At 62.1% G+C, this 115,343-nt stretch carries 106 protein-coding genes and 1 tRNA gene (2 of these 107 only partly in view); 38 read left to right on the plus strand and 69 right to left on the minus strand.

Features of this window, described 5'->3' with window-relative positions:
• The 4 genes in view from NPX02_RS01260 to NPX02_RS01275 are tightly spaced (at most 36 nt apart) and all read right to left on the minus strand, a layout consistent with a single transcriptional unit that may run on beyond the window.
• Positions 1-471 carry the beginning of a nickel-dependent hydrogenase large subunit gene (locus NPX02_RS01260; RefSeq protein WP_260291299.1) on the minus strand. The gene continues 1,230 nt to the left of window position 1, outside the view, so the window shows 471 of its 1,701 coding nt (coding positions 1-471); the start codon lies at positions 469-471; the stop codon falls past the left edge of the window.
• A 36-nt stretch (positions 472-507) separates the two neighbouring features.
• A complete protein-coding gene (gene hybB, locus NPX02_RS01265) occupies positions 508-1,647 on the minus strand; it encodes a Ni/Fe-hydrogenase cytochrome b subunit (protein WP_260291300.1) in 1,140 nt (379 codons plus the stop codon).
• The gene (gene hybA / locus NPX02_RS01270) at positions 1,644-2,669 is read right to left on the minus strand and encodes a hydrogenase 2 operon protein HybA (protein ID WP_260291301.1); all 1,026 of its coding nucleotides are present in this window, start codon (positions 2,667-2,669) and stop codon (positions 1,644-1,646) included. Before hybA ends, hybB begins: the two co-directional genes overlap by 4 nt.
• Before the next feature lie 9 nt (positions 2,670-2,678).
• Positions 2,679-3,812, minus strand: a complete 1,134-nt coding sequence (locus NPX02_RS01275) for a hydrogenase small subunit (RefSeq protein ID WP_260291302.1) — start codon at positions 3,810-3,812, stop codon at positions 2,679-2,681.
• Between the two features lie 474 nt (positions 3,813-4,286).
• Between NPX02_RS01275 and NPX02_RS01280 the strand changes: the two genes are divergently transcribed.
• Complete coding sequence (locus NPX02_RS01280; RefSeq protein WP_260291303.1) at positions 4,287-5,195, plus strand: hypothetical protein; 909 nt, start codon at positions 4,287-4,289, stop codon at positions 5,193-5,195.
• Between the two features lie 28 nt (positions 5,196-5,223).
• The gene (locus NPX02_RS01285) at positions 5,224-6,540 is read left to right on the plus strand and encodes a protein kinase domain-containing protein (protein ID WP_260291304.1); all 1,317 of its coding nucleotides are present in this window, start codon (positions 5,224-5,226) and stop codon (positions 6,538-6,540) included.
• Between the two features lie 240 nt (positions 6,541-6,780).
• Here the strand turns inward: NPX02_RS01285 and nosD are convergent, their stop codons facing one another.
• Entirely contained in the window at positions 6,781-8,058 is a 1,278-nt protein-coding gene (gene nosD, locus NPX02_RS01290) for a nitrous oxide reductase family maturation protein NosD (protein WP_260291305.1), read from the minus strand.
• Positions 8,059-8,481: 423 nt separating this feature from the next.
• Between nosD and NPX02_RS01295 the strand changes: the two genes are divergently transcribed.
• The 3 genes from NPX02_RS01295 (at position 8,482) to prsT (ending at position 13,648) form a co-directional block, all read left to right on the plus strand.
• The gene (locus NPX02_RS01295) at positions 8,482-9,204 is read left to right on the plus strand and encodes an SDR family NAD(P)-dependent oxidoreductase (protein WP_260291306.1); all 723 of its coding nucleotides are present in this window, start codon (positions 8,482-8,484) and stop codon (positions 9,202-9,204) included.
• A gap of 7 nt (positions 9,205-9,211) precedes the next feature.
• The gene (locus NPX02_RS01300; RefSeq protein ID WP_260291307.1) at positions 9,212-10,723 is read left to right on the plus strand and encodes a B12-binding domain-containing radical SAM protein; all 1,512 of its coding nucleotides are present in this window, start codon (positions 9,212-9,214) and stop codon (positions 10,721-10,723) included.
• A gap of 147 nt (positions 10,724-10,870) precedes the next feature.
• On the plus strand, positions 10,871-13,648 hold the full coding sequence (gene prsT / locus NPX02_RS01305; protein WP_260291308.1) for an XrtA/PEP-CTERM system TPR-repeat protein PrsT: 2,778 nt from the start codon (positions 10,871-10,873) through the stop codon (positions 13,646-13,648).
• A gap of 351 nt (positions 13,649-13,999) precedes the next feature.
• On the opposite strand, the gene NPX02_RS01310 is transcribed toward prsT, so the two are convergent.
• From NPX02_RS01310 to NPX02_RS01320, 3 genes are all read right to left on the minus strand, one after another.
• Complete coding sequence (locus NPX02_RS01310; RefSeq protein WP_260291309.1) at positions 14,000-15,007, minus strand: zinc transporter ZntB; 1,008 nt, start codon at positions 15,005-15,007, stop codon at positions 14,000-14,002.
• A 102-nt stretch (positions 15,008-15,109) separates the two neighbouring features.
• Positions 15,110-17,746 (minus strand): aminopeptidase N, encoded by a 2,637-nt coding sequence (gene pepN, locus NPX02_RS01315; protein WP_260291310.1) that lies wholly within the window; start codon positions 17,744-17,746, stop codon positions 15,110-15,112.
• Positions 17,747-17,991: 245 nt separating this feature from the next.
• Positions 17,992-19,302, minus strand: a complete 1,311-nt coding sequence (locus NPX02_RS01320; RefSeq protein WP_260291311.1) for a diguanylate cyclase domain-containing protein — start codon at positions 19,300-19,302, stop codon at positions 17,992-17,994.
• Between the two features lie 146 nt (positions 19,303-19,448).
• On the opposite strand from NPX02_RS01320, the gene grxC reads away from it, so the two are divergent.
• The 4 genes from grxC to fusA all read left to right on the plus strand — a co-directional run bounded on the left by grxC (position 19,449) and on the right by fusA (position 23,317).
• Positions 19,449-19,733 carry a glutaredoxin 3 gene (gene grxC, locus NPX02_RS01325; RefSeq protein WP_260291312.1) on the plus strand — a complete coding sequence of 95 codons (285 nt, stop codon included), beginning with the start codon at positions 19,449-19,451 and terminating at the stop codon, positions 19,731-19,733.
• Positions 19,730-20,122 carry an RNA-binding S4 domain-containing protein gene (locus NPX02_RS01330; protein ID WP_260291313.1) on the plus strand — a complete coding sequence of 131 codons (393 nt, stop codon included), beginning with the start codon at positions 19,730-19,732 and terminating at the stop codon, positions 20,120-20,122. Before grxC ends, NPX02_RS01330 begins: the two co-directional genes overlap by 4 nt.
• A gap of 266 nt (positions 20,123-20,388) precedes the next feature.
• On the plus strand, positions 20,389-20,832 hold the full coding sequence (locus NPX02_RS01335) for a hypothetical protein (protein WP_260291314.1): 444 nt from the start codon (positions 20,389-20,391) through the stop codon (positions 20,830-20,832).
• A 427-nt stretch (positions 20,833-21,259) separates the two neighbouring features.
• Positions 21,260-23,317, plus strand: coding sequence for an elongation factor G (gene fusA / locus NPX02_RS01340; RefSeq protein ID WP_260291315.1), 2,058 nt, complete (start codon positions 21,260-21,262; stop codon positions 23,315-23,317).
• 251 nt (positions 23,318-23,568) lie between these two features.
• Here the strand turns inward: fusA and NPX02_RS01345 are convergent, their stop codons facing one another.
• The 14 genes from NPX02_RS01345 to dsrA form a co-directional block, all read right to left on the minus strand.
• A complete protein-coding gene (locus NPX02_RS01345; RefSeq protein WP_260291316.1) occupies positions 23,569-23,892 on the minus strand; it encodes a HesB/IscA family protein in 324 nt (107 codons plus the stop codon).
• Positions 23,893-24,011: 119 nt separating this feature from the next.
• Positions 24,012-25,406: a cobyrinate a,c-diamide synthase gene (locus NPX02_RS01350; RefSeq protein WP_260291317.1), complete on the minus strand. Its 1,395-nt coding sequence runs from the start codon at positions 25,404-25,406 to the stop codon at positions 24,012-24,014.
• A 253-nt stretch (positions 25,407-25,659) separates the two neighbouring features.
• On the minus strand, positions 25,660-26,865 hold the full coding sequence (gene nrfD / locus NPX02_RS01355; protein ID WP_260291318.1) for an NrfD/PsrC family molybdoenzyme membrane anchor subunit: 1,206 nt from the start codon (positions 26,863-26,865) through the stop codon (positions 25,660-25,662).
• Positions 26,866-26,884: 19 nt separating this feature from the next.
• Positions 26,885-27,658: a sulfate reduction electron transfer complex DsrMKJOP subunit DsrO gene (gene dsrO / locus NPX02_RS01360; protein ID WP_260291319.1), complete on the minus strand. Its 774-nt coding sequence runs from the start codon at positions 27,656-27,658 to the stop codon at positions 26,885-26,887.
• Between the two features lie 2 nt (positions 27,659-27,660).
• Entirely contained in the window at positions 27,661-28,176 is a 516-nt protein-coding gene (locus NPX02_RS01365; RefSeq protein ID WP_260291320.1) for a sulfur reduction protein DsrJ, read from the minus strand.
• An 8-nt stretch (positions 28,177-28,184) separates the two neighbouring features.
• Positions 28,185-30,140 (minus strand): NAD(P)-binding protein, encoded by a 1,956-nt coding sequence (locus NPX02_RS01370; RefSeq protein ID WP_260291321.1) that lies wholly within the window; start codon positions 30,138-30,140, stop codon positions 28,185-28,187.
• An 87-nt stretch (positions 30,141-30,227) separates the two neighbouring features.
• Positions 30,228-31,772, minus strand: a complete 1,545-nt coding sequence (dsrK, locus tag NPX02_RS01375) for a sulfate reduction electron transfer complex DsrMKJOP subunit DsrK (protein WP_260291323.1) — start codon at positions 31,770-31,772, stop codon at positions 30,228-30,230.
• Between the two features lie 53 nt (positions 31,773-31,825).
• A complete protein-coding gene (locus NPX02_RS01380) occupies positions 31,826-32,545 on the minus strand; it encodes a respiratory nitrate reductase subunit gamma (RefSeq protein WP_260291324.1) in 720 nt (239 codons plus the stop codon).
• A gap of 199 nt (positions 32,546-32,744) precedes the next feature.
• The gene (locus tag NPX02_RS01385) at positions 32,745-33,077 is read right to left on the minus strand and encodes a TusE/DsrC/DsvC family sulfur relay protein (protein WP_260291325.1); all 333 of its coding nucleotides are present in this window, start codon (positions 33,075-33,077) and stop codon (positions 32,745-32,747) included.
• Positions 33,078-33,125: 48 nt separating this feature from the next.
• The gene (gene tusB, locus NPX02_RS01390) at positions 33,126-33,434 is read right to left on the minus strand and encodes a sulfurtransferase complex subunit TusB (RefSeq protein WP_260291326.1); all 309 of its coding nucleotides are present in this window, start codon (positions 33,432-33,434) and stop codon (positions 33,126-33,128) included.
• 12 nt (positions 33,435-33,446) lie between these two features.
• Positions 33,447-33,836, minus strand: coding sequence for a sulfurtransferase complex subunit TusC (gene tusC / locus NPX02_RS01395; RefSeq protein WP_260291327.1), 390 nt, complete (start codon positions 33,834-33,836; stop codon positions 33,447-33,449).
• Positions 33,837-33,852: 16 nt separating this feature from the next.
• Complete coding sequence (gene tusD / locus NPX02_RS01400) at positions 33,853-34,245, minus strand: sulfurtransferase complex subunit TusD (RefSeq protein WP_260291328.1); 393 nt, start codon at positions 34,243-34,245, stop codon at positions 33,853-33,855.
• Between the two features lie 26 nt (positions 34,246-34,271).
• Positions 34,272-35,345: a dissimilatory-type sulfite reductase subunit beta gene (dsrB, locus tag NPX02_RS01405; RefSeq protein WP_260291329.1), complete on the minus strand. Its 1,074-nt coding sequence runs from the start codon at positions 35,343-35,345 to the stop codon at positions 34,272-34,274.
• A gap of 102 nt (positions 35,346-35,447) precedes the next feature.
• Complete coding sequence (gene dsrA / locus NPX02_RS01410) at positions 35,448-36,692, minus strand: dissimilatory-type sulfite reductase subunit alpha (RefSeq protein ID WP_260291330.1); 1,245 nt, start codon at positions 36,690-36,692, stop codon at positions 35,448-35,450.
• 691 nt (positions 36,693-37,383) lie between these two features.
• On the opposite strand from dsrA, the gene NPX02_RS01415 reads away from it, so the two are divergent.
• The 4 genes from NPX02_RS01415 to NPX02_RS01430 all read left to right on the plus strand — a co-directional run bounded on the left by NPX02_RS01415 (position 37,384) and on the right by NPX02_RS01430 (position 39,669).
• Positions 37,384-37,539, plus strand: coding sequence for a sulfur relay protein DsrC (locus NPX02_RS01415; protein ID WP_335342501.1), 156 nt, complete (start codon positions 37,384-37,386; stop codon positions 37,537-37,539).
• 28 nt (positions 37,540-37,567) lie between these two features.
• Entirely contained in the window at positions 37,568-38,272 is a 705-nt protein-coding gene (locus NPX02_RS01420) for a hypothetical protein (RefSeq protein WP_260291332.1), read from the plus strand.
• A gap of 13 nt (positions 38,273-38,285) precedes the next feature.
• Entirely contained in the window at positions 38,286-38,945 is a 660-nt protein-coding gene (gene cas6 / locus NPX02_RS01425) for a type I-MYXAN CRISPR-associated protein Cas6/Cmx6 (protein ID WP_260291333.1), read from the plus strand.
• Positions 38,946-39,324: 379 nt separating this feature from the next.
• Positions 39,325-39,669, plus strand: a complete 345-nt coding sequence (locus NPX02_RS01430; protein WP_260291334.1) for a TusE/DsrC/DsvC family sulfur relay protein — start codon at positions 39,325-39,327, stop codon at positions 39,667-39,669.
• 366 nt (positions 39,670-40,035) lie between these two features.
• Here NPX02_RS01430 and NPX02_RS01435 read toward each other — a convergent pair whose 3' ends face one another.
• The 3 genes from NPX02_RS01435 to glgP all read right to left on the minus strand — a co-directional run bounded on the left by NPX02_RS01435 (position 40,036) and on the right by glgP (position 44,987).
• Positions 40,036-40,701 carry a potassium channel family protein gene (locus tag NPX02_RS01435; protein WP_260291335.1) on the minus strand — a complete coding sequence of 222 codons (666 nt, stop codon included), beginning with the start codon at positions 40,699-40,701 and terminating at the stop codon, positions 40,036-40,038.
• A complete protein-coding gene (locus NPX02_RS01440) occupies positions 40,698-42,170 on the minus strand; it encodes a TrkH family potassium uptake protein (RefSeq protein ID WP_260291336.1) in 1,473 nt (490 codons plus the stop codon). The genes NPX02_RS01435 and NPX02_RS01440 overlap by 4 nt, the downstream gene beginning before the upstream one ends.
• Before the next feature lie 303 nt (positions 42,171-42,473).
• A complete protein-coding gene (gene glgP / locus NPX02_RS01445) occupies positions 42,474-44,987 on the minus strand; it encodes an alpha-glucan family phosphorylase (protein ID WP_260291337.1) in 2,514 nt (837 codons plus the stop codon).
• A 333-nt stretch (positions 44,988-45,320) separates the two neighbouring features.
• Between glgP and NPX02_RS01450 the strand changes: the two genes are divergently transcribed.
• The 4 genes from NPX02_RS01450 to soxZ all read left to right on the plus strand — a co-directional run bounded on the left by NPX02_RS01450 (position 45,321) and on the right by soxZ (position 48,857).
• Complete coding sequence (locus NPX02_RS01450; RefSeq protein WP_260291338.1) at positions 45,321-45,875, plus strand: hypothetical protein; 555 nt, start codon at positions 45,321-45,323, stop codon at positions 45,873-45,875.
• Positions 45,876-46,050: 175 nt separating this feature from the next.
• Complete coding sequence (locus NPX02_RS01455; protein WP_260291339.1) at positions 46,051-47,538, plus strand: M48 family metalloprotease; 1,488 nt, start codon at positions 46,051-46,053, stop codon at positions 47,536-47,538.
• Between the two features lie 446 nt (positions 47,539-47,984).
• Positions 47,985-48,461, plus strand: a complete 477-nt coding sequence (gene soxY, locus NPX02_RS01460) for a thiosulfate oxidation carrier protein SoxY (protein WP_260291340.1) — start codon at positions 47,985-47,987, stop codon at positions 48,459-48,461.
• Between the two features lie 81 nt (positions 48,462-48,542).
• On the plus strand, positions 48,543-48,857 hold the full coding sequence (gene soxZ, locus NPX02_RS01465; protein ID WP_260291341.1) for a thiosulfate oxidation carrier complex protein SoxZ: 315 nt from the start codon (positions 48,543-48,545) through the stop codon (positions 48,855-48,857).
• A 100-nt stretch (positions 48,858-48,957) separates the two neighbouring features.
• Here the strand turns inward: soxZ and NPX02_RS01470 are convergent, their stop codons facing one another.
• The 3 genes from NPX02_RS01470 to NPX02_RS01480 all read right to left on the minus strand — a co-directional run bounded on the left by NPX02_RS01470 (position 48,958) and on the right by NPX02_RS01480 (position 52,885).
• Positions 48,958-49,899 carry a hypothetical protein gene (locus NPX02_RS01470; RefSeq protein ID WP_260291342.1) on the minus strand — a complete coding sequence of 314 codons (942 nt, stop codon included), beginning with the start codon at positions 49,897-49,899 and terminating at the stop codon, positions 48,958-48,960.
• Entirely contained in the window at positions 49,896-51,731 is a 1,836-nt protein-coding gene (locus NPX02_RS01475; protein ID WP_260291343.1) for a vWA domain-containing protein, read from the minus strand. The genes NPX02_RS01470 and NPX02_RS01475 overlap by 4 nt, the downstream gene beginning before the upstream one ends.
• A 251-nt stretch (positions 51,732-51,982) precedes the next feature.
• A complete protein-coding gene (locus NPX02_RS01480; protein WP_260291344.1) occupies positions 51,983-52,885 on the minus strand; it encodes a lysophospholipid acyltransferase family protein in 903 nt (300 codons plus the stop codon).
• A 103-nt stretch (positions 52,886-52,988) separates the two neighbouring features.
• On the opposite strand from NPX02_RS01480, the gene NPX02_RS01485 reads away from it, so the two are divergent.
• The 3 genes from NPX02_RS01485 (at position 52,989) to NPX02_RS01495 (ending at position 56,801) form a co-directional block, all read left to right on the plus strand.
• The gene (locus NPX02_RS01485) at positions 52,989-53,417 is read left to right on the plus strand and encodes a rhodanese-like domain-containing protein (RefSeq protein ID WP_260291345.1); all 429 of its coding nucleotides are present in this window, start codon (positions 52,989-52,991) and stop codon (positions 53,415-53,417) included.
• A 174-nt stretch (positions 53,418-53,591) separates the two neighbouring features.
• On the plus strand, positions 53,592-56,288 hold the full coding sequence (locus NPX02_RS01490; RefSeq protein ID WP_260291346.1) for a bifunctional acetate--CoA ligase family protein/GNAT family N-acetyltransferase: 2,697 nt from the start codon (positions 53,592-53,594) through the stop codon (positions 56,286-56,288).
• Between the two features lie 60 nt (positions 56,289-56,348).
• Entirely contained in the window at positions 56,349-56,801 is a 453-nt protein-coding gene (locus tag NPX02_RS01495; RefSeq protein ID WP_260291347.1) for an RT0821/Lpp0805 family surface protein, read from the plus strand.
• Positions 56,802-57,087: 286 nt separating this feature from the next.
• Here NPX02_RS01495 and NPX02_RS01500 read toward each other — a convergent pair whose 3' ends face one another.
• Positions 57,088-58,500: a DNA recombination protein RmuC gene (locus NPX02_RS01500; protein WP_260291348.1), complete on the minus strand. Its 1,413-nt coding sequence runs from the start codon at positions 58,498-58,500 to the stop codon at positions 57,088-57,090.
• Between the two features lie 395 nt (positions 58,501-58,895).
• On the opposite strand from NPX02_RS01500, the gene mtaB reads away from it, so the two are divergent.
• Both mtaB and NPX02_RS01510 read left to right on the plus strand, forming a co-directional pair.
• Complete coding sequence (gene mtaB / locus NPX02_RS01505) at positions 58,896-60,197, plus strand: tRNA (N(6)-L-threonylcarbamoyladenosine(37)-C(2))-methylthiotransferase MtaB (RefSeq protein WP_260291349.1); 1,302 nt, start codon at positions 58,896-58,898, stop codon at positions 60,195-60,197.
• A complete protein-coding gene (locus tag NPX02_RS01510) occupies positions 60,190-60,942 on the plus strand; it encodes a phosphatase PAP2 family protein (RefSeq protein ID WP_260291350.1) in 753 nt (250 codons plus the stop codon). Before mtaB ends, NPX02_RS01510 begins: the two co-directional genes overlap by 8 nt.
• A gap of 337 nt (positions 60,943-61,279) precedes the next feature.
• Here NPX02_RS01510 and NPX02_RS01515 read toward each other — a convergent pair whose 3' ends face one another.
• The gene (locus tag NPX02_RS01515; protein WP_260291351.1) at positions 61,280-61,648 is read right to left on the minus strand and encodes a hypothetical protein; all 369 of its coding nucleotides are present in this window, start codon (positions 61,646-61,648) and stop codon (positions 61,280-61,282) included.
• A 6-nt stretch (positions 61,649-61,654) separates the two neighbouring features.
• The gene (gene xthA, locus NPX02_RS01520) at positions 61,655-62,470 is read right to left on the minus strand and encodes an exodeoxyribonuclease III (protein WP_260291352.1); all 816 of its coding nucleotides are present in this window, start codon (positions 62,468-62,470) and stop codon (positions 61,655-61,657) included.
• A gap of 347 nt (positions 62,471-62,817) precedes the next feature.
• On the opposite strand from xthA, the gene NPX02_RS01525 reads away from it, so the two are divergent.
• Positions 62,818-63,588 (plus strand): TatD family hydrolase, encoded by a 771-nt coding sequence (locus NPX02_RS01525; RefSeq protein ID WP_260291353.1) that lies wholly within the window; start codon positions 62,818-62,820, stop codon positions 63,586-63,588.
• 210 nt (positions 63,589-63,798) lie between these two features.
• Here NPX02_RS01525 and NPX02_RS01530 read toward each other — a convergent pair whose 3' ends face one another.
• Entirely contained in the window at positions 63,799-64,146 is a 348-nt protein-coding gene (locus tag NPX02_RS01530; RefSeq protein ID WP_260291354.1) for a hypothetical protein, read from the minus strand.
• Positions 64,147-64,296: 150 nt separating this feature from the next.
• On the opposite strand from NPX02_RS01530, the gene NPX02_RS01535 reads away from it, so the two are divergent.
• From NPX02_RS01535 to NPX02_RS01545, 3 genes are all read left to right on the plus strand, one after another.
• The gene (locus NPX02_RS01535; protein ID WP_260291355.1) at positions 64,297-64,437 is read left to right on the plus strand and encodes a hypothetical protein; all 141 of its coding nucleotides are present in this window, start codon (positions 64,297-64,299) and stop codon (positions 64,435-64,437) included.
• Positions 64,438-64,701: 264 nt separating this feature from the next.
• The gene (locus tag NPX02_RS01540; RefSeq protein WP_260291356.1) at positions 64,702-65,169 is read left to right on the plus strand and encodes a hypothetical protein; all 468 of its coding nucleotides are present in this window, start codon (positions 64,702-64,704) and stop codon (positions 65,167-65,169) included.
• 189 nt (positions 65,170-65,358) lie between these two features.
• Complete coding sequence (locus tag NPX02_RS01545) at positions 65,359-66,102, plus strand: Crp/Fnr family transcriptional regulator (RefSeq protein WP_260291357.1); 744 nt, start codon at positions 65,359-65,361, stop codon at positions 66,100-66,102.
• Positions 66,103-66,467: 365 nt separating this feature from the next.
• On the opposite strand, the gene NPX02_RS01550 is transcribed toward NPX02_RS01545, so the two are convergent.
• The 16 genes from NPX02_RS01550 to NPX02_RS01625 form a co-directional block, all read right to left on the minus strand.
• Positions 66,468-66,543 (minus strand) — tRNA-Lys (locus NPX02_RS01550).
• Between the two features lie 56 nt (positions 66,544-66,599).
• On the minus strand, positions 66,600-67,862 hold the full coding sequence (locus tag NPX02_RS01555; RefSeq protein WP_260291358.1) for a YeeE/YedE family protein: 1,263 nt from the start codon (positions 67,860-67,862) through the stop codon (positions 66,600-66,602).
• A gap of 134 nt (positions 67,863-67,996) precedes the next feature.
• Positions 67,997-68,665 carry a 7-cyano-7-deazaguanine synthase QueC gene (gene queC, locus NPX02_RS01560; RefSeq protein ID WP_260291360.1) on the minus strand — a complete coding sequence of 223 codons (669 nt, stop codon included), beginning with the start codon at positions 68,663-68,665 and terminating at the stop codon, positions 67,997-67,999.
• Between the two features lie 258 nt (positions 68,666-68,923).
• The gene (queE, locus tag NPX02_RS01565; protein ID WP_260291361.1) at positions 68,924-69,565 is read right to left on the minus strand and encodes a 7-carboxy-7-deazaguanine synthase QueE; all 642 of its coding nucleotides are present in this window, start codon (positions 69,563-69,565) and stop codon (positions 68,924-68,926) included.
• Between the two features lie 42 nt (positions 69,566-69,607).
• Positions 69,608-70,525 carry a tol-pal system protein YbgF gene (ybgF, locus tag NPX02_RS01570; RefSeq protein WP_260291362.1) on the minus strand — a complete coding sequence of 306 codons (918 nt, stop codon included), beginning with the start codon at positions 70,523-70,525 and terminating at the stop codon, positions 69,608-69,610.
• A gap of 23 nt (positions 70,526-70,548) precedes the next feature.
• Positions 70,549-71,085 carry a peptidoglycan-associated lipoprotein Pal gene (gene pal / locus NPX02_RS01575; RefSeq protein ID WP_260291363.1) on the minus strand — a complete coding sequence of 179 codons (537 nt, stop codon included), beginning with the start codon at positions 71,083-71,085 and terminating at the stop codon, positions 70,549-70,551.
• The gene (gene tolB, locus NPX02_RS01580; protein ID WP_470423637.1) at positions 71,082-72,413 is read right to left on the minus strand and encodes a Tol-Pal system beta propeller repeat protein TolB; all 1,332 of its coding nucleotides are present in this window, start codon (positions 72,411-72,413) and stop codon (positions 71,082-71,084) included. Before tolB ends, pal begins: the two co-directional genes overlap by 4 nt.
• A 5-nt stretch (positions 72,414-72,418) precedes the next feature.
• The gene (gene tolA / locus NPX02_RS01585; protein WP_260291364.1) at positions 72,419-73,405 is read right to left on the minus strand and encodes a cell envelope integrity protein TolA; all 987 of its coding nucleotides are present in this window, start codon (positions 73,403-73,405) and stop codon (positions 72,419-72,421) included.
• Between the two features lie 7 nt (positions 73,406-73,412).
• The gene (gene tolR / locus NPX02_RS01590) at positions 73,413-73,838 is read right to left on the minus strand and encodes a protein TolR (protein ID WP_260291365.1); all 426 of its coding nucleotides are present in this window, start codon (positions 73,836-73,838) and stop codon (positions 73,413-73,415) included.
• 33 nt (positions 73,839-73,871) lie between these two features.
• Entirely contained in the window at positions 73,872-74,546 is a 675-nt protein-coding gene (tolQ, locus tag NPX02_RS01595; RefSeq protein ID WP_260291366.1) for a protein TolQ, read from the minus strand.
• Positions 74,546-74,950 carry a tol-pal system-associated acyl-CoA thioesterase gene (ybgC, locus tag NPX02_RS01600; protein WP_260291367.1) on the minus strand — a complete coding sequence of 135 codons (405 nt, stop codon included), beginning with the start codon at positions 74,948-74,950 and terminating at the stop codon, positions 74,546-74,548. The genes tolQ and ybgC overlap by 1 nt, the downstream gene beginning before the upstream one ends.
• Before the next feature lie 79 nt (positions 74,951-75,029).
• Positions 75,030-76,070 (minus strand): Holliday junction branch migration DNA helicase RuvB, encoded by a 1,041-nt coding sequence (gene ruvB, locus NPX02_RS01605; protein ID WP_260291368.1) that lies wholly within the window; start codon positions 76,068-76,070, stop codon positions 75,030-75,032.
• Positions 76,067-76,681, minus strand: a complete 615-nt coding sequence (gene ruvA / locus NPX02_RS01610) for a Holliday junction branch migration protein RuvA (RefSeq protein ID WP_260291369.1) — start codon at positions 76,679-76,681, stop codon at positions 76,067-76,069. The genes ruvB and ruvA overlap by 4 nt, the downstream gene beginning before the upstream one ends.
• Positions 76,678-77,196, minus strand: a complete 519-nt coding sequence (ruvC, locus tag NPX02_RS01615) for a crossover junction endodeoxyribonuclease RuvC (RefSeq protein WP_260291370.1) — start codon at positions 77,194-77,196, stop codon at positions 76,678-76,680. The genes ruvA and ruvC overlap by 4 nt, the downstream gene beginning before the upstream one ends.
• A 99-nt stretch (positions 77,197-77,295) precedes the next feature.
• On the minus strand, positions 77,296-78,042 hold the full coding sequence (locus NPX02_RS01620; RefSeq protein ID WP_260291371.1) for a YebC/PmpR family DNA-binding transcriptional regulator: 747 nt from the start codon (positions 78,040-78,042) through the stop codon (positions 77,296-77,298).
• 107 nt (positions 78,043-78,149) lie between these two features.
• Positions 78,150-78,797, minus strand: coding sequence for an alpha/beta fold hydrolase (locus NPX02_RS01625; RefSeq protein WP_260291372.1), 648 nt, complete (start codon positions 78,795-78,797; stop codon positions 78,150-78,152).
• A 332-nt stretch (positions 78,798-79,129) separates the two neighbouring features.
• Here NPX02_RS01625 and NPX02_RS01630 point away from each other — a divergent pair, with 332 nt between their 5' ends.
• The 3 genes from NPX02_RS01630 to NPX02_RS01640 all read left to right on the plus strand — a co-directional run bounded on the left by NPX02_RS01630 (position 79,130) and on the right by NPX02_RS01640 (position 82,024).
• Complete coding sequence (locus NPX02_RS01630) at positions 79,130-80,623, plus strand: HDOD domain-containing protein (protein ID WP_260291373.1); 1,494 nt, start codon at positions 79,130-79,132, stop codon at positions 80,621-80,623.
• 77 nt (positions 80,624-80,700) lie between these two features.
• Positions 80,701-81,303 carry a TatD family nuclease-associated radical SAM protein gene (locus NPX02_RS01635; protein WP_260291374.1) on the plus strand — a complete coding sequence of 201 codons (603 nt, stop codon included), beginning with the start codon at positions 80,701-80,703 and terminating at the stop codon, positions 81,301-81,303.
• Between the two features lie 82 nt (positions 81,304-81,385).
• Complete coding sequence (locus NPX02_RS01640; RefSeq protein ID WP_260291375.1) at positions 81,386-82,024, plus strand: gamma-butyrobetaine hydroxylase-like domain-containing protein; 639 nt, start codon at positions 81,386-81,388, stop codon at positions 82,022-82,024.
• A 218-nt stretch (positions 82,025-82,242) separates the two neighbouring features.
• Here the strand turns inward: NPX02_RS01640 and NPX02_RS01645 are convergent, their stop codons facing one another.
• On the minus strand, positions 82,243-82,866 hold the full coding sequence (locus NPX02_RS01645) for a response regulator transcription factor (RefSeq protein WP_260291376.1): 624 nt from the start codon (positions 82,864-82,866) through the stop codon (positions 82,243-82,245).
• A complete protein-coding gene (locus NPX02_RS01650) occupies positions 82,859-85,366 on the minus strand; it encodes a PAS domain S-box protein (protein ID WP_260291377.1) in 2,508 nt (835 codons plus the stop codon). The genes NPX02_RS01645 and NPX02_RS01650 overlap by 8 nt, the downstream gene beginning before the upstream one ends.
• A gap of 340 nt (positions 85,367-85,706) precedes the next feature.
• Here NPX02_RS01650 and NPX02_RS01655 point away from each other — a divergent pair, with 340 nt between their 5' ends.
• Positions 85,707-85,952, plus strand: a complete 246-nt coding sequence (locus NPX02_RS01655; RefSeq protein WP_260291378.1) for a hypothetical protein — start codon at positions 85,707-85,709, stop codon at positions 85,950-85,952.
• 198 nt (positions 85,953-86,150) lie between these two features.
• Here NPX02_RS01655 and NPX02_RS01660 read toward each other — a convergent pair whose 3' ends face one another.
• On the minus strand, positions 86,151-86,504 hold the full coding sequence (locus NPX02_RS01660) for a PilZ domain-containing protein (protein WP_260291379.1): 354 nt from the start codon (positions 86,502-86,504) through the stop codon (positions 86,151-86,153).
• Positions 86,505-86,665: 161 nt separating this feature from the next.
• Between NPX02_RS01660 and NPX02_RS01665 the strand changes: the two genes are divergently transcribed.
• Positions 86,666-87,133, plus strand: a complete 468-nt coding sequence (locus NPX02_RS01665; RefSeq protein WP_260291381.1) for an RDD family protein — start codon at positions 86,666-86,668, stop codon at positions 87,131-87,133.
• Between the two features lie 9 nt (positions 87,134-87,142).
• On the opposite strand, the gene lptG is transcribed toward NPX02_RS01665, so the two are convergent.
• A complete protein-coding gene (gene lptG / locus NPX02_RS01670; RefSeq protein ID WP_260291382.1) occupies positions 87,143-88,207 on the minus strand; it encodes an LPS export ABC transporter permease LptG in 1,065 nt (354 codons plus the stop codon).
• The gene (lptF, locus tag NPX02_RS01675; protein ID WP_260291383.1) at positions 88,204-89,313 is read right to left on the minus strand and encodes an LPS export ABC transporter permease LptF; all 1,110 of its coding nucleotides are present in this window, start codon (positions 89,311-89,313) and stop codon (positions 88,204-88,206) included. The genes lptG and lptF overlap by 4 nt, the downstream gene beginning before the upstream one ends.
• A 226-nt stretch (positions 89,314-89,539) precedes the next feature.
• Between lptF and NPX02_RS01680 the strand changes: the two genes are divergently transcribed.
• The 3 genes from NPX02_RS01680 (at position 89,540) to NPX02_RS01690 (ending at position 92,032) form a co-directional block, all read left to right on the plus strand.
• Positions 89,540-91,039, plus strand: coding sequence for a leucyl aminopeptidase (locus NPX02_RS01680; RefSeq protein ID WP_260291384.1), 1,500 nt, complete (start codon positions 89,540-89,542; stop codon positions 91,037-91,039).
• A complete protein-coding gene (locus NPX02_RS01685; RefSeq protein WP_260291385.1) occupies positions 91,036-91,461 on the plus strand; it encodes a DNA polymerase III subunit chi in 426 nt (141 codons plus the stop codon). Before NPX02_RS01680 ends, NPX02_RS01685 begins: the two co-directional genes overlap by 4 nt.
• A 178-nt stretch (positions 91,462-91,639) precedes the next feature.
• Complete coding sequence (locus NPX02_RS01690; protein WP_260291386.1) at positions 91,640-92,032, plus strand: hypothetical protein; 393 nt, start codon at positions 91,640-91,642, stop codon at positions 92,030-92,032.
• Between the two features lie 168 nt (positions 92,033-92,200).
• Here NPX02_RS01690 and parC read toward each other — a convergent pair whose 3' ends face one another.
• Together parC and trhA are read right to left on the minus strand one after the other, a co-directional pair.
• A complete protein-coding gene (parC, locus tag NPX02_RS01695; protein WP_260291387.1) occupies positions 92,201-94,453 on the minus strand; it encodes a DNA topoisomerase IV subunit A in 2,253 nt (750 codons plus the stop codon).
• A 443-nt stretch (positions 94,454-94,896) separates the two neighbouring features.
• On the minus strand, positions 94,897-95,574 hold the full coding sequence (gene trhA / locus NPX02_RS01700; RefSeq protein WP_260291388.1) for a PAQR family membrane homeostasis protein TrhA: 678 nt from the start codon (positions 95,572-95,574) through the stop codon (positions 94,897-94,899).
• Positions 95,575-95,835: 261 nt separating this feature from the next.
• Here trhA and NPX02_RS01705 point away from each other — a divergent pair, with 261 nt between their 5' ends.
• Entirely contained in the window at positions 95,836-97,131 is a 1,296-nt protein-coding gene (locus tag NPX02_RS01705; protein WP_260291389.1) for a hypothetical protein, read from the plus strand.
• Between the two features lie 18 nt (positions 97,132-97,149).
• Here NPX02_RS01705 and NPX02_RS01710 read toward each other — a convergent pair whose 3' ends face one another.
• Both NPX02_RS01710 and parE read right to left on the minus strand, forming a co-directional pair.
• A complete protein-coding gene (locus NPX02_RS01710) occupies positions 97,150-97,659 on the minus strand; it encodes a CNP1-like family protein (RefSeq protein ID WP_260291390.1) in 510 nt (169 codons plus the stop codon).
• 120 nt (positions 97,660-97,779) lie between these two features.
• Positions 97,780-99,669 carry a DNA topoisomerase IV subunit B gene (gene parE / locus NPX02_RS01715; RefSeq protein ID WP_260291391.1) on the minus strand — a complete coding sequence of 630 codons (1,890 nt, stop codon included), beginning with the start codon at positions 99,667-99,669 and terminating at the stop codon, positions 97,780-97,782.
• A gap of 174 nt (positions 99,670-99,843) precedes the next feature.
• Between parE and NPX02_RS01720 the strand changes: the two genes are divergently transcribed.
• Both NPX02_RS01720 and ispA read left to right on the plus strand, forming a co-directional pair.
• The gene (locus NPX02_RS01720; RefSeq protein WP_260291392.1) at positions 99,844-100,098 is read left to right on the plus strand and encodes an exodeoxyribonuclease VII small subunit; all 255 of its coding nucleotides are present in this window, start codon (positions 99,844-99,846) and stop codon (positions 100,096-100,098) included.
• Positions 100,088-100,990: a (2E,6E)-farnesyl diphosphate synthase gene (gene ispA, locus NPX02_RS01725; RefSeq protein ID WP_260291393.1), complete on the plus strand. Its 903-nt coding sequence runs from the start codon at positions 100,088-100,090 to the stop codon at positions 100,988-100,990. The genes NPX02_RS01720 and ispA overlap by 11 nt, the downstream gene beginning before the upstream one ends.
• A gap of 197 nt (positions 100,991-101,187) precedes the next feature.
• Here the strand turns inward: ispA and hybE are convergent, their stop codons facing one another.
• From hybE to NPX02_RS01765, 8 genes are all read right to left on the minus strand, one after another.
• A complete protein-coding gene (gene hybE, locus NPX02_RS01730) occupies positions 101,188-101,778 on the minus strand; it encodes a [NiFe]-hydrogenase assembly chaperone HybE (RefSeq protein ID WP_260291394.1) in 591 nt (196 codons plus the stop codon).
• Positions 101,775-101,993 (minus strand): rubredoxin, encoded by a 219-nt coding sequence (locus NPX02_RS01735; protein WP_260291395.1) that lies wholly within the window; start codon positions 101,991-101,993, stop codon positions 101,775-101,777. The genes hybE and NPX02_RS01735 overlap by 4 nt, the downstream gene beginning before the upstream one ends.
• Positions 101,990-102,850 (minus strand): hydrogenase expression/formation protein, encoded by an 861-nt coding sequence (locus NPX02_RS01740; protein ID WP_260291396.1) that lies wholly within the window; start codon positions 102,848-102,850, stop codon positions 101,990-101,992. Before NPX02_RS01740 ends, NPX02_RS01735 begins: the two co-directional genes overlap by 4 nt.
• Positions 102,851-103,150: 300 nt before the next feature.
• Complete coding sequence (locus tag NPX02_RS01745) at positions 103,151-103,576, minus strand: thioredoxin domain-containing protein (RefSeq protein ID WP_260291397.1); 426 nt, start codon at positions 103,574-103,576, stop codon at positions 103,151-103,153.
• A gap of 138 nt (positions 103,577-103,714) precedes the next feature.
• A complete protein-coding gene (locus tag NPX02_RS01750) occupies positions 103,715-104,449 on the minus strand; it encodes a HyaD/HybD family hydrogenase maturation endopeptidase (RefSeq protein ID WP_260291398.1) in 735 nt (244 codons plus the stop codon).
• The gene (gene cybH / locus NPX02_RS01755) at positions 104,446-105,129 is read right to left on the minus strand and encodes a Ni/Fe-hydrogenase, b-type cytochrome subunit (protein ID WP_260291400.1); all 684 of its coding nucleotides are present in this window, start codon (positions 105,127-105,129) and stop codon (positions 104,446-104,448) included. Before cybH ends, NPX02_RS01750 begins: the two co-directional genes overlap by 4 nt.
• Positions 105,130-105,147: 18 nt before the next feature.
• The gene (locus tag NPX02_RS01760) at positions 105,148-106,944 is read right to left on the minus strand and encodes a nickel-dependent hydrogenase large subunit (protein ID WP_260291402.1); all 1,797 of its coding nucleotides are present in this window, start codon (positions 106,942-106,944) and stop codon (positions 105,148-105,150) included.
• Complete coding sequence (locus NPX02_RS01765) at positions 106,941-108,020, minus strand: hydrogenase small subunit (protein WP_260291404.1); 1,080 nt, start codon at positions 108,018-108,020, stop codon at positions 106,941-106,943. The genes NPX02_RS01760 and NPX02_RS01765 overlap by 4 nt, the downstream gene beginning before the upstream one ends.
• 566 nt (positions 108,021-108,586) lie before the next feature.
• On the opposite strand from NPX02_RS01765, the gene folE2 reads away from it, so the two are divergent.
• Positions 108,587-109,384, plus strand: coding sequence for a GTP cyclohydrolase FolE2 (gene folE2, locus NPX02_RS01770; protein WP_260291406.1), 798 nt, complete (start codon positions 108,587-108,589; stop codon positions 109,382-109,384).
• 78 nt (positions 109,385-109,462) lie between these two features.
• On the opposite strand, the gene NPX02_RS01775 is transcribed toward folE2, so the two are convergent.
• From NPX02_RS01775 to NPX02_RS01790, 4 genes are all read right to left on the minus strand, one after another.
• Complete coding sequence (locus tag NPX02_RS01775) at positions 109,463-110,725, minus strand: MgtC/SapB family protein (protein ID WP_260291408.1); 1,263 nt, start codon at positions 110,723-110,725, stop codon at positions 109,463-109,465.
• Positions 110,726-111,017: 292 nt separating this feature from the next.
• Positions 111,018-111,725: a M48 family metallopeptidase gene (locus NPX02_RS01780; RefSeq protein WP_260291410.1), complete on the minus strand. Its 708-nt coding sequence runs from the start codon at positions 111,723-111,725 to the stop codon at positions 111,018-111,020.
• Positions 111,722-114,985: a type I restriction endonuclease subunit R gene (locus NPX02_RS01785; RefSeq protein WP_260291412.1), complete on the minus strand. Its 3,264-nt coding sequence runs from the start codon at positions 114,983-114,985 to the stop codon at positions 111,722-111,724. Before NPX02_RS01785 ends, NPX02_RS01780 begins: the two co-directional genes overlap by 4 nt.
• Before the next feature lie 27 nt (positions 114,986-115,012).
• On the minus strand, positions 115,013-115,343 hold the 3' end of the coding sequence (locus NPX02_RS01790) for an RloB family protein (protein ID WP_260291414.1). Its footprint extends 341 nt past the window's final position; 331 of the gene's 672 nt are visible here — the last part of the coding sequence; the start codon falls outside the window, past its right edge — the gene reads right to left on this strand; its stop codon occupies positions 115,013-115,015.

The following is a 115,343-nucleotide window of genomic DNA, read 5'->3' on the forward strand; positions in this document are numbered from 1 at the left end:
GGCCGCCAGCTTGTCCTTCACCGCCTGCATCTCGTGGGGACCGTTGCCGCCCCAGGAGGAGAGGCTCTCCGCCAGCTTGGCGGTGGCCTTGGGATCGGCGTCCAGCGCCGAGACCACGTCCACCCAGTCGAGGGCCGACAGGTGATAGAAGTGGACGATATGATCGTGAATGGCCTGGGCCGCCACGATCAGGTTACGCACGAACTGGGCGTTCAGCGGCACTTCCAGATTGAGCGCATTCTCCACCGCGCGCACCGAGGTGAGGGCGTGCACGGTGGTGCAGACGCCGCAGATACGCTGGGTGAAGACCCAGGCGTCGCGCGGGTCACGACCCACCAGGATCTTTTCGATACCGCGCCACATCTGGCCGGAGGACCAGGCGTTACTGACCTTGCCATCCTCGACCTCGACATCGATACGCAGGTGCCCTTCAATGCGGGTAACGGGATCAACAGTTATACGAGTAGCCACAATATTCTCTCCTACTTAAGGAATGTCTGTTCTGCCTTACGCATGTTCAGCAGAATGCAGAACGGGCAGTTTCTTAACGAAGACCAGATAGGCCATGATTTCAATCGCAACGATACCCACCGTCACCATCAGTTCCGGGACCGAGGGGAAATAGCTGTAGCCGGGTCCCGGGTTGTAACCGATCAGGAAGGCGTTGAACCGGTACAGGGCACCGGCGAACAGCAGCGACACTGCGGCAAACAGCAGTAGCCGGCCGCTGTTGCGGCGGGCCGGTGACAGCAGCACCCACAGCGGGAAGATGAACAGCGCCATCTCCAGCAGGAACATGTTGCCCGCCAGGTCGCCGGCGAAGGCCAGGCCAAGCTTGCCGCGCAGCACCAGTTCCGCCAGCCGCACCACCAGGTAGACGGCGAGCAGGCCGATAATCACCTTGCCCAGGCTCGCCAGCAGCGGAGTCTCGGAACGACGCTTGAAGCCGATTGCCGAGAACGACGCCTCGAAGATGACGATGGAGAAACCCATGGTCAACGCCGTGAGCAGGGCCAGTAACGGCTGCAGTTGCAGCGACTGCCACAGTGGATGCACCTTGGCCCCCATGATGATCAGCAGCGAGCCGAGGGAGGACTGGTGCATGGTCGGCAGCAGCAGGCCCAGGGCAATAATCAGGAACAGCACCTTGTTCAACCAGCGCAGCGCACCCGTCGCCCCCATCCGCTCCAGTAGCGCGGGGGCGAATTCGATGACCAGCACCAGGATATAGGCCATCACGCAGAGACCCACCTCCAACATGACCGAGTTGAAGTTCCAGTTGGAGGGCATCAGGATGTTATAGAACTGCCAGTACCGACCCATATCGAAGAAGGCACCGAAACCACCCAGGGCATAGCCGAACAGGCTGGCCAGGATGGCCGGCCGGATCAGCGGGTGGTACTGCCCCTTGTTGAAGACATAGATCACGAAGGCCAGGGCGTAACCGCCGCAGGCCAGGGCGGTACCGATCACCACGTCATAGACCACCCAGACACCCCACGGGTAACCCGAGTTGATGTTGGCCACCGCACCCAGTCCATCGGCAAACCGCACGCCGAGAAAGTAGAGTCCGATCACGCCAAGTACGCCCAGGAACATGAAGGGCAGGGTAAGAATCCTACCCTCCACCGGTTTATGTTCGCTCATGGTTCACCTCTGTCATTGTTAGGCTCGGGACGACGACTATTTTTACTTTGGGGGTCATCCTGGTCCGCTTTACTGGTGTTGCGCTTGACCACGAAGGCCAGCCCCGCCAGGGCGATCGCCGGCGCGATCATGCCCTTGTACAGCGTGTGCTGGACCCCCTCCGCGATCGAGGCGTAGGAGCGCTCGGGCAACTCAGGCAGACCCAGTTTCTGCAGCGGCACTCCCGCGATGTGCATCACCTGAGTTCCCCCGAGCTCGCGCTCTCCGTAAACGTGCTGCCGGTATTCCGGGGCCTCCTTGTCATGGGTGTGCAACCCATCCGAGGCGCGTCCCCGGGCGTAGGTATAGGCCTCGCCCGGCTTGGCGGCGAGCCGTCTCTTCGCCTCCTCCAGCAGCTCCCGCCGGGTACCGAACAGGGTCGCCCCGGTGGGACAAACCTCGGCACAGCCCGGCAACAGCCCCTGGGAGATGCGCTCCACCCCCGCCTGATTGCAGAACTGGCACTTCTGGATCTGCCCGCGCGGGTCGTTGTACTCGTACTGGGGGATGTTGTATGGACAGGCCACCATGCAGTTGCGGCAACCGATACAGGTATCCGGGTTGTACTGGACGATGCCGGTCTGCGGATTTTTATCCAGTGCCGTGACCGGGCAGGCGGAGACGCAGGCCGGATCGACACAGTGCATGCAGCTCTTCTTGGCAAACGAGAAGCCATCGACCTCCCGATCTTTTTGCTCGGAGGTGCCGTTCTTGTAGACCTTGATCACGTTGTAGGTATCGCCGGAGACATCGCGTGCGGCGTCGTACTGGACATCCTCGCCCATGATGCTCGGCGGCAGCCCGTTAATCTCTTTACAGGCGCGTACGCAGGCCTTGCAGCCAACACACAAGGTAGCGTCATAGAGAATGCCAATGGCATTCTCTAGCGGTTCCTTGTTTTCACGCGCCTCTGCCGTGCCGATACCGCAGAGCGCTGCCGTGGCACCACCTGCAGTGGCTTTGAGAAAATCTCTACGTTTCATAACGCCCCCTTAACCCCGATTGTCGCCGTCACCAGCCTCTTCGCTCTTACCGAGCTTCCTGGCGGCCATGGCCGTTGCGCCCACGGCAGCGCCGATGACACCACCGACCAGCGCCGCGGCACCCGGCGTGGAGTTGCTGGTTCCCTGACGGTCGTCGACGTAGGGGAAGGCATTCGGTGGGGCATGGGTCTTCACATCCGCCAGTTCATGGATCGCCTTGGTGAACCCGATACCCTGCTCGGTGCAACCGAAACAGGGATGGCCGACACCAACCGGCCAGGCCCCACCGCCCACGTCGCCGAACTCGATGGCGGGGCAGTTGGCGTAGGTTTCCGGTCCCTTGCAGCCGAGCTTATAGAGGCAGTACCCCAGTTGATGCCCCTCGTCACCAAACTCCAGGGCGAAGCGCCCGGCGTCGAAGTGGGGGCGGCGCTCGCAGTTCTCGTGAATCAGACGGCCGTAGGCGAATTTGGGCCGGTTCAGATGATCCAGTGCCGGCAGCTTGCCGAAGGTGACGAAGTGCAGCACGGTGGAGAGGAAGTTATAAGGATTGGGCGGACAGCCGGGAATGGTGACCACGGTCTTGTCGGTCAGGATGGCCGGCGCCCCCTTGGCCTCGGTCGGATTGATGCCGCTGGAGGGGATGCCGCCCCAGGAAGCGCAGGAGCCGATGGCGACAATCGCCGCCGCGCCCTCGGCCGCCTCCTTGACGTGATCGAGCATGGTCTTGCCGCCGATCTTACAGTAGATACCGCCATCCTTGACCGGCGTGGCCCCCTCGATCACCAGCAGGTACTTGCCCTTGTTGGCCTTCATCGAGGCCTGCTTGGCCGCCTCCACCTGATGTCCGGCCGCCGCCGCCAGGGTCTCGTGGTAGTCCAGCGAGATCAGATCAAGGATCAGGGTCTCAATGGTGGGATGCTCGGAACGTAGCAGGGATTCGGTACATCCCGTGCATTCCTGACCATGAAGCCATATCACCGGCGGCCTCGCCTTCGGACTGGCAACGGCATTGGCCATGGCCATCGCCTCACTGGTGGTCAGTCCCATGGTCGCAGCTACGCCGGTACAGAACTTCATAAAGTCCCGCCGCGATACGCCCAATCTTTTCTCGAGTTGCTCGAAATTGCGCTCGTCGTTCATTAACCCCTACCTCAATTTTGGTCTCTGGAAGGTTAGTTATTCTGTAAGTCAGTGCATCTGACAGCTCATCTCTGCCATTAACAGCGTAAGTACAATTTCCATGCCAAGATCAAGGTAGGGATCGTTTTGATCGACGATTCATGCGTTTAGACAGGTATCTGACAAATGTCAAATACCTAATATGGAAGTGGTTATTACATCGGCAAGGCGTGAGCGGAAAGTTGCCTTTCATCGGAGCGACCGCGCATTGCGGTATTCCTTTCCCCTCCTCTTGCACTGGAAACCCCGGTACCATCCCGCCACCCTGTCCGCGGACCCTAAAGCCCCCCCCGGCGCGGCTTTCCGCGGGCGATTGTGGATTACCGGATTCCCAGTGCCGGATTTTAGGCGTAAAATTTGCTCGCATAGCCCGCGGAGTGACCCTCTCCGCTTCGGATTGCAGTCGGTTAGACCTAGCTATGTCAGAACTGGAATATGAGTAACCAACCTGAGAACGGTACCCGCCGGATCATCGCGGACAAAGAGTGTGTCTTCTATGACGGCTACTGGATCCGCTACTATCCCACTCCGGAAAACACCCTGGCCAATCGCAAGAAACTGATTGACGACCTGACCCGGCGCGCCTTCCACCACACCGAAAGCGGCATCAACACTCCGGGCGAGCGCCTGGAGGAGGCGCGCGAAGCCTACGAGCGGGAGCACGACCCGGCACGCAAGCGGGTCAACGGCGCGATGCTGGCCGGCGCCCTGTTCAACCGCGCCTCCGACATCTTCAACGCCATCGTCGACCTGGAAGCCAAGGGCGTCAAGGTGAATCCCGACAACGAGCTGATGGTGCGCTGCGGTAACTACTTCAAGGAGGCGCTGGAGCTCGGCAAGCTGGTCAAGCACTACAGCGGTCACGAGGGCATCGATGAACTCTGGGGCGAACCCTTCAAGGCGTTCTCCCACCCCCTCGACCAGCTGTTCGAGTCGCGCTATCGCAAGATCGCCCAGTCCATGAAGGCGATCGACCACATTACCACCCACATGGTGAACAGCTTTACCGATGACGGGATCTTCGGCGCGGCCGTTCCTTACATCCGCAACTACTGCCGGGCCGCCAAACAGCAGATCGAGCTGATCAAGCAGGACAAGGCGCTGTTCACCGTCTGGCCGGAATTCGTCGCCGCCCGCGAGATGGTGGAGCAGTTCTTCAGCACCCTGCCGACCCCGGCGCCCACGGGAACGCAGCAGCATATTGATCAAGGCGTGAAGTTGATCACCGCAGGAACCCAACTTATCACCTATCTTTCAGGGGCCCGGGTACCCATGCCCAAGAGCACCAGCGAGTTTCTGGAACAGTGCCAGTTTTATGACCTGAGTCGCTCGGCAAAGCAATAACAGCGCGCTGCGACCGACAGCACATCGTGTGGCATACCTTCCGGAGAATTCGGCCATAGACGATTTGACCCGTACCACGATAGGCAAATTCCAGATCCGCAAACTGCTGGGAAGGGGCGCGACCGCCTCGGTCTATCTGGCCCAGGACCCCTTCTCCAATAATGAGGTGGCGATCAAGATCGCCCACCAGAACATCTTCAGCGAGCCGGTCAACGGCGCCCGCTTCAAGAAGATGTTCATCAACGAGGCGAGCCTGGCGGGCAAACTGCGCCATCCCTACATCGTCAAGGTGTTCGATGCCGGTACCGAACGGGAGATGCACTACATTGTCATGGAGTACGTCAACGGCCACACCCTCAAGCGCTATACCCGGCCGGAGAACCTGCTGCCGATAGACGACGTGGTGGAGATCATCTTCAAGTGTTGCAACGCCCTGGAGTACGCCTTCGTCAACGGCCTGATCCACCGTGACATCAAACCGGCCAACCTGCTGACCAGCGGCGGCACCGACATCAAGGTGACCGACTTCGGCACCGCCCTGCTGGCCGACTCCGACCTGACCCAGGTGGTGGACGCGGTCGGCACCCCCAGCTACATGTCACCCGAACAGATCATGGGACAGGAGCTGGGCCAGCAGGCGGATATCTACTCATTGGGGGTGGTGATGTATCAGTTGCTGAGCGGCAAGCTGCCGTTCTCGGCGGAAAACCAGTACGACCTGATCCAGAAGATCTCCAACAGCCCGCCGGTCCCCCTGCAGGATGTGCGCCGTGATATACCCAAGGGGATTATCCGCATCGTCGAGCGCTGCATCCGCAAGCAGGCAGCCGAGCGCTATGCACGCTGGGCCGATCTGGCCTGCGATCTGGCGGCGGTGCATGAGCAGCTGGAGCTCTCCGCCAGCATCGATGTGTCGGACACCCGCAAATTCAACATCCTGAAGACCCTCCCCTTCTTCTGTGACTTTACCGACGTGGAGCTGTGGGAGGTGTTGCGGATCAGCAAATGGCGCCGCTTCCGTGGCGCCAAGACCCTGATCGACGAGGGCAAGATCGGCGGCTCCATCTTCATCCTCGCTTCCGGCGATGCCCGGATCATGAAGAACGACGCCTTCCTTGGAGTGATCGAGACCGGCCAGTGTTTCGGTGAGATGGCCTATATACACGGCATGAAGAAACCGCGCAGCGCCAGCGTGGTGAGCAACTCGCCGGTCACCGTGATCAAGATCCGCACCGAGGCGCTGCAGCAGGCCTCGATCCAGCTGCAGACCAAGTTCAACAAGGTGCTGATGCGCACCCTGGCGGAGCGGCTGGAGCGAACCTCGATGATGGCCTCGGCGCTTTAGGTAGAAGGTATGCATTCCCACGCGGAGAGACTGTGAAAGAATTGCCAAATGAAGCGAAAAGAGGGGTACCCAAACCCTTCCCGACATGGCGATCGCCTCTCTACGGGCTTCTCAGGCGGTCAATTTTTTTGCCACGTTGATCAGCCTGAATACTTTCACAGTCTCGGAGCGTGGGAACGAGGAGAGCACGTAGGATGCGGTGAGTGAAACGAAGCGCATCAATCGGCTGGCGCGGTACCCTCAACAGAGGCTGCAGGCGCCGACTCCCTGCTCCCCCGGGCGCTCCACCAGCCGTTCATCGCCGCGCTGGAAACGGGGAGTGTCATCCCGCACCAGCAACCGAGGCTCGGTGAACGGCGCCAGCCGTTCGAGAAAGTCCAGCAGGCTGAACGTCGGGCTGGCGATAAAGAACTGGGTACTGGGATAATCCAGCCACAGCTGGTCGGCGAAGGCGTACAGCTGGTACGGAGTGTCGCCGGTACCGTCCCGGTCGCGGTCGAAACCGGCATAGTCGCTCCAGAAATTGCCCCGCCAGCGATTCTTCATGGCGCCGCCGCCGTTGCGCACCGCCACCGGGATGTAATTGTCGTGGAAGCGGTTGCCGGACAGCCGGTTGCCGCCCCGATCACTGAGAAAACGGATCCCCACGGCGTTATAGGCAAGCAGATTGTCCCTGACCCGGTTGGGCTGCGTCTCATCTTCCGGCGAAAGATCCAGGGCGATGCCGATGGTGACATTGAGTATCCGGTTGCCCTCGATCACGGCATTGGAACTCTCCTTGAGCCCGATGCCGACACCGGTCACGTCGCGGATCTCCGCTACCAGGTTATCCTCGATCACCAGTCCGTTCGCCTTGAGGGCGAAAATTCCCGCCTCGTTGCCGACAAACCGGTTGCCGCTGATCCGGATATCCCGCGAGTTGACCACATGCAGCGAATATCGGCCGCCGGTCACGGTGTTGTCGCTCAGGCTATTGTCGTGGGAGTCGAGCACGATCAGGTCGCGGGCATCCTCCACCCGGTTCTGCAGTACCTGGTTGCCGCTGCTGTACCAGATGCGGATGGCATCGCCGCGCTGGGCCACCTCGTGTGGCTTGGAGCCGATACGGTTGCGCCTGACAATGCCGTGTTCGGACTGATGCAGGACGATACCGAACAGGACATCATCCACGGTATTGTCCTTGATCACATTGAACCTGCCCGAGACCCGGATGCCGGCATCCAGCTCGTTATGCCGGTCACCCGACCCGGTGATACGCAGATTGCTCAGGCGGGCGCCGTCGGCCTCGATGGTCACCACCGTGCCCTGCCCGCCACCGTCTATAATCGCCTGACCGCCGCCGTCAATGTTCAGCGGCTTGTCGATCAGCACCGGGCCATCGTAGCGGCCCGCCGGCAGTTGCAAGGTGGCGCCGGGCCGGGCCGCATCGATCAGCGGCTGCAGCGGCGTGCCCGCCACCAGGGAGAGCGGCAGCAGGAGGCAGTAAAGCGACAGGCACTGGGCAAAGCGACGCGGCAAAGGTAACCTCTCAGTCCATGGGCTCCGCTGACACACGCCCCGGGAGTTTGTCAGACTTGAGGGATGGGAGCGGTGCAGCATAGCAGTCGATGTTAAAACATTATTTGATATGGGTTAATTCTACTTTGTCAGATTGACTCGGACCGGCTTCCTCAGGGCTTTCGGGGGGAAGGATTCCAAGACCGTCGGCGGCAGGAGGAGTGGTACAGGGATGTACCGTTTACGGAGCCGTGGATGCCATGCCGCCGCCGAGCCCCCAGGGATGGGTTTACGGCGTGTCTTGGAATCCTTTCACCCGGAAGCTCTCCGCACAGCACCAGAATCTGACAAAGTAGAATTAAGCGGCTTGGCAGCGGACACCGGAGAGAACCCGGCAGCGGCCGGCCGTTCCCACAAGATGCGATTTGATATGGGTGAAACAGCATGAGCAGAACAGTATTGATCACCGGCAACAGCAGCGGACTGGGACGCGGCCTCAGCGAGGCCTATCTGGAGCGAGGCTGGGAAGTGTATGGCGTCAGCCGTCGCGGCTGTCGCGGCCTCACCGGCAAGCTCCGGGATATCCGCTGTGACCTGACCGATTTCGAGACAATACCCACGGCCCTGGAGACGCTGCTGATGGGCATCGGTCACCTGGACGTAGTGATTCTCAACGCCGGCATCCTGGGCCGGGTACAGGACATGGCCGACACCAGCCTGGCGGATATCCGGCAGGTAATGGACGCCAACGTCTGGTCCAACAAGGTGCTGCTGGACTGGCTGCTGGGATCGGGCATCCGCATCGACCAGATCGTGCTCATCTCCTCCGGCGCGGCGGTCAACGGCAACCGCGGCTGGGGGGCTTATGCAATCTCCAAGGCGGCCCTCAACATGCTCACCCAGCTGTATGCCCACGAGTTCCCCCACAGCCACCTCAGCGCCCTGGCGCCGGGACTGGTGGATACCGCCATGCAGGACGTGCTGTGCGATCCGGACCAGGTGGACGCGAGCCGGTTCCCCTCGGTGGCCCGGCTGCGCGCCGCCCGCCATACCGCCGACATGCCGTCACCCGGCGAAGCGGGCCGGCGCATCGCCGATGCCATCCCGGAGCTGAAGCGGCTGCCCAGCGGCAGCTTCAGCGACATCCGCAGCCTCGACCAAGGCTGATCAGCCAATGCCGGAGATCATCCTCACCACCCTGAATGCCAGGCATATCCACGCCTCGCTGGGGCTGCGCTACCTGTACGCCAACCTGGGTGATCTGCAGTCACGCGCGGCGATCCGCGAATTCACCATCGACCCCTGGCCGATCGATATCGCCGAGCGCCTGCTGGCCGAGCGGCCGCGCATCATCGGCCTCGGGGTCTATATCTGGAATGCCGAACGCAGCCGCGAACTGGTGGCCCTGCTCAAGCAGGTCAGCCCCGAGACCCTGATTGTGCTCGGCGGACCGGAGGTGAGCCACGAATGGCAGGATCAGCCGATCGTCGCCCAGGCCGACTACCTGATCACCGGCCAGGGCGACCTCGCCTTCGCCCGACTGTGTGAGCGGCTGCTGCGTGGTGAGCGCCCGGCGCAGAAGGTGATCGAGGCGCCACCGCCCCCGCTGGAGTCGCTGCAGCTGCCCTACGCCTACTATACCGAGCAGGATATCGCCCAGCGGCTGATCTATGTGGAGGCCTCACGCGGCTGCCCGTTCAAATGCGAATTCTGCCTCTCGGCCCTGGACCGGAGCGCCCGCCCGTTCGCCCGGGACAGTTTCATGCAGGCCCTGGAGCAGCTCCACCAACGGGGCGTCCGGCATTTCAAGTTTGTCGACCGCACCTTCAACCTCAACCCGCAGCGCAGTGTCGCCCTGCTGGAGTTCTTCCTGGAACGTCTGGACGAGCGGCTGTTCCTCCATTTCGAGGTGATCCCGGATCATCTGCCGCAACGGCTACGTGACACCCTGCGGCGTTTTCCGGCCGGCTCACTGCAGCTGGAGATCGGCATCCAGAGCTTCAATCCGGAGGTGCAGGGAATCATCAACCGCAAGCAGGACAACGGGCAGAGCCGGGCGAACCTGTGGTGGCTGAGAACCGAGACCCGGGCCCACCTGCACGCCGACCTGATTATCGGCCTGCCCGGTGAGGACCTGCAGAGTTTCGCCCACGGCTTCGACCAACTGGTGGCCCTCGCCCCCCACGAGATCCAGGTCGGGGTGTTGAAACGGCTCAAGGGCTCCCCCATCATCCGCCACAGCGAACCCTACCGGATGCGCTACAATCCGGCCGCCCCCTACAATGTCCTGAGCACCGACCGGATCGACTTCCCCACCATGCAGCGGCTCAACCGCTTCGCCCGCTACTGGGAGATGATCGCCAACTCGGGGCGTTTCCGGCAGACCCTGCCGCTGCTGCTGGGCGAGCAGCCGTTCGAGCGTTTTATGCGCTTCAGCGACTGGCTGTTCGATACCACCGGACAGGTTCACCGCATTGCCCTCAAGCGGCTGTTCGCACTGCTGCACGACGCCCTTACCGGGCCGCTGTCGGTGCCAGCGGCACCCGCAACCCAGGCACTCGAAGCGGATTTCAGCCGCTCCGGAATCAAGGGACGCCCGGCGTTCCTGCCGCGGCAAAGCGGTCGCGTGGGCGAGGCGGCCGAAGCGCGCGACCGGCGTAGCGCACGTCAGGCACGGCACCACTGAGGCGCAGTCCCGGGGGGTTGGTGTATAATGACTCCCTAGAGCGTCCTCATCCCTGCACGCGCAAACCTCCGGCAGGGAACGAATCAGACAGCCTGCGGATCAACAATCAGAACAACGATTCGCATCGACAATAAGGAAGGTCGTCCCATGAAGCAAATCCGTACTCCCAGGGCTCGCGCGCGAATAAGCGCCTATATCCTCCTGTTCACCGCCTCCCTGCTCCACGCGGCGACCACGGAAGAGTATATCAAGGAGGCCGAGGCCTACCTGGAAAAGGGCGAGGCCCGAACGGCGGTGATCCAGCTGAAAAACGCCCTGCAGGAGAACCCCACCAGCATCGAGGCGCGCCTGTTGCTGGGCCGCATCTATCTGCAGGCCGGTGACGGGGCCTCGGCGGAAAAGGAGTTCGAACGGGCCAAGCGAATGAATGCCGCGAAGAGCTACTGGGAACTGCCGCTGGCCCGCGCCTACCTGATGCAGGGCAAATTCCAGGAGGTCCTCGACAACCTTCAGGAGGAACCCGGCAGCTCGCTCGAAAACCGCACCTCCATCTGGCTGCTCCGGGGTGACGCCTATCATGGCCTGCGCCAGTATGCTCAGGCGCGTGACGCCTACACCACCGCCCGCCAACTCGATCCGCAATCGCAGCAGGCGATGCTCGGGCTGATCATGACCGATATTGCCGAAAACCACCGTAGCGAGGCGCTGGGCAACCTCGACACCCTGCTATCAAACCACCCGGAAAACATTGCTGCCCGGGTGATGCGCGGCGAGATCCAACAGCTGACCGGTAACCCGGATCTGGCACGCGCCGATTTCGACCAGGTCCTGGAGCAGCAACCGGAGAATATCCGGGCACTGCTGGGCCGGGCACAGATCAACCTGACCGGTGGCAACCTGGCGCAGGCAAAGGCCGACGCTGAAAAACTGGATACGCTGGTGCCGCGCCACCCAAAACTGCTCCATCTGCGCGGCGCCATCGCCCTGCTGGAACAGGACCTGGACAAGGCGGAGACCCTGCTCCAGCAGGCCCTCAGCGCCAGTCCGGAGAGTCTCCCGACCCTGACGCTGCTGGGTGCGGTGAGCTTCTATAAGGGAAACTACGAAGCCGCGCACCGGCATCTCTCCATGGCACTCAAGGCACAGCCGGCGCTGCTGCCGGCAATCAAGCTGCTGGCCTCGGTGCAACACAAACTAAAACGCTCCGACGCAGTAGTGAAACTACTCGTGCCAGCGCTCGAACGCTATCCCAACGACCCGCAGCTGATGGCCATGCTCGGTACCGCCTATATGCAGATGAAACGCTTTGAGGAGGGTTCGGCGCTGATGAGCCGGGCCATCGAGATCAAGCCGGACCTGGCGGCCTACCGCACTCAGCTGGCACTCGGATTGATGGCCCAGGGCAAGAGCGGCGAGGCGATTGAGCAGTTGGAGAACACCATTGAGATGGAGCAGGAGTTTATCCAGGCGGACATCCTGCTGGTGCTCTCCCATCTGCACAAAACCGACTATGACAAGGCACTGACGGCGAGCCGGGCATTGGAGGAGCGGTCACCGGAAAATCCGATGGGCTACAACCTGAGTGGCCTGGCCTACATGATGTCTGGCGACCATAAACTGGCAGAACAGCGCTTCCGCAAGGCCCTGGAGATCGATCCAAACTTCATCACCGCCGAGTCCAACCTGGCGCGCCTGGCGATACAGAAGGGTGATCTGGCGTTGGCCCGGCTGCATTACCAGAACGCGCTGAAGAAATCGCCAAATCACTCAACGATGCTCATGGGGTTGGCGGATATCGCGCGCCGTACCGGGGATAACGAAGAGATGCACAGGCAGCTGGAACAGGCCCACAACGGCGAGCCGAAGAGCGCCCGCCCCGGACTGATCTCGGCCCAGGCCTATCTGACGGAAAAGCAACCGCTCAAGGCCCTGCGCATGACCAGCCAGCTTTCCGCCGCCTTCCCCGGCAATCCCTCGGTCCTGCTGGTCCACGGCAAGGCTCAGCTGGCGGCGGGTGATGCGATTAATGCCGTCACCACGCTCCGGCGACTCACCGGGGAGGTTCGAAATGTAGAGACCCTGCAGTTGCTGGGCAATGCCCAACAGGCGGCCGGTCAGCGGGACGAGGCCAGAAGAAGCTACCAGCAGGCACTCCAGGAGAAGCCGGGATTCGTCCCGGTACTCATCAACCTGTTCACGCTTGAACTGGGCAGCGGACAGCAGGAGGAGGCCCTATCCCATGCCAAAGCCATCCAGCTGGCACTACCGGACAATCCCCTCGGGTATGAGTTCGAAGGCACCACCCATGCCATGCAGGGGCGGACCGAACAGGCGATCACGCTGTACGAGAAGGCCTATCAAATGCAACCCAGCGACCGGCTGGCGATACCGCTGGCACAGCAGTATGCCCAAGTCGGTAACGCCCCGCGCGGTCTGGAACTGCTGCGCGAATGGGCCGCAAAACAGCCCGACAACCTGAAGACCCGGCTCAGTCTCAGCGGCATGCTGCTGGAGCAGGGGCAACAGGACGAGGCGATCCGGGGCTATGAAGCGGTCCTGCAGGCCGACAATAACAACCTGGTGGCCCTGAACAACCTGGCCTGGATCTACTCGACCCGGGGAGACCGGCGGGCCGTGGAGCTGGGCAAGCGCGCCTACGATCTCGCCTCCACCCGCCCGGAGATTATCGATACCTACGGCTGGATCCTGGTGCAGACCGGTGACCTTGGCAAGGGATCGGAGATTCTCAAGCAGGCCGCGGAGCTGAGTCCCGAGCATCAGGAGATCATCTATCACCTGGGCTTCTCCCTGCATAAACAGGGCAACCGCAGCGAGGCGGAGGCCACCCTGAAACGGGCCATCGCCATTGACGACACCAGCGAACTGGCACAGACCGCCAGGCAACTGCTGGAGAGCATGCGCTAGAGACGTAGGTTGGTTGGATGGGGAATGACGGAACCCACCGTTGGGCGGTCGAGGAATCGGTGGGTTACGCGGCGCCCGGGCATTGTTGCCGACGGAAAGTGCAGTGCCTGCGCCGCTAACCCACCCTACGTATCTACTTAGGGCCCGCGCAAGAATAATTCCGTAGTACCGAGGGCGTTCCTGGGCCACGCCGGCAAGGCACGCTTTGCAGGCAATGACCGCTCCCGGCCATCCATGGCCTCCGCGGAATAAGTCCATCCATGGACAAAGCTGTTCCCTTGCCAAAAAGCGTAACGCCGCCAGCGGGGTCCAGGGGCGACCGAATACAGGAACTTATTCTTGCGCGGGTCCTTAGAACCAGCGCCGCCAACGAAAGAACAGTAGCAGTCCCACCGCCACCAGCAGCATGCCAACCACCACCAGCGGAAAACCGAGCGAGCTTTCGGCGCCGGGAATCCCACCCACGTTGATCCCCAGCAGGCCGGTGACGAAGGAGAGCGGCAGGAAAATGGCGGCGATCACCGAGAGGATGTACATGCGCTGATTGGTCTGCTCGGTTAGGCTGCTGACCAGGGACTCGTGCACCACCCCGGCACGCTCCCGCGCCGCATCCAGGTCCTCCACCAAGCGGGTCAGGCGATCGGCCGCCTCGCGCAGGTACAGCAGGTGTTCACCCGACAGCAGCGAGACGCGTTCCGTTGACAGCCGGTTGAGCGCCTCCCGTTGCGGGGCAAGGAAGCGCCGCAGGGTGATCGCCTGGTGGCGGATACCGGCCAGCTGCTCCCGCTGTGCCGGCCCCGCGGCGGTCACTACCGCCGCCTCCAGGTCATCCACCCTATCGTACAGCTCATCGATCACCACCCCCACCCGATCGAGCAGCAGGTTCACCAGCATGACCAGAAAATCACCCGGTGCTTCGGGGCCGCCGCCGCGCCCGATCAGCGCACGCAGGTCATCCAGCGACAGCAGCCGCCGCAGCCCCAGGGTGTAGATCCGCCGCTCACCGACCCACATGCGCAGACTGACCATATCCTCCGGTTCCGCCCCGGGGTTGAGATTGACGCCGCGCAGGAAAATCAGCAGGCCGTTATCGGTCGGCACACAACGCGGACGGGTCTCCGCCTGCAGCAGCGCCTCGACGGTCAGCTCCTGCAGCCCACTGTGCCGATACATCCACTCCTGTACGCTGGGCCGGGAATAGTCAAGATGCACCCACAGCCACGCGGGGTCCGCCGGAGGCGTGTCTGCGACCTGCCCCCAGGCAACCTGCCGGCCACCGCCCTGCCCGTCCAGCAGCCAGCTTTGGCTTGCGTCCTCCAGCGCTTGCGTGTCGTCAACCGCGGACGGTTCATCATTCATGTCCTGGCCCCTGTGGTTCTTGTAGTTCTGATACCGCTGATTGCAGGATAGCATGATGCCGCCCACCCGGCCGCACGCCGGGGTAGCGGGGCGGCGGCGAAACTACTGTTCCAGGCTTTTCGAGGCGACCTCGAACACATCGCGGGAGACCCCCTCGGTCTTGAGGATGCGCTCCAGCTGTGCCTGCATCAGCTGTTGGCGGGCCGGGTCATAACGCCGCCAGCGGGCCATCAGGCGTACCAGGCGCGAGGCCACCTGCGGATTGAGTCCGTCCAGCTCCAGCACCCGGTCCCCCAGGAAACGGTAACCGCTGCCATCGGCGGCGTGAAATCGCACCGCGTTACCGGAACAGAAGGCTCCGATCAGGGCGCGCACCTTGTTCGGGTTGGCGATGGAGAAGGCGGGATGATGCAGCAACGCCTGGACCTGTTGCAGGGTGTCGCTGCGCTTGGAGAGCGCCTGCAGGCTGAACCACTTGTCCAGCACCAGCGGATCGTCCCGCCACTGCCGATAGAACGCCTCCAGCAGCTGCGCCGTCTCCGGGGTGTCCCGGTCGGCCAACAGGGCGAGTGCGGAGATCACATCGGTCATGTTGTTGCCGGCCCGGTATTGGTCGACACAGCGTTGCCGGATGGCCGCCTCGTCCAGCTGCATCAGGTAGGCGAGGGCGAGATTGCGCAGGCTGCGCTGGCCGATGGAGGCGGCGTCCGGCCGGTATGCCCCGGGCACGGCATGGGCCTGGTAGAGCGCCAGCAGCTCCTCGCGCAGTTCACCGGCCAGGGTGGTCTTGAGCCGCTCCCGGGCACGGTGGATGCCCTCCACGTCCACCACCGCCATCTGGTCCCCCAGATAGCTCTCGGACGGGAGCGTCAGCACCTCGGTCAGCAGCGCCGGATCGGTCGCGCGGTCGCTCAGTGCCTCACGGAACGCCTCGATGAAGCCCGTCGGTACGGCGCCGTCGGGATCGGCCACGCCCTGCAACAGCACGCGCTGGGCCAGGGTCTGGGCGGCATCCCAGCGACAGAAACCGTCGCTGTCATGGGCCATCAGGAACATCAGCTGCTCGTCGCTGTAGTCGAATCGTACCTTCACCGGCGCCGAGAAGCCGCGCAGCAACGAGGGTACCGGAGCCTCGGGGAGATCTTCAAACAGGAACCGCTGGCGGCGCTCGCTCAGCTCCAGCATGCGGGTGCCCTGGACGGCGCCGGTTTCCCCCGCCAGCCGCAACGCCATGTCGGCCCCGCGGCTATCCAGCAACCCCACCGCCAGCGGGATCAGGAACGGCGCCTTGTCGGGCTGGCCGGGGGTGGGCGGGCAGTGCTGTTCGACGGTCAGGCTGTAGGTCCGCCGTGCGGCATCGTAGTCGCCCTGGATGGTCAACTCCGGCGTGCCGGCCTGACTGTACCAGCGCTTGAACTGGCTGAGGTCGCGCCCGCCGGCATCCGCCATGCACTGCACGAAGTCATCGGTGGTGACCGCCTGTCCGTCGAACCGTGCGAAATAGAGATCGGTGCCGCGCCGGTAGGCCTCGGGGCCCAGCAGGTTGGCCTGCATGCGTACCACCTCGGCGCCCTTTTCATAGACGGTCACGGTATAGAAGTTGTTGATCTCCATGTAGGAGTCGGGGCGCACCGGATGGGCCATGGGGCTGGCATCCTCGGCGAACTGGTGGGCGCGCAGCAGCCGCACGTCCTCGATTCGCTTCACCCCGCGGGAACCCATGTCGGCGGAAAACTCCTGATCGCGGAACACCGTCAGTCCCTCTTTCAGGCTGAGCTGGAACCAGTCGCGGCAGGTGATGCGGTTACCGGTCCAGTTGTGGAAGTACTCGTGGGCGATCACCGACTCGATACCCTGGAAATCCCGATCGGTGGCGGTCGCCGGGGAGGCCAGCACATACTTGGAGTTGAAGATATTAAGCCCCTTGTTCTCCATCGCCCCCATGTTGAAGTCGTTCACCGCCACGACCATATAGATATCCAGGTCGTATTCGCGACCGTACTGCCGCTCATCCCAGCGCATGGCCTGCTTCAGCGAGGCCATGGCGTGATCGCACTTCGCCACATTCTCCGGCTCCACATAGATGCGCAGTGCCACTTCCCGCCCCGACGCTGTGGTATGGCTCCCCTCGATGGCGCGCAGATCCCCCGCCACCAGGGCGAACAGGTAGGCCGGCTTGGGGAACGGATCGGCCCAGGTGACCTGTTGCCGTCCCCCGTCAAGTTGGCGCGTCTCGACCGGATTTCCGTTGGAGAGCAGCACCGGGTAGCGCGCCTGGTCGGCAACGATGGTGGTGGTAAAGCGGCTCATCACGTCGGGCCGGTCGAGGAACCAGGTGATCTTGCGAAACCCCTCCGCCTCGCACTGGGTACAGAACATGCCGCCCGACTTGTACAGCCCCTCCAGGGCGGTGTTGCGCTGCGGCAGGATACGCACCTCGCTCTCCAGCACGAACCGGTCCGGCACCCCCGCTACGCTGAGCCCCTCGTTATCCTGTTCATACTCCGTGGAGTCGAGCGGCCGGCCGTCGAGGGCGAGGGCGAGCAGTTCCAGCTGTTCACCATGCAGCCGCAGCTCCGCGGGGCGGCCTTCTGCGGCCGGATTTCTGCGCAATTCCAGCCGGGAACGCACCCGGGTCTCCTCCTCACCCAGTTCAAACCGGAGATTGACCTGATCGATGAGAAATTCCGGGGGCCGGTAATCCTTCAGATAGATGGTGTTGGGGGTGTCTCGCAGCATGATGGTCCCTTACTGGTTGGCCGGTGGGTACTGTTTCAATAGATCAGGATTCTATCCCACTATTCAACCCCTGGTGGAGTAACGGATTCAGGCCCGGTTCCTCCGGGGAACGAGCCAATCGTACAGGATTCGTAACTACTCACCTGGTCTGTAAGTGATTGTCCTGCCTTGCCGGCCTCACACGGTGGCTGGACCAAGATCGGCCAACAAGGCAGGCCAATCACCCAGTGCGTAGTTACCAGGATTCAGTGTTCTTGCCGGGGCGTCTCGGCGGTGGCTTCGCGGTGAAAACGGAAGGCATTACGCCCCTCCTGTTTGGCCCGGTACATGGCCAGGTCGGCGTTCCTGAGCAGCTCGGTTTCGTCTCGCCCGTCTAGCGGATAGCAGGCGATACCCACGGAGGCGGAGATCCGCTGCTCGGTGCCGGCGACGGTGAACGGCGTGCGCATCTGCTCCAGGATCTTGCCGGCCAGCAAGGCCACCGACTCCCGGTCGTTCACTCCGGAGAGGATGATATTGAACTCGTCACCGCCCATGCGCGCCACGGTATCGCTGCTGCGCACGTAGACGCAAAGCCGCCGTGCCACCTCTACCAGCACCTGATCGCCGGCCTCATGGCCGAAGGTATCGTTGATGTACTTGAAGCGATCCAAATCGAGGAACAGCAGTGCGAACACTTCATCACTGCGTTTTGCCCTGAGGAGGTCCTGGCTCAGCCGATCATGAAACAGGCTGCGGTTGGGCAGCCGGGTAAGCATATCGTAATGAGCCAGGCGGCGCAGCTGCGCCGTGCGCTGTTCCACCACCCGCTCCTGCTGCTCCTTGGCCCGCTTCAGCAGCAGCATCTGGGTACGCAGGCGGGACAGGGCGAACAGCGTCACGCCCGACAACAGCAGCCAGATGCCAAAGTGGATCGCCGCCATGTTCCATTTCTGTTCGTACTGCGGGGTCAGCAGCGAGGCGGCCGTGAAGCTCACGCTCGCCCCGCCGCGGATATCGCCGACCTCATAGCCCTGCTTTTCATGGCATTTGAGACAGGCCTTTTGGGTGACCAGCGGGGCCATAAAGCGGTAGACGGCATCCTTACCCTCTCCGACAAAACCCTGCACCCGTTGCGCACCGCCCTCGAACGCCTCAAGTGCCCGGGTCTCCCAGAGGTCGGCGGCGTTGTCGGGATTGATCGGCTTGAGACTGGTGAGATGGACCCGGACGTCGGAGAGTTCCTCCACCACGTAGGTGAGCTGGCGGGTCATGTAGGCCGGATTCAGCAGGGTCAGCGACTTGCCGGAGGGGGTGCTGATATCCCGCTCGTCGACCTCCAGATACCGGTTGGGCCGGGTCTTCTCGTCGACCGGCACATAAACCCCGCCGTGGCGTGCATTCCACAGTCGTACCGACTCCACCATCTTGAAGACAAATTCGGCCCGGTTCGCCGCGATCTCCCGGGAGTGGCGGTCCAGTTCATTCCAGTTCCAGGCGAAGGATATGCCGACCACTACCGTCCACAGTACAAGAGGAATCGGCCATAAGGTGTGATTGAGGACATAACGTTGCATGGTGTCGGAACTCTTGCTCGGCTACCGCTTACTATATCGGTATCTCCCACAATTTACTTGAGGTATCTCATGCACACGCACGCCCTAGACCCCCCTCATAGCGCTTGATACGATAGCCCAAATCCTCTGCAACTTAGAGACTGAACATGCCAAAAGTCGTAATGTACACCACCGCCATCTGTCCCTACTGCATGCGCGCCAAATCACTGCTCAAGCGCAAGGGGGTGGGGTTTGAAGAGTTCCGCATCGAGGGCGATCGCGAGCGCATGCGCGAGATGATCCAGCGCAGCCGCCGCAACACCGTGCCGCAGATCTTCGTCGACGACTACCATGTGGGCGGCTATGACGATCTGGCCGAACTGGATGTGATGGGCCAGTTGGACCCGCTGCTCGGTCTGGAGCCACAGGGCGAGCCGGACGTCATCACATGACCAGCCCGGAGATGCGCCTGGACAAATGGCTCTGGGCGGCGCGCTTCTTCAAGACCCGAAAGCTCGCCATCGAGGCGATCAACGGCGGCAAGGTCCACCTCAACGGCCAGCGCACCAAACCGGGTAAATGCATCACCGTCGGCAGCCGGCTCACCATTCACAAGGAGTCCCTGGAGTGGGACATCGAGGTCCTGGAACTGCCGAAACAGCGCCGCCCGGCCAGCGAGGCGATCCATTTCTACCGGGAAGAAGAGACCAGCCGGGAGCAACGACTGCTGCAGATCGAGGAGCAGCGTCTGTTGCGAGCCGCGGCGCCCCGTCCCGCCGCGGGCAAGCCGAGCAAGCGCGACCGGCGCATGATCCACAGTTTTACCGGTAAAGACCGCTAGTACTCTGTCAGGGTGATATTGACGTATTCAGTTGGCCTGTCCGCGTTCCTGGCAAGGCGCGGCTCGCAGCGAATGGCCCGGTCCTTTGCAAGAGCCGCAACACGGCCAGGGGCGCGGACAGGCCAACCCGAAGGGCGCCCCTGTGGTGTCCCGCCGTTGCGTTGCGCCGCTTGACAAGGACCGGGCCATTGCCTGCACGACGCGCCTTGCGGCAAGACACCACAGGGGCGCTGAACTAGTCAATATCACCTTGACAGAGTACTAATATGGATCAGGATGCTTATCGAAAGACCTACGAGCGGCTCAACGAACGTGCCTGCCTGTTCGAGAAGTGCCTGTTTGCCGGGCATGCCGGCTGCTCCCGGTCGGAGCGGTTCAATCTGGCGGAGCGGGAGGGCATCCATTGCGATTCGGACAGCGCCCAGTCCCAGTGCGCCGAACTGCTGGTGCTGTTACGCCACCACAGCCGCTTCGCCCTGAAGACCCAGGACGGTAACGGGGTGTTGAATCACGCCCAGGCACTGCGCATCCAGGTGGGGGGCCTGCGCGGGCTCGACCAGGTTGTGGAACAACGCCCGGACCCGGTTCACTTTGTCACGGATATCCACGCCCTGGTCTGCCGCGCCCGCGCCCGCTTCGGCACCCTGGAGCGGCTCCCCTTCAACCGCATCATCCAGCAGATCGCCGCCTTCAAGGGACGCCGCGGCTGACACCCCCCTCCCCGTTCCCTCCGACGCCACCCAGCGTCTACACTCAGAAGAAACAGAGCGGCATCCCCGCGCCCACTTGTTGATCCGGGTCATGGCATCCCGGGCCATCTTCCAGTGGGATAACAAAAGATTACCCGATTACCCACAACACTTAACCAGGTTCGAAAACCGTTAATAAAGCCGCGAATGAACGCAAATGAACGCAAATTCTGTAAATTTCCATGTACCTCGTCTCCTTGTCGGGAGGGCATCGTTCATTTCCAGGTAGAGGCCTGTTCTATTACCCATTGGCCAGTTAATTGATTTTATTATTATTTGCGTCTATTCGCGTTCATTCGCGGCTAATATATCCCTGACCGTGGCTGAGTCAGGTGAGTAATCAGAAAAGATTAATGAACGCCGTTATTTCACTTCCGAGGAGAGAATAATGCCTGCCTATACCACCCAGGATATCCGGAATATCGCCCTGGTGGGCCAATCAGGCGCCGGTAAAACGACGCTGGTCGAGGCCCTCTTGTATCACGCCGGCGTGATACAGAACCAGGGTTCCATCGAACGGGGCGACACCGTCTGCGATTTCGATCCCCAGGAGAAACGCTACGAGCACTCGCTGGATACCGCCCTGGCTCATCTGCACATCGAGAACACCCATATCAATCTGCTCGACACGCCGGGACTGGTCGACTTCTTCGGCCGCGCGTTTGGCGTCCTGCAGGCGGCGGAAACCACGGCCGTGGTGATCAATGCCGAAACCGGCATCGAGCCGGCCACCCTGGCGATGATGGAGCATGCGAAAAACGACGGCCTGTGCCGCATCATTATCGTCAACAAGATCGACGCCGACCATCTGGACCTGGAGGCGCTGCTGAATCGTATCCGCGAGACCTTCGGCGATGTCTGCCTGCCGCTCAACCTGCCGGCCGCCGAACAGGGCAAGGTTGTGGACAGCTTCTTCACCCCGGATGGCGAGCCGACCGCCTTCTCCTCCGTGGCCGAGGCGCATACCAATATAGTCGACCAGGTGGTGGAGATGGATGAACAGCTGATGGAGCTCTACCTGGAACAGGGCGAGGAGCTGAAACCGGAACAGCTGCACGACCCGTTCGAGGCGGCGCTGCGCGACGGTCACCTGATCCCGGTCTGTTTCGTCTCGGCCAGGAACGGCTCGGGGATCCGCCAACTGCTGAAGATCATCACCCGGCTGCTGCCCGATCCAACCGAGGGCAATCCGCCCCACTTCCTCAAGGGTACCCCGCCGCACGCACAGTCGGCGAAGGTACTCCCAGACCCCGACCGGCATGTGGTTGCCCATGTGTTCAAGGTGAGCAACGATCCGTTCCGCGGCAAGCTGGGCATGTTCCGGGTCTATCAGGGGACGGTCACCACGGCTACCCAGCTGTTTATCGGCGACTCGCGCAAGCCGTTCAAACCGAGTCACCTCTACCGCATTCAGGGCAACAACCAGACCGAGATAGCCCAGACGATCCCGGGCGATATCTGCGCCGTGGCACGGATCGATGAGATATTCCGCGACGCGGTGTTACACGACTCCCACGACGAGGACAATTTCCACCTGCAGCCGGAGGAGTTCCCCATGCCGTTGTTCGGCCTGGCGGTGATACCCCAGAAGCGGGGGGACGAGCAGAAGCTCTCCGACGCCCTGCTGAAGATCGCCTCGGAGGATCCCTGCCTGGTAATCACGCATGACTCCCAGTCCAATGAAACCGTGGTCCGCGGCATGGGTGAACTGCACCTGCGGGTGGTACTGGAACAGCTGGAGGAGCGCTATAACGTGCAGGTGGAGACCCGCCCCCCCAGCATCGCCTACCGGGAGACCATCGGCGGCCCCGCGGACGGGCACCATCGGCACAAGAAACAGACCGGGGGTGCCGGGCAGTTCGGCGAGGTGTCACTGCGGGTATCCCCGCTGCCACGCGGCGAGGGCTTTGTGTTCGTCGATGAAGTGAAGGGCGGGGTGATACCCGGCCAGTTCATCCCCGCCGTCGAAAAGGGGGTACGGCTGGCGCTGGAAGAGGGCTATATCGCCGGCTACCCGATCCAGGACCTGCAGGTGACGGTGTACGACGGCAAATACCACACCGTCGATTCCAAGGAGATCGCCTTTGTCACCGCCGGCAAGAAGGCCTTTCACAATGCCCTGGAGAAGGCACGGCCGATTGTGCTGGAGCCGGTGGTCAACATCAGCATCACCGCCAGCGGCGACGCCATAGGCGACATCACCGCCGACCTGTCGGTCAAGCGGGGACGTATTCACAATACCGAGATGATGCCGGACGGCCGCATGCTGATCAGTGGCCAGGCGCCGCTGGCCGAGCTGGACGGCTACAGCACCCGCTTGAAATCGATGACCGGCGGCCAAGGGACTTACGAGATCAGCTTCAGTCACTACGACCCGGTGCCGGACAATATTCAGCGCGGACTGGCGGAAAAACACCAGCAGCGGGTGCATCATCTGGAGGAGTGAGCGGGTCAGCTTGACGCGTTGACAGGCCGGTGCTCCGTCAAGGTCTCGTAGGGTGGGCACGTTGTTTGTGCCCACGCGGTCGCCTCAATGTGTAGGATGGGTGGAGGCGCACAACCTCCCTTGTTGGAGACTCTCCGCGGCTAGGGCGCGCCGTAACCCATCTTCGGATGAGACCGTACGATAGGTGACACGCCGGACGGTGTTGATGGGTTACGTCGTTCCTCCTCCACCCATCCTACGCCCTCGTCAGGTTATCGGGAGCGCGTCTTGGCCGCCGGCACGTAGTTGGCGTCGTTGGGGTTGAGAAAAATAAACCGCAGTTCCCCGTCATCCAGCTGTGCATAATCCATTACCGTTTCATCCAGCAGCGGGGCATACTGTGGCTCCATCACCACCTCGATGCCGTTGCTGACGACACGGATATCCTCCGCTTTGGCCTCATCGAAGCCCATGAGGTAATCGATGCTGCCATCCTCTTTCATCCGAGCGGCCATACGCAGCGCCATACCCTCGGTACCGCCCTGTTCGGCGGCATTGCGCACCTGCTCGGCGGCAGCTTCTGTGATTTCAAACATGCGAAAACTCCATACTGCTGTAGGGGTGATCCGTGAGTGAGATTACCCCGGTTATACCTGCCCGTTCAATTATCTATTTTTTCGCCGGCACTCATCCCTCATCAGCCCGCATCTTGCTGTTATTTTGTCCTGCTGTCCCGGCATCGGATTACATGTGCCAGAAATCGTTCAATCCAGTAATTGCCACCCACATCCCGCAGGTGGGTATAGCTGGCCAGGAGATTTTTATAGACCACACCATCGTTGGTTCCGTCAATGCCGGTACCCCGTGTCACCTTGAAGGCGAAACGGATCCCCGGGTCCAGATTCTCCAGCGCCGAGTAGTGGAACTCGTGGGCGGCGATGCCGCCAGCAGCACCAGAAGCGCAGCCCGGTACCATCGGCCAGGGGCTCGCCTCGGTCTCCTCCAGCCGGACATAGCCGCGGCCCTGGGGGCGTTCATACATCACCACATCGCCGGGAATCGCCCCCACCATCTCGCACTGTTTATCCTTCCATGTCAGACGCCGGGACAGATACATCAGTCCGCCACACTCGGCATAGACCGGACCACCCTGTTCGATGAAATCCCGGATCTCCCGGCGCAATGAGACATTGGCCTGGAGTTCCTCCATTACCATCTCGGGAAAACCACCGCCGATGAACAGCCCGTCCATCGGCGGCAGTTGCGGGTCATTCAGGGTATCAAAGGGCACCAGTTCGACACCCTGGTTGCGCATTTTCTGCAGGTCACCCGGATAATAGAAACCAAAGGCCCGATCCCGCGGATAACCGATACGCAACCGCTCGGCGGGCAGCTGGATTTCCGGCTGTTCGACATAATCCAGCGCCGGCACCTCAGCGGCGATGGCGAGAATCCGGTCGATGTCCACCTGTTCGGCAATCTTCTCCCCCAGCCGGGCTATCTTCTGTTCCGCGAGTTCACTCTCGTTGCTCGGCATCAGCCCCAGGTGGCGCTCATCGATAATCAACTCGGGGGCACTGTGGACCGCACCCACCACCGGCAAGTCAGTATAGTGGCGGATCACATTGCAGAGTTTGGCCTCGTGCCGACTGCCACCTACCTTGTTCAGGATCACCCCGGCAATGCGCACATTGGGATCAAATGCCTGGTAGCCGAGGATCAGCGGGGCGATACCGCGGGTCATGCCGCGGGCATCGATCACCAGAAAAACCGGCGCCTGCAGCTGCGCCGCCAACGCGGCGTTGCTGTTGCTGCCATCCAGATCCAGGCCGTCATACAACCCCTTGTTGCCCTCGATCACGCCGATCTCCGCCGTCGCCATGGCGCGGCCGAACTCGTCATTGATCTCCCGCTGAGACATGGTGAAGAAATCCAGGTTCACGCAGGGTCTTCCGCTGGCGGCGGTTAGCCACAGCGGATCGATGTAGTCGGGGCCCTTCTTGAAGGTCTGCACCTGCATGCCGCGGCGACACAGCGCCGCCGTCAGTCCGATCGACAAGGTGGTCTTGCCTGAGGATTTGTGGGCGGCGGAGATGAAGAAATAGGCCATAGGATTGGATCAGCTCGGTCTGGGATTGTCAGGCTGCGTCCCGGACAGGCGGCAGCTTGCCTGAAGTATAGTCACCCCTCCGGTTATATCTGTCAAAGCAGGGAAAAGCGATAGCGGAGTGGATTAGCTTATTGCGGCTGAAGCCGCCCCCACCCGTATGCAGGAGCGGCTTCAGCCGGGCTGCCTTCATCACCGGATCACCCGACCGCCAGCACGCGCATCCAAACGGCGGCAAATGCGACGGCCTTGGTGGTCAGACGCACTCACCCTCTTCCGGGTCTTCCAGGCTTTCCGGCAAAACCCGCAGCATGCGTGCCCCGATCGCCACCAGGGTCATGGCGACCGCGACCCCGGCGATACCCAACAGGGCCTCCGCCAGCGAGGGGGTGTAGGCGGCCACGACACCGTCAAAAAAGCTACTCTCCAGCACCTGCTTGCCGGGGAACAGGTTCATCGGAAACGCCTGTCCGCCGATCACGATCACATAGACCTGGAAGAAACCGCCCAACAGCACCATCAGGGAGGCGACCGCGAGGGCAAGGCGGGAGTGGCCAAAGGCCGGCGAGTAGAGCAGGAACAGCGGAATCACCCCACCGATCACCACTTGGCCGATCCAGAACATGCTGGTATAGATGCCGCCATCGAGCAGGATGAAACGCTCCACGCCGTGGTGCTGTGTGATATACAGGTTGGTCAGGTGATAGACCAGGGCGAAGTAGAGCACCGCGCCGACGAACACGCCCAGCAGGTTCTTCAGCTTGGCCAGGCGCAGTTCGCCGATGGTGCGATCGGCCCACCAGTAGGCGGACATCAGGGTAATAATGAAGAACGCCAGGCCGTAGCTGAACGACATGATGATGAACATCGGCGCCATGATGGCGGCGTCATACGCCTCACGCGCCACCAGAAAACCGAAGATGGAACCGGTACCGGTGGTCAGGGCCAGACGCCAGAAGAAGGCGGCGAAGCCGATGGGCCGTTTGAACTGCGCGAATTTGCGATCCATCATGGCCCAGAGGTAGAGCCCGACAATGGTGAAGAAGCCGGTGTAGAGAATGATGTTCCAGGCGAAGATCGATTTGAAGTTGTAGGTGGTCATGGCCACGATCAGGCGATCGGGCCGGCCCAGATCGAGCAGCAGCACCACCAGGCCGCCGGCCAGCAAGCCGATCGACAGCAACCCGGAGAAACGCCCCAGCGGCTTGTACATGGGACCGCCGAACACCGAGCCGATGGAGGCGACGTTAAGTGCCCCGGAGGCGGCTACGATCAGGAAAATGGCAAACACATGGGGCAGCCCCCAGACGATCTGATTGCTCATGCCGGTCACGAAGTGACCGTTATGCTCCATGAAGAAGGCCGCTCCCATCCCCACCAGTATGATGAAGGCCAGAAAGGCCAGTCCGCCCCAGTAGCGGGGGGAACTGCAGTAGAGTTCGCGGTATTGCATTTTTTTCATCGACTTCTCTCCCTACCGCTTAGATATTGGAATAGCGCACACCGGTGTTCAGCTCGAGATCGGCCCGAATCTGACGACTGTTGTGCGCCTTCAGCGCCCTGGCGATTTCGCTATCTGGATTCTTCAGATCACCGAACAGGATGGCCTGGTAACCTTCCCGGTTACAGGCGTCCTGGCAGGCGGTGGTCTGGTCACCGGCATCGAGCCGCTGCACACACAGGTTGCAGGACTCGACGCAGCCCTTGCCGCGCGGTGTGCCGGTACGTTGTGCCGCCACATCCTGGTGAATAAACGAGCGCGCCTTGTAGGGGCAGGCCATCATGCAGTAGCGGCAACCGATACAGGTATGCCGGTCCACCATCACCAGGCCATCGGCGCGTTTGAACGAGGCGCCGGTGGGACAGACATCCACACAGGGCGGGTGTTCGCAGTGCTGGCACATCATCGGCAGGTTGGTGATCTCGCCGGTCAGGTTGTCCTTCAGTTTTACCTTGTGGATCCACTGCGGACGCTGGGCGTCCCACATCGCGTCGGACTGGCCCGCCGGACGCTCGATCAGATCGATGCCGTTCTCCTGGTTGCAGGCGGCAACGCAGGCGCTGCAGCCATCGGCGCACTTGTTGGCGTCGATCAGCATGCCCCAGCGCACCTTGCTGGAGACGCCCGCGTCGGAACCGGCATTGGCCACCGTCAGCATCACCCCGGGGGCAATGCTGGCGGCACCCGCCGCCAGCACCGTCTTGCCGATAAAATCACGCCGCCGCAGATCAGGCTGGTCATTGTTATGGCTCATGATCAGTTCCCCTCAATCGTGGCATGCAGGCGGGCCAGTTCATCCCGGCGCAGGGTGAGCGGGTCTATGGACTGCAGCAGACCGAGCGCCTGCCGCCCGTTCCGCTTGTCATCCCTCATCGCCGCCTTGTCCCCCGCGGAGCCGGGGGTCTTGCTGTGGCACTGGAAGCAGGTCAGGTTGACCGCCACATAGCTGTGGCAGGATTCACAGAACTGGCCCTCGGCATTTACCGGCTTGTAGGCGCCCGCGCTGTCCTTCTCCGCATGACACTGGACGCACTCGGCGAGACTGAAACGGGTGTCCCGAATGCCCTTGCGCACCGTCGCGTCCCGGTCATGCTTGAGATAGTCCATGTGGTTGCGCCGTATCTCCGCGGTCGGTGCCACACAAGTCTCCAGGCCTGCCGCCTTGGAACCCTCAGTAACGGCGCTGTCGCCGACGACACCGGTGGCGAGGAGCAGCAACGCTCCCCCCAGGCCCATCCGCGCGAATCGCCTAAAGCCGGTTAAACTACCCATTACCGCTCCTATTCACCAAGACCCATCTGGATGTAACCCGTCGGACAGACGTCGCTGCAGACGTGGCAGCCGATACATTTGTTGTAGTCGGTATCGACATAGCGGCCGGTGGTCGCCTCGGTTTTCTTCACCCGGAACACCGCATCCTGGGGGCAGAACACCACGCAGTTGTCGCACTCGAAGCACATGCCGCAGCTCATGCAGCGCTTCGCCTCGGCCACCATCTGCTCCTCGCTGTAGGGGTGCATACGCTCACTGAAATGCCCCAGCACCACCTCGGCGGAGGGTACCTCCTCGCTGCGCTTGTTGCGCGGGGTGAAGGAGAAGTGACCCAGGAACAGGTCGCTGGAGGGGATCACCTCTTGCTCGGACCGGTTCTCGAAGTTGTGCACGGCATATTTGGCACCATCGGTGCCGCGCTGATCGCCCACCTTCGAATCAAACAGCTCCGGATCCTTGCCCACCTCGTGCAGTTTTTCCAGCAGATCGAAATGGTGTACATCCACCTTGGGACGTTTCACCAGCTCCTCCTGCTTGAGGTAGCGGTCGATACTCTCGGCGGCAATCGAGGCCGCGCCGATAGCGGTGGTCAGCAGGTGCGGGCGGACGATATCGCCGGCCACGAAATGACCCTGCTTGCCCGGCACCTGGAAGAACTTGTCGGCGTCGATCAGGTTTCGCTCGTTGGCCATCTCCTCCAGGCCGCTCATCTCGCCGCCCTGGCCGATGGCGGAAACGATCAGGTCCGCCTCCAGCACCCGCTCGGTACCCTCGACCGGGATCGGCTTCATGCCGTCCATGGTGCAGTCGCACACCTTGAGGCCGGTGGCACGGCCATCTTCGCCGACGATCACTTCCAGCGGCATGACGCCATCGAGGATGGTGACACCCTCGGTGGTGGCATCGTGCACCTCGTGCTCGGCGGCCATCATCTTGTCCTTGGTGAACAGCGAGGTGAGGGTGACTTCGGAACCCTGGGCATCGGCGGTCACCGCCACATCATGGGCGACATAACCATCCTGCACCACCAGTTCGGGACGATCGGTCGGGTTCTGGTGTTTCACATGCCCCAGGCGGCGGGCCACGGAGACCACGTCGATGGAGGTATCACCTCCGCCGACACAGACCACCTTGTCGGCGGTAACCTTCATGCGGCCCTCGTTAAAGGCCTTGAGGAAGGCGACACCGGTAACACAGTTGGAGGTGCCTTCCCAGCCGGGGACCGGCAGGCCACGGCCGCTCTGACAGCCCAGGGCCCAGAGCAGCGCGTCAAACTCTTGCTCCACGTCGGCCACCGACACATCCCGGCCGACCCGGGTCTTGAGGCGCAAATCGACGCCCATCTCGACAATCCGGTTCAGTTCCGCGTCCAGTTTGTCGCGCGGTATGCGGTAGCCGGGGATACCGTAGCGCATCATGCCGCCCAGCTCCGCATTTTCGTCGAAAATGGCGACACCGTAGCCCATGCGGCGCAGCTGGTAGGCAGCCGCCATACCGGCCGGTCCGCCACCGATCACGGCCACTTTCTTGGCGATGTCCGCACCCGGGGTGAACTTGTAGCCGTTGGCGATCGCCGAGTCACCGATATACTGCTCAACGGCATTGATACCGACGAAATCCTCCACGTCATTGCGGTTGCAGCCATCCTGGCAGGGTGCCGGACAGACCCGGCCCATCATCGACGGGAAGGGATTGGCGTCGGTGGAGCGACGGAACATGTACTCGTCCCGTTCCACACCTTCCGGCGGCTTCTCCTGGCCCCGGCCAATCGCCAGGTACCCACGAATATCCTCGCCGGAGGGACAGCTCCCCTGACAGGGCGGCGTCTTGTGGATGTAGGTCGGGCACTTGTACGAGGTATCTTCGCGGAAGATCTTCTCGCTAAAATCGTCCCACTCGTTGTCGCCTTCCTTATATCGCCGGTAACTCAGTTTTGTGTTCATCTGTTCCGTAGGAGTTGCCATGGAATTCTCTCCTCAACCTATATAATTCTTAAAACACCGCCAGCATTCGGATACCAGCGCGTTATACCTCAAGACTTTCAACAACCTTTACGCGTCGCCGTCCGCCTCATCGTCGGAATCGGCATCTTCCTCATCGCTGTTCTGGCCGGTGAGGATAATGGCGTTGCTGACCAGCTGGTGGACACTGACGATCTGGTCCATCTCCATGCCGTAGTACGGCAACACCTTGGTAAACTGACTCTTGCAGATGGCGCAGATGGCGGCCATGTGCGTCACGCCCTCCTCCTTGATCACATTCTGCAGCGCCGTCATCCTCGGCAGCGCGCCCTTGACCCGGATCTCCATCAGGTCATCGGTCAGCAGACCGCCGCCGCCACCGCAGCAGAAGGTCCTCTCGCCGATGGTCTCGTGATCCATGTCGACATAGTTGTTGCAGACCGCCTTGATCACGGCGCGGGGAATATCGAACTGGCCACCCGGTTTGTCGCCCATGCGGGTGGCGCGGGCCACGTTGCAGGAGTCGTGGAAGGTCAGGGTCATATCATCGTTGGTCGACTTGTCGAACCGCAGCTTGCCCTGCTGGATCAGGTCGTAGGTGTACTCGCAGATATGCTGCGGCACCGGATAACGCGGATCCAGGAAATCAAAGGGTCCGGCCAGCGTATTCAGGAACGCGTAGGCGACGCGCCAGGCGTGGCCGCACTCGCCGAAGACGATGCGTTTGACGCCCAGTTCCAGGGCGGCCTGGCGGATACGCAGGGCGACCCGACGCATGTTCTCGTAACTGCCGATGAACATGCCGAAGTTGCCCGCCTCGGAGGCGGTGGTGCTCATGGTCCAGCTGACGCCGGCCTCGTGGAACACCTTGCCGTAGCCGATCAGGCCGTCGACGTGGGGTTCGGCGAAGAAGTCGGCGGACGGGGTCACCAGCAGGATCTCGGCACCCTTTACATCCAGCGGATACTTGACCGCCACGCCGGTTTCATCAAAGACATCCTCCTCCAGCCCCTCCAGGGTATCCAGAATGGCCGGACCGGGGAGTCCCAGGTTATTGCCCTTCTCGTGCACCTTGGCGATGATCTCGTTACAGTACTTCTGGCCGTAGCCGACGCTGTCGAGGATCTCGCGCGCCGCCATGGAGATCTCGGCAGTGTCGATGCCATAGGGGCAGAACACCGAGCAGCGGCGGCACTGGGAACACTGGTGGTAATAGCTGTACCACTCGTCCAGGGTCTCCCGGGTCAGGTCCTTGGCGCCCACCAGCCAGGGGAAATACTTGCCGGCGAAAGTGTTGTAGCGGCGATACACCTTGCGCAGCAGATCCTGACGACCCACCGGCATATTCTTCGGGTCCTTGGTGCTGAGGTAGTAGTGGCACTTGTCGGTACAGGCACCGCACTTGACACAGGCATCCAGATAGACCTGCAGCGAACGATAGCGTGAACGCAGATCATCCAGCTTCTCCAGCACCTTGTCATGCCAGTCATCCACCAGCTCACCGGGGAAACCCAGGGGCGTATTGTGAACCGGTTTGGCAACATAGGGGCTGAGATGCGCCATGGTGCCTTCCACGAGTTCCGGCACGTCCACATACTCCTGGAGCTCCGGTACATCGAATTCCGCCTTAGCCATGTAATACCCTCTTCGGCTATCAGTCGTTTGTTGGCAGTCGTTTGCTGCTGCGTTTATTCTTCCATCGCCTTCGCCCAGTCGGCGAGGTGACGCTTCTCACGGGGGTTGTCCACCTGATTACGGGTCGGGCTGAAGAAGATGCCCGGCACGTGCAGCAGCTTGCTGAACGGGAACAGGATCATCAGCAGCGCCACCAGGGCGAGGTGGACCAACAGTGCAAAATCGATAGGCAAGGTGCCTATACTGAAACCCATCAGGCCGGTGAAGAACTGCTTCACCATGACGATATCGGTGTGCGCGACAAACTTCATCATCAGGCCGCTGACGCCGATAATGATCAGCAGCAGCAGCCACAGGTAATCGGACGGGGCGGAGATATAACGTACCCGGTCGACAAAAATACGGCGAATCAACAGCCCACCGAGCCCGGCCAGCATGGCAAACCCGGCATAGACACCGAACGGCTGGATCAGCTCGATCGGCAGCCACACGGGATCCATGAAGTAGCGCAGGTGGCGTAGCAGCACGACGAACAACGCCATATGGAACAGCCAGCCGAATATCCAGGTCCACTTGGTACTCTTGAACAGGCTTTCAAAGAACACCACTTCGCGGAACATGCGCATCACCACGCCAGTTTGGGTCACCGGGGCCGGGGTGGTAGGAATCTTCAACGGAGCCGGGGTCCTGGCATACTGGGCAATCTTTGTTGCCAGACCAATCACCAGCACGGCGGTCGCTACGATAAACAGCAACGCATAGACAGTGGACATGTTCCTGCGATCCTCAAGCTATTCTGATAACCGGGAGACGTCTACTCCCGGCATGCCAACCACTTCAACGAAGTGCGTCAGTATCTGGAAACCTCGCTTTCCGTTGCACGAAGCCACCTTCTCCAGCGCGGAGAAGGCCGCCCCGACGCACCCTCCCGCGCAGCGCGGGGAGGGTGACTATTTCCCAACGCGTACCGGTTCAGATACAACCGGTCGGTTTGGGCAGACCGGCAAAGCGGCAAGCCTGCTTGCCGGGGCCGTAGGGGAACAGGGCATACAGGTACTTGCTGTTGCCTTTCTCCTTGCCCAGCTTCTTGCCGACCGCCTTGGTCAGAACGCGTACCGCGGGAGCGATCTGGTACTCTTCATAGTACTCGCGCAGGAAATTAATGATGTCCCAGTGCTCTTCGGTCAGATCCAGGTCATCCTCTTTGGCCATGATTTCTGCCACACCAGGCTCCCAGTCGGACAGATTGGTCAGGTAACCCTCTTCATCCGTCTCAAAAGACTTGCCGTTGACTTCAATTGCCATGATTCACTCTCCAATAAAGTACTCGTATAAAAATTCAGTGAGTTGTGACTAGAGCCACGCATTCACCTTGTCATGCGTTGCCGCCAGATCAACAAAGCCGGCATAATCGACTACCTCTATGCCTTCGATCACCCGATCTTCCGCCATACCGCGGGCCTTCAGATCCGGGCCCAGAACGTACAACTTCATCTTCTGGGCGGCCTCTTTCATCTGAGGCTCTTTCGCCGCGCCCTTGAGCGCGGCGTAAATACCATCCTCGATCAGCAGCAGTGCACTGCCCTCGCTGGCCAGGCTCAAACAGCTGTCGAGGGAGTTCTTCTCGTAAGGTGATTTATTTACCGTGTGTAAAATACTCATCTTGCCCACCTCTTAGAAACTGAAGATGACGTCTTGGTCATCCATAAGGTCCGCCAGGGCCTCATCGCTCAGGACTTCCACATCGACAATCAGGTCATCCTTGCTGATGCCGCGCGCATCCATCGCGGTTTTGGAGACGTACAATTTCTCGACGTCATACATCTCCAGCGCCCGGTAGGTGGGTGAGAAGTTCTTCATACCGATGCCAGCGGTCTCCTGACCCTTCTTCAGCTGGTAGATACCGTCGTCGCTGAATACCAGGCTCACGTCCTGATCAAATGCAGCGGCAATCAGCACCACCTCCAGCGACTCCAGGGCGTATATGGAACCATACGGGGCACGCCGGTTGACGAACATGAATTTCTTGACGACCTCGTCGTCCATCATCTCTTCTTCGGACATCTCTCTACCCCTTCACTTAGTCGCCGAACACAACCAGACGCTCTGCCTGGATGCCGGCCTCTACCAACTGGCCAAGACCCGAGATGCGGAAGCCGGGCGCGATGTTCTCGGCATCCTTGCCGTTACGCTTGGCTTCGCCCTCATCCACAATACCGCGCCGCTGCGCGGCCGCCACACAGACCACCAGGTCCAGGTCGTACTGCGCGGCCAGCTCGCTCCAGCGATTGACGATATTACGGTCGTCCTGAGGCGGCGTGGTCAGTTTGGTCGCGTTATTCACACCGTCGTGGTAGAAGAAGACGCGGAAGATCTCGTGCCCCTTCTCCAGCGCGGCCTTGGTGAACTGATAGGCCGAATCAGCCGCCTGGTGCTGATAAGGACCTTCGTTTACTTGAATCGCAAATTTCATTATCGATTCCCTTATAGCCAATCAATTTAGAAGCGGATGTGTGCGGATGCATTCAGATTCGCACGACTTCCACGCCAGTTATCGATATGGTACTTGGTGAACGGCAGTCCGGTCTTCTCGAAGAAACGCGGCCAGCCGATACGCTCCGCCCACTCACCGATACGCTCATAGTCCTTGGCATCTTCCTTGTAGACACGGAGGATGTTCTTGACTATCGCCGACACTTCCGGCCAGCGTGGCGGGTTGTTGGGGATACCCGCGGCGACCAGCTTGTGGAAGGTCGGCTTGGAGCGGGCATTGGAGTTCTTGCCACCCACCCAGATGGCGAATTTGGAGTGCTCCGGATCGTTGATCTGCATCGGCGGACAGGGCGGGAAGCAGGCGCCGCAGCAGATACACTTGCGCTCATCCACTTCCAGGGTCGGCTTGCCGTTAACCACCGCGGGGCGAATCGCCGCCACCGGGCAGCGGGCCACCACCGAGGGGCGCTCGCAGACGTTGCCGACCTGGTCGTGATTGATCTTGGGCGGCTTGGTGTGCTGGATATTGATGGCGATGTCACCCTGGCCACCGCAGTTGATCTGACAGCAGGAGGTGGTCAGACGTACCCGGTTGGGCATCTCTTCGCGAATGAACTCTTCGTGCAGCTCATCCATCAGCGCCTTCACCGCACCGGAGGCATCGGTTGCCGGGATATCGCAGTGCAGCCAGCCCTGGGTATGGGAGATCATGGAGACCGAGTTACCGGTACCACCGACCGGGAAGCCCTCTGCCAGCAGCTTGTCGATCAGCGGCTGCACCTTGGACTCTTCCGAAACCATGAACTCGATATTGGAACGGATGGTAAAGCGGACATAGCCTTCCGCGAAATCGTCGGCGATATCCATCAGCTTGCGGATGGTGTAGACATCCATCTGACGCTGGGTGCCGGCACGCACGGTCCAAACTTCATCACCACTGTGGGCCACGTGATGCAGAACGCCGGGACGCGGACGGTCATGCCACTTCCAGTTGCCGTAGTTCTTCTTCAGGACAGGGTGCAGATAGGGCTCGATCTCTGGTACGCCTGTCTCATCGGGCATGCGAGGTGCTTCAGCCATTGTTACCTCCAAAAACTCTTAGTATCTGAATCTGTTGTTGATACCGGAACCGGTCCGGTTCGTCGGCCCGCCGCCCTGCGGCAGGCCTTCACCTTTAAAAAATCACTGGGCAGCCTGACGCTCTTTCCACTTGGCCGCCTCATCATCCCAGCCATCGGTACGGATGTACGGATTGGTACGCGGCTGATTGATCATGTTGGGATCGATTTCCAGACCCAGACCTTCCAGGAAGTTGGTCAGACCGATACGCTCGATCATCTCACCGGTGCGCTCGTGCTCCAGGGCGTTCTCGGCGAAGAACTCGAGGATCTCGGTGCTCAGCTCTTCCAGCCACTCGAAGTCCTCGTCGCTCTCCAGCTTGTGGAAGGGGATGATTACGGTGCCCATCAGGTCGCCGATCTTCAGGGTACGCTTGCCACCCACCAGGATGCTGACGCCACGATCGTCGCCCGGGGAGAGGGCCTTGGTCATGACATTGATGCAGTGCATGCAGCGCACGCAGTTGGGGTTATCCACCGCCAGGGTGTCGTCATCGTTCAGCGACAGCGCCTGGGTTGGGCAGCGGGTGATGACGTTGTCGATCACGTGCTTGCGCCCTTTCTTGGCGACGAACGCCTGCACCTCGGCCTGATCCACCTTCATGTCATCACGCCAGGTACCGATCATGGAGACGTCGGCGCGCTGGATCGAGTTCATGCAGTCGTTGGGGCAGCCGGAGGCCTTGAACTTCAGCTTGTACGGCAGCGCCGGGCGGTGCATGTCGTCCAGGTTGGCGTTGACGCAGGTGCGCATGGCGCGGGCCTCGTCGTAGCAGGACTGTTCGCATCGCGCGGAGCCGACGCAGGACATACCGGTGCGCACCGCCGGGCCGGCACCACCCATGTCGAAACCCATCTGGTTGAGGGCATCGAAGGCAGGTTGGACGTTATCGGTAGTGCAGCCCTGGAACATAATGTCGCCGGACTGGCCATGGAAGGCGATCAGGCCGGAGCCAAATTTTTCCCAGATGTCACAGAACTCGCGAATGGTATTGGTATCGTAGTGCATGCCCGGAGGAGGCATGATGCGCAGGGTGTGGAATTCGGCGGCGGCCGGGAACTTGGGTTTGTTGTTCTCATCCTTCAATTCGGTGAAGCGGGGAATAACACCACCACCGTAACCGATCACGCCGACGGTGCCGCCCTTCCAGTAACCCTTTTTGGTCTCGTAGGAAGTCTCCAGCTGGCCGAGCAGGTCAACCATCATATCGTTGTCTTTGGCCAGGCGCTTGAGTCCGCTTACGAAGCTCGGCCAGACGCCGCTCTCCAACTGATCAAGCATGGGGGTATCATGCATCGGTTTCGCCATCAGTTATTCTCCCATTGATCTCGATTTATATAGTGCTTACCTGCTCACCCTCGGTAGCGGCGGCATGTTGAACCGACAACCTTTGCTGAGCGGGAAATGCGGGACCTGTCACCCGGTTTGGGCCACACATCCTTATTCCAGAACATGGAGAGCATTTTAGGATTCACTTATGCAGCAAAAATACCCCGCTAATGGGGGGGAGCGGTATAGAAAGGCATATCCACTATGGGATATATGATAATTTGATAATATATGAAAACAATAAGCCACTAACTTTCTATATCCAGATAAATCAATCAGTTGCGATCCTATTTTTTATCGGTTTTGATTTTGTTTGGCCGGTTTTGATAGTGCAGTGCAGCATATCCCCTGTGCCAATTTGGGCTTGCGTGAGGCACAATCCCTGGGGTTCAATAATTGTCCAAGCGGATTACTTGGGTACTTAGGGCCTGCGCAAGAATAATTCCGTAGTACCGAGGGCGTTCCTGGGCCACGCCGGCAAGGCACGCTTTGCAGGCAGTGGCTGTTCCCCTGGCAAAAAGCGTAACGCCGCCAGCGGGGCCCAGGGGCGACCGAATACAGGAACTTATTCTTGCGCGGGCCCTTTTAGGCACCCCGGATTCGGACCGCATGATACGCCCTGTCACCCTACTGATATAGAGGTACCCCCATGCTCCTGTTGAGTGAGGTCATGATACAAAGTCCCGAGGTGGACTCTTTTGCGGAGCTGATCGAGGTGATCAAGGTCCGCCGCCAGTCGGAGATGTTTTTCCGCATCGATGTCAAACCCCCGTTCAGTGACACGCCGGAGGATTGGGAGGATCGCCTGGAAGCCGCCTTTACCTAAGCCGTCCCTACTTAAGGAAACCTATCGCGTGAAATACCTGCAGACCGAGACCATCATGGGTGATAACGACTCCGCCGAGGATGCGGTGCCGTCCACCCAGAAGATAGAGCTGCGACTGACCGACCTGCAGCAGCAGCTGGCCGATCTGGACGCCGCCGCGCCGCAGGCCGAACGGCTGCAACTGGAACTGGACAGCGGCTATGCGCTGTTGGAGCTGAACCGGTTTGACGAGGCAGCGGTGCTGGCCCATAGCCTGTTTGCACGCGCCCTGGATGCGCGGCTCTGGCAGCATGCCGTCGAGGCCTGCGACATCCTGTTTCAGTCCGAACAGCCCGACTCGATCGTCGCCCTGGCGCACGGTATCTGGCTGGGCGTCACCTTCCCGATCGATCCGGAGCTGACGGTCGCCATGTTGCAGCACCTGATTGACGAAACCCCCGACCGCTCCGACGGCGCCGCGGTCGCGGCGGCCGTGGCCAACTACATCGTCGATCTGCGGGCCGACGAAGCGAGCCGGGAGAACCTGCTGTTCTTCACCAATCAGCTGCTGGGACAGGTGGCGCGCCGCCACAGTCAGGTGGAGGAGCAGGAGATTTTCAATTTCTGGGTGCACCAGCTGGAGCTGGATCAGCCGGATAAATTTCTGCCGCGCCTGGCAAAGGTCCTGGAAGTTCTGGTGAACGACCGCTGGTGGTTTGACCGGGACGCCCTGCGGGCGTTGATCCCGGACTGATCGGGAGACGATGATGTACTGGGAAGAAGAGCGCAACGACGAGAACTTCAGCGTCCCCGAAGCGGTGATCGATCTGCAGTTCCGCATCGGCTGCCCGACGTTGCCGGTCGACCATGCCTGGCCGCTCGCCCAGGCGATTCAGCAGCATCTTCCCTGGTTTTTGCAGGAGCCGCGGGTGGGACTGCACCTGATTCACTGTGCCGAATCGGGTAACGGCTGGGAGCGGCCTGAAGCGCAGGATGCACTGCTGCACCTCTCCAAGCGGACGCCGCTCATCCTCAGACTACCGGTGGAGCTGGCCGCCGAGGCGGGGAAACTGGCGGGAAACACCCTCGACATCGCCGGCCATCCGATGGAGATCCTACAGCCGCGCCAGAAACCGTTGGCCATGACCCGCTTTCTCTATGCGCGCCATATCGCCGCCGATCCGGGGATCGCGGAAGAGCAGTTCATCGCCTGGGCGGTGGATGAACTGCAGGGGATGGGGCTGCGCTTCAAGAAGATCCTGTGCGGCAAGGCGCACACCTTGGAAAGTCCGGACGGCCCGATCCACACCCGCAGCCTGATGGTGGCCGAACTCTCCTATGAAGATGCCATCACCCTGCAGGAACAGGGACTGGGTCCGCATCGCACGCTGGGATGCGGCCTGTTCCTGCCGCAAAAATCCTTTTGACCAGATAACTATTCACCCGGTCCGTAAGTGATTGGCCTGCCTTGCCGGCCGATCTTGATGGCGCCTCAAATCCGGACCCTTTTTCAGATTCAAGCCTGCCCTTGTTTGAGCGAAGCGAGTTTGGGCAGGCGCTGAAAATGGGGCCGGATTTGAGGAAACAAGCCATCGTGTGAGGCCGGCAAGGCAGGCCAATCACCCCCGTGAGTAGTTACTTGACCCGTACCCAAACCCTTCGTAAAAAACTATTTTATTTTTACCGCAGCCCCTATAACATATAAGTTTTCGTTAATATCCTTAATTCACCGCCATCAAGATTCCAGCGATACCACCCGACTTGAGGTGGCTGGGGATGGCGCTATAACAATACCGGAGGTAAACAATGTCCTACGAACTGAACGGCAACACCATAGAGGCCACTGACAACGGCTATCTGGTGAATCACGAAGACTGGAGCACGGATCTGGCAGGCGTTATTGCGGAAGCGGAAGGCATTAACCTGTCGGACAAGGCCTGGGAAGTGATCAACTATTTACGCGACGAGTACTTCAACAATAACGGCAATCAGCCCAATGAGCGCAACATGGTCAAACACTTCAAATCGGTGTGGACCGAGCTGGACAAGGTGGATGCCAAGACCCTGTATGAGCACTTTCCGATGGGCCCGGCCAAACAGGCGGGCAAGATCGCCGGGCTGCCGGAGACCAAGCGCAAGGGCGGGTACTGAGCTGCCAACGGTAGTGATGATAACGGAGCGGTTCCCGTCATCACTGCCGTGTTTTTTTCCAGCTTTTGGCACTCTGTCGCGGGCGGGCGGCACTCATAGCTTCATCCTGAATCCGTGACTTCAGGGGGTGTCCCGGAAGTCTTGGGTGAGTGTATGCCGCAGGGATGCGGCATCCAAGCCTACAGGGATGTATTCACGGCGTCTCATCCAAGGCTTCCGGGATTCGCCCACGAATACATAGATGGCAATCAAGCCACGGAGCAGTCAAGCCACGGATTCAGGTTCATTCTAAGCCGTACAGGACTTCATCGCCGCCGCGGAAATCCACTGCCCAGATACGGCCCAAACTATGCAGCGGGCCGGGCATCACTCGTCCTGGCCCTCCGCCTTCGGCCCCCAGCGCGCTTCCAGCTCCGCCAACACCTTGCTATGGGAGATGATGACCACCTCATCCCCTTTCTGCAGTCTGCTATCGGCATCGGGCAGGATCAGGTGCTCGTTACGATACATGAATATGACCCGGCTCCCGTGCGGCAGATTCAGTTGATCGACGGTGCCTTGATCCAGTTCATGCACGACGAATGAAAAGATCCTCGCCTCGCCCTTGACCACCGCCGACACCTCCAGCGCGTTCTGTCCGGCGCACATATCCGCCAGATAGCGGGCGATGGTAGAGTCCGGGACAATCACGTCGGTCAGCCCCAGTTCGATACAGATGTGCTCATAAGAAGGATCTTCAATCCGGGTAATGACACGCTTGTACCCCAGCGAGCGTCCCACCAGGCTGGTGATGATATTGTGCTGGTCGTTGCCGGTAAGACAGAACAGGAAATCGGTCGCTGCCGGGTCGGCCTCCCGCAAAATGGCCGGTTTACTCCCGTCACCATGGATAAATCCCGCATCAAGATCGCTACTCAGCTCCTCGATACGTGACTTCTCTTTCTCGACAATCACCACCTCGTAGCCAGCATCGAGTAGTTGCCGGGCGGTCAGGTTGGTGAGTTCACCAGCGCCGATAAATACCGCTCTCATTGCACCTCCTTGCGTCGGCCAAACCAGTTGCGCGGATACAGGACCACCAGCAAGGCGATGATTTCCAGGCGTCCGGCCAACATGTCAAAACAGAGCACGCCCTTGAGCAGGGGCTCCAGTCCGGGACGGGTGATTCCACTGCTCAATCCCACCGTGCCGCTGGCGGAGACCACCTCGAACAGGGCATCAAGGGGATCATAGCCCATCACCACAAACGGTAGCCAGGAGACCACCACCAAACCGATAAACAGGATGATCAACTGCAGGGCGCGCAGCACATCATCGGACTCCAGCTTGCGTCCGGCAAGATAGGGTTCGGCCACCGCATGCGGCGGCATGCCGGTACGGCGAATCATCAATTGCAGCAGGCGCAACAGGATGAGCAGGCGCAACAATTTAAACCCGCCGGCTGAAGAACCGACGCTCCCCCCCAGCAGCATTGAAACGATCATCACCACCTTTGAGGCGGCGTCCATTTCGGTGATGCTCATGGTGGTGAAACCGGTGGTCGTCTGGGCCGAGACGCCCATCATAAAACCGTGGTACCACGACAGCTCCCGCCCCTGGAGCCAGCCCAGTCCGCTCAGCAATATACCGATCACAAGCGAGGCCGCCAGCAGGCCGCGCAACTCCACGTCACTCAGCAACACACCCAGGCCGGCACGCCGCCCGGCGTGCATCGCCCGCCAATACAGGGGCAGCGAGACCGCGCCCAGAAAAGCGATCAGCATCACCGCCACAGCGGCCGGACGGGATGCCAGTCCTGCCAGGCTGTCGGGATAATTGGAAAAGCCACCGGTGGAGACGGCCGACAACACCTGCAGCAGCGCCGGGAAGCCGTTACCGGTCAGCGTCCAGACCAGCACCAGGCCAACCAGGGTCAGCGTCACATAGACCATGAGACTATGACGCGCATGGGTGCGCGCGGTGGCCACGAGCGTCTCGCCGCTGCCTGCCGGATCTGAGAGCCGACGGGCCGCGGCCTGATGCCCCATGAGCAGCGCGACCGAGAGGACGATGAAGCCCAGGCCGCCATACCACTGCATCCAGGCACGGGTAAACAGCAGCGTGGTGGAGCGCATCTCAATGTGGGTCAGGGTGGACAGTCCCGTCGTAGTGACACCGGACACCGCCTCGAACAGGGCGTCCACGAACGACACCCCCGATCCCATGATCGGCCAGGACATCAGCAGGGAGGCGCCGAGAAACGCCAGCGCGGTGATCGTGAGGGCCTCATTGCCCTGGATGCGCAGAGGTGCCGGCAACCGCGCAAACAGGCCGCCCAACAGAAACAGCACAGTGCACAGCAGGCCATAGCGCCAGCGCATCGCGTCATCTCCCGCGACCAGCGCCACGACCAGGGGGACCAGCGTCAATAACGCCAGCAGCAGTGCCAATTGACCCAGGTACTTCAGCACCACCGGGCCGCGAATCGCATAGGTCAGCACCGTGTTTCGCTCATCCGCCATCACTGTTTCCTGCAGTGAAAATTGGGATTGTGGGTAATCGGCCGCCGCGTATCACACCGGTAAATCCCGGCGAGCCCTTAGGGCTCGCGCAAGAATAATTTCGCAGTACCGAGGGCGTCGCCGGGTTACTCTGGGCGCCACGCTGGCAAGGCACGCTTTGCAGGCAATGGCCACTCCCGGCCATCCATGGCCTCCGCGGCATAAGTCCATCCATGGACAAACCCGCTCCCCTGGCAAAAAGCGTAACGCCGACAGCGGGGTCCAGTGGCGACCGAATACCGAAACTTATTTTTGCGCGAGCCCTTAGCGATGCCACAAGATGAAGTTGGCCTCGAGCGGTACCCACGCCTCGGCATGCAGCGGCACCACGCGGGCGGTGTAGGCCTCGACCGGCCGGTCGGCCGGCACACTGCCCCGATAGATATAGGCCGTGGCGGTCACGGCCAGCGGTTCACCGCGTTGCAACGCCTGTTTGACCGGCTGGCGGCCCGGCGCGGAATCGGCATACAGCTCTACCGCCACCGCCTGCGGGGGCATGTCGTCGAGATAAACCTGGACCTCAAAATAGTAGCCGCTCCCGGTCCGGTTCGATACGACATTGCCAAAATGCATTCGCGCCCAGTGCTGCTGCAGCTGACCGTACCACTGGTGCAGCTCATTCGCCACCTTGACCGTGCGCCGCCGGTAGGCTTCGGCCAGCGGGATGTAGTGCATCTCCACGTATTCCCGCAGCATTCGGTTACTGGAATATTGCATGGTCAGCTGCACCATGCTTTCACGCATGCGGCCGACCCATTCCCGCGGCACCCCCGATTCATCACGCCGGTAAAAACAGGGTATCACCTCCTGTTCCAGCAGTTGATAGAGCTGCTCCGCCTCCGCCCGGTCCCAGCCGGCAACGTCATTGTGTTCGCGACTGTCACCCAGCGCCCAGCCCACCTCCGGGGTGTATGCCTCCGCCCACCAACCGTCCAGTTCCGACAGATTGATGCCGCCGTTGACCAGCACTTTCATACCACTGGTACCGCTGGCCTCCCAGGGGCGGCGCGGTGTATTGATCCAGACATCCACCCCCTGAACCAGCTGCCCGGCAACCACCAGATCGTAGTCTTCCACGAAGGCCACCCGTCCGCGTAGCTCGGGACGCCCGAAAAAATCCTGCCACTGACGCAACAGCCGTTTGCCTTCCCTATCCTGCGGATGGGCCTTGCCCGCGATCACCAGTTGGACCGGCCGGTCGCGGTGACCAAGCAGGCGCAGCAGGCGCTCCGGGTCCTGCAACAACAGGTTGGTACGCTTGTACTCGGCGAAGCGGCGGGCAAATCCCAGGGTCAGAACATCCGGTTCCAGCACTTCGGCGCCTTCGCCTGCCTGTTCACCCGAGGCACCGCGCACCCGCAGCTGGCGCACCAGCCGTTCCTTCAGAAAGACGATCAACCGCTGGCGCCCCTCCATACGAAAGCGCCACAACGCCTCATCCTCGATTTGTCGCAGCGCCGCCTCGAGCTTCTGCAGGGTGCCGCGCCAGCGCGCCTTGCCGCAGGCCCGGGTCCACAATGCATCCGCCGCCGCCGAGTCCCAGCTCGGCATGTGCACGCCATTGCTGACATGACCCACCGGCACCTCATGGCGTGGCCAGCGGGGAAACAGGGATTGCAGGATACCCCGACTCACCTCTCCGTGCAGACGGCTGACCCCGTTGACGGCAGCGGCACCGCGTACCGCCAGGTAGGCCATGTTGAACGCTTCACCGGCATCGCCGGCGTGGCACCGACCCAACGCCAGGAGCTCCTCCATCGGCACCCCCAACTCTGCCGCGTAGTCCTGGAAGTATCGGGCAAACAGCCGTGGGGGAAAACGGTCAAAACCCGCGACTACCGGGGTGTGCGTGGTGAACAGATTACCCGCTCGCGTGGCGCACAGGGCCACGCGAAAGGATTCGCCTGTGCACCGCATAAAGTGGCGGGCACGTTCCAGGATCGCCAGCGCGGCGTGCCCCTCGTTGAGATGGCAGACCGGACAATCGATTCCGAGCTGCTCCAACAGGCGCCAGCCGCCGATCCCCAGCACCATCTCCTGTTGCAGGCGCAACTCCGGCCCGCCACCGTAAAGCTCGCTGGTTATACCGCGATCGCCCGGCCCATTGAGCAGCGTGTTGCTGTCGAGCAGCAGCAGGGTGCGGCGCCCGACCTGTGCGCGCCAGCTACGCAGACTCAACGTCCGGCCCGGCAGTTCGATCCGAACATGGACCCATTCACCATCGTCACCACGCAACGGCACCACCGGCAGCATGGTCGGGTCGTTGTAGGGATAGAACTCGATCTGCCCGCCCTGGGCGTCCAACGCCTGGCGGAAATACCCCTGCTGGTAAAGCAGGCCGATGCCGACCAGCGGCACATCCAGATCGCAGGCGGTTTTCAGATAATCGCCCGCCAACACCCCCAGACCACCGGAATAGATCGGCAATGACTCACTGAGTCCGAACTCCATGCTGAAATAGGCTATCTGGCCGCTGAAGGTGGCGCCGTACCGGGACGTGAACCAGGCCTCCGCCTGGAAATGTTCCTCACGGGCGGCGAGTTGCCGCTGTAACGCCTGGAGAAAGGTTTGGTCATGCGTCAACTCGTCCAGACGCCGATCGGAGACGGATTCGAGTATCAACCAGGGATTTGCCGTCGCCCGCCACAGGTCGGGGTCCACCGCCTGCCACAGGTCGTCCGCACCATGGTTCCAGCTCCAGCGCAAATCCAGGGCCAGGCTGGCGAGGCCGTGCAACGCTTCCGGTAAGCCGCGGGGTAGATAATGACCCATCTGCATGTGGTGATTCCTTGTACCAACACGGCGGAGTGTCCGCTCGCGACGAGCAGCCTCAACCATTAATCATCGCGGGGCACACGCGTTGCGCTGGAGCGCCATCCCATTGCCTGTAAAGCGTGCCTTGCCAAAAAGCGTAACGCCGCCAGCGGCGGCCCAGGGACGACCGAATACAGGAACTGATTCTTGCGCGGGTCCTTAACAGCAGATGTTAGTGATTGGAGACCCGACATACCATGCCCTGGGTCACCCACGGCGATGACTTTGTGCTATATTAATCCAAACTAATATTTGATGATGGCGTGCTTATACGGCACGCCCGATAGGGGTATCGGCATGGCCTTGAGGCTAAAGAGCCAGTGGCATAAAGAGGATTCGGAGCGAACCCTGGCGGAGATCGGCGGTGCCATCGCCTTCAGTGCCTGGCGCCTGGGCGTCGACAAGGCGGTCAACCTGCACAGCAAGCAGTTTGCCTATCGCGACGATGCCCAGCGTCTGGCGGTGGTGGCGGAATATCTGATCTTCCAGGCCCTGGCGGTCGAGCGGATGCTGTTTGAGTCGATCTCCGATGAGCAGCGCCGCGAGTTGGTCACCGCGCTGGTGCTGAAACTGGCGGATCATTACGAAGAGAACAGCCGCTCCATGCTGGGTGAGGGCGACTACCGTGCCACCTTCATAGAGACATTCAATCTGCGCGCCAGCGAGTATGCGGAGTTCGGCTATACCGATGAGGGCCCCACCTATCCGTTCCTGCGCCACCTCGGTTACGAGATCCAGCAGACCATGGGGGAGAGTCAGGTCAACCGCTGGGTGATCGACCAGGTGATGGACAGCGATGCGCCGGCGCTGCTGAAACAGCTCACCCGCGTGGTCAAGGACCTCTTCAGTTAAACCACCACGCCCCCCGGGCCGGAGGCATCGCCCGGCCCGCGCCCTTAGCAGCCGAATCCTGTTATATTGCCCGGGAGAGAAACTTGACCCGATAACAGGGAGTTGCGTGAATCCAACCGTACCACCCCGCGCAGCGTCAGCTGAACTATTGTCCACCGCCATTGTCTTTCAAGGCATGTTCGCGACACGGCAGAAAATATCACTGGCAGCGACGCTATTGACCGTCTGGTTATGCCTGCTGCTCGTCGCCGCGCCTGCCGCCCGCGGCGCGGAAGAGCTAGCGCTGCCGGATATAGGCAACCCCTCGGGCAATGTGCTGACCCCTGCGGAAGAGCGTCGCCTGGGACGCGCCTTCATGCGCAGTATCCGCAACTCCCTGCCGGTGATCCAGGACCCGCTGCTGTCCGCCTACATCCAGTCATTGGGAGAGCGGCTGACCAGCGCCAACGAGGATGCCGCCGGCAATTTCGAGTTCTTTCTGATCAACAGCCCGCAGATCAATGCGTTCGCCGGTCCCGGGGGCTACATCGGCGTCTTTGCCGGACTGATCACCACCACCGAATCCGAGAGTGAGCTTGCCTCGGTGGTCGCACACGAGGTGGCGCATGTCAGTCAGAAACATCTGGTAAGGACCTACGACGCGGTAAACCGTATGTCGCTGCCCGCGGCGGCGGTGGCGATTGCCGCGGTGATCATTGGCGCCGCAACCGACAACCCCGATGCCGCGGTCGCCGCGGCCACCGGAATCCAGGCCGGGATGATGCAGCGGGAGATCAACTTTACCCGCGCCCATGAAGAGGAGGCCGACAGCATCGGCATAAAGACCCTGGCGGCGGCCGGATTTGACCCGACGGCCATGCCGGTGTTCTTCTCGCGCATGGGCAAGGCCTCGCGGCTCTATGACAACGGCAAGCTGCCGGAATTTCTCCGCACCCATCCGGTCACCAGCAATCGCATCGCGGATGCCTATGGCCGGGCCGGCGACTTCCCCTATCAACAGCGCCGTGACTCGCTCGCCTACCACCTTGCCCGAGAACGACTGCGGGTGATGGCGTTCAACAACGCGGCCGAAGGCATTGCGTTCTACAGCAAGGCCCTGGCCGATGGAAGATACCGCAACGAAGCGGCGCATCGTTACGGTTATGCCCTCTCCCTGACCGCCGCCCGGCGCTATACCCAGGCGGATGAGCTGCTTACCGGACTGCTGCAAAAGCACCCGGACCAGATCGAATATGTCGCAGCCAAGGCGGAACTTGAGAAACTCTCAGGACAGGCGGCGCTGGGCGTTGAGACACTGAAACGGGGACTGAGCGAACATCCGGGGAACTACCCGCTGTCGATCTACTATGCCCAGGCGTTACTGGACCTGGGCAGACCGCGGGAGGTGAAACCGATACTGGAGCGGCAACTCAACGGACGGCCCGATGACACCCTGCTCTACAAACTGCTGGCCCAGGCATCCGGCGATGCCGGGGAAAAGACCCAGGGACATCAATACCTGGCCGAGTATTACTACCACACCGGGGCACTGAATTCGGCAGTCATGCAACTGGAAATCGCGCTCAAGGACAGGACGCTGGACTATTACGAAAGTGCCCGAATGGCGGCCCGGCTGAAGGAGATCCGTGCGGAGGAACAGGATCTTGAGGCGCGCGACAGATAGATACCGAGTTAGTAATAACCCTCTTTTCCATTGTGAATTCATGGGTTATGCTTGGCCCTGCCCTACGGCACCAGACTGACGGAACGCGCGAGCAAATAATAATCATAATCCGTCGGCGCTGGACATTATCGGAGGTAATACACACAGACCTTTCAATCGAGGTCGATGAGGAGCGATTCCGCAGCACATAAACCGTTTATGTGGTCATATCTCTTGCTTATGAAAATGCCCCGCAGAAAGGCATGGATCAAGCAGTCGATTGAAACATAAACGCGACACTCCACTGGATGTCACACGACAGGTGCCGCACGAATAATTCCCACACACCGGGTCACTCCCTGGTCCGCCCCCCCAATTAAAACCGGAAACCCGGTGTGGGGTACCAGACGTATACCACCTCTTAACGACAGACAAACACCGTCCCTCTGTTGAGACAGGAGATAGAAATGAAAGCAGATTTGAAACGGCGCATGTTGCTGCAAGGCACGATCGCCACCAGTGCGATCGGCATCGCGATCGGCGCGGGCCTGTTGACCCCAAAAGCCGTGCTGGCCGCCTGGCCAAAAGAGGCCTTTACCGCCAAGGATATTCCCGGCGCGCTAAATTCGCTGATGGGTGCGGACAATGCGGAAGAGAGCGGCGACATCAATATCAAGGCACCCGATATCGCCGAGAATGGCGCGGTGGTGCCGGTTACCGTATCCACCACACTGCCCAACGTTGAGTCGATCGCCATTATCGCCGCCAACAACCCGGTTCCGCTGATTGCCAATTTCAACCTGATGGACGGGTCCGAGGGCTTCGTCTCCTCACGTATCAAAATGGGCAAGAGCGGCGATGTCATCGCCGTGGTTAAGTCCGGCGGCAAACTCTACCGGACGGCTAAAGAGGTGAAGGTCACCATCGGTGGCTGCGGCGGGTAACGGCGCGATCACCCTGGACCAGGATCAGATCAGCCCGGGTCAGAACAACCCGGGACAGAACAAAGGCACGAGGACTGAACAATGGCAGAGAACTCCATCAAAATACGCGCCAAACTGAAAGATGACGTGGTCACCGTCAAGGCACTGATGACCCACCCCATGGAGACAGGTAACCGCAAGGACAGTAAGGGTGAAACCATTCCGGCTCATTTCATTCAGGATGTCACCTGCTCCGCGGCCGGTAAAGAGGTGATCAACGCCCAGTGGAGCGGCGGCATCTCCAAAAACCCCTATATCTCCTTCAAGTTCAAGGGCGCCGGCGAGGGTGATGATCTTACCCTCACCTGGGTGGATAACCAGGGTAGCAGTGATTCCGCGACAGTGAAGATCAGCTGAGACGGTGCCGGGGCATACGGAGATATGCTCCGGCAACCCCTCGCCGGGACAAGCCGGAACAAAGGACGGGTAGGTCAGGTTTGTTCTTCGGACTGAAAGGTCAGGAATTCCGGGTATCCGGATCATCCAGCACATCGTCCAGATTGATCACTTCATCATCCTGATCGATCACCGTCTCCTCCGCCTCCTCCGCGCCTGACGCGGCAACGTCCGGTTCAGGCGATAGCACCATCGTTTCATCCAGATCGTTTGTATTGGCAGGCTCCTCCGCCGCCGGATCCTCCACCGAAAGTTCCAGGATTCCCAGCGCCTCATCCAGCGCCTTCAACTCATCCCCGTCATCCGGAATATCTTCGTTATCCGCTGCCTCGCCCTCATCCGCGGAGGCCTGCTGGAGCAGCTCATCCAGCAGTTGTTCATCGGCGACGACCGCTGCCTGCACCGGATCGGCGTCCTCCGTGGGCGCGACGATCTCCTGCATCTTGTCCCTGTCCAGGCTGGCATCCACGCCACCGGCAAACATCTGCGTGTATTCACTCAGCATGTTCCCCATGGTATCCATGGTCAGTTGCAGTTCATCCGCCAGTCGCTGATTTTCCGCCTTCAGCAGAATCAGCTCCTCGGTGTGATCCTCCGGCTCCTCATCACCCCCGGCGGGTTCCGCCCGCTTGGGGATTTCAATCGTCCGGTAGGCATCGACCGAGCCCTCGTAATCGACACACAGGTTCTGCACGGCCTCTGTATCGCGTCTCAGGTAAACATCGATCAACGCCTGGTAGAATGCCTTCTCTCCCCGGGCAATCTTGCGGACGGTCTCCTCCAGGTTGTCGCCGGAGAGCCCAAGCCGCTGCTCCAGGAGCTTGCGTGTCTCTGATTCACGCCGACCACTATCCTCCTTGATTCTGGCAATGAGATTCCTGATCGCCGCGCGATCACGCCGACGTTTGGCAAGGGCGAAATAATTTACGCTGACGGCATAGATAACGCTCAACAGGAGCAGCTCGCCCATTACCAGCAACAGCAGTTTACTCACCTCGATCATTGAGCCGATTCCTCCGCAACCGCCTGATCTTCCTCCTCAACCAACCGAAATTCACCATCTTTTTTGCGTCGCCGTACGATCCATACGGCAAGCCCGACCAGGACAATCAGCACCAGGTTGATAACCCCGAACACCGCCACCTGAAACGTAAACGCCTCCTCTTGCGGCTTGGGCTCGGGCGGCACGGGGGTCCGCAACTCCGGCGCCTCCACCTCGGCCGGTGGTTCGACAACCGGTTCGGCCGGCGCCGGAGGTGGTGTCGCCGCGCCCTGCACCGCCACGGGGTCGAGTGTCAGGTCGAGCTCAGAACCGGCATGGGTTTTCCCGCTGACCGAAACCGACAGGCTCCAGTCACCCTGCAGCTCCTGTGTGGCGATCCGCGCCTCTTGTTCCCCCGCTTCCACACCGGGCAGCAACAGCACCGGCTGCTCTTCACCCGACGGCGAAACCAGGTTCGCCACGAATTTCAGCGTTTCCAGGTCCACCAGTTCGCTGTCCGGCTGCACCCGCAGTCGCAACTCCGTGCCCTCCTGTCCCCCCTCAACCTGCAGGCCCACCGGATCGGCCAGCTCGAAGGTCTGGCGCTGTTCACGCTGGAAGGTTTTCCCCTGAGCAAGGATCACCAGTTCAACCTTGCCGGCGGCCAGGCCCTGGCCGACCTGGAGCGTGAACTCGCCGTCTCCCGCCGTCTCGTCCCCATCCTGGCCATCATCGAATATCGGCCGCTGTTCACCGCTACCGTTGCTGTCCGTGTGACCGCTCTGCAGATTCACCACGTCGAGAAAATCCTGGCGGATGATCTGTTTTCCCTGGTTGGTGAACGAGACCGTCACCGGCAGCACCTCCCCCAGGACAAAGCGACTGGGTAATTGGCTGCTGCGCATTTTCAGATCCGTCACCACGATGACCCGGTTGTCCGGGTCCATCGCAGCCTGGATGCGCCACTCGCCGGTCTCCGGATGAGTGACGGTCAACAGGTCATAGCCGATATCCCGATGCCAGCTGACGTTCGGCGGTGCGCTCTTGGCATCGAACTCGGCCCCGGACGGCGTGATGACACGGGTAGGTTCAGCCCCCTCCTTGCGGAACACCAGCAGGGTCACCTCCTGAATACTGCTGTCGACCAGAAACTTGTTGTCTTTCAGCGGCACGGTATTCGGGCGCCCCACCTTTTCAAAAATACGCAGGAACACCCGTTGCAGCTGCTCGGCATCACTGACCTGCTCGTACCAGCCACCGGTCTCGCGGGAGAGGGTCTGCATCAGCTCGTGGTCGGCCCGTGCGGAGAGTGCGATGGTATGCACCTGGGCGGCGTGGGCCTGCAGTTGCGGGAGCAGTTGCTCGACTATGCGCTGCCGCGAAGCGACATTCTGTTTTGGATTCTTGCTGATATCGACCATGCCGTCGGTGAGCAGGATCAGATGACGCTGATACGGGCCGGGCGGTCCTTCCCAGTCGGCGATGGAGCGCTTGATGACATCCTCAATATTGGTGAACTGCCCGGGGGAGGCAATATGGTCCGCCTCGGCCCGCGCCTTCTCTTTCCAGGCGGCATCGACCTGACCGAGCGGGATGAGCATGTTGACGTATTGACCGAAGGTCCAGACCCCGGCCCTGGCATCCTCGGGCAGCAGACCCACCAGCATACGCAGGGCCGGCCGGCGCAGGTTTTGCGGATCGTTTTGCTTCATGCTGCCCGAGATATCGATCAGCACCCGGGCATCCGCCTTCTCGGCCGCAGCCGGTGCCGCCTGTGCACTGCAGACAGCGACCAGCAGCAACCCGGCAACCAGCCGCAGCAACCCGATTTGCACACTTTTTCTCTTCACCATCAATGGTCTCTCACCTCTGGACGGCAACCGTCCGCCTGCCGTAACGTCAACCAGCACTGTCCTGTTAACGGCAAGCCGGAAACAACACTTTAGGATATTGATAAAAAAAGGAAGTCATCCTATTGAAGGCAACCGGATTTCGGCCGTTAACTACCACTGGCAAAGCCGGGGGATTACCCCGACATTCATATACCGGCCGGGGACGGCGTGCCACCTGTTGCCGACAGCCACCTCGCCAGCGCGATGCGGGTTTACGAGACCGCTTTGGAATACGGGGAGATCACCCCCTCCGGCTGGCTGGCGAAGCGCTTATAGCTCCAGAGATACTGTGCGGGCGCCTTGCGGATACAGGCCTCCAGGCCCCGGTTGAGCGCCTCGGCGGTAATCTCCGGGTCGGCGCTGTAGATCTCGGCCGGCGCTTCGAACCAGTGCATCCGGTAACCGGCGGCCCGCGGCAACCGCTCGGCGAACCAGAACAGCACCGGCGCACCGGTCTTGCGCGCCAGACGCCCGATCAGCACCATGGTCAGCGCCGGGTGGCCGAAAAAGGGGGCATAGACACCGCCCTGGCGCCCCGCGGCTTTCGGCTGCTGGTCCGCCAGCAACGCCATCATCTCCCCCCGGTTGAGCGCGCCATACAACGCTTTCACGCCCTGAGGGGTGGCCGGCACCAGGGTAGCGCCACCCTTGCTTCTGCCTTGTTTGAGCAGGTCGTCCAGCCCCGCCTGCCGGGGCGGCCGGTAGATCGCCGTCACCTTGGCCAGTGACGTGAGATAGTGCAGCCCGACTTCCCAGTTGCCGAGATGGGGACCGACGGCAATCACCCCCTTTCCCTGGCGCAGGGCCGCTTCCAGTAGCCCGGCCCCTGTACCAGCCTGCATCCGCTCGATCCAGCGACTGGGGGGCGATGCCCAGACCACGGGCATCTCCACCAGGCCCTTGGCGGCCTCGATCAGGCTCTCCCGGAGCAACGCCTGGCGCTGTGCCGGCGCCAGCTCGGGAAGGCAGGTAGCAAGGTTGATCCCGGCTATCTGCCGCTCCTTGTTGGGAATCCAGTAGGCAACACGGCCGATCACTCCCCCCAACCCCTGTGCCACGGAGAGCGGCAAACGGGAAAAAAGGGCTAAAATGGCAAGTATAATCTTGTCGCGCATAAGACATATTTATAAAAAGCCTGGAATGCCGGTATTATACCCCCGGCCCCAGGCATACCGAAATCAAACCCAGGTACACCGAAATCAAACCAGGAGTAGAGAGATGAGTGACGCTGAACCGATCCCCCTGAACCCGCAACAGGCTTACCAAATGCTGGAAGACGACCCCCGGGCGATCCTGGTGGATATCCGCTCCAGCATGGAGTATCTGTTTGTCGGTCATGCCAAGGGGGCGGTTCACGTACCCTGGATTGATGAACCCGACTGGACCGTCAACCCCCACTTCGTCACCGACATCCGCAAACTGGTACTGGGCGGGGCCGTCTGCAGTGAGGATGAAGGCTGCTCACCGGTCATACTGATCTGCCGTAGCGGCAAGCGTTCCCATGAGGCCGGCAAGACGCTGTTGCAGGCGGACTTCCATCGGGTATTCCATGTCGACGAGGGGTTTGAGGGGGAACTCAACGATCACCACCAGCGCAGCACCCTCAACGGCTGGCGCTTCCACGGACTGCCTTGGGAACAGTGCTGACCACCGGGAGCGGGGAGTGCCGCTCTGGGGACTCCCCCTGCATTCGCCCCGGCTTTCGGATTTTGAACCGGTCTTGTAGCGGCCGCTACAGTTTCCCGATCGCTGACCGATCACCTGAGCATTGGTCTGAAAATAGCGGCCACCCACAGGAAAGGAGACAGAACCGGAGCCAGCATGGGACCGAAGCGCCATCAACACCTGTTTCGCCCCGGATCGGTGGCCGTGATCGGCGCCTCGGAGCGACCGGGCAGCCTCGGCTGTGCGGTGATGACCAACCTGCTCTCGGGTCAGTTCCGGGGCCCGGTGCTGCCGGTCAACCGCAAATATGACGCCGTACAGCGGGTACTCTGCTACCGCACCCTGAACGACCTGCCCCTCACCCCGGACCTGGCACTGCTGTGCACACCACCGGACGAACTGGAGGCCCTGGTGGAGGGGTTGGGACTGCGTGGCACCCGCCTCGCGGTCGTGATGACCAACCAGCTCGATGACAACAGCCCACTGGTCACGCAGCTTCGGGAGCGCGCCCAATGGCACGGCATGCGTCTCCTGGGCGCGGACTCCACCGGCCTGCAGATCCCCGCCATCGGACTCAATGCCAGCTGGATCAGCACCGAGGCCCATCCCGGCTCGATCGCCCTGCTGTGTGAATCCGGCAGCCTGGCGTCGGGGATTATCGAACAGGCAGCCAACCGCGGCATCGGCTTCTCCCATGTCATCACCACCGGCACCGGGCTGGACCTGGATATAGCCGAGCTGCTGGATCTGCTGATCCTGGACAGCCGGGTGCACGCGATATTGATGCACCTCAGACAGGTAAAAGATGCCCGCCGATTCCTCTCGGCAGCGCGGGCGGCGGCGCGTATCAAGCCGGTGATCCTGTTGAACAGCGGGCACTCGGAGCAGAAGGCCGGAATCGGCCCGTTTCACCCCGGCGACATCTACGACGCCGCATTCCGTCGCGCCGGCATGCTGCAGGTGGATAGCGCCTCGGAGCTGTTTGATGCCGTCGAAACCCTGGCCCACAGCCGCGCGCCCCATGGCGAGCGGATCGCGCTGCTGGGTAACGGCGGCGGTCTCCTGGAACTGGCCCAGGACACACTGGAGCGGGCGGGGATCCATCCGGCGGCCCTGGATCCGGCACTCGCGGACGAGCTACGGATCCTCTGTGATTCACCCCAGGCACGTACCAACCCGCTCAACCTGGGACGCGGCGCCGGGCCGGAACGCTACCGCCGGGCGACGGAGCTGCTGATGCGCGCCGCATCGATCGACGGCCTGCTGGTACTGCACAGCCCAACCCCCATCGCCAGCTCGGAATCGATTGCCGGTGCCGTCGTGCAAGGCGCCAAGGTGGCCAACCGCAATATCCTCGCCTGCTGGATGGGTGATGCCGGACAACCACCGATCCGCAAATGCTTCAATCAGGCGCAGATCCCCGTCTACGACACGCCGGAAAAGTGCGCCACCGCCTTCCTGCACCTGATCAATCACCGGCGCAACCAGGAGACGCTGCTGCAGACGCCGGCACACGCCCCGGTGATAGCGACGCGCCGGATCGACCGGGACTGGATCGGAGACAGCATCGAACAGGCGTGCCAGGCGGGCAGGACACTGCTCAACGAGGCCGAGAGTGCCGATATCCTCACCGCCTATGGTCTGACGGTTCCCGCCTCGCGGCTGGTGCGGGATCCGCCGCAGGCGGTCGCGGCCGCGCGTGAGTTCGGCTGGCCGGTGGCCCTGCGCCTGGCCTCGCCCCATTTGCGCCAGACCGTGACCGTCGGCAACATGATCATCGACCTGGCCAGCGAACAGGCGCTGTCCGAGGCCGTGGAGCGGCTGATCCAGCGTTTTCACCACCAGTATCCCGGCCAGCGCTTTCCGGGCCTGGTGCTGCAGCGGATGGTACGCCGTCCGCAGGCGCTGGTGCTCGCTGCCGGCCTCTATCATGACAACTGCTTTGGCGCCCTGATCGGCCTGGGGCCGGGCGGCATTCAGCGCCGGCTGCGCCACGGACACGCCCTGGCATTGCCGCCGCTGAACATGAACCTGGCCGGGGAGCTGATCTCCCGCACCCACCTCAGGGCGATGCTGCAGGCCGACGACGAGTCGGCCCCCGTAGTGGATGAACAGGCGATTCGCGGGCTGCTGGTCCAGCTGTCACGGCTCTGTACCGAGCAGCCGGGGATCAGCGGCATCGAGATCAATCCGCTGTTGGCGGACGATCAGGGGATCATGATACTCGATGCGCGGATCGGCCTGATGCCGCAAGGCCGGCGCCGACGGCTCGCCATTCGCCCCTACCCGCGGGAGCTGGAGCAGACCCTGACCCTGCGCAACGGCCAATCACTCAGCCTGCGGCCGATCCGCCCGGAGGATGAACCGCTCTATCGGCAACTGCTGGAACAGGTCACCCCGGAAGACCTGCGGCTGCGCTTCTGCGGCGACATGAGCAGCCTGCCGCGCGCGGTGCTGGCCCAACAGATCCACCTCGACTATGACCGCGAGATGACCTTGCTGGCGCTGCAGGAGACCGCCGCGGGCAGCTGCTGCCTGGGGACGGTCAACGCCATCACCCGCAGCGACAACAGCGAGGCGGAGTACGCCATCCTGGTGCGCAGCGACCACAAAGGGATAGGGCTGGGCCGCCTGCTGATGGAGCGGATCATTGCCTACTGCCGGAGCCAGGGAACCGGCAGCCTGTACGGTCTGGTGCTGAAGGAGAACCGCAATATGCGTGCCCTGGCCGGGCAACTGGGATTTCATGAACTCGAATCGGCGGATGAGGATATGGTGGAGGTGCGACTGCCGCTCAATCCGGCAGCCGAGGGGCCGACCGATCTGATGATGGACGAGATCGTCTATCCCTGACCCCGCCGCCAATCGGTTATAATATTAACTATTCTTGCGTTATCCCGAATGGAGTCAGATATGTACCGACGGCTATGCATCACCCTGCTGATATCCCTGTTCCTGCTGGCGGGCTGCACCACTCCCACCAAGCAGCAGACCGGCACCGTACTGGGCGGCGTAGCGGGCGGTGTCCTGGGCAACCAGGTGGGCAAGGGCTCGGGACGGACCGCCGCCGTCATTATCGGCACCCTGGCCGGCGCCTTTATCGGTGGCTCCATTGGCCAGCAGATGGATGAGAATGACCACTACCGGTCACAGCAGGCGCTGGAATCCAACCGGGTCAACCAAACCGCGAGCTGGCAGAATCCCGATTCCGGCCACAGCTACGAAGTGACCCCCACGCGCACCTTCCAGACCGCCAGCGGCCCGTGCCGTGAATACACCACCGAGGCGGTGATCGATGGCCGGCGGGAGACGGTCTACGGCACCGCCTGCCGGCAACCCGACGGCAGCTGGCAGGCCACGAACTAGGTGCCTGTCGGCTGTTCCGCAGTAGCTCAGTGTTGTATCCGACCGGCTCCTGGCCCTGCCCTTCACCCGTAAGTGGGTTGGGCTGCATCCAGGCGTAGGATGGGTGGAGCGTCCCCATGAAACCTCCGCCGGCTCCGTCTCCGGCGCGCAACCCATCGCGCACCTGCATCGGCATCCGAAGATGGGTTACGGCGCACCCGACCACCGCGAATAGCCGTCAACAAGGGTGCCGCGCCTGCACCCATCCTACACGCGTGTCATCGGTATTTGCGGGTAATCGGTACTCCTAGTCCTCGGTCAGCGGCGTCGCGACAGGCTCGTCCAGTTCCACCCGTTCGATCTGGCCGAAGCGCTTGCTGATCTTCTGCGCCGAGACACTCACATCCTTCACGTCGTCATGGGCCTGGCGGATATGCACCGCGAGCTTGTCCATGCGTCCCTGGAAACGGCCGAAATCCTTGGACAGGAGATGCAGATGGTGCTGGATCAGGTGCAGCTGTTCACGGGTATCGGCATCCTTGAGCACGGCCCGCGCGGTGGTCAGTATCGCCATCAGGGTGGTGGGGGAGACCAGCCAGACGCGCCGCCGGCAGGCCGCCTCCACCAGGTCGGGATAGTGGCCGTGGATCTCGGCAAAGACCGCCTCGGCGGGGATGAACATCACCGCCCCGTCGGCGGTCTCCCCGGGGAGAATATACTTGTCGGCGATGTCGTCGATATGTTTGCGGATATCCTGGCGGAACTGGCTGGCGGCGCGGTTCCGCTCCGCGTCCGGGGCCTGGATGTCGGTCATGCGCCGATAACTCTCCAGCGGGAACTTGGCATCGATGGCGATATGACCGCTGGGCTCGGGCAGAAACAGCATGCAGTCCACCCGCGTCTGGTTGCCGAGGGTATATTGCAGCGCATAGCTGTTCTCCGGCATCAGGTTGGCCACCAGTGCGCTCAGCTGCACCTCGCCGAAGGCCCCCCGCGAGCGCTTGTCGGCCAGCACCTCCTGCAGGCTCACCACATTGGTTGAGAGCTCGGTGATCCGCTTCTGCGCCTCGTCGATCCGGGAGAGGTGCTGCAGCACCCGGTTGAAGGTCTCGTTGCTCTTCTCGAAGCCCTCGCTGAGGCGTTTTTCAACCAGGCCGCCGATCTCCTTCAGCCGCTGATCGGTGCTCTCGGTCAGCCGGGCAACCTGGCCGTTCAGCGACTCGGTGGTGCGGGAAAGTCCCTCCATCAGCTGGCGCCCGAGTCCCTCAAGCCCCTGTGCCAACCCATCCTGCTGGGCGATCCGCCCCTCGGCGAGGGTCTGGGTGAGGCGCTGCTGCAACTGCTCGAAGCGCTCCGTCAGGTTGACCTTGAGTTGACCGCTGTCCTGGAGCAGCGCCTGCTGCAGCTCCCCCAGCCGCCGCTCCAGTGCCTGATGGGAGTGGGCCGTCTGGCGCTGCAGCTGCTGTTGCAGCCGATGGGCCACCTCCCCTTGCCGATCCCGATCGTCCAGCAGCAGCTGCATCAGCTGGCGCCCCTGCTCGCGCACCAGCGCCTCAAGACGCTCGGTATCGGCCTGGGTGCGCAGCCCCTGCCCCTCCAGTCGCGCGGAGAGTGCCGCTTGCCGTCGCCACAGCCCCCAGCCCAGCAGCAGAAGCAGCAGCGCCCCGAGCAGCAGGAAGGCATCACGGTACATCATCACCTGTTGTATCAGCGGATCCATTTCGACTCACCCTTTGCGTCTGTACCGCACCTGCCCCAAGCACGAAGACACGTCACTTTTCCAAATGCAGACAGTATGTTACATCAATAACATGGAGCATTCCCATAGCTTAGGACCCGCGCAAGAATAAGTTCCTGTGTTCGGTCGCCCCTGGACCCCGCTGGCGGCGTTACGCATTTTGGCAAGGGAACGGCCATTGCCTGCAAAACGTGCCTTGCCAGCGGGGCCCAGGGACGCCCTCGGTACTACGGAATTATTCTTGCGCGGACCCTTAACCCGGCACCGGCTCATCCGCTGAACCCGCGACTGTGCGTGGAAATGGCCGCGATCGCTTGCATCCCCCGCAGACACCCGTAAACTTGCCCGGATTCTGCACCGTAAAACCGGTCACACCGATGCGCATACACCTGAAAACCCTAGGCTGTCGTCTCAACGAAGCGGAACTGGAGAGCTGGTCCCGCGATTTCGAAACCCGCGGCCACCAGATCACCCCCAGACTGGCCGACGCCGATCTGGTGGTGGTCAACACCTGCGCGGTGACGGGCGAGGCGGTACGCAAATCGCGCAAGCTGTTGAGCCGCGCGCGGCGCCGCAACCCCCGCGCCAAGCTGGTGGTCAGCGGCTGTTACGCCACGCTGGACCCGGCAGAGAGTACCCAGAGCCTCGGGGTGGATCTGGTGGTGGACAACCGGGACAAGGAGCGGCTGGTGGAGATCACCAGCCGGGAACTGGATCTGCACGCCATGCCGCAGCAGGCCACGGCGCCGGGTGAATCCGGTCTGCTCGGCCACGGGCGGCAGCGCGCCTTCATCAAGATCCAGGATGGCTGCCGCTACCAGTGCACTTTCTGCATCGTCACCGTGGCCCGGGGCACGGAGCGCTCGGTGCCGGTTGACCAGGTGGTGGCGGAGATTAACGAGCAGGTACGGCAGGGGATCCGCGAGGTGGTGCTGACGGGCGTGCATATCGGCGGCTACGGCAGCGATAACGGCAGCGACCTCTATCAGCTGATCCGCGCGGTGCTGGAGCGTACCCGCATCCCGCGCCTGCGGCTGGGGGCGGTGGAACCCTGGGATCTGCCGGAAAACTTCTGGGATCTGTTCGCAGATCCCCGGCTGATGCCCCACCTGCACCTGCCGATCCAGAGCGGCTCCGATTCGGTACTGAAACGCATGGCCAGACGCTGCAAGAGTGGCGAGTTCCAGCGGCTGGCCGAGCACGCCCGCCAGCGGGTGCCGGACCTCAACCTGACCACCGACATCATCGTCGGCTTCCCCGGCGAAACCAACCGGGAGTGGCAACAGACCCTGGCGTTTGTCGAGCGGATCGGTTTCGGCCATCTGCATATCTTCGCCTACTCACCGCGCCCCGGCACCCGGGCCGCGGAACTCCCCAACCCGGTATCGCGGGAGCTGATACGCCAGCGCAGCGAGACGCTCCACCAGCTCGGCGAACGGTTGAAACGGACGACCCTGGAACGCTTTGTGGGACGCCGCTTTCCGGTCCTGGTGGAGAGCGCCCCCACCGACCCCGCCGCCGGCTGGAGCGGCTATACGCCCAACTTTCTGCGGGTGAACATCGCGCAATCGCCCGACGACAACCTGGAGAACCGCATTGTTGAGGCGCAGCTGCAACGGCTCACCGATGCGGGCGACGCCCTGAGTGCCTCCCTGGAACAGGAACCTGATCTTGCGTAACGAATTAGACACCGGATGGCACAAGACCCCGTTGATCCTGGCCAACCTGCTGGCGCTGCTGTTGCTGTTCAGCTGGCTGGTCGAGCCCACCCGCGCGCTCTGGCTGTCCCTGGATGAGCAGCTGTTCTGGGCCATGAACCGGTCCCTGAACTGGGGTGATGGGTGGCGACGTCTCTGGGCGATCGCCAACCACCGGGCCTTCGATCTGGCCGCCGCGCTGGCCATGCTGTTGCTGTTTGCCCACCAGGCATTGCTGCGCGACCGGGAGCGCCTGGCACACTATATCGCCGTGGGTCTGATGATGTTCGTCACCCTGCTGCTGCTGCTGGCCATCAGCAAGGAGCTGCCGATCGAGCGGCCCAGCGCCACCGCCCACTTTCCCGAGGCGCTGCGCCTGACCCAACTGGTACCCGACATCGCCACCAAGGACTTCTCTTCCGACAGTTTTCCCGGTGACCACGGGCTGGTGTTGCTGTTGTGCGCCGGATTCGCCCTCGCCTACCTGCCGCGGGTCCACGGCCTGCTGGCGCTGCTGTTTATGGTGCTGTTCACCCTGCCCCGCCTGATGAGTGGTGCCCACTGGGTCACGGATGAGATAGTCGGTGCCTTGAGTCTTGGTCTGATCACCCTGAGCTGGCTGTTCGCCACGCCGCTGCATCGGCGGCTGCTGGGCTGGTTTGAGCATCTGGTCGAGTGGGTGTCGCTGCGTCTGGGAGTCTTTCTGTCAAGCTCGACAGGCTCCTAGGAGTAAACCACGGATGGACACGGATAAACACGGAGTTCTGTGTAAGGGAGCATTTCAACAGGCGGACTGTCGTACGATGGAGGTCATGAATGCGCAGGGTTACGCGTTGCGTGACCAACCCCATCCGTGTCTATCTGTGTGTATCCGTGGTTCGGCGCTAGTGTGACCGCACTATCTTATCGGGTGGAATAGTGGACCTACTATCGGAAAAAAATGGCTCATTCAATCGCCAAGAGCGATTGAAGTGCCAACTCCGAAGGGGTGAAGCAGAGGGATGTGCTGAACAAACCGGCATTTCCGCGATAGATCAGCGTTAAGCCCGACAGAATCCTGTGATTCAACTGAAGCCGTTCGCTTTCAGTTCGGCCAGCAGAAAGCGGAGTTCGTCGGCGAACAGGTTTTTGCCGTCGGTGCGCAGTCCCAGGCGTCCCTTTTCCAGACGGAACTCCAGCGCCATCAGCAGCGTCTCCTCCGGTTCCCACTGGCCGTCCATACAGTCGCTGGAATCGTGACTGGCATTCACCTCATAGAGCGCCCGGCCCTGGCGGAAGAGTACGAACGCCTCTCCGCAGCAGGCATCACGCGAATAGGAGGCGAGCAGCAGGTCGATCCCGGCCAGACGGTTGTCAGTGAGATTGAAGGCGCGCCTGATCACCTCGACTCCCCCATTTTCCCAGTCGTTAAGAAACTGCGTCTGTGATTCCATAGCGTATCAGATCGAAAATTCAGCCCACACCGGACAGTGATCGGAAGGTTTCTCCATTTCCCTTATATCATAGGCGATTCCGGCGTCCGTGCAGCAGTTTTGCAGCATCGGACTGGCCAGGATAAGGTCGATACGCAAGCCCCGTTTCGGCTCCCGGTCGAAGCCGCGGCTGCGATAGTCGAACCAGCTGAATCGATCCGATATCTCGGGATAGTGGTTACGATAGGTGTCTGACAGACCCCACCCCAACAAGCCCTCCATCCACGCCCGCTCCTCGGGCAGGAAACTGCACTTGCCACTCTTCAGCCAGCGTTTTGTATTGTCCTCGCCGATGCCGACATCCTGGTCGCGCGGGGCAATGTTCATGTCACCGATCACCAGCACCGCTTCATCCGCTGAGAACGCCTCCCGCAGGTAGCGCATCAGGTCGGCGTAGAACTGGCGCTTGGCGGGAAACTTGACCAGGTGATCGCGGCTCTCTCCCTGGGGAAAATAACCATTGATCACCTTGATCGACCGACCCGAGGCCGTGGCGTATTCGCCGCAGATGATGCGACGCTGCGCGTCCGGGGTATCGAACGGATAACCCTTCCGGATCACCAGCGGCTCCTGCTTGGAGAGCAACGCCACCCCATAATGTCCTTTTTGGCCATAAAAGTGTGCGTGATAGCCCAGGGACTCGATCATCCCGAGGGGGAATTCAGAGTCCTGCACCTTGGTCTCCTGGATGCCGATGACATCCGGATCATAGCGCTCCTTCAGTCTCGCCAGCTGATGCTCGCGGACACGGATGCCGTTGGTATTAAACGAGACAACCTTCATAACCACCCTCGCTTGCCGGTCAGTCGACAGAGTATAGCGGCAGCCGTTGACCCGTCGCCACCAAACCTTAGGGCCAGCGCAAGAATAATTCCGTAGTACCGAGGGCGTTCCTGGGCCCCGCTGGCAAGGCACGCTTTGCAGGCAATGACCGCTCCCGGCCATCCATGGCCTCCGCGGCATAAGTCCATCCATGGACAAAGCTGTTCCCTTGGCAAAAAGCGTAACGCCGCCAGCGGGGTCCAGGGGCGACCGAATACAGGAACTTATTCTTGCGCGGGCCCTTAGCATGCCCATGCCGCTTGCACAGCCGCTGCCATACAATCCGGCAGTTGCTTATACTACCTGGCATGGAACTCATCGATACCCATACCCATCTGGATGATCCCAGCTTCACTCCCGACTTTGAACAGGTCCTGGGGCGGGCCGCAATGGCCGGGGTCGGCACCTTGATCGTGCCGGCGATCCAGGCCTCGGGCTGGGCGGCGCTGCGGCAGCTTTGTCAACAGTACCCCCAGCTGCGCCCGGCCTACGGCCTGCACCCGATGTTCATGCCGCGGCACAGCGAGCGGGAGCTGAGCGCACTGGCGCGCTGGCTGGAGCAGGGCGACGCGGTAGCCGTCGGCGAATGTGGACTGGATTTCCATATCCCGGCCCCCGACCGGGAGCGGCAGCAGCAGTTTTTTGAGGCGCAGCTCGAATTGGCCCGGGATCACCGCCTGCCGGTGATTATTCACGCCCGCAAGGCGGTTGAGCAGGTGATCCTGACACTCCGCCACTTCCCCGGGATCAAGGGTGTCCTGCACAGTTTTTCCGGCAGCCGGCAGCAGGCCGAGCGACTGATCGACATGGGCTTCATGATGGGTTTCGGAGGGCCGGCCACCTATGCAAACGCCCACCGCCTGCACGGCCTGATCACCTGGCTGCCGGTCGACTCGCTGCTGTTGGAGACCGACTCCCCCGATCAGCCCACCGCGACACATCGGGGGGAGCGCAACGAACCGGCCTATCTGCCCGAAGTGCTGCATGCCATCGGCAATCTGAAGGGGATTGCAGCGGAACGACTGGCGGAACTGACCAGCGCCAACGCCCGCTCATTGTTCAATCTGCAGCCGCACTAACTACTCACCCGGTCTGTAAGTGATTGGCCTGCCTTGCTGGCCGAACTTGGTGGCGCCTCGAATCCGGCCCCTTTTTCAGAATCAAGCCTGCCCTTGTTTGAGCGAAGCGAGTTTGGGCAGGCGCTGAAAATGGGGCCGGATTCGAGGAGACAAGCCATCGTGTGAGGCCGGCAAGGCAGGCTAATCACCCCCTGCGTAGTTACCTGCAGACTACTTGAGTCCACTGAGTATCCGCACCAGATCCATGGAGGCGGTGAAGAAATCATCCGTCGGATGTTCATCGCAATAGACCTGAATCCGGCGCATGGCCCCCTTGATCTCAACCCCTTTCAGCACATCACTCCCGGTGGCCAGTGAAAGCCCGGTCACCAGCCCGGTCAGCCAGTCGCGATAGTGGATATATTCCGCAATCTGGTCGCCTTGCCCGTTCTCCCACCCCTCGAACACCACGTTATAGTGATCACAGCCCTTCACCCCGTAACCCAGCACCTGGGGTCTCTGCTGTGCCTGCAGCGGCAACGCGGCCAGCAGCAAGCCGAGGAAAAAATATCGTACCATCAATAGGAACTCCTTCGCCTGTCGACGACAGGCACTATCAAATATTTTTGTTCAGCATAAAATAATTGAATTCAACAAAACGGGATTATACCCGTCATATGTATTAGTATTTAATCATCCTCTTAAGCAGTAACTCCGAGGCAAGCCACCATGATCTTCGACAACCTGACATTCGCCGCCCTGGCCCTGTTCGTGCTGATCTCCGCTTTTCTCATCGGGACAAAAAATCGCAGCCGCCGCGTGGATAACAAATCATGCCAGGACCCGACTGAAAAGCATACCGAGCAGTAGACTCAACAGAATTAATATTCCTCTATCCGGCGCCTGCCTGCACTGTCGCCGGGGGGTGAACGCTATCGCACAAAATACGGCACCGTGCACGGCACACTCGCCGCCTCCATCACAGAAAATGAATAATCCCCATCGAGATTGATCCAGTTCACGTACCGCCACCCGGAGAGGGGCTAGCTTACAAGCTACCGAAAACCGATATCCGTATTTCATTTCCCTGGAAATGTCGCTGTTCAAGGATATCCCGTTCATGAGGGTATCAACATGTACGCACCCCACAGTCAGCACCCCATCCGTCTGCCCCGGCTTGCCCTGCTCAGTCTGCTACTCTGCTTTCTGTCGCCGGCGGTTCTGGCCACCTCCCAGCTGGACGATGGCACCGCTGCATGGACGGCAAACCGAAGCCTGGAAGCGGCCGGCAACGGACTTATCTACTCACTGCCGGTGATCGACCGGCAACAGCTGGTCAAGGACATCCAGGCCCTCAACCAACAGCTGAAACTGCGTCAGGAAGATCTCAGCGAAAAGATCCAAAAGAACAGCTTTACCGCTACCGATGCCCTCATTGTCGCGGCCATGCCCGGTGGCCTTATCTACGCAGCAGTGAAACGGCAACGCTCACGGCAGGCGGAAAAGGAACTGGACCTGGTCAACAGTCAGCTGGACAGCCTGGCGGGGTTCGGTCCGATAAAAATGCCGTCCGCCCAACCGGCGATGCTGGTGCTGCGATAATTCTTGTGCAAGCCCTAAACCCTGTGTTGGGGTGACGCTCGTTACGCGATCCAACCCTGCCACGGCACCCACTCGACCGGCGCAAATACCAGATGGATAAAGAGGGTGTAATCACCCGGGCATCCGCTATGCTTAAACACACGGCAGGATGGCAATACCATCGGCGACAAGATCACCCCGGAGCGATGGATGGCACAAAAAAAAAGCGGCACATGTGGTCTGCACCTGATCAACAACGATCGGGACTGCAACTCCTGCTCGCTGCCCAGGAAGTGTATCGGCACCAACCTGGATAGTAGCCAGAGCGACAGTATCACCGGCATCATTCGTAAACGCGGTCCCTACAAGCCCGGTGAAACCATCTTCCGGATGGAAGACCCGTTCAAGTCCATCTTCGCCATCCAGTCCGGTTCGGTGAAACTCGAATCCTCCCTGGATGACGGCACACCGGTGATCCACGGTTTCTATTTCAGTGGTGAACTGATCGGCATCGAGGCGGTGGGTGACGTCAAGTATCAGAATGATGCCGTGGCACTGGAGAACACCTGGATCTGCGAACTGCCGTTTCAACAGGTCGAGGCGCTCTGCAGCCAGATCCCCGAACTCCAGCATGAAATGCTGGAACTGCTGGGCAAACGCATCCGCTACACCAACCGGACCATTGTGCAGGGACGCTATCTCAGCGCGGACCGACGCTTTCTGCTGTTTCTGAACGATCTCTACCAACGCAAGGGCATCATGACCAGCGATGGCAAAAGAACCGTCACCCTGCCCATGACCAAGGGCGATATCGCCGTCCATCTCGGCCTGCGGCCGGAATCCCTCAGCCGGGCCCTCTCCAGGCTGCAGGAGGCGGGGATTATCCGTAACCGCTCCCGGGAGATCGAGATCCAGGGGAACGAAGAGGAGCTGCTCTCCTGCCTCTGGGTTTGAAGTCGTAGGTTCGAATCGCGTTGTCGGAAACAAAAAAACGGGACGCGGGGTCCGGGCTCGAATGAGAATGGTGGGCGGGATGATTCGGTCGCTGCGCGCCCTCATGCAGCTCCGCTTCGCTCCACTGTCGAACCTGGCTGTTTGAAGTCGTAGGTTCGAATCGCGTTGTCGAAAACAAAAAACCCGGACGCGAGGTCCGGGCTTCGAATAGGGATGGTGGGCCGTGTAGGATGATTCGGTCGCTGCGCGCCCTCATGCAGCTCCGCTTCGCTCCACTGTCGAACCTGGCTGTTTGAAGTCGTAGGTTCGAATCGCGTTGTCGAAAACAAAAAACCCGGACGCGGGGTCCGGGCTCCGAATGAGAATGGTGGGCCGTGTAGGATTCGAACCTACGACCAATGGATTAAAAATCCACTGCTCTACCGACTGAGCTAACGGCCCAACAAAGCGCGGGATTATACATTACCCGTTGAACCAGTCAACGGGTAAAGCCCGACTCAGACGGCTTCAAGCTTGCGCAGGCGCTCCGGCAGCAGTTTAAGATCCACCAGACCGGTCAGCAGCGCCTTGAAGAAGCTGGCCTCATCCTCATACACCAGCTTGTAATACTGCACCTTCATGGTCAGGGCGCTGCCCAGGATAATGGAACCCAGCGCCAGGAACGAGCCGATCGCCAGAGTGGAGGTTCCGGTGATGCCCTGGCCGATGGTGCAACCCATGGCCAGCACGCCGCCAAAGCCCATCAGAATGGCGCCGATGACATGGGTGGTGAAATCCCTGAAGTCGACAAACCACTCGATGCGGAAACTGCGGCTGATCAGGGACCAGAGCAGCGAGCCGGCGATCACCCCCAACAGCGCCATGACCCCGAAGGTCAGCAGATTGGACTTGAAGCCGGCGGCGGCATAACCCAGGGTCTGCCCCATGGGATTGATGAAGGTGAAGGACTGGGTACTCAACGGACGGCTGTCTGCAGGTTTACCCGTGGCGGAGTCGGCCAGGAAATCCCACTGCTGCACATAGCCGCTGAGGGAGTGCAGCTCACCGTCCAGATCGATCTTCACGTTGGCGCTGACGTACCAGGCGGCCAGTACTGCCAATCCCACGACCACCCCACCCAGGACATTGTCGAAGTTGCCGCGGAAATCCGCCGACTTGAAGACATAGACCAGCAACAACAGGCCCAGTCCCAGGCCGATCCCCAGGCGTGCGCCGGCGGCATCCTTACCCATAACCAGCGAGCCCAGATCCTGAGGTGTGCTGAGCGTCACCGAGAGGGGACGGATCCAGTCGTAGAACAGCACCGACATCAGGGTCTGGTCCGAGCCGGGGAAGGGGTTGACCATGAAGAAGGCGATTACACCGATAATCAGCAGCACCACGATCGATTTCAGGTTGCCGCCGCCGATGCGGACCAGGGTCTTGTTGCCACAACCGGAGGCCAGGGTCATGCCGATGCCGAACATCAGGCCGCCGAGGATATTCTCGGCCCAGATCAGCTGATTCGCCCGGTAAGGGGGAAAAGAGCCGCCCGGGTTGAGCAACCCCAGGTATTCGAGTACGGCAACGCCGACCATGGCCACGGCAATGGCCAGGAACCAGGCGCGCATGCGGCCCGTATCGCCCATGTTGACCGCGTCGGAAACCGCGCCCATGGTGCAGAAGTTGGTCTTGTTGACCACCACGCCCATGATCAGGGCGATGATGAATGTCGCCCACAGCAGGAACGACTGGGCCGCAAAAAAGGACTCGAAAGCCATGATGTACCTCCTCAAACCTCAGTGTCGGCATCTTGGGATGCCTGTCATTTTATTAGGCCGGCGACGGCCGGAGGGGCAAGATTAGCCTATAAGTGAAAGATGATCTACTGGGGTTTATAGCAATAGGACCGGGTTTATTGGTAAGGCGTCGGGTCGGCCACCCCGGCCTCGCGAAAACCCTGGGCGCGCAGCCGGCAGGAGTCGCAGCGGCCACAGGCGACACCGGCGGCATCCGCCTGATAGCAGGAGATGGTGAGGCCATAATCCACGCCCAGTCGGGCCCCGGTCTGGATGATTTCCGCTTTTGTCATATCAATCAGCGGGGCATGAATCCGGAACGGCAGCCCCTCCACGCCGGCCTTGGTGGCCAGGTTGGCCAGTTTTTCAAACGCCTCGATGAACGCGGGGCGGCAATCGGGATAGCCCGAGTAGTCCACCGCATTGACCCCGAGAAACAGGTCGCGGGCGCCCAGCACCTCGGCCCAGCCCAGGGCCAGGGAGAGAAAGATCGTGTTGCGGGCCGGCACATAGGTGACCGGGATGCCCTCGCCCTCCGTCTCCGGCACCGCGATCGCGCGGTCGGTCAGGGCCGAGCCACCGAAGGCGTCCAGGGCAATCGGGATCACCTTGTGTTCCACCACCCCCAGGGCGTCGGCCACGCGCCCGGCCGCCTCCAGCTCCACGGCATGGCGTTGACCATAGGCCAGGCTCAAGGCATGGCAGGCATAACCCTGCGCGCGGGCGATGGCCAGGGTGGTGGCGGAATCGAGCCCGCCGGAGAGTAGGATTACCGCTTTTTTCATCACGTCACTTCAATCGGTCAAGCTGGAATGCGTCAGGTTGGGATTATTGTAACAACTCACTCGGTCTGTAAGTGATTGGCCTGTCTTGCCGGCCTCTCACGATGGCTTGTCTCCTCGAATCCGGCCCCTTTTTCAGCGCCTGCCCAAACTCGCTTCGCTCAAACAAGGGCAGGCTTCAATCTGAAAAAGGGGCCGGATTCGAGGCGCCACCAAGATCGGCCAACAAGGCAGGCCAATCACCCCATGAGTAGTTACGGATTATTTACCGGCAACATCGCCCCACAGGTATTTGTGCAGCTGGATCTGGAAACGCACGTTCAACCGGTCCCGCAGGATCCACTCCGCCAGTTGCGTGGCGTCCTGCAGGCCGAGTGCCGGCGAGAACAACACCTCGCAGCGGTTGTCGAGATCCCAGCGGCGCAGCTGTTCGCAGGCCCAGGCATAATCGCCCGCGTCACAGATGACGAACTTGACCTGATCCGCCGGTTTCAGCCACTCGATATTGCTGAACAGGTTCTTTTCCGCCTCGCCGGAACCCGGGGTCTTCAGGTCCATCACGTTCACCACTCGGGGATCGACCCGGGAGATATCCAGCGCACCGCTGGTCTCCAGCGAGACCCGGTAACCGGCATCGCAGAGGGCGGTGAGCAGCTCCAGGCACGCCACCTGGGCCAGCGGCTCGCCCCCGGTCACGGTCACATAATGGGGCGCATAGGCGGCCACCTGTTCCAGCACCTGCTCGAGCTCCAGCCATTCGCCCCCCTTGAAGGCGTAGCTGGTGTCACAGTAGCCACAGCGCAGGGGACAGCCGGTCAGGCGCACGAACACCGTGGGAAGACCCACGCTGTTCGACTCACCCTGCAGGGAATAGAAAATCTCGGTGATGCGCAGTTGCGCCATGTAAAGCCGTCCGCCAAGCGTGATCTAACCAGTATAAATCGTTCAGTGTCCCTCCGCCTGCATGCGATCGAGGCGCTGCGTGGCCAGGCGGCTGGCGGTGGAGCTGGGATAGAGCGTCACCAGGCGCTGCAGGATATCACGTGCCTCGCTCCACTGCTGTTTCTCGTAGTGGATAAAGCTGCTCTTCAGCATCGCATCCGGCACCTTGCTGCTGTTGGGATACTCATTGACCACCTTCTGAAACGCCTCCAGGGCCACGTCGAAGTCCCGGGTCACATAGCTCGCCTCGGCCAGCCAGTACTGGGCATTATCGGCATAGCTGCCGGCGCCGTAACGGGTGAGAAATGCCTGGAAGGCGCTACGCGCCTCGTCATAGCGACGCTGCATCAGCAGGCTGAATGCCGCCTTGTAATCCCGCTCTTCGGCGACCGTATCGATCGGCGCGGCCAATGCCGGTTGCGGGGCGGGCGCTTCGCCCGGGTCCGCTGTGGCGACAGGCGGAGGTTCGGCCACTGCCGGCGGCGGCGCGCTCCCCGCTACGCCATCGGTCCCCGGTGCGACGGGTGGCGTAGCGGCCGGTATCGCCGGTTCGGTGCCCGGAGGCGTCAGCGCCGGAGCAGGGGCCGGGGCCGCCATCCCGGTCATCGGGGCGCTGCCGTGGGCCAGCTGGTTGATCCGCTGATCCACGTCCAGGTAGAGATCGCGCTGCCGCTTTTTGAGGGCATCCATGGCGTGGTTCTGCACCTCGATCTCGCCACGCAGCTGCTGCACCTCGCGTTGCAGGGCATCCACCCGCAGGACCAGATCCGCCATCGCCGCCAGTTTGCGCTCCAGCAGTTCTATCTGCCGCGCCTGGGCCTGCTGCGGGGTCAGTTTTTCTGCCCGCTGTTGTGCCAGTGCCGGTTGCATGGCACCGATCAGCAACAGCGCGATCGACAGGACGAACGGGGTTCTGGTCACCGCTTTTCTCCCAATACGCGTCATCAATAGACGAATTCACCGCGCCGGTTGAGTTCCCAGGAGGTCTCACCGGAGCCCATGGCGGCGGGTCGCTCCTCGCCATAGCTGATGGTGATGATCTGGCTCTCCGCCGCGCCCTGCGCCATCAACAGCCGCTTGACGCCGTTGGCGCGGCGTTCGCCCAGGGCGATGTTGTATTCCCGGGAACCGCGCTCGTCGGCGTGTCCCTCGATGGTGACGGTCACGGCTGGGTTGGCAGCCAGATAGTCGCCATGGGCGGCCACCACATCACGGTAATCGGCGCGCACCTCGTCCACATCGTAATCGAAATAGATGGTCTTGGTGTAGAGCAGGCTGTCGGGGTTCTCCAGCGGGCTGCCGCTCCAGGTACCGCCCTCCTGCGCGCCGGAAGTCTGGGCACCATCGGCTGCACCATCCTGCCCCCCTTCGGTGATGGGGGCGCCGTCTTGGGCCTGCCTGGTGTCGGTCGTCCCGGCACAGCCGGCCAGCAGCAGTGCCAGTGCCAGTAGGGGGGCAAACTTAAGCGCTCTCAGTTTCATGGGTTTCTCCTGTTGGTTTTGGTATAGGGTGACCAGACCGGCTCACGGACATCCCCCTCCTGGAGGGCCAGCCGTTGACGGATGCGGCCATCCACCGAGACCGCGGCAAGTTCTCCCTTGCCGTTGATCTTGGTGGCGTAAATTATCATGCTGCCGTTGGGGGCAAAACTGGGGGACTCGTCCAGCCGCCCCTCGCTCAGCACCTGCAGGGCACTGTTGGCCAGATTCAGCACCGCCACGCGGAAGTCGCCTCCCTGCCGGGTCACCAGGGCGACGGACGCGCCATCCGGGGCGTAGGAGGCGCGGGCGTTATAGTCCCCTTCAAAGGTGACCCGGTTGACCTTGCCGCCGAAGGCGGGAACCCGGTAGATCTGGGGCCTGCCCCCGCGATCCGAGGTAAAGATGATGAAGCGCCCATCCGGCGACCAGGCCGGCTCCGTATCGATGGCGTAGTGATTGGTCAGACGGGTCAGGGCATTGGTGTTGATGTTCAGCACATAGATTTCCGGATTGCCGTCGCGGGAGAGGGTCAGCGCCAGCTTGCGGCCATCCGGCGACCAGGCCGGTGCACCGTTGATCCCCTTGAACGAGGCGACCTTCTGGCGCCGGCCGGTGAACACCTCCTGGATGTAAATGGAGGCCTTTTTCTGTTCGAACGAGACATAGGCCAGGCGCCGCCCGTCCGGCGCCCAGGCGGGCGACATCAGCGGTTCGGACGAGGTAACGATGGTCTGCGGGTTGAAACCGTCGGCATCCGCCACCTTCAGCGACACCTCCTGGGAACCGTCCGCCTTGTTGCTGGAGACCACGTAGGCGATGCGTGTATCGAAGGCCCCGGGCTGTCCGGTGAGCTTCTCGTAGATGATATCGGCGATGTAGTGCGCGGTGGAGCGCAGGTCGCGGCTGGTGGTGGGACCGTTGTAGCCGGTCAGTTGCTCGCCCTTGAACACATCGAACAGCTGGAAGCTCACCAGGTAGCCGCCCTGACCGTTGGGCCGCACCTGGCCCACCACCAGATTGTCCATGCCGAGCACCTTCCAGTCGCGGAACTCCACATCGGCATCCGACTGCGGACGGGCCAGCATATCCTTCACCGGCAGGGCGGAGAAGCGGCCGCTGCGCTGCAGGTCGTTGCGCACGATCTCGGCGATCGCACCGCCGACATCGGCGCCACCGGGAGCGGTGCCGGGGCCGGCCCAGGCGAATGGCACCACGGCAATCGGCAGCGCCCCTTCGGCGCCCTCGGTGATCTCGATGGTGAGGGGTGCCGCGCCGGCCTGCAGGGCCCAGCACAGCAGCAGGATCAAACTCAGAAATCTATTCATCATGGTCATTACTTGTTCGGATCAAATTCAAAGTTGATGTCCCGGAACTGCTCAAACAGCGTCCCGGTGGGAACCGGCAGCGGATCCGCCTTGAGTACCGCCGCCTCGGCCGAGCGGTCGAAGGCGCCGTTGCCGCTGCCGCGGATCACGCTCACCGCGAGCACGCTGCCGCCCGGCGCCAGGCGCACCCGCAGGGTGCACTTGAGGCCCGCACTGAAACCGGCAGGACGCAGCCAGGCGCGCACCACCTTCTGTGATATCTGGATAATGTAGCGATCCCTTTCCCGTGCATTGTGCTCTGCCTCCATGGCCGCCAGCAACTCCGTCTCCCGCGCCTTCTGCGCCGCCTCCGCCTGGCGTTTCTTATCCGCCTCGGCCTTGAGTCGGGCCTCTTCGGCCTTGCGCTGCTTCTCCGCCTCGGCCTGGCGTTTGGCCTCCTCGGCCTGGCGCCGCTTCTCTTCCGCCGCCTTTTTGGCTTCCGCCTCCTGGCGTTTTTTCTGTTCCGCTACCCGCTTGGCTTCCGCCTCCTTGCGCGCCTGCGTTTCCGCCTGGCGTTTAAGCTCGGCGGCCTTATGCTCCTTCTCGGCCTGCAGACGCTGCTGTTCCGCGGTTTTCTTCCGCTGCTCCTCTTCCAGCCGCTGCTTTTTCGCCACCTCGCGTTTGCGATCCTCGGCCTGCCGCTGCTTCTCCAGTTCCGCCAGACGCTGCCGCTCCTGTGCCTGCTGGCGCTTCAGCTCCGCCAGCCGTTGCTCTTCCTGTTCCCGCGCGGCCCGCTTGGTCTCCGCCTGACGCGCCTCATCCTGCTGCAGCCGCTGCACCTGCTCACGCACCTTGGTTTCGTCGATCACCCGCGCCTGTACCACCTGCACGGTGGACGGGGGCTGCACCGGTTTCTCCAGCCAGTCGACCCCCACCACCATGAACAGGAGGATCGCCAGATGCATCAGCAGGGCGATCACCGCCGCCAACGGATTGCGCTTGAGAATCTGCAGCATATCGGGGTTATCGCTCCGGATTCTCGGTGATCAGGCCGACATTGGGCACACCGGCCTGCTGTATCAGTACCATCGCCTCCACCACCCGTCCATAGTCGACGTTGCGGTCGCCCTTGACCATGATCGGGGTCTTCGGCTTGTAGCTGATGATGGCGGCGATGCGGGTGACCAGGGTTTCCGGGTCCACCGGCTGCTCCTTGGCCTCGCCGACATCGATGAACATCTCGCCCTGGCTGTTCACCGACACCACCACCGGGTCATCCACCTCGGCCGGCAGCGGCTCCGACTCCGCCTGGGGCAGATCCACCTTGACCCCCTGGGTCAGCAGCGGGGCGGTGATCATGAAGATCACCAGCAGTACCAGCATCACGTCGATATAGGGGACCACGTTGATCTCCGCCATGGGCCGGCGGCGCTTTTTCTGCCGGCTCATCGCCCGTCCCCCCTTCCGCGAGCGCGATCAGAATCAAACATGGGCCTGGCGCTGCAGAATGGTGGTGAACTCATCGAGGAAATCCTCGTAGCGTCCGTTCAGCCGCTCCACATCATTGGAGTAGCGGTTGTAGGCGACCACCGCCGGAATGGCGGCGAACAGGCCCATGGCAGTGGCGATCAGCGCCTCGGCAATACCGGGCGCCACCAGGGAGAGGGTCGCCTGCTTGACATTGCCCAGGGCATGGAACGAGTTCATGATGCCCCAGACGGTGCCGAACAGGCCGACATAGGGGCTGGTGGATCCGACCGTGGCGAGAAATGTCAGATTATTCTCCAGGCCGTCCATCTCCCGGTTCATCGCCACGTGCATGGTGCGACGTGCCCCCTCCACCACCGCCATCGGCTCGATTTCGGGATTCTTTTTCAGCCGTGCGAACTCACGGAACCCGGCATGAAAAATGGTCGCCATGCCGGTGGCCAGGGCGTCCTCCCGGTCCAGCTCCCGGTACAGCTCGCCGAGATCCCCGCCGGACCAGAAGCGCCGTTCAAACGCCTCGGCGGCCCGCCGGGCGCGCTTCAGCACCCGCGAGCGGTCAAAAATCATGGTCCAGGAGATGAGCGAGGCGAGCAGCAGCGCCGCCATCACCAGCTGCACCAACGGACTGGCACCCGCCACCAGGGAGAGAAAAGAGAGATCTGTAGCCATTATCCTGAGATCACCGATAGAAGGACTTGGGGGATGGGGGTCGGACGAAAGTTGCTCGCGTCAACGCAGGCGATCTTGACCTCACCGTCACACAATACCCTGCCGTCGACTGCCGATCGAATTTCCTGCCGGAACACCAAACTCGCTTTTCCCCTGGAAAAAAGTTGCACACTTACCTGTAACGCATCGTTGAAACGGGCGGGTGATCTGAACTCGACGCCGACCTTACGCACCGCGAACAGGACGCCCTCTTTTTCCCGCAGCTCATCCTGTTCAAACCCCACGCTGCGCAGCCATTCGGTACGCCCGCGCTCCATGAATTTCAGGTAGTTGGCGTAGTAGACCACACCACCGGAATCCGTGTCTTCGTAGTAGACCCTTAGCGGCCAGAGAAATTCCTTCACGCCTGTCACAATTTAACCAAATACCGAAACTCCCAGCCATGCGGCGGGTATACATCGCTCGCCGGGACGCCGGGCATGCTCAAAACAGCGTGCCCAATTCGCCCGTAGCGGCCGCGTCGTCCCGCGGATCCAGACCGAAATGGAGATAGGCGGCATTGGTGGCCACCCGGCCGCGTGGCGTGCGCATCATGAAGCCCTGCTGGATCAGATAGGGTTCCAGCACGTCCTCGATGGTGCCGCGCTCCTCGCCGATGGCCGCCGCCAGGCTGTCCACCCCGACCGGGCCGCCGTCGAATTTGCTGATGATGGCGTGCAGCAGCTTGCGATCCATGATATCGAAGCCGTTGCCGTCCACCTTCAGCATGCTCAGGGCGTCGTCGGCCACCGCGCTGGTCACCTTGCCCTGCGCCTTCACCTGGGCGAAATCCCGCACCCGGCGCAACAGCCGGTTGGCGATGCGCGGCGTCCCCCGGGAGCGTCGGGCGATCTCGGCGGCACCGGCGGCATCGGTCTCTATATTCAGTATCCCCGCCGAGCGGCCGACGATATGGGTCAGATCGGCAGTGGAGTAGAACTCCAGCCGCTGCACAATACCAAATCGATCGCGTAGCGGCGAGGTCAGCAACCCGGCACGGGTGGTGGCGCCCACCAGGGTGAACGGCGGCAGCTCAAGTTTGATCGAGCGGGCGGCCGGCCCCTCGCCGATCATGATATCCAGCTGATAATCCTCCAATGCCGGGTAGAGTACCTCCTCCACCACCGGGCTGAGGCGGTGAATCTCATCCACGAACAGCACGTCGTGGGGTTCCAGATTGGTCAGCAGGGCCGCCAGGTCGCCCGGTTTCTCCAATACCGGTCCCGAGGTCTGACGCAGATTGACCCCCATTTCATTGGCGATGATGTGCGCCAGGGTGGTCTTGCCCAGCCCCGGCGGGCCGAATATCAGCACATGGTCCAGCGCTTCCTGACGCGCCCGGGCGGCCTGAATGAAAATCTCCATCTGCTCTCGGACCACCGGCTGGCCGACATAATCGGCCAGTAACCGGGGGCGGATGGCGCGGTCCAGGGCGGCGTCGTCCGCGCCCGCCTCGGCGCTGATAATCCGGGCATTCTCATTCATGGCAATTTTGTCACCACCGCTCGCAGGGCCAATCGGATGATCTCTTCACTGGAGAGCGCCTCACACTCCACCGAGCGTATCATACGGCTGGCGTCGTTGGGTTTGTATCCCAGGGCGATCAGGGCGCCGATGGCATCCGACACCGGGGTCTCCACCGCGCCGCCGGCGGGACGCGCCCGGGACAGCGCCACCCCCCCGGTGGTTGCGATCCGGTCCAGGCGGTCGCGCATCTCGACGATCAGCCGTTCGGCCGTCTTCTTGCCGATCCCCGGCAGGCGCACCAGGGCGGCGGTATCGTCGCGCTGGATGCAGAGGGCGAACTCATCGGCGCTCATCCCCGAGAGTATCGCCAGCGCCATCTTGGCCCCGACCCCGCTCACCTTCAGCAGGCTGCGGAACAGGGCGCGTTCGGATTCGCTGGCGAAGCCGTACAGCACATGGGCATCGTCGCGGATCGCCAGGTGGGTGAACAGGGTTACCGACTCCCCCTGCAGCGGCAGATCGTAGAAGGTGGACATGGGCGCCTCCAGCTCATAGCCGACCCCGCTCACGTCCACCATCAGAAATGGCGGCTGTTTGTAGACCAGCGCGCCACGCAGCCGGCCGATCATCGCCACCCTCCCTGTTTGGAGCGGCCGATCAACTGCAGCGTGCTGTTGGCATGGGCGTGACTGATGGCCACCGCCAGGGCATCCGACTGATCCGCCGTCAGCGGCCCGTCGAGCCGCAGGATATGTTTTATCATGTGTTGCACCTGATCCTTGTCCGCCCCGCCGGAGCCCACCACCGCCTGCTTGATCGCCCGGGGGGCGTATTCAAATACCGGCAGCCCGGCCACCACACAGGCGCAGATGGCGGCCCCGCGCGCCTGTCCGAGCTTGAGTGCCGAGGCAGCGTTCTTGGCCATAAAGACCTGTTCAATGGCCATCTCCGCCGGCTGATAAGTGGCCACCAGTTCGCTCAGCTGACGATAGATCTCGCCCAGCCGCTCGGGAAACTGTTCCTGGGCGATGCGGATACAGCCGCTGGCCACATGGGTGCTTCTGATACCGTCACTCTCGATGATGCCATAGCCGGTGATGCGGGAACCGGGATCAATCCCCAGGATGCGCCGTTTGCGGTCCAACGCCCCGCCCTGCGCGGTATTGTGATTCGTGCTTTTGATAGGCGCTTCCGCTGGTTATACCGGCGGCCGCATCCGCGGCCGCCCGAGGGACAATCCCTCTCACTCCATGGTGGCCATTATCTCGTCCGAGATATCGGCATTGGTATAGACATCCTGCACATCATCCAGATCTTCCAGGTGATCGACCAGCTTCAGCAGCTTCTCGGCCGCCTCCTGGTCCAACTCCGCCAGGGTGGCGGCGCTGAAGGTCACCTCGGCGTTGTCCGGCGTCAGGCCGCTCGCCACGATGGCGTCATTCACCTCGGAGAACGCCTCCGGGGTGGTCATGATGTCGATGGAGCCGTCGTCATTGGTCACCACATCCTCCGCACCGGCTTCGAGCGCCGCCTCCATGATGGCGTCCTCGTCGGCACCGGGGGCAAAACTGATGATCCCCTGCTTGTTGAACATGTAGGCCACCGAGCCGTCGGTGCCGAGATTGCCGCCGTGTTTGGTGAAGGCGTGGCGCACTTCCGAAGCGGTGCGGTTACGGTTGTCGGTCATGCAGTCGACAATGACCGCCGCCCCGCCCGGGCCATACCCCTCATAGCGCAGCTCGTCGTAATTATCCGTATCCTCGCCACCGGCGCCACGTTTTACCGCCCGCTCGATGGTATCGCGCGGCACATTGGCGCCGTTGGCCTTGTCCACCGCCAGGCGCAGCCGCGGATTGGTCTCCAACTCACCACCACCCGCCTTGGCGGCAACGGTCACTTCACGCAGCAACTTGGTCCATATCTTGCCCCGTTTCTTGTCGTTGGCCGCCTTCTTGTGCTTGATGTTGGCCCATTTACTGTGTCCAGCCATAACACTCCTCTCAATATTCGGTCAGGCGGGAGTTTACCATCACCCGGGGCAGGCAGAAATAACAGGGCGGGGATTTCTCCCACAAACCCCAATAAATAACTCGACCTCTACCCAGGAAAACGGCCGTGACGCAGGAATTCAGCCACGTCCGTCGCCACCGCGGTGGAAAACAGCATGCCCATGTGACCGGTCGCATGCAGTCGCCGGTCCGAGGCGGCGGGAATAACGGTCTCCTTCACCATCACCGTGCCGTCACTCACGTCGTCAATGCCGCCCAGCAGGCGGCCTATGCCGAGCCCACTGGTGCCGGCAATCACCCCCAGCTCCCGCCCCCCGTTCCAGGGCGGCGCCCCCTCCACCAGCCCGCGCTCGCCGGCACGTCCGATCAGATGCCGTCCCCAGGGGTGGTGCGCCAGACGGCGCGCCACCACGCTGCCCTGCACCGGCGCCCCCAGCAGCACCACCCGTCCGGGGGGCTGATCAGGATAGCGGTCGAACAGGTTGAGCAGCACCAGCCCCCCCAGGCTGTGGGCCACCAGGTGCAGGCAGTCGTAATTGCGCTGGCGGATAAACCGGTTCAGCCGCTCCGCCCCCTCGGCCGGGGTCTGCCGCAGGGAGCGGTAGCGGAAGCGGTCCACCGCGAATCCATTAGCGGACAGGCGACGCCCCAGCCACGCCAACTCGATCCCGGTCATCCAGATCCCATGTACCAGTAAAATCCTGCTACAATCGCCCTCGCCGCGTGTGTCACTCATCTCAATCCGGCATCCCTTGTTGCACCCGGGTAGTTCCGACGGCAGTTTAGCAGCAGGCCGGGCTCCCGGGGAGCGGATTTCCTGAAGGAGTCGTGGCGGGGTCGGAGGCATATTGATTTGAACATTGAGCGTAACTACTCACGGGTGATTGGCCTGCCTTGTTGGCGGATCTTGATCCAGCCATCGTGTGAGGCCGGCAAGGCAGGCCAATCACTTACAGACCGGGTGAGTAGTTACTATTGAGCTTTGTGGTTCACTATATCGACTCAATTTGACTCCGCCCCCGGTGCATCCGCCGACACAGACAACCGATGATTTTCCGACAGGCGCTTATGGAAGCTGTATCCACGGACAACACACTGAACGGCTGGGTTGAGCGGCTGGGCTCGCGGGCGCTCCCGGCAATGGCGCTGACGCGGCAGCGGGTCATGCAGTTGCTGGACAGCCCCAACACCACCCACGCCGATCTGCAGCGCATCCTCTCCCGGGATCCGGGATTTACTCTGGCCATTTTCCGCCTGTTCAATGCACTGCCACAGCCGCCCAGGGAACCGGTCAGCAACCTGGCACACGCCATCGCCCTGCTCGGCATCGAACCCACATCCCAGGCCGACCGGGCACTGCCGGACCTCCACAAACAGCTGTCGGCAGGGGCTCGGGCCGCTCTCTATGATTGCTATTCCCGGGCCGGGCACGCCGCCTGGTACGCCTACAGCTGGGGACATGACCTGCGCCTCGGCAACCCCGAAGAGATGGCCATCGCCGCCCTCCTGCACGACTTGGCCGAGATGCTGCTCTGGACATACGCCGACCGGCAGATGGGACAGCTAACCGCGCTGATCAAGGACGGCATGCCGCAGACCGACGCCGAAGAGCAGGTGTTCGGCTTCAGCCTTCGGCACCTCAGCCTGCAGCTGGCTGAACAGTGGAATCTGCCGCCCCTGACCGCCCAGGCGCTGCAGCCGGTCGGCGCCTTTCAGGCCCGCTCCCTGGCCGTGATGCTGGCCTCGGCCCTGGCCAGAGAGACAAGTCGCGACTGGCACAGCGAACAGAGCGGTGAGTTGATCGAGCTGGCCGCCGCCTTCAATCGGCTGGAACCCGACCCGGGGCGCGCCTATATCCACAGCCTGGTCGCGGGTGTGGCGAGAAACCTGAGCGGACTGCCGCTACCGTTGACCGTCTACGCCTTGCTGTCAGCCCCAACCGCGGGACCATCCGGGCAAGCCGTCGCGAGCGCCCCCACCGCAAGCGCCCCCACCCAGGCCCCGCTGCCAGACCCGGGTGCCATGGATGCCGACACCGTGCCGATCGCCGCCGCGCCGAAACCGGCAGCCCCGGTGAAACGCCCGGAAAAACCTCCGGCACCGCCCACGGCCGGTGCCAGCCCGCTGCAGGCGAGCCTGTCCCGTATCTTCCGCGAGCTGCGCCGGACCGCCGGGGTCGAACGGGCGATGTTCGCCATGCTCACTCCGGATCGCCAGGCACTCAAGGTCAAATTCATCGTCGGGGTGGAGCCGGACTCACCCCTGGAAAAGTTCCAGCATCCCGTGGGCGAGCGGCATCTGCTGACCCTGCTGCTGAAAAAAAACCAGAGCATCTGGCTGCAGGAGAGCAACCGGGAAAAACTGCTTCCGCTGATGGGCGAGGCGCTGCGCACAACCCTCGACACCAGGGGCTTTTTCATGAGTTCCCTGTTTATCAAGAACCGTCCGATCGGCATCCTCTACGCCGACAGGGTGGACGATATACTGCTTGATATTCAAGGTTTTAACCATTTCAAGAGTTTGACCCAACGGCTCTGCAATGAACTCTCCCGGAAAACCTAGTCTAACAGGAGTACCTCCCTTCTTACCGGTCGTGGGGTAGTGTAGAATCCCTGTTTTTCGCAACAACCCGAGTGCCCGTGGACAATCAACAGCTCAGCTATGTGATCGGCGACAGCCTCTATCTGAATATCACCGATCGCTGCACCCTGGAGTGCACCTTCTGCCCCAAGACCCAGGGCATACTGCAGGTGCACGAGTATGACCTGACCCTGGACCATCGCCCCGCCAGCCAGGAGATCATCGCCGCCATCGATGACCCCGCCGCCTACCAGGAGGTGGTGTTCTGCGGCTATGGCGAGCCGACCCTGCGATTGAAGGTGCTGCTGGAGGTGGCGCAGTACATCAAGGCCCACGGCGGCCGGGTCCGGGTCAATACCGACGGGCTGGCCAACCTGGCCAACAAGCGCAATGTATTGCCGGAGATGGCCGAGTGCGTCGATGCCCTCTCCATCTCCCTGAATGCGCAGAATGCGGAGGTGTATGACCGCCACTGCCAGCCGGCGCTGGCCGGCTCCTTCGAGCAGATGCTCGATTTCGTCGCCGAGGCGCCACACTACATCGCCGATGTCACCGCCACCGCCATCGACGGCCTGGGGGGGGTGGATATCGCCGCGTGCCGCGAACTGGCCGAGGCGCGCGGCGTCAAGTTCCGGCGGCGGGTGCTGGACGAAGTCGGTTGAGGGGTGATTGATCCCGATTCCGGCCCGTGCCACGATGCCCCGCCAGTGATTTCAGCCAGCAATTTCCGATATGAGTAGTAGCATGAGCGACAAGCATCCGACCCCCACCGCCATCAACCTGCACAGCAAGTCCCGGCTGCTGGCCATCGAGTTTTCCGACGGCGCCAGCTTCCGGCTGCCCTGCGAATACCTGCGGGTGTCCGCCAAGGCCGGGGAGGCGCACACCCCGGAGAGCCCGGTCACCGGCAAGGAGTCGGTCAACATCACCGGCATCGAGCCCCAGGGACAGTATGCGATCCGCCTCACCTTCGATGACGGGCATGACAGCAGCATCTACTCCTGGGACACCCTCTACGAACTGGGGGTCAACCAGGAGCAGAACTGGCGGGCCTACCAGGAGAGCCTGCAAAAGGCCGGCTACCAGCCGGGCGGGACGGTCACCGACGAGGGTCCGCGACGCATCCGCCTGCTCTACTTCACCTACCTGGTGAAGCAGCTGCAGAAAGAGGCCGAAGAGGTGGAGATCCCCCCCTCGGTCAGCGACGTCACCAGCCTGTGCGATTGGCTGCGCCGGCGCAATCCGGATCAGGCCCACCTGTTCCAGGCGGGGAGTTTCCAGGTGACGGTGAACAAGCAGTTTTGCGAGCCGTTCACCCGCATCGAGCCCGGTGACGAAGTGGCCCTGATACCGACCTCGCCCAACGTCCCGGTGAAAAAGTAGCCGGTGCAAAGCCGTTCCTGATTACCCATCCAACCCGGACGTACCCTTGAGAACCACGGATTCACACAGATAAACACGGATTCAGAATTCTGATCTGCTATCTGTGTAAATCCGTGTCCATCCGTGGTTCCTTATTAACCGGATTGGGATAAGTAAACGGCTATTGAAAGATCGCAGGTCGGATTAGCTCAGCGCCCGGGCGCCGCGTAACCCAGCGTTCAGTGGTCGCCGTAGAGATTGGCCGCGATCACCATCTTCACCAGCCCGGCCAGCGAGGTCGCCTCCATCTTCTCCATCACCCGGGCACGGTGCGCCTCCACGGTCTTGGCGCTGACCCCCAGGGCACTGGCGATCTCCTTGTTGGCCTTGCCGTTGGTGACCATCTCCATCACCTCATGCTCACGCGGCGTCAGCTGGGCCAGCCGGGCGGCGATCTCCGCCCGCTCCGCCTGCAGCGAGCGTTGATCCTGGTCGAGCGTCATGGCATTGCGGATGCTCTCCAGCAGCAGTTCGTCATTGAACGGTTTTTCAATAAAGTCCACCGCCCCGGCTTTCATCGCCCGTACCGACATCGGCACATCCCCATGTCCGGTGATGATGATGACCGGAATCAGGATGTTCTGCCGGACGAAATACTCCTGCAGCTCCAGCCCGCTCATCCCCGGCATGCGCACGTCCAGCAGCAAACAGCCGGCGCGCCCGGGATAGTAGGACTTGATGAACTCTTCCGCCGAGGCGAAGGTTTCCACTTTCATCCCCACCGTCTCGATCAGCCACTTCAACGAATTACGCATCGCCGAGTCATCATCAACTACAAATACGGTGGCATTAGTACTATTCATCGCTGTTCCTGTTGTTGCTGGGCAGCAGAATGGAAAAACAGGTTCCTCCCTCCGCCCGTTGCTCGGCCGTGATCGTGCCGTTGTGGTCTTCAATAATGGTCCTGCTGATCACCAGTCCCATGCCCATACCGCTCTCCTTGGTGGTATAGAAGGGTTCAAACAACCGGCCCATATCCGCGTCCCGGATCCCCGCTCCGGAGTCCAGCACCCGGATCAGCACCCACTTGCCCTCCCGGCAACTGGTCTGTATCACCAGACTGCGCTCATCTTCCGGTATCTCCAGCAGCGCATCAAGGGCATTTCGAATCAGATTGAGCAATACCTGCTCGATCTGCACCACATCGATCCTGACCGGCAGGGTGCCGAGACTGAACTCCTGCTCGATCACCACCCCTGCCTTGCGCGCGGCAAACTCGACAAAGCTGCATACCTCCCGTACCACCTCGTTGATGTCGGCGACCCGCCGCACCGGGGTCTGCTTCCCCACCAGGGCACGCAACCGCTTGATGATCTCCCCGGCCCGATCCGCCTGGGCGGTAATCTGCCCCAGGGCGTAGAGGATATCCTCCGCCCCCCGGTCACTCGCCTGCAATCGGCGTACCGAGCCGTTGGCGTAATTGGCGATGGCCGAGAGCGGCTGATTCAGTTCGTGGGCCAGCCCGGTGGCCATCTCCCCCATGGTACTGAGGCGCGACACATGGATCAGCTCCTGCTGATGCTCCCTTGCCTGGCGTTCCGCCTCCCGTTCCGCGGTGATATCCCGGCCGTAGATATTGACATAGCCCAGATCAACCACCGGGGTGAGCAGCAGCGAATAGACCTGGGTGGCGCAGATCACCTGGGTCTGCCAATCCTCGCCGCTGCCCAGGATATCCGTCACCCGGTTGCGCCAGTATAGCGGCAGGGTCTGGGCCCGCTCGCAACCCCAGTAGGAGAGCAGCTGGTCGCTGGCCCCGTTGGCGTAGAGGATCACCCCGCGCCGGTTCACGCGCAGGATCGGGCTGGGACTTTCGGAAGCGAACTTGGCGAGACTGCGGATCTCCAGCTCGATGCGTCGGCGGTTGGAGATATCGTGCATATAGATGGTAAAGGCGAGACGGTTCTTCAACCGGATCGGTTTGATCGCCAACTCCACCGGGAACACCGCACCGTCGCGCTTCACCGCGGTCAGTTCATGGCGCATCTCATCGGGATGCCGATCCCGCGAACTGAGCACGTCCGCCAGCAGCAGACTGAATCGGAGACGGCTCTCACCGTTGAAGATCAGCTCCGCAAACACCCTGCCCAGGGCCTCCTCCCGGCTGTGACCGAAAGTCTGTTCCGCCGTGGGATTGTATTCAATGATCACCCCCCGTCGGTCGATGGTGATGATCGAATCCAGTGCGGTCTCCATGATCGCCTGCTTGAGCATCTCCGACTCGTGCATTTCGGTCTCATGCTGCTGTCGCATCTCCTCCCGGGTGTCCCGCACCAGCTGGATGAACTGGTGTATCCAGTCCTCCAGTACAAACAGTTGATTGCCACGCTCGATCACCGGCTGCTTGGAGCCCAACGCCCGTTGCGAAAAGCGCGAGACGCGCTGCAGGATCTTGTTCAACCGCTCCGATAACAGGAAAAAGATCAGGGTGAACACACTGACGAAGGTAAAGGCGGCCACCAGCCGCTGACGCCGCTCCAGGCCGGCCACCCGATCCCGCATCGCCTCCACCACGGAGCGGGGCACCAGGGTGGCGAACTGCAGATTGAGGGTCGAACCCTCATATTCGGAGAAGGATTGCGCGGTCACCAGAAAATCGCTCTCCGCCGCCGACAACAGCCGCTGCGCGGGCAGCCGGAACTGGTCGCTGCTGGCGAGAAAACGCTGCTCGTCCGCCTCCAGAATCCCCACCAGCACGCCGTTGGGGGATACCCCCTGCTGGGATGCCGCCAAAAACTGTGCGTCGATCGGGGCCACCAGCATCAAAAAACCCATCTCGGTGCCGGTGGCATCCTCCGCGGTCTCCGAGATCAGCAGATAGGGACGGTCTCCCAGGGTGGTCAGATTGGCCTGAACCCGTTGCTCGCTGAGCAGCAGTTCGGTGGCCCCGGCCAGTTCGTCCGGCAATGGCCGCTCCCCGAGCTGATAGATTTCACGGATACGGCCCTCATTGTCCAGCAGCAGGATATGACTCGGCCGCACCAGCGACTGCCACAGGGTCGAACCCGGCAACCAGGGGGGGGTGGAGCGATACTGTTTGGGTCCATCCGTGTCCCCCTTGAACCAGTAGACCGGCTCCAGGTAGTTGGCCAGCTGACGGTGGTTGGCCAGCAACCGGGCGGTCGAGGTGTGGGCCAGCACGTAGTTATCGAAGCGGATCAGGGTTTCGCGCGCCTGCTGGTCGAGCCGGGTCTCCAGCTCCTCGTTAAAAATACTGCGCAGTGCCTGGGGCTGCACCTGGTCCAGCAGCGCCCACACCACCAGGCCGCAAAACAGGCCGATCATGACCGACATCAGCGGCATCGGAATGCGCCGGAGCAGCGAAAGCTTCTGGGGTCTTTTCAGGGGCAACGGCATATAGGAAAGATTTCAATCCTCAGGGACCGGGGACTCGTCCCGCCCGGTCGGGAACCGGCTTCAGCCCATCATTATGCCTTGATGGCCGGCCATTACAAACCTGCTGGCGAGCTATTCCGATCTCGCCCGGGTTCTGGCAAAAGTCGTAAGCAGGTGGTCCGTGGCAAAATGTGGGCCAGCCCGATAGCCTCCATCAGCGGAAATAAGCCACGAGACGTGGAATAAAATGAAACAGCAGTTGTTTACAGTAGTGTGGTACGGATAAACCATTCGAGAGGAGAAGCCAATGAAGATCAAATACCTGCTACCCGCCATCGTCCTGCTAATCAGCGCGCCGGTTTACGCGTCTCAATGCCCAATGGACATGAAGAGGATCGACCAGGCCCTGCAGCAGCAGCATGGCCTGAGCGCGCAACAAGTCTCTGAGATACGTCAACTACGGGATGAAGGCGAGAAACTGCATAAGACAGGCCAGCACCAGCAATCGGTTTCAACCCTGGCCAAGGCCCTGGCCATACTCGGGGAGAAATAGCGGTATCCCAGGAAACTAACCTGGGGAGCTAGATGTCCACCGCACGGTCACTGTCGGCAGGCCGGACATTGAATACCGATTCGGCGGACCACACTCGTCCGGCAGCTGCCGCTCGATCCATGATTCCTTGTTCACCGGAAACGGATTTGCCTATTGTCAGGGTTGGCCGACCCGCCGGAAGGGGAAACGTCGTTGGACTCAGTGCAGGAAATCGGACAGGCCACCCTCATCCAGGCCACCGGCATGGCCGAAGATCAGGCGATTGAGGGCGTGGCGGCATTCGCCATCCAGTTCGTCAAACATCAGGCCGACACCCTGCTCAGCGCAGCGCACCACGATCGCCTCGATCTGCATGTGGCACTGGGGACCGGACGTCCCGAGCATCAGGGAGGCCTCGAGCGTGGCATTGACCGGCAATTGAATGCGTCCGATATCGACGAACATCCCGCCCATGCCGATGTCGCGGATGCAGCCCCGCACCAGTCCGAGGCTGGGGTAATTCAACATGGTATAGAGGGTAACCGGTCGGCGCGGTGAATTGCGATGTTCCACTGCTTGCTATGCCTCCATAAAGTTGAAAAACACCCTATCGCCTACTCCCATAGGCAACCTGGTGACTTTCTCTTAATATAGACCAATTATCCTGCGCCAATGTGACGCAGGACAAATTCCGGTGGATCCCCCACCGGCAGCGGCACCGCTTAAATCATCCCATGGAAAAGATCATAAAAATTGATATAAATCAATCGGTAACCCCTGGACTGCCGCGCCGCCTGGCGGCCATGCTGTATGACGCCCTGCTGGTCTTCGGCCTGCTGTTGCTGGCCTCGATGGTGGTTACCCTGCCGGTGGGGATCGTGGGCGGCGAGGCGGCCTCCCAGGCGCTGTCGGCAAACCTGCTGTTCCAGCTCTGGCTGGCCCTGGTGCCGCCGGCGTTCTTCCTGTTGTTCTGGCTCAAGGGGGGACAGACCCTCGGCATGCGCTCCTGGCGCCTGCGGGTGGTTCGGAATGACGGCTCGCCGCTGCGCTTTTCGGACGCCGTGAAGCGGCTGCTCGGCGCCCTGCTCTCCTGGCTGCCGCTGGGCCTGGGTTATCTGTGGGTACTGGTGGACCGCGACGGCCTGGCCTGGCACGACCGCCTCTCAGGGACCCGGCTGATCCTGCTGGCAAAACGCACCTAGGCAACCGCGTCAGTGGACGCGACGCACAAACCAGAATCCGAGCGCCAGAAACAGCAACCCAGGGACTGCGGCCGCGAACAGCGGATTCAGCGAGTAGACCACCGCCATGTGGCCGAGTACCTTGTTCAGCAGAAAGAAGGCCAACCCCATCAGGGAGCCGGCAAAGATCCGCTGGCCGATGCCCACCGAGCGCAACACACCGAACACGAACGGCACCGCCAGGAATACCATCACCAGGGTGATCAGCGGCATGATCACCTTGCTCCAGAAGGCCACCTCGTAGGTGGTCGCCTCCTGGCCGTTCTCACGCATGAACGCGATGTATTGATAGAGCCCCCAGACCGGCAGCATGGTGGGGCGGACCACCACCACATTGAGGATATCGGGATTGAGCAGCGAGTCCCAGGTCGCCTCGTCCAGGGTGCGGCTCTCCACCCGGTCGGCCAGGAAACGGGTCTGGTTGATGCCACGCAACAACCAGTGCCCATCCTGGTACTGGGCAAAGTCGGCATGGGTGGAGACCAGCAACTCGCGTTGCCCGGAGAACTCGTAGATGTAGATATCCTTGAGTTGCGAGCCGGGCAGAATCTGGCGGATATTGACAAATGAGCTGCCGTCACGGGCCCAGAAGCCGTATTTCGATTTCATGGTGATCTGCTGACTCATCTTGCTGGCGCGCATCCGTTCGGCGTACTGCTCGGTATTGGGCGCGATCGCCTCGCCGATGACCATCACCACCAGCATGGCCAGCACCCCAGCCTTCAGCACCGAGACGATGATCCGCGCCAGGGAGACACCGGCGGCCCGCATCGCCACCAACTCGGAGTTGTTGGCCAGCCCACCCAGCCCCACCAGGCTGCCCAGCAACACCGCCATGGGGAACACCTCGTAGGCGCGGCGCGGCAAAATCAGCAGCACATAATAGAACACGTCCGCCGTGGTGTAGTCGCCCTTGCCGACACTGCCCAGCTCATCCATCAGGGTGACGAACCCGACCAGCACCACCAGGATCACCAGCGTTATAAGGATACTCAGCAGCACACTGGTGCCGATATACCTGTCCAGTACTCTCATGCCGCTCGACTCCACAGCCGCCGGCGCAACACGCGGAACATGCGCGGGGATTTGTACAACATCACCGCCCCGCCCAGCAGCAGCATGAATGGATGCACCCACCAGCGCCCCATCCAGGCGGGGGTGACGCCGGAAACCATCCAGTCACCGGATACCGCCTGCAAATTAAGGAACAGGAAATAACACAGCAGCGCCAGCAGCAGGCGTCCGTAGATCCCCTCCCGGGGCATTGACTTGCTGAGCGGCACGCTGAGAATGGTGAACACCAGCACCGCAACCGGGAACATGAAGCGGTACTCCAGCTCCGAACGTAGGTCCAACTCCTCCGCGTCGAACAGATCCCTGCTGGGGATCGCCTTGTTCGGCAGCTTGTCGCCGACCTGATCGCGCTGGTCGATGAGGATCGCATACTTGTCGAAATCGCCGACTGCGTAGTCGTTGTGACCCGGGGTCCCCTCATAGCGGTGACCGCGGGTCAGTACCAGATAGAGATTGCCCGTGTCCGGATCGGTGTGCTGGTAGCCTTCGGTGGCGGTGATCAACCCCAGCTTGCCGTGCTGTCGGTTCTGCACGAAGACATTGCGCATACGTCGCTTGTCCTCACTCATCTTCTCCACATAGAAGACCAATTCGCCCTGGCTGAACTCGTTGAAGCGGCCGGCCACCGCCATGCCCAGCTCTGTCGACTCCGCCTTCTGCTGCTGCATGATCTCCGCCTTGTTGGCATTCACCCAGGGGACCAGGCTCAGGGTGAACCAGGCCACCAGCAGGGCCACCGGCACGGCCACCAGGGCAAAGGCGCGGTAGATGCGCGCCAGACCAACACCGCCGGCCGCCAGGGCGGTCATTTCGCTGTCGCGATACATGCGACCGAGGGTGTAGAGAATGGCGAAAAAGAAGGTGGGCGGGGTGACCGGCCCCAGCACCTGCAACACCTCCAGGCCCAGCAGCCGGGTCATCACCTCATTGCTGATGGTGCCGGCGACCGCGTCCTGCAGGATGCGGATATAGCTTTGGCTCACCACGATCAGCATCAGCACGGTCATGATGGCGAGAAACGACCTGGTCACTTCCCGAAGAATGTAGCGATCGATAATCGGCAGCATAAAAAGCGTTCAGTTGAAAAAACCGCGGCGTGGCGCCGGATCGGTGGTAAACGGCCATAATTCTTGTAGACTACTACCACGACGCCACCGGCACCCTCACGGGATCGGCAGAAACCGCGATGGATAGTACCTCCTGGCCGGGCCGCGGGCAAACCGGCGGCAACCGCGCCCGTCATGCCACGGCAATGATAACGACAGACAAACATCAACCTTTCAGGGAACCGCTATGGAATACCATGTGAAATCAGGCAACCCATCCGCACAGCGCACCGCGTGCCTGGTGCTGGGTGTCTTTACCCGACGGCAACTGGCCGGACCGGCAAAACAGATCGACCAGGCCAGTAACGGCCATCTCAGCGCCATTTTGAAAAAGGGCGACATGGATGGCGAGACCGGTCAATCCCTGATGCTCTATGACATACCCAACATCCAGGCCGAGCGCATCCTGCTGATCGGGCTCGGTGCGGAGAAGGAGCTGACCCTGAAAGCGGCCATCACCGCCTGGGCCGGCGCGGTCAGGATGCTGAATGAGAGCAGCGTCATCGAGGCGACCAGCGGGCTGTGCAGCCTGGAGATCAAGGGGACAGACCTGGCGCAACGGCTGCGCGAATCGGTGATTGCCGCCGAGGACCAAGTCTACCGCTTCGACCAATGCAAAAGCGAGACGAAGCCGCCCAAACGCCCTCTGAAAAAACTCGGCCTGTTCATCGGCGAGGAGAAGAAGAGCCAGGCACTGCTGCGCGCCGTCGCCCAGGGCGAGGCGATCGCCGATGGCATCAGCCTGACCAAGAACCTGGCCAACCTGCCGGGCAATCTCTGCACCCCGAGCTATCTGGCGGATCAGGCCAGGCAGCTGGGCAAGCAGTCGACCAAGCTGAAGGTATCGGTACTGGAGGAGAAGCAGATGCAGGCCCTCGGCATGGGCTCGCTGCTCTCGGTCTCCCGCGGCAGCCGCGAACCGGCCAAGCTGATCGTCATGGAATACAAGGGCGGCAAACCGAAAGAGAAGCCGGTGGTGCTGATCGGCAAGGGTCTCACCTTCGACGCCGGCGGCATCTCCCTGAAGCCGTCGACCGCCATGGACGAGATGAAATATGACATGTGTGGCGGCGCCAGCGTAATGGGTGCCATGGCCGCCTGCGTCCGGCTGGAACTGCCGATCAATCTGGTGGTAATCGTCCCCTCCTCGGAAAACCTGCCGGATGGCGCCGCCAACAAACCGGGGGATATCGTCACCAGCATGTCGGGCCAGACCATCGAGATCCTCAATACCGATGCCGAGGGCCGGCTGATCCTGTGTGACGCCCTCACCTACGCCGAGCGTTTCAACCCGGCCGCCGTGGTGGATGTCGCCACCCTGACCGGCGCCTGCATCGTGGCCCTGGGTACCCAGGCCTCGGGTCTGATGAGCAACGATGAGCCGCTGGCCGCCGAACTGCTGGCGGCAGGCAACCGGGCGGCCGACCGCGCCTGGCAGCTGCCGCTGTGGGAGGAGTACCAGGAGCAGCTGAAGAGCAACTTCGCCGACATGGCCAATATCGGCGGCAAGGGCGCCGGCACCATCACCGCCGCCTGTTTCCTGTCGCGCTATGCGAAAAAATTCAAATGGGCACACCTGGACATCGCCGGCACCGCCTGGAAAAGCGGCGACCAGAAAGGGGCCACCGGGCGGCCGGTGTCGCTGCTCTCCCACTTCCTGCTGCAACGGGCAGGCCAGTTGAAATGACCCGGGTCGATTTCTATATTCTCGGCGACCAGGCCGCCGGCGACCGCTTCCAGCTCGCCTGCCGTCTGGTTGACAAGGCGTGGCAGCAGGGACACCGGGTCTACCTGCACACCAACTCGGATGCCGAGTCGCGCCACCTGGATAAACTGCTGTGGACCCAGCGCGAGGAGAGCTTCATCCCCCACGGTCTGATCAACGAGAGCGACGGCGCGCTCACGCCGGTACTGATCGGACACGGCGACCAGGCCGGCGACGAGCACGATGTGCTGATCAACCTGGCGGCCGCGGTACCCCCGTTCTTCAGCCGCTTCTCCCGGGTAGCCGAGCTGATCGACAAGGACCCGGCGGTGCGCGAGGCCGGACGTAACCGCTTCCGCACCTATCGCGACCGCGGCTACGCCCTCGACACCCACAACTTATGAAAAATTGTCAGGACGTAACTACTCACGGGGTGATGGGCCTGCCTTGCCGGCCTCACACGATGGCTTATCTCCTCGAAGGCAGGCCCATCGCTTGCAGACCGGGTGCGCAGTTACGTCAGGATAAACAATTTCCACGGCCGCAGGCCGCCCGTCAGGGTGCGGCACAGGGATGTGCCGCATGAAATTCAAATGGCCACTGACCAAGGCATCCCCGGAACCTCCCCCCGCGGAGACGACCCTGGCGGTCGATCACGAGGGCATTCCGATCCTGCATGAAGTGGTGGAACCGGACGCGCTGCAGCCGGCTGACAACACGAACCCGGATCAGGCCGACCTGCCGCTGTTCGATGCCCCTGCAGACGTATCCGCCGGCCCGAACGCGGTCGACCTGGACGCCGTGCGCCAGGAGCTGCGTAACGAGTTGCTGGAGGTGATCGAACAGACCGTCGCCGCCGTGGCCGAGCGGTTCCGGGAGGACCTGGAGCAGAGCCTGAGAGAAGAGCTGACGCGGGCACTGGACGAGCGGCTGCTTAAATCAATCTATCGCGAACACTGCAACGACCCCGAGTAGCCGCTGGCGATTGCCGACCCCTTATCAAAGATGTCGGGGCGAACGGAGCAAACCCCAACAGAAGACGGTTCCGTTCAACGCCACATGTTGGGGCTCGCAGGCTCACCCCAACCTACGGACTAAGCAGATGTAGGGTGGATAAGCCGGTAGGCGCATCCACCAATGTCACTACAACTCCACCTCGACCCGCTCCACCTTCTGGAAACCGCGCGGCAGCTTGTTGCCGCGGCGCCCCCGTTCGCCCTGGTAATGCTCCAGGTCGCTCAGCTTCAGGGTGATGAAGCGCTTGCCGGAGTGGGCGGTAAGGCGCCCCCCCTCGGGCACGCAGGCCACCGCCACCACGAACTCGATCCGATCCTCCACCCGCTTGGCGGGAATACCGATGATCTTGTTGCCCTTGCCGCGGCTCAGGGCCGGCAGTTCGGAGACCGGGAAGCAGAGCATCCGCCCCTCGTTGGTGACAGCCACCACCCGGTCATGTTCGCGGTCGCTCACCTGGACCGGATGCAGCACCCTGGCCCCCTTCGGCAGGGTCAGCAGCGCCTTGCCCGCCTTGTTCTTGGCGTACAGCTCCTTCAGTTGCACCAGGAAGCCGTAGCCGGCATCGGAGGCGACCAGGTACCACTGCTCGGGATCGCCGCCCAGCACCACGCTGAAGGTGGCGCCGCTGACCGGCGACAGGCGCCCGGTGAGGGGTTCGCCCTGGCTGCGCGCCGACGGCAAGGTGTGGGCCGGCACCGAGTAGCTGCGCCCGCTGGAATCGATAAACACCGCCGCCTGGTTGCTGCGCAGATGGGCCGCATCCAGGAAACCGTCCCCGGCCTTGTAATTCAGGCTGCCGGGGTCGATGTCATGTCCCTTGGCGGCCCGCGCCCAGCCCTTCTCCGAGAGGATCACGGTGACCGGCTCGCTCGGCGCCAGATCGGTCTCGGCCAGGGCCTCGGCGGCCTGGCGCTCGACGATGGGCGAGCGCCGCGCATCGCCGTACTTCTCCGCATCCTCCTGGATCTCCTTGCGGATCAGGGTGGTCATGCGCTGTTTGGAACCGAGGGTCTTCTCCAGCCACTCCTGCTCCTTCGCCAGCTCATCCTGCTCGCCGCGGATCTTCATCTCCTCCAGCCGCGCCAACTGGCGCAGCTTGGTATCCAGGATGTAGTCGGCCTGCGGCTCGGTCAGGTCGAAGCGCTGCATCAGCACCGGCCTGGGCTCGTCCTCGCTACGGATGATGCGGATCACCTCATCCAGGTTGAGAAAGGCGACCAGCAGGCCATCCAGCAGGTGCAGCCGGTCGCGCACCTTGCCCAGGCGATATTCCAGACGGCGGCGCACGGTCTCGTAGCGGAACTCCAGCCACTCCCGGAGCAGGCGCAGCAGGTTCTTCACCTGGGGCTTGCCGTCGAGGCCGATCACATTCATGTTGACCCGGTAGGTGCGTTCCAGATCGGTGCTGGCGAACAGGTGCGACATGAGCCGCTCCACGTCGACGCGGTTGGAGCGCGGCACGATCACCAGGCGGGTCGGGTTCTCGTGATCCGACTCGTCCCGCAGGTCCTCCACCATGGGCAGCTTCTTGGCCTGCATCTGCTGCGCGATCTGCTCCAGCACCTTGGCCCCGGAGACCTGGTGCGGCAGCGTCGTGATCACCACGTCGCCCTGCTCACGGATATAGCAGGCGCGCATGCGGATGCTGCCGCCGCCCGTTTCATAGATCTTCAGCAACTCCTCGCGCGGGGTGATGATCTCCGCCTCGGTGGGATAATCCGGTCCCTTGATATGTTCGCACAGCTCCTCCAGGGTGCTCTTGGGGCTCTCCAGCAGCCGGATACAGGCGCTCGCCACCTCGCGCAGATTGTGCGGCGGCACATCGGTGGCCATGCCCACGGCGATGCCGGTGGTGCCGTTGAGCAGCAGGTTGGGCAGGCGCGCCGGCAGCATGGCCGGCTCCTTCAGGGTGCCGTCGAAATTGGGCGCCCAGTCCACCGTGCCCTTGCCCAGCTCGGCGAGCAACACCTGGGCGTAGGGGGTGAGGCGCGCCTCGGTATAGCGCATGGCGGCGAACGACTTGGGATCGTCGGCGGAGCCCCAGTTGCCCTGCCCGTCCACCAGGGTGTAGCGGTAGGAGAAGGGCTGGGCCATCAGCACCATCGCCTCGTAACAGGCGGAATCGCCATGGGGGTGGAACTTGCCCAGCACGTCGCCCACGGTGCGGGCCGACTTCTTGTGCTTGGAACCGGCGGAAAGCCCCAGTTCCGACATGGCGTAGATGATACGCCGCTGCACCGGCTTCAGGCCGTCGCCGATAAAGGGCAGTGCCCGGTCGAGAATCACATACATGGAGTAGTCCAGGTACGCCTTCTCGGTAAACACCTTCAACGGCATCCGTTCGATGCCTTCGATACTCTGGTCGATTCCGCTGCTCATATCACCCTGTCAATTCGGTTACTGAAGATTGCACATGGAGGGAGGATCATACGAAAAGCGCCGCCGGATGTCACAGGGAGACTGCGCAATCCGCCGCCGGGCCGGGAGCAACCGTAGGGTGGGCACGTTGTGTGTGCCCACGCTGCCATCCCACGTGACCAAATTCGCGTGGGCACAAAAGGCGTGCCCACCCTACCTGACTGCCCGGGATGGTCGAACAACCTTCGGTACCCGCAACGCCTTCCCAACCCCAAACAGGAAAATCACCTTTGATCTCGCCAAGACGCAAAGCACGCCAAGGAATACCAACCCCCTATATTAACTTTGCGTGCTTGGCGCCCTTGGCGAGCATTGATTGTGCGGGGTCGGAGTCAAGCCGCGTATGTCAGGGAATCGGTTGATTCATTTCGGCCGGCTTGACTCCGACCCCTGCGATATCGAAATCAACGGGGGATCGTCAGCCAATAAGTGTCGGGTATGACATAAAACAGCACGGCGAAGAAGTGGAAGATACTGCCGGCCAGCACGAACAGGTGCCACACCGCGTGATGGTAGGCCAGCCGCTCCCAGGCGTAGAAGATCACCCCCAGGGAGTAGAACAGACCGCCGATCACCAGCAGGGTCAGCCCCTCGAGCCCGATGGCCTCCAGCATCGGCTTGATCGCCGCCAGTGCCAGCCAGCCGAGGCCAAGGTACAGCGCCAGGGAGACCCTCTGGTAGCGCTGTTCGGTAAACAGCTCGAAGATCATGCCGACGATGGCGATGCTCCAGACGGTGCCAAACAGCCACCAGCCCCAGCTCTCGCGCATGCTGACCAGGGCAAACGGGGTATAGGTGCCGGCAATGAGCAGAAAGATGGTGGCATGGTCGATCTGGCGCAGAATCCGCTTCGCCCGGGGATGGGGAATGCTGTGGTAGAGCGTCGAGGCGGTGTAGCAGAGGATCAGGGTGGCGCCATAAATACTGCTGCTGGTGATGTGCCAGGCGTTGCCGTAGCGCGTGGCGAAGGCCACCAGCACCGCCAGCCCGGCGATACTCAGGGCGGCGCCGATGCCGTGGGTTACCGCGTGGGCGATCTCCTCACCCAGGCTGTACTCCGATGTGAGCGATTCCGAAGCCATGGCAATCACCTCTATATCTATGGAGCGGAGTCAAAACCTGCCGGGAACGGCCGGTTGACTCCAGGGCGGCATTAAATCAAGTGTTCGTTTCAGGATGGTCCGGGCCACCGCGACTGTCAAGGTCGATGGAACCGGTACGCTGCCGGTTGCTGTTTGACGCCACGGGCTGAATAATAGTTTCATTCGAGGAGTGGTGCAGGGATGCACCGTTTACGGACCTGAGGATGGAATCAATCACGTTACCCGCAGGAGCCCTACGGCTTGAACAGATTCCATACATGGGCCGCCGAACGACTGGCCGGGCCCCTGCTGTTCCTGATGGTGCTGTTCTCGATCCTGCACGGCCTGTGGGCCGGATTCCCGGCTTATGCGGCCGGCGGGTTGGGTTGGTTGGCGGCACTGCTGCTGGCCACCACGATCAACACGGTGCAGCGTATCCAGGTGATCGCCATGCTGTTGGTGGGCGGTGGCGGGCTGCTCTGGGGCCTGCTTGCCGCTACGCCGGTACCGGTGGCCAAGGCGCTCAGCGCCAACCAGGCGATGCTGGCGATGCTCGCGTCGGTCAGCTTTCTGCGCCTGATCACCCAGCCGGCCGTCTGTGACGAGGCCCTGCCCCAGGGCGGGCGGCCACTCTGGCGTACCCTGTTCGGGGTCCATTTCCTCGGCGCCGTGATCAATATGTCGTCCATTGTGATCATCGGTGACCGGCTCTCCGCCAACCGGCCCCTGACGCCGCAGCAGGCGTGCGTGCTGTCACGCGGCTTTGCCATGGCGGCCTGCTGGTCGCCGTTCTTCGCCGCCATGGGTATCGCCCTCTCCAACGCCCCCGGCGCGCAGCTGACCACGCTCTCCACGGTGGGCTTTCCGGTGGCCATGCTGGGGCTGTTGCTGAGCGGCTGGGAACTGACCCGCAACGGCCGCGCCGACGGCTTCCACGGCTATCCGATGCAGTTCAGTGCCTTGTGGCTGCCGGGCCTGCTGGCGCTGCTGCTGATGCTGCTGCACCACGCCTGGCCGGCCATCCCGATCCTGACCCTGATCTCGGCGCTGTCGCTGACGGTCACGCTGTTGCTGCTGCTATTGCGGCATGGGCGTGCGGGGGTCAGAGCCTATCATCAGCACATCCGGGTCGGCCTGCCACGCATGTCGGGTGAGCTGCTGCTGTTTCTCGCCGCGGGGGTGCTGGCCACCGGCATCACCACGGCGATTCAGGCCAGTCAGCTGGAGGTGGATGTGCAGCGCTTCGCTGCCGCCGAGGCGGGCCTGTTGTTGCTGGCGATGGTAGCGGCCTCGGTGATCGGTATCCATCCGGTGATCAGCATCGCCACCGCCGGGGGCATCCTCTCCCCCCTGGGGGTCGATCCCAACCTGCTCGGCATCACCTTTCTGCTGAGCTGGGCGATCGGCGTCTGCACCACCCCCTTCTCCGGCCTGCATCTGACCATCCAGGGGCGCTATCACATCAACGCCTTGAGCCTGCTGCGCATGAACGCGGGCTTCGCACTGGTGATGCTGGGAGTTTCCACACTTGCACTCCACCTCTACGCTGGCCGCTGACGCGCGGTCGTCACCGGCTCAGCGGAATCCCGATTCGAGCGCCTGCGGCCGGCCGTACTTCAGCTCGGAGATGATCTTGTCCGCGCTCAGGTCGAGGATGCGGATATTGCAGAAATAGAACTCCTGCAGATCCTTGCGGTAGCGGGTGTAATCGTTGTCGAGGATGGATTTCCACTCGATCTTGCGCGGCCTGACGAACTTGTTCTTGCCGTTGCCGAAGGCATAGGTCTTGAACTCCCGGGTGGTGCAGCGCATGCCCTCGAAGGCGACATTTTTGGCTCCGGTGCGGGACTTGATCACCACTGTGTAACGCACGATCCCGTCCGCCTCGGTGTAACTGAGGGACTTGGCGTCGATGAAATACTGGAACGCGGCATTGGGCCGGGTAACCTGGAATTCCAGCAGGTCGTCATCCGCCGGGAAGTCGGGGAGCTCCGTGTTCAGCTCCTGCCACTCGTACTCCTCCACGTTGGGGTTGACCGAGTCATGGGGATCATAGAAATTGCTGTCGCCCTTACGGGCAGTCATGGGACTATTGCTGTCCGCAGCCTGCGCCAGCGTTAGCGCTCCCCAAAACACTACTGCAATCAATACCGCAAACCTGTTCATTGCCATAACTCCACCCTGTTCACGCCACCCGGCCCAGACTCACACCTCGGCCAGATCGCCCTTCTCCTGTAACCACGCCTTGCGGTCCGAAGCCCGCTTCTTCGCCAATAACATATCCAGCATGCCATTGGTGTCATCCCCGGCATCAATGGTGAGCTGCACCAGGCGCCGGGTATCCGGATCGATCGTGGTCTCGCGCAGCTGCAGCGGGTTCATCTCACCCAGCCCCTTGAAGCGTTGGACACTCACCTTGCCGGTCAGTTTCTCAGCAGCGATGCGGTCCAGCACCCCCTGACGCTCGGAGTCGTCCAGGGCGTAAAAGATATGCTTGCCCACGTCGATGCGGTAGAGCGGCGGCATCGCCACATAGACATGCCCCTCCTGCACCAGCTTGCGGAAATGACGCAGGAACAGGGCGCACAGCAGGGTGGCGATATGGGCGCCGTCCGAGTCGGCATCGGCCAGGATACAGACCTTGCCGAAGCGCAGCTTGCCGAGGTCATCCGAACCCGGCTCCACGCCGATCGCCACCGAGATATCATGCACCTCCTGGGAGGCCAGCACCTCGGCCGAGTCCACCTCCCAGGTGTTGAGGATCTTGCCGCGCAGCGGCATGATCGCCTGGAACTCCCGGTCCCGCGCCTGCTTGGCGGAACCGCCGGCGGAGTCGCCCTCCACCAGGAACAGCTCGCTGCGGGTGGTATCGACGGTGCTGCAGTCGGCCAGTTTGCCCGGCAGCGCCGGTCCCTGGGTCACCTTTTTGCGCAGCACCTTGCGTCCCGCCCGCAGCCGCGACTGGGCGGCATTGATCGCCATGTCGGCAATGCGCTCACCGGCATCGGTATGCTGGTTCAGCCACAGGCTGAAGGCGTCTTTCACCACCCCGGAGACAAAGGCCGCGCACTCGCGGGAGGAGAGGCGCTCCTTGGTCTGGCCGGAGAACTGGGGATCGGACAGTTTCACCGAGAGGATATAGCAGCAGCGGTTCCACACATCCTCCGGCGCCAGCTTGACTCCGCGCGGCAGCAGGTTGCGGAATTCACAGAACTCGCGCACCGCGTCGGTGAGGCCGGAACGCAGACCGTTGACGTGGGTGCCGCCCAGGGCGGTGGGAATCAGGTTGACATAGCTCTCGGTCACCGCCTCACCGCCCTCCGGCAGCCACACCACCGCCCAGTCGGCGGCCTCGGTATTGCCCGACATGGAACCGACGAACGGCGGTTCCGGCAACAGTTCCAGGCCCTGCAGGGCGTCCAGCAGATAGTCCTGCAGGCCGTCCTCGTAGTACCACTCATAGTGGTCGCCACTGTGCTCATCCAGGAACAGTACCTTGAGACCGGGACAGAGCACCGCCTTGGCGCGCAGCACATGCAGCAGCTGACGCACCGAGAACTTGCCCGAATCGAAATACTTGGCGTCCGGCCAGAAACGCAGCCGGGTGCCGGTGTTGTTCTTGCCGACCCGGCCCACCTCTTCCAGATCGGACGCCTTGTGGCCGTCGGCAAAGGCCATGTTGTACTCGGCCCCGCCGCGCTTGACCCAGATCTCCAGATGCCTGGAGAGGGCATTCACCACCGACACGCCGACGCCGTGCAGACCGCCGGAGAACTGGTAGTTCTTGTTGGAGAACTTGCCGCCGGCATGCAGTTTGGTGAGGATCACCTCGACCCCGGGCAGCCCCTGCTGCGGGTGGATATCCACCGGCATGCCCCGGCCGTCGTCCTGTACCTGCAGCGAGCCATCCTTGAACAGGGTCACCTCGATGGTGGTGGCGTGACCGGCGACCGCCTCGTCCACGCTGTTGTCGATCACCTCCTGGGCGAGATGATTGGGGCGCGTGGTGTCGGTGTACATGCCGGGGCGCTTGCGCACCGGCTCCAGGCCGCTCAGCACCTCAATGGCGGAAGCGTCGTAAGAACTGCTGCTCATGGATAAAAAAACCTGCCTGATTGACTCACGATGGGCCCAGAGTTTACACGCCCCCACGGTGCTATGCGAGGGGCTGGGCGAGAGGCTGGGGGGGCGCCCGGAAGCGGGTGCCGATTGACCGCCACCCCTCCTCTGGTTAAGGTTTACCTATTTACAGCCACAACGAGCCGCACCGTGCCGAAAAAAGAATCCGCAAAAACTGAACCCAACGCACCTTCGTTCGAACAGGCCCTGAGCGAACTGGAGTCCCTGGTGGAGACCATGGAACAGGGCGACCTCTCCCTGGAGGAGTCCCTCAAGTCCTTTGAGCGGGGCGTCGCCCTCACCCGCACCTGCCAGCAGGCCCTGAAGGAGGCGGAACAGAAGATCCAGATTCTCACCGACCAGCGCATCGACGCCGAGCCGGAACCCTTTGACCGTGACGACTGAATCCGCCCTCAAGCAGTACCTGGAACAGTGCCAGCAGCGGGTGGATGCCGCCCTGGAACAGCAACTGCCCGCCGACAGCATCCAGCCGCAGCGGCTGCACCAGGCGATGCGCTACGCCACCCTGAACGGCGGCAAACGGATCCGCCCCATGCTGGTCTATGCGGCCGGTGCCGCGCTCGGGGTGGCGTCGGAAGCGCTGGATGGCGCGGCCTGCGCGGTGGAACTGATCCACGCCTACTCGCTGATCCACGATGACCTGCCGGCCATGGATGACGACGACCTGCGGCGCGGCCGCCCCACCTGTCACAAGGCGTTCGACGAGGCCACCACGATCCTCGCCGGCGACGCCCTGCAGACCCTCGCCTTCAAGGTATTGTGCCGGGAGGAGAGCGCCCCCTTCAGCGCGGATATTCGGTTGGCCATGCTGGAGGCCCTGGCCAACGCCAGCGGCTCACGCGGCATGGCCGGCGGCCAGGCCCTGGACCTGGCGGCGGTTGGCCGGCAGATCGACCTGGCCCAGTTGGAGAATATGCATATCCACAAGACCGGTGCGCTGATCCACGCCAGCGTGCGCCTGGGCTGCCTGGCCGCGCCCGCCGCCGATCCGCAACAGGTCCATCGGCTGGAGCACTACGCCAACTGCATCGGCCTCGCCTTCCAGGTGCAGGACGATATTCTCGATGTCGAAGGGGACACCGAAACCCTCGGCAAGACCCAGGGCAAGGACCAGGCCAACGGCAAGCCCACCTACCCCTCGCTAATCGGCCTCAAGGGGGCCAAGGAGCTGGCGCAGAGCCTGCGCCAGGACGCCCTGGACAGTCTCGCGGCCCTGGACCGGCAAGCCGATCCGCTGCGCTGGCTGGCCGATTACATCGTCAACCGCGACGTCTGAGCCGACACCAGAAAGCTCTATATTCCAGGTGTAGGGGCGCTCAGAGGGGGTCGCTCAGTCCCGTAGGTTGGGGTGAGGAACGAACCCCAACATCATGGCACACACATAAACCCCGTTGGGGTTCGCAGGCTCAACCCAACCTACACACTGCCCTTCATTCGCACCGCATCGACTGCCGGGCAACCACGGGGTGGCCCCTACGACAGCCCGGTGAGCAGCTCGCGCCGGGTCAGCGGGGTTTCCAGACGCTCGGACAGGGTCGGTCCCTCGTCGGACGGGGTGGTCTCTGCCATCGCCTCCGTCACCGGCGCATCCCCGCCCCACGCCTCGGCGATCTCCCGGCTGTGGGTCGAGACCCCGGAACGGTTCTCCTCCCGCATCATACCGCGCATGATCTCCCCGGCCGTCGCCACCGCCAGTTCCTGGGAGTCGAACGGCTGCATGGGTGAGAACAGGGAACAGGCCTGGTAGCGACCCTGATTGTGAGCAAGCGCCGGCTCCTCGGCGACGATGAATTCGTACAGGCCGGAGGGGAAGGCGTGACTGATCTTCTCCCCCGGTCGCCGTTCGGCGAGGCGGCCGTCCTCCCCTTCACCCAGCAGGATCAGGTTCATGAACCAGGGGGTGATCAGCACCCCCAACTGGTAGCCGTTCCAGGGCCTGAAGCCGACCGCCTGGACCCGCAGGGCCGGGTTGAGGATCGGCACCCCGACCATGCGGGACTTTTCGATGTGGCGGAACAGCCCTTCCAGGCGGAGCACCTCGACCGGCCGCTCGGCCCGGCTCATGGCATCACCATGAAATCGTCCTTGCGGCCGTCGCAGTTGGGGCAACTCCAGTCGTCGGGCAGCCTGGAGAAGGGCGTCCCCGGAGGGATCTGCCAGTAGCTATCGCCCTCGGCCGGGTCGTAGAGATACCAGCAGATCTTGCACTCCAGCCGCGATGTATCACTCAGCTTGGCCGCACAGCCGCCGTAGGAGCCGGCAAAAAAGGCCGCACTCACCGGTAGATCTCCAGGATCTCGTCCAGCCGCTGGGCGCTGTCGGCGATATCCTCCGGCGCGGCACAGGCCACCGCGGGCACGTCGGTCACCTCCAGGGTGTTGAGGATATTGGCATCCTGGGAGTTGAAATACTGCACCCACCAGACATAGCGCGTGGCGGTACTGGTGATGCGGCAATTGCCGTAGCCGCGGGAGAGTATGGTGACCGAACCGGCACCCAACAGCTGGTCGAGGAAGGCCAGGTCCTGCTCGGTCTGGGGCAGCAGGGTCAGGTTGATCACATGGGGTTGGCTGCCGGGGCGGCAGGCCAGGGACTTCTCATCCAGTTCGGCGACCAGGGGCGGCGCGTTCTGCACCCCCTCCGGCAGCGGCGCATCCGGCAGGACCAGCTGCTCGGCGGCCGTGGCAAAGGTGGCCTGGCGCACCAGCCCCGGGATATCCGCCACCTCCAGGGTGTCGCGCAGCAGATTCCCGTCCTGGTCCAGGTAGCGGACCCGCCACAGCCCGGCCAACACCGACTCCTGGATACGGATCTGTGCCTGGCCGCTAATCACAATGCTCACCTCCCCCTCGCCCAGAATCTGGTCAACCAGGGTCAGGTTGTCCGTATCCAGGTCACCCAACTCGAACAGCGCCGGCGGATCGGCCACCCGATAATCCCGCAAGGCGCTCTGCACGTCATCCAGCACTTCTCTGGCCGCCAGCAGGTCCGCCACCGCCTCCGGTTCCGGTATCTCCGGCATGGCGAAGGTGGCCATGCCCTCCGGCATCGCCTGGTAGTCGAGCTCGGCCCCGTCAGTTTCCGGGGGTTGAGTCCCCACGCCGACTGTTACCGTCGGCAGTTCGTAATAACCCATGATTTATCTCCTCAATTTGCAACCAAAGATGGGTTACGGCGCGCCCGGCCAACGCGGACGACCGCCAACAACGGTGGCGCGCCCCCACCCATCCTACGCGCTAGTGCTCCGTAAGCATTGGTGGATGCGCCTACCGGCTTATCCACCCTACGGCACTCCAGTTCCGCACCCGCATCCCCAGGTGTCGGAGTCAAACCAGCCCCGGTTAGGTGAATTGATCGCACGGCGGATGGCTGGTTTGACTCCGACACCTTTGCTCGCACCTCTACTCTCAAGCCAACGACGGCAGGCCCCATCCACCTACGCCCGACCTGCCACGGCGGCGACAACCGGGATACCGACACCGCGCAGATGCAACGGCTCGGCGCCCAGCAGGCGTTCGATCTCGGTCAGGTATTCGCCCCAGTTCTGCACCCGGGTAATCGCCCCCAAAAAATGCTCCCCGCGCAGAAAGACCAGTGCCGGCCAACTGCTGAAGGGAAAGCGTTTTTGCAGTGGCAACTCCGCCTCCCGCGCCACCACCGCCACCCGGAAGCGGCCGGCGAATCTGGCCGCCAGTTCGGGCAGGATCACCGCCACGTCATTGCTCTCCGGATACTGTTTCGGATCACCGGTGAAAAACAGCACCGTATGCTCCTGTTGCGCCAGGAATGGCACCAGCGTGGCTTCATCCAGCTCCGGGTAAGCCTGCTGCTGGATCATCTGTCTGATCAGTGTTGATGGCATCGCTCTACTCCTCTCTCTCAATCCACAGGTGTCGCACATCCCCAGGTGTCGGAGTCAAACCGGGCACATTGGGTGAACAGGTTGTACCGCAGGAGACCGGTTTGACTCCGACACCTTTGCCCGGCTCGCCCGACACCTTTACTCCCCTCTGCCGCCTTGCCGGTACGGATCCAGGTGTTGGTCCAGTCCGACCCGCAGCGGCACCCCGTCCAGGTCGGCCGGTCGATAGGCCACCTGGTAGGCGCCGGAGCGGAGCACCCGCTCGTCACCCAGCCGGCACGCCTGCTCCGGTCCCGGTCGCTCCGACTCGTAACGGGCCATGTCGCCGATGGCGGCGCTGTAGGCGTCCGCCACGGGCGGCTGTGCCCGGCGGCGGACCGCCACCCCCTGGCGCCGCAGATAGGCGACCGCCTGCCGCAGGGCCGGTTCGATCTGCGCCTTCACCACTGGCCGCAGGCTGCCGCCGAAATCCTCGATCTCTTCCGGCTGCACGCCGATCAGCAGCAGCTGACGCGGGTAGTCGCCCAACATCTCGGCCAGCGCCAGCACCTCCTGAAAGCCGGTCTGGTGCAGGCTCACCTTCTTCACCCCCAGGTATTTCGGCACCGCCTCGCCCTCGATCAGCTTCAGGGTGCCCGGCGGCAGGCCATAGTCGATGGCGTCGAACACCACCAGTAGCTCGGCCTCGCGCACCTCCTGCACCAGGTAGACCCCCTGGGTGCCGCCATCCAGCACCCGCACATTCTCAGGGGTGTGGTAGCGCTGTTGAAACGCCTCCACCGCCCGCACCCCGAACCCCTCGTCGGCCCACAGCAGGTTGCCGATACCCAGCACCAGGACCCGCGGCGGCCGGTTGCTTGCCGTCGTGTTCATGGCCGGTCATCCTTGAAGGTGCGCCAGCCGCTGATCATGGTGCTGATCAGGCTCTGGCGCGAGACGATATCCTCGCGGATTGCCACGTAGACATGCAGCATCACGAATACCACGATCACCCACATGCCCCAGTGGTGCCACAGGCGCACGTCCTGGCTCTGACCCAGCAGCGGGATCAGCCAGCCGAACAGGCTGTCCTGCCAGCTGCCCAGCCCGGTCTGCTCGGCATACAGGGCGAAACCGGTGAGCAGCATGATGAAGCCGCCGACAGTGATGATCGCCACCATGAACAGATGGGCCAGCGGGTTGTGGCCGACATACTTCTTCGGCTCCTTCTCCAGAAAGGCGTACCAGCGCACCTCGTGCAGCAGCTCCTTCCAGAACCGCGGCCGGTGCAACGGCAGGGTGAACAGTTGCCGCGAATACGCATTGCCGACCAGCGCCCAGTAGATCCGCCCCAGGAAACCGACCGCAAAGATGTAGGCGGCAGCAAAGTGGGCGAAGCGGATATAGCCCATCAGGAAATGGTCACTGGCCTCCCCCGACATACTCGGCAGGGGACTCGCCACCAAGTAACCGGTGATGGCCAGCAGGGTGATAGAGAGGGCATTGACCCAGTGCCAGACCCTGACCGGGGCCTCGTACACATAGACTGCGCCCGAGTTGATTTCTGTCTGCATAACCGTGCCTCCTGGGCATTAACGGACCTTGACCTCGGCCAGCTCCTGGCCGTCCTCGCTCATCACGTGGGTGGAGCAGGCGAGGCAGGGATCGAAGCTGTGCAGGGTGCGCAGGATCTCCACCGGCTCCTCCGGTCGCTCCACCTTGGTGTTCATCAGCGAGGCCTCGAAGGCGCCGATGTTGCCCTGCTGATCCCGTGGTGAACCGTTCCAGGTGGTGGGAACCACGCACTGGTAGTTGGCGATGCGGGTATCCTCGATGCGCAGCCAGTGACCCAGCGCCCCGCGCGGCGCCTCGGAGAAACCGACCCCCTTGGCCTGGGCCGGCCAGGTCTCCGGGTCCCAGCGCTCGACGTTGGCCGTGGCGCTGTCGCCGGCCTTGATATTGGCCATCATCTTGTCCATGAAGTAGCGCATCTTGTCGGCCGCCCACTGCGCCTCGAGGCCGCGCGCCGCGGTGCGCCCCAGAGTGGAGAACAGCGCCGTCAGCGGCAGGTCCAGGGTCTTCAAGGTGAAGTTGATCTGCTCGGTGATCTCCTTGTCGCCCTTGGCGTAGCCGACGACGTAGCGGGCCAGCGGCCCCACCTCCATGGCGTGTCCGCGCCAGCGCGGCGCCTTGATCCAGGAGTACTTGGCCGCCTCGTCGATCTGGCGGATATCGGTCTTGCTGCCCTTGGTGTTGGCGCCGAGCTGGAAGTCAGCCTCGGTGATCCCGTCCCAGGGGTGCAGGCCCTTGGCCCCGTCCGGGTACTTGTACCAGGAGTGGGGCACGAACTCCTGGATCTCCTCGGGATTGCGCAGGTCCACCTCGTGCACCTCTTTCAGGTTGCCGTTGATGATGGCGCCGCGAGGCATCATCAGATTGTCCGCCGAGTAGTCGTTGGCGCGATCCGGAATGTCGCCGTAGGCCAGCACATTCATGCTGGCGAGCCCGCCGCCGTAGGTCCAGCCCTTGTAGAAACCGGCGATCGCCAGCAGGTCCGGCACGTAGACGTTATTAATGAACTCCCGCACCTGATCGATGATCGAGGAGATCTGGTTCATGTTGACCATGTTCAGCCCCCCGACCGAGCCGATGCCATCCATGTTGATGGCGCAGGGCACGCCGCCCACCAGCCAGTTGGGGTGGGGGTCCTTGCCGCCGAAGATGGTGCGGATCTTGACGATCTCCTTCTGGAAATCGAGTGCCTCCAGGTAGTGGGTCACCGCCATCAGGTCCACCTCCGGCGGCAGCAGGTAGGCCGGGTTGGTCCAGTAGCCGTTCTTGAACGGTCCCAACTGGCCGGACTCGACAAACTTCTTCAGGCGGTTCTGGATATCGCGGAAATAGCCTGGCGAGGAGAGCGCATGGCGGGGTGATATCTTCTGCTGCAGCTCCGAGGTCGCCTTGGGGTCCGCCTTCAGGGCATTGACCGGGTTGACCCAGTCCAGGGCGTGCAGGTGGTAGAAGTGCACCAGGTGGTCGTGGGCCTGCAGGGCCAGCTGCATGATGTTACGAATGGAGTTGGCGTTCTCCGGAATCTGGATGTTCAGCGCATCCTCCACCGCCCGCACCGAGGTGAGGGCGTGGGTGCCGGTGCAGACGCCGCAGATGCGCTGGGTGAAGGCCCAGGCGTCGCGCGGGTCGCGCCCCTTGAGAATCACCTCCAGCCCGCGCCACATGGTGCCGGTGGAGACGGCGTTGCGGATCACGTTGTTCTCATCCACATTCACTTCGCAGCGCATGTGGCCCTCGATCCGGGTGACCGGGTCCACCACCACGCGCTTGCCGGAGTCGTCCAGGGAAAAACCGTTGGGTGTCTGTTTGATGCTCATTGATCCTGCTCCCCTTTGTGCTGAGCCTGTTTGATGGCGGTGACCGCCAGGTGGGCCGCGGCGGCGGCGCCCACGGTGCCGGCGGCAGCGAAGCCCACCTTGTCGGCGTTGGCCTCGATACCGAACTGATGAGTGTCGGTCACCCGGTCATAGAAGCTGCCCTTGTCCCAGAAGCCGTCCTCGGAACAGCCGATGCAGCCGTGCCCGGCCTGGATCGGGAACGACAGGCCGCCGTTCCAGCGCACCGTGGAGCAGGCGTTGTAGGTGGTGGGCCCCTTGCAGCCCATCTTGTAGAGGCAGTAGCCCTTGCGTGCCGCCTCGTCATCCCAATGCTCGACGAACTGGCCGGCATCGAAATGGGAGCGCCGGTAGCACTTGTCGTGGATGCGCTGGCTGTAGAACATCAGCGGGCGCCCCTGCCGGTCCAGCTCGGGGAAGCGCTCGAAGGTGAGGATGTAAGTGATCACCGCGGTCATCACCTCGGCGATGGGCGGACAGCCCGGCACCTTGATGATCGGCTTGTCCGCCAGCCCCGGCACCTTGTGCACCGGGGTGGCGCGGGTCGGGTTGGGGCGCGCCGCCTGTACGCAGCCCCAGGAGGCGCAGGAGCCCCAGGAGATGATCGCCTTGCAGTGCTCCGCCGCCTTGCGCAGCTGCTCGACGAACGGCTTGCCGCCGATGATGCAGTACATGCCGTCCTCGTCCAGCGGCGGGTTGCCCTCCACCGCCAGGATGTAGTTGCCGTCGTACTTCTCGATGATCTCCTCGATGATCGCCTCCGCCTCGTGGCCGGCGGCGGCCATGATGGTGTCGTCGTAGTCCAGCGAGATCATCGACAGCACCACGTCCTTGGCCAGCGGATGGGCCGAGCGGATGAACGACTCGGAACAGCAGGTGCACTCCAGGCCGTGCAGCCAGAGCACCGGAATGCGCGGCTTGGTCTCCATCGCCTCGGCGATGGTCGGCGCGAAGGCCGGCCCCAGTCCCAGCGCCGAGGCGGTCAGACTGCAATATTTCAAAAAACTGCGGCGGGTAATCCCCTGCCGCCGCATCACTTCGTAAAAGGTCTCTCTCATTTCCCGACTCCTCCAGTGCATGGGTGGGTGGCGCGGCGTTTTTCAGAGTTTGTGCCGCAGCCTGGGGAGCCGGGATTGCAACGGTTATGCCAAACCGATTTTTCTGATATTTATCAGTTTCTTGTCGGGAGATGGGTATTTTCTTCAATGGCAACAAGTGGTTAGTAGGGTCCCGCAATCGGTCGCCAAGTTGAAAACCACTATTCCACCAAATTACCAAGGTAATAGGTCGGAAATCGGTGCCGTCGGCAACTATTCCGCGGCGCAACCATCCAAAGGGTTATCCAGACCGCCTTAACACTCACAGCAAATACACCTATCTTATTGATAATATTTGCTTTTATAAGTAAAGGCCGGAACATTAACCGACACTGATGTTGCACAGAACCATGCCAGCGATCATAATCCCGGGTTCCCTGGCGGCTATCGGTGCCGGCGCGGGGGCAAAACCCGGCAAACCGCCGGTGTTCGCCCCCCGTCAATCAGGGTAGATTGCAAGTCAGGGCATAATTGTTGGATGCGTAGGCCGGATCGTGTGCGCACCGTTGTAGCGAGGAACAGAGACAGTGACGACCACCACTGAGATTGCCGACGTACAGAGCAGCGCCGATACCCGGCAGATCGCCATCAACAAGGTGGGGATCAAGGACATCCGCCACCCGGTCCGGGTCAAGGACCGCAGTGACGGCGAGCAGCACACCATCGCCACCTTCAACATGTACGTGAACCTGCCGCACAACTTCAAGGGCACCCACATGTCCCGCTTCGTGGAGATTCTCAACTCCCACGAGAAGGAGATTAGCATCGACAACTTCAAGGTGATGCTGTCCGAGATGGCCGAGAAGCTGGAGGCCGAATCGGGCCACATCGAGATGAACTTCCCCTATTTCATCAACAAGACCGCCCCGATCTCCGGTGTGCAGAGCCTGCTCGACTACGACGTCACCTTCATCGGCGAGGTGCACGCCGGCAAGCCGATCACCTACATCAAGGTGCAGGTACCGGTCACCAGCCTCTGCCCCTGTTCGAAGAAGATCTCCGATCGCGGCGCGCACAACCAGCGCTCCCACGTCACCGTGCAGGTACGCACCTGCGGCTTCGTCTGGGTGGAGGAGATCATCGACCTGGTGGAGAGCCAGGCCTCCTGCGAACTCTACGGCCTGTTGAAACGGCCGGACGAGAAGTTCGTCACCGAGCGCGCCTATGACAATCCCAAGTTCGTCGAGGACATGGTGCGGGATGTGGCCGGCAGGCTGGACCAGGATGACCGCTTCTGCGCCTACATCGTCGAGTCGGAAAACTTCGAGTCCATCCACAACCACTCAGCCTATGCGCTGATCGAGCGGGACAAGGAGGCCGAGTAAGCCCCTGGGTCGCTTGAGGAAAAAGGGCGCTCCGCGGCGCCCTTTTGCATTCTGGGGATGGATGTAAACCCTTCCAGCTCACCAGACCAACAGCCAGCCCAGCGCCAGGCCGGTGACCGCGCTCACCAGCAGCGGTAAGCCGACCAACAGTCCGACCCGGCCGCCGCCGATGGCACTGGCCAGTCCCGCCTTGGTCAGGCTGTTGGCGGACGCCGCGATCAGCAGCCCCAGGACCACCACCCGCTGATCCACATCGGCGGGACCCAGGCGGGCCAGGGAGAGGGTGATGGCATCCACATCCGCCACCCCCGAGGCGGCCGCCAGGGCGAGCAGTCCGGCATCGCCGAACCACTCCTTCAGCGCCCGGCCCAGCAGCATCACCACGGCCAGCAGCAGCCCGAACACGACCGCGGTTTTCAGCTCCAGGGGATTTTTCAGGGGAGAGACCATCTCCGTATCCTGACGTCGGTGCAGCCGCCAGTAGAACAATACCGGCAGATAGACCAGCAGCGCCATCACCAGGGTCGGTAACAGCAGGGGCTCGAACAGGCGCGGGTTGAGCGCGGTTGCAATCAATAGCATGCGCGGAAACATGGTTCCGCAGGCGAACAGTATGCCCATGGAGAGTATCGGGCCCATGGCCCGGTCGTTGCGCGACAGGCGGGAGAAATGCAGGGTCAGCGCGGTGGAGGAGGCCATGCCGCCGAACAGCCCGGTGAACAGGGTGCCGTGGCGGGCGCCGCCTATCTTGACCGCGAAATAACCGACAAAAGAGATCGAGGCGATCAACACCACCATCCACCAGATGGTATAGGGGTTGAGCGCCTTCCAGGGGCCAAATCCCTGGTTCGGCAAGGCCGGCAGCAGCACCACGGAGATCAGCAGCAGCTTGATCCCGGCATGCAGCTCCTTCTGCTCCAGCGCGCTCACCCAGCGGTGCAGCACCGGCTTGTAACTGAGCAGCAACGCGGTCACCACCGCCAGGGCGGAGGCCACCACCACCTCGCCCTTGACCGCTATGGCCCCCAGCAGGAAGGTCAACAGGCCGGTCACCAGGCTGGTGATACCGACATCGTCCTCGCGTTGCAGATTGACCACGTAGACCGCCGTCAGGACCCCGGCCAGGGCGACAAACATCAGCCCCAGCGACAGCGGGCCGACGAACTCGGAGAGCAGTGCCGCGCAGCCGCCGAGCAGACCAATCAGGCCATAGGTGCGTACCCCCGCGATACGCCCCCCCTCTTCCGCCTCGCGCTCCTGCCAGCCGCGCTCGACGCCGATCAGCAGGCCGATGGCCAGGGCCACGCCCAGAAAATAGAAAGTGGAGAAATCCTCACCCATGCGCCGTTCCCGGTTCTTCCTTGTACCTTAACAGCCTAGCCCGGATGGAGGCATTGGACCACACGAATGCCCGTGTGGACCGTGATTGGAATACACCGTTGCAGACGGCGATTCGCTTGAGATCCTGAACTAGCCAGGTGATGAAGTCATCCATCGGTAGCAGTCGTCGACCCGATGACGGAGGCCGGCGAAACTGGGGACAAAAGAGGGAGGCGTACCCGAAAACAGTTATCTACTGGCTCGTCCCTGAAGTGCCCGGCCCGGCCACGAACTTGCGTGAATCGTTACGCTGCTATACATCAAGGCTGGCGCCATGTTTCCTTAGCCACTCCTTCCTCTCCCGGTAATCCGGCATCACCTTGTCCACCTCGTTCCAGAAGGCGTCGCTGTGGTCTCTATGGTGGAAATGGCAAAGCTCGTGGACCACGATGTAGTCGATGATCTTCGGCGGGGCCATCATGCACTTCCAGTGGAAATTGAGGGTACCGCTCTTGCCACAGCTGGCCCAGCGGTAGCCCATCCCCTTCACCTTGATGCTACTCACCTTCACACCCACCTTGGGCGCAAACCAGGCCACCCGTTCGCGCAGGCGCTGCAAGCCTTTGTCGCTGAAATAGGCTTCAAAGGCCTGCCTGGCAGCGTCGGTTCCGCCCTGTTCGATCACCTCGCGGCTGAGGCAGAAGCGCCCCTCCTTCAGTTGCAGGGTGCAATCCAGTCCGGAGACCAGCGACAGGCGATAGGCGCGGCCCAGGTAGAGGAAGGTTTCGCCGTTAACCCATTCCCGCGCCACGGCGCTGGCGTTCAGGTCCTTCCATTCGGCCAGGTTGCGGTAGATCCACATTCGCTTGCTCTCCACCACCGCATCCACCTGTTCAGGGGTGTAGCCGGCGGGCGGTCGCACGGTCACCACGCCACTGCGCTCGATCACGATGTCGGTGGTCTTGCGCGGGCTGCCGGGCAACAGCTGGTATTCAATGTCTCTCACACGTCGCGCATTCATTCGTTGTTACCTCCCGCCGCGCCTTTCAACAATTCATCGTGACGGTTCTTGGCGAGTTTCATGATCTCGATAGCGATACGTTCGCGGTTGACCTTTAATTCTGCGATGCCGGTCAAGGTCAGCGCAGTCTTGATCTCGCTACGAGTCTTCTTCTGCTTGTCGCTGTTGTGCCAGTAGTCGATGCTGCCGATGCTCTCCTGCAGGGTGTCTACGATGGCCTCCATTAGCGCCTTCATTTTCGGCCTGGCCTCCTTTGGCACTTCGCCGCCAAAGGCCTCATTGGCGATATGCTCATAGAAGGTGGTGGCCTCGCGGCTCATCCCCTCCTCGCCCTGCCGGCGCCCCTCGATGGCGTCGGTGCGCAGCCTCTCCAGCTCCTCGGCCAGTTTTTCCCACTGTCCCTGATGCTCACGGATCAGTCGCTCAACTTTCTCCGACAGGTTCTTGTAGAAGGCCGGATCTTCGTCGTGGTGTACGGTGCAGTGCTTGCGGATGGCGTGCTCCATCTCGCTGGCCTTGGCCTCGGCATTGCCGGCGGCGTGCTGGTTGAGCTTTTCGATAAAGTCGTCTGCCAGCAGCTCCACCGGCGGAACCTTGGGATTGATGCCGAGGCTGATCAGGTGCTCATTGATCAGGTCGCGCACCTTTTGCCCGGCATCGCCCAGGTTGAGGGTATCGTCCTTGTAGCGCTCCTTGGCCACGCGCAGGATGTAGCCGAAGCGCTTGGCGGGTACCCGGTAAGGGTGGGCCGCCTTGTGGGGAAGGATGATGTCCATGCTCATCAGGAACTTCTTGAGGTAGACATCGAAGTCGGCACGGATCTTCTCCTCCTTCAGCAGCTTCACCGCCTCGTGCACCACGGCGGCATCCTCCTCTACCTTGGCCAGCTTGCCCTCGACAAACTCGCGCACCCTGCCCACCTTGTGCCCGGCGAAGAGCTGCAACAGGCGCTGATAGCGCTCCTCCAGCACCGGCACCTCGGAGGTGATACTCTTGAGCCCCTGGGCCAGTTCCTGCTGCTCGTCGGCGGCGGCATAGAGCGTCAGGGCTTCGGTGAGGTTGTGGGTCAACCCGATGTAATCCACCACATAGCCGCGCTGTTTACCCTTCTTCACCCGGTTGGTGCGGGCGATGGCCTGTAGCAGGGTGTGTTCGCGGATCTTCTTGTCGAGATACATCACCTGCTCGATGGGGGCGTCGAAGCCGGTGAGCAGCATGTCGCACACCACCAGGAAGGCGATACCGGTATAGGGTTTGTCAGGGTCGTCGAAGGCGAAGGGCTTGCAGAAGTTCTCCACCGCGCTCCATGCCTTGGCCTGCTTGCGCGCCTCGGTGATCCAGGCCGCCTCGTTGGTGCCGTCGCTGGAGATCACCACCGCCGCCTTGAGAAAGCGCAGCTTGCGGATCAGCTCAAAATCCGGCACAGGTGCGGCTTCCAGCCCGGAAATGGTCTCGGCCAGCGCCTGGTGGATCGCCTTCTGGTAACGCACCGCCGCCAGCTTGGAGTGGCAGACCACCTGCGCCTTGAAACCGTTGGGGAAGATGTGTTGCAGATAGTGCTGCACCATGTCTTTGGCAATGGCCTTGATACGCTGCTCGGCTTCCAGCAGGTCGCCGCTGGCGCCGTACTTTTTCTTGATCGCCAGCAGCTCCTCCTCGCTGCGCTCCTTGAAGAGGTTTTCGAAGCGGGTCTCGAAGCCGTGCTTGTCATTCAGCGCCGTGTCGGCGGTGCGCCCTTCGTAGAGGATCTGCAGAGTGGTGCCGTCCGCCACCGCGTCCATCAGTTTGTAGGTGTCGATGTACTCGCCGAAGCGCTTGACGGTCTTCCTCTCGCCGTGGCGCTCTGTAATCAGCGGCGTACCGGTAAAGGCGATGCGGGCGGCGTTGGGGAAGGCCTCGAAGATATTGTCGCCCAGGTCGGAGCTCTGGGTGCGGTGGGCCTCGTCAATCATCAGCACGATGCGCGAGGAATCGTTCACCACGCCGAAAGTCTGGCTGCCGGGGATGGCCTGATAGGTGCCCAGCGCCTCGGCCACCTTCAGCGGCAGACTCGGTTCGTGTAGTTGGAACTTGTGCACCATCACCATGTTGATGTCGGAGCTGTCGCCGGCCAGTTGCGCGCGCAGCGCCTTGCGGCTGTCGATGACGTGCACCCGGCCGCCGATGAGGGTGGCGGTTTCGGCAAGCTGCTCTTCCAGGTCTACCCGGTCGTTGATGAGCAGGATCTTGTAGTCGGCAAGGTCCGGCGAAACACGCAGCATGCGCGCCACGAACACCATGGTCAGGCTCTTGCCGGAACCCTGGGTGTGCCACACTACGCCGCTCTTCTCCTCGGCGGTGCGTCCGTTGCGCAGGCGTTCGATGATCTTGTGGGCGGCGCGAAACTGCTGGTAGCGGCACACCACCTTGATGCGCGGGCCGGCGTCGGTGTCCATGAAGACCGAGGAGGTGCGCAGTATGCCGAGCAGGTTGGCCTTGCCCAGCATGCCGTTGATCAACTGCTGCTGCGGGTCCATCCCCTCCGCGATGGCGTCGGGCTGCGGCCACTGGGTTTTCCAGGGGTAGAAGTGCTCCTCGCCGGAGGTGATGGTGCCGTAGTCGGCCTCCGCGCCCCGGGTGCGGATCAGCAGCAGGTTGGTGTGGAACAGCCGCGGTTCGCCCTCGCGCAGCCCCTGCCGGCGGGTCTCCGGGCGCTGGTTCATGTAGCGCTGCAACTGGGTGAAGGCCTCGACCATGGGGTTGGCGCAGGTGGGGCCGCCCTTCTTGCACTCCACCACGGCGAGGGGGATGCCGTTCACGAACAGCACGATGTCAGGGATGATGAACTGCTTAACGCAGCCCGGCGTGTCGATGCGGAACTGGTTGATGGCGAGGAAGTGGTTGTTCTCCGGGCGGGCGAAGTCGATGAGCCGCACCACCGGATCCTGCTCGCCGGTGAGCTCGTTCACCTCCACTTGCGCCTTGAACAACAGCTTCTGGATCGTCTCGTTGGCCTCCAGCAGAGTGCGGCCCGGCTGGCGCAGGATCTGCTCCTGCAGCTCCTGCAACTGCTTGACGGTGAGCCAGGGCTTGCCCTCGGCGGTGGTGTTGATGGCCGCGACCGATTTGGCGAACACCTCCGGCAGCAGCCACTGGCGGAAACTGAGGCGCAGGCTCTTGCCCGGGTCGCTGGGGATCTCCGCGCCCTGGTCGATGGTCTCCCAACCCAGCGCCGCCAGTTGCTGCAGAAAGGGCTGTTCGACCTCCGTGTATTCAGACATGGGCAGCCTCGGAATGGGTGAACGGCGTCATGGTTGAACCATGATGTTCTGGAGAAAATCCACCAGCAGATGCACACGGGTCGATGGGTTATCCATACCATTGTCCTCGGCAGCCCTCAGGGCGCGCGCCGCATTGCCTTTGGCAAACTCCAGTTGTCCGACAAGTGACGAAAAAACCGTGCCAGCGCCCTTTTCATATCCGGGCATATAACCTTTCAGTTCAGCCAGCACCTGGTTACCCGCACTGTTGCCCGGCAAAGCGGTGTAGGGCCGGGTGGTATAGATGAAGTGCAGCAGCAACCAGTACTCGAAACAGGGCACCGAGGTGATCGCGAAATAGGTATCCTTTGGCGTCATG

Source organism: Sedimenticola hydrogenitrophicus (genome assembly GCF_025175675.1).
Classification (GTDB): domain Bacteria; phylum Pseudomonadota; class Gammaproteobacteria; order Chromatiales; family Chromatiaceae; genus Sedimenticola; species Sedimenticola hydrogenitrophicus.

Coding starts and splice junctions, on each gene's coding strand:
- soxY (WP_260291340.1), top strand. CDS start 47,985: ATGAAAGCAGATTTGAAACGGCGCATGTTGCTGCAAGGCACGATCGCC.
- xthA (WP_260291352.1), bottom strand. CDS start 62,470: ATGAAGGTTGTCTCGTTTAATACCAACGGCATCCGTGTCCGCGAGCAT.
- NPX02_RS01665 (WP_260291381.1), top strand. CDS start 86,666: ATGGAAAAGATCATAAAAATTGATATAAATCAATCGGTAACCCCTGGA.
- NPX02_RS01650 (WP_260291377.1), bottom strand. CDS start 85,366: ATGCCGCTGATGTCGGTCATGATCGGCCTGTTTTGCGGCCTGGTGGTG.
- glgP (WP_260291337.1), bottom strand. CDS start 44,987: ATGCAGATGGGTCATTATCTACCCCGCGGCTTACCGGAAGCGTTGCAC.
- pepN (WP_260291310.1), bottom strand. CDS start 17,746: ATGCTGCGAGACACCCCCAACACCATCTATCTGAAGGATTACCGGCCC.
- NPX02_RS01545 (WP_260291357.1), top strand. CDS start 65,359: ATGGCACAAAAAAAAAGCGGCACATGTGGTCTGCACCTGATCAACAAC.
- grxC (WP_260291312.1), top strand. CDS start 19,449: ATGCCAAAAGTCGTAATGTACACCACCGCCATCTGTCCCTACTGCATG.
- NPX02_RS01490 (WP_260291346.1), top strand. CDS start 53,592: ATGGGACCGAAGCGCCATCAACACCTGTTTCGCCCCGGATCGGTGGCC.
- tolB (WP_470423637.1), bottom strand. CDS start 72,413: ATGATGAATAGATTTCTGAGTTTGATCCTGCTGCTGTGCTGGGCCCTG.
- NPX02_RS01680 (WP_260291384.1), top strand. CDS start 89,540: ATGGAATACCATGTGAAATCAGGCAACCCATCCGCACAGCGCACCGCG.
- tolA (WP_260291364.1), bottom strand. CDS start 73,405: ATGCTGCAGATTCTCAAGCGCAATCCGTTGGCGGCGGTGATCGCCCTG.
- NPX02_RS01275 (WP_260291302.1), bottom strand. CDS start 3,812: ATGAACGACGAGCGCAATTTCGAGCAACTCGAGAAAAGATTGGGCGTA.
- dsrA (WP_260291330.1), bottom strand. CDS start 36,692: ATGGCGAAACCGATGCATGATACCCCCATGCTTGATCAGTTGGAGAGC.
- NPX02_RS01330 (WP_260291313.1), top strand. CDS start 19,730: ATGACCAGCCCGGAGATGCGCCTGGACAAATGGCTCTGGGCGGCGCGC.
- NPX02_RS01765 (WP_260291404.1), bottom strand. CDS start 108,020: ATGAGAGAGACCTTTTACGAAGTGATGCGGCGGCAGGGGATTACCCGC.
- NPX02_RS01470 (WP_260291342.1), bottom strand. CDS start 49,899: ATGATCGAGGTGAGTAAACTGCTGTTGCTGGTAATGGGCGAGCTGCTC.
- NPX02_RS01620 (WP_260291371.1), bottom strand. CDS start 78,042: ATGGCTGGACACAGTAAATGGGCCAACATCAAGCACAAGAAGGCGGCC.
- NPX02_RS01320 (WP_260291311.1), bottom strand. CDS start 19,302: ATGCAACGTTATGTCCTCAATCACACCTTATGGCCGATTCCTCTTGTA.
- NPX02_RS01415 (WP_335342501.1), top strand. CDS start 37,384: ATGATACAAAGTCCCGAGGTGGACTCTTTTGCGGAGCTGATCGAGGTG.
- tusB (WP_260291326.1), bottom strand. CDS start 33,434: ATGAGTATTTTACACACGGTAAATAAATCACCTTACGAGAAGAACTCC.
- dsrK (WP_260291323.1), bottom strand. CDS start 31,772: ATGGCTAAGGCGGAATTCGATGTACCGGAGCTCCAGGAGTATGTGGAC.
- NPX02_RS01745 (WP_260291397.1), bottom strand. CDS start 103,576: ATGCCATCAACACTGATCAGACAGATGATCCAGCAGCAGGCTTACCCG.
- NPX02_RS01525 (WP_260291353.1), top strand. CDS start 62,818: ATGGAACTCATCGATACCCATACCCATCTGGATGATCCCAGCTTCACT.
- NPX02_RS01295 (WP_260291306.1), top strand. CDS start 8,482: ATGAGCAGAACAGTATTGATCACCGGCAACAGCAGCGGACTGGGACGC.
- NPX02_RS01630 (WP_260291373.1), top strand. CDS start 79,130: ATGGAAGCTGTATCCACGGACAACACACTGAACGGCTGGGTTGAGCGG.
- NPX02_RS01350 (WP_260291317.1), bottom strand. CDS start 25,406: ATGGCCTATTTCTTCATCTCCGCCGCCCACAAATCCTCAGGCAAGACC.
- NPX02_RS01380 (WP_260291324.1), bottom strand. CDS start 32,545: ATGTCCACTGTCTATGCGTTGCTGTTTATCGTAGCGACCGCCGTGCTG.
- NPX02_RS01455 (WP_260291339.1), top strand. CDS start 46,051: ATGTTCGCGACACGGCAGAAAATATCACTGGCAGCGACGCTATTGACC.
- NPX02_RS01450 (WP_260291338.1), top strand. CDS start 45,321: ATGGCCTTGAGGCTAAAGAGCCAGTGGCATAAAGAGGATTCGGAGCGA.
- lptG (WP_260291382.1), bottom strand. CDS start 88,207: ATGAGAGTACTGGACAGGTATATCGGCACCAGTGTGCTGCTGAGTATC.
- NPX02_RS01365 (WP_260291320.1), bottom strand. CDS start 28,176: ATGGGTAGTTTAACCGGCTTTAGGCGATTCGCGCGGATGGGCCTGGGG.
- lptF (WP_260291383.1), bottom strand. CDS start 89,313: ATGCTGCCGATTATCGATCGCTACATTCTTCGGGAAGTGACCAGGTCG.
- mtaB (WP_260291349.1), top strand. CDS start 58,896: ATGCGCATACACCTGAAAACCCTAGGCTGTCGTCTCAACGAAGCGGAA.
- tusD (WP_260291328.1), bottom strand. CDS start 34,245: ATGAAATTTGCGATTCAAGTAAACGAAGGTCCTTATCAGCACCAGGCG.
- dsrB (WP_260291329.1), bottom strand. CDS start 35,345: ATGGCTGAAGCACCTCGCATGCCCGATGAGACAGGCGTACCAGAGATC.
- NPX02_RS01440 (WP_260291336.1), bottom strand. CDS start 42,170: ATGGCGGATGAGCGAAACACGGTGCTGACCTATGCGATTCGCGGCCCG.
- cybH (WP_260291400.1), bottom strand. CDS start 105,129: ATGCAGACAGAAATCAACTCGGGCGCAGTCTATGTGTACGAGGCCCCG.
- NPX02_RS01515 (WP_260291351.1), bottom strand. CDS start 61,648: ATGGAATCACAGACGCAGTTTCTTAACGACTGGGAAAATGGGGGAGTC.
- queC (WP_260291360.1), bottom strand. CDS start 68,665: ATGAAAAAAGCGGTAATCCTACTCTCCGGCGGGCTCGATTCCGCCACC.
- NPX02_RS01775 (WP_260291408.1), bottom strand. CDS start 110,725: ATGGGTGAGGATTTCTCCACTTTCTATTTTCTGGGCGTGGCCCTGGCC.
- NPX02_RS01300 (WP_260291307.1), top strand. CDS start 9,212: ATGCCGGAGATCATCCTCACCACCCTGAATGCCAGGCATATCCACGCC.
- tolQ (WP_260291366.1), bottom strand. CDS start 74,546: ATGGCTACAGATCTCTCTTTTCTCTCCCTGGTGGCGGGTGCCAGTCCG.
- fusA (WP_260291315.1), top strand. CDS start 21,260: ATGCCTGCCTATACCACCCAGGATATCCGGAATATCGCCCTGGTGGGC.
- NPX02_RS01485 (WP_260291345.1), top strand. CDS start 52,989: ATGAGTGACGCTGAACCGATCCCCCTGAACCCGCAACAGGCTTACCAA.
- NPX02_RS01530 (WP_260291354.1), bottom strand. CDS start 64,146: ATGGTACGATATTTTTTCCTCGGCTTGCTGCTGGCCGCGTTGCCGCTG.
- NPX02_RS01690 (WP_260291386.1), top strand. CDS start 91,640: ATGAAATTCAAATGGCCACTGACCAAGGCATCCCCGGAACCTCCCCCC.
- NPX02_RS01685 (WP_260291385.1), top strand. CDS start 91,036: ATGACCCGGGTCGATTTCTATATTCTCGGCGACCAGGCCGCCGGCGAC.
- parE (WP_260291391.1), bottom strand. CDS start 99,669: ATGAGCAGCAGTTCTTACGACGCTTCCGCCATTGAGGTGCTGAGCGGC.
- NPX02_RS01430 (WP_260291334.1), top strand. CDS start 39,325: ATGTCCTACGAACTGAACGGCAACACCATAGAGGCCACTGACAACGGC.
- NPX02_RS01280 (WP_260291303.1), top strand. CDS start 4,287: ATGAGTAACCAACCTGAGAACGGTACCCGCCGGATCATCGCGGACAAA.
- cas6 (WP_260291333.1), top strand. CDS start 38,286: ATGTACTGGGAAGAAGAGCGCAACGACGAGAACTTCAGCGTCCCCGAA.
- NPX02_RS01310 (WP_260291309.1), bottom strand. CDS start 15,007: ATGAATGATGAACCGTCCGCGGTTGACGACACGCAAGCGCTGGAGGAC.
- hybA (WP_260291301.1), bottom strand. CDS start 2,669: ATGAAACGTAGAGATTTTCTCAAAGCCACTGCAGGTGGTGCCACGGCA.
- NPX02_RS01785 (WP_260291412.1), bottom strand. CDS start 114,985: ATGTCTGAATACACGGAGGTCGAACAGCCCTTTCTGCAGCAACTGGCG.
- soxZ (WP_260291341.1), top strand. CDS start 48,543: ATGGCAGAGAACTCCATCAAAATACGCGCCAAACTGAAAGATGACGTG.
- tolR (WP_260291365.1), bottom strand. CDS start 73,838: ATGAGCCGGCAGAAAAAGCGCCGCCGGCCCATGGCGGAGATCAACGTG.
- NPX02_RS01740 (WP_260291396.1), bottom strand. CDS start 102,850: ATGGGTTATTACGAACTGCCGACGGTAACAGTCGGCGTGGGGACTCAA.
- dsrO (WP_260291319.1), bottom strand. CDS start 27,658: ATGAGCCATAACAATGACCAGCCTGATCTGCGGCGGCGTGATTTTATC.
- NPX02_RS01495 (WP_260291347.1), top strand. CDS start 56,349: ATGTACCGACGGCTATGCATCACCCTGCTGATATCCCTGTTCCTGCTG.
- NPX02_RS01500 (WP_260291348.1), bottom strand. CDS start 58,500: ATGGATCCGCTGATACAACAGGTGATGATGTACCGTGATGCCTTCCTG.
- NPX02_RS01640 (WP_260291375.1), top strand. CDS start 81,386: ATGAGCGACAAGCATCCGACCCCCACCGCCATCAACCTGCACAGCAAG.
- NPX02_RS01480 (WP_260291344.1), bottom strand. CDS start 52,885: ATGCGCGACAAGATTATACTTGCCATTTTAGCCCTTTTTTCCCGTTTG.
- NPX02_RS01435 (WP_260291335.1), bottom strand. CDS start 40,701: ATGAGAGCGGTATTTATCGGCGCTGGTGAACTCACCAACCTGACCGCC.
- trhA (WP_260291388.1), bottom strand. CDS start 95,574: ATGGCTTCGGAATCGCTCACATCGGAGTACAGCCTGGGTGAGGAGATC.
- NPX02_RS01540 (WP_260291356.1), top strand. CDS start 64,702: ATGTACGCACCCCACAGTCAGCACCCCATCCGTCTGCCCCGGCTTGCC.
- ruvB (WP_260291368.1), bottom strand. CDS start 76,070: ATGAATGAGAATGCCCGGATTATCAGCGCCGAGGCGGGCGCGGACGAC.
- NPX02_RS01370 (WP_260291321.1), bottom strand. CDS start 30,140: ATGGCAACTCCTACGGAACAGATGAACACAAAACTGAGTTACCGGCGA.
- parC (WP_260291387.1), bottom strand. CDS start 94,453: ATGAGCAGCGGAATCGACCAGAGTATCGAAGGCATCGAACGGATGCCG.
- NPX02_RS01780 (WP_260291410.1), bottom strand. CDS start 111,725: ATGAATGCGCGACGTGTGAGAGACATTGAATACCAGCTGTTGCCCGGC.
- prsT (WP_260291308.1), top strand. CDS start 10,871: ATGAAGCAAATCCGTACTCCCAGGGCTCGCGCGCGAATAAGCGCCTAT.
- NPX02_RS01335 (WP_260291314.1), top strand. CDS start 20,389: ATGGATCAGGATGCTTATCGAAAGACCTACGAGCGGCTCAACGAACGT.
- NPX02_RS01555 (WP_260291358.1), bottom strand. CDS start 67,862: ATGGCTTTCGAGTCCTTTTTTGCGGCCCAGTCGTTCCTGCTGTGGGCG.
- hybB (WP_260291300.1), bottom strand. CDS start 1,647: ATGAGCGAACATAAACCGGTGGAGGGTAGGATTCTTACCCTGCCCTTC.
- pal (WP_260291363.1), bottom strand. CDS start 71,085: ATGAAACTGAGAGCGCTTAAGTTTGCCCCCCTACTGGCACTGGCACTG.
- NPX02_RS01760 (WP_260291402.1), bottom strand. CDS start 106,944: ATGAGCATCAAACAGACACCCAACGGTTTTTCCCTGGACGACTCCGGC.
- NPX02_RS01750 (WP_260291398.1), bottom strand. CDS start 104,449: ATGAACACGACGGCAAGCAACCGGCCGCCGCGGGTCCTGGTGCTGGGT.
- hybE (WP_260291394.1), bottom strand. CDS start 101,778: ATGAGCCGGGCCGAGCGGCCGGTCGAGGTGCTCCGCCTGGAAGGGCTG.
- NPX02_RS01710 (WP_260291390.1), bottom strand. CDS start 97,659: ATGACTGCCCGTAAGGGCGACAGCAATTTCTATGATCCCCATGACTCG.
- NPX02_RS01655 (WP_260291378.1), top strand. CDS start 85,707: ATGAAGATCAAATACCTGCTACCCGCCATCGTCCTGCTAATCAGCGCG.
- nrfD (WP_260291318.1), bottom strand. CDS start 26,865: ATGAAAAAAATGCAATACCGCGAACTCTACTGCAGTTCCCCCCGCTAC.
- NPX02_RS01645 (WP_260291376.1), bottom strand. CDS start 82,866: ATGAATAGTACTAATGCCACCGTATTTGTAGTTGATGATGACTCGGCG.
- NPX02_RS01475 (WP_260291343.1), bottom strand. CDS start 51,731: ATGGTGAAGAGAAAAAGTGTGCAAATCGGGTTGCTGCGGCTGGTTGCC.
- ruvA (WP_260291369.1), bottom strand. CDS start 76,681: ATGATCGGCCGGCTGCGTGGCGCGCTGGTCTACAAACAGCCGCCATTT.
- tusC (WP_260291327.1), bottom strand. CDS start 33,836: ATGTCCGAAGAAGAGATGATGGACGACGAGGTCGTCAAGAAATTCATG.
- NPX02_RS01625 (WP_260291372.1), bottom strand. CDS start 78,797: ATGAGTGACACACGCGGCGAGGGCGATTGTAGCAGGATTTTACTGGTA.
- NPX02_RS01345 (WP_260291316.1), bottom strand. CDS start 23,892: ATGTTTGAAATCACAGAAGCTGCCGCCGAGCAGGTGCGCAATGCCGCC.
- NPX02_RS01385 (WP_260291325.1), bottom strand. CDS start 33,077: ATGGCAATTGAAGTCAACGGCAAGTCTTTTGAGACGGATGAAGAGGGT.
- queE (WP_260291361.1), bottom strand. CDS start 69,565: ATGGCGCAACTGCGCATCACCGAGATTTTCTATTCCCTGCAGGGTGAG.
- NPX02_RS01535 (WP_260291355.1), top strand. CDS start 64,297: ATGATCTTCGACAACCTGACATTCGCCGCCCTGGCCCTGTTCGTGCTG.